112 protein-coding genes, 2 tRNA genes and 3 CRISPR repeat arrays (2 of these 117 running past the window's edge) are annotated in these 113,402 nt (G+C 73.2%); of the genes, 42 read left to right on the plus strand and 72 right to left on the minus strand.

Annotated elements, in window-relative coordinates; genetic code table 11:
* The 5 genes from HCN08_RS02110 to HCN08_RS02130 form a co-directional block, all read right to left on the minus strand.
* On the minus strand, positions 1-2,110 hold the 5' portion of the coding sequence (locus HCN08_RS02110) for a hypothetical protein (RefSeq protein WP_167981052.1). It extends 554 nt beyond the left edge of the window; the window shows 2,110 of its 2,664 coding nt (coding positions 1-2,110); its start codon is at positions 2,108-2,110; its stop codon lies off the left edge, out of view.
* The gene (locus tag HCN08_RS02115) at positions 2,107-2,280 is read right to left on the minus strand and encodes a hypothetical protein (protein WP_167981053.1); all 174 of its coding nucleotides are present in this window, start codon (positions 2,278-2,280) and stop codon (positions 2,107-2,109) included. The genes HCN08_RS02110 and HCN08_RS02115 overlap by 4 nt, the downstream gene beginning before the upstream one ends.
* Positions 2,277-4,145: an amidase gene (locus tag HCN08_RS02120; protein ID WP_167981054.1), complete on the minus strand. Its 1,869-nt coding sequence runs from the start codon at positions 4,143-4,145 to the stop codon at positions 2,277-2,279. Before HCN08_RS02120 ends, HCN08_RS02115 begins: the two co-directional genes overlap by 4 nt.
* A 564-nt stretch (positions 4,146-4,709) precedes the next feature.
* Positions 4,710-6,431, minus strand: a complete 1,722-nt coding sequence (locus HCN08_RS02125; RefSeq protein ID WP_322974178.1) for an FG-GAP repeat domain-containing protein — start codon at positions 6,429-6,431, stop codon at positions 4,710-4,712.
* Positions 6,432-6,711: 280 nt separating this feature from the next.
* Entirely contained in the window at positions 6,712-7,023 is a 312-nt protein-coding gene (locus HCN08_RS02130; protein ID WP_167981056.1) for a trypco2 family protein, read from the minus strand.
* A 94-nt stretch (positions 7,024-7,117) separates the two neighbouring features.
* Here HCN08_RS02130 and HCN08_RS02135 point away from each other — a divergent pair, with 94 nt between their 5' ends.
* From HCN08_RS02135 to HCN08_RS02160, 6 genes are all read left to right on the plus strand, one after another.
* A complete protein-coding gene (locus HCN08_RS02135) occupies positions 7,118-9,001 on the plus strand; it encodes a S1 family peptidase (protein WP_167981057.1) in 1,884 nt (627 codons plus the stop codon).
* Between the two features lie 47 nt (positions 9,002-9,048).
* Entirely contained in the window at positions 9,049-11,400 is a 2,352-nt protein-coding gene (locus tag HCN08_RS02140; protein WP_240969660.1) for a tetratricopeptide repeat protein, read from the plus strand.
* A gap of 348 nt (positions 11,401-11,748) precedes the next feature.
* Positions 11,749-13,218 carry a VWA domain-containing protein gene (locus HCN08_RS02145; protein WP_167981059.1) on the plus strand — a complete coding sequence of 490 codons (1,470 nt, stop codon included), beginning with the start codon at positions 11,749-11,751 and terminating at the stop codon, positions 13,216-13,218.
* Positions 13,215-15,578, plus strand: a complete 2,364-nt coding sequence (locus HCN08_RS02150; protein ID WP_240969661.1) for an ABC transporter substrate-binding protein — start codon at positions 13,215-13,217, stop codon at positions 15,576-15,578. The genes HCN08_RS02145 and HCN08_RS02150 overlap by 4 nt, the downstream gene beginning before the upstream one ends.
* Before the next feature lie 213 nt (positions 15,579-15,791).
* A complete protein-coding gene (locus tag HCN08_RS02155) occupies positions 15,792-16,424 on the plus strand; it encodes an SCO2400 family protein (RefSeq protein WP_167981060.1) in 633 nt (210 codons plus the stop codon).
* 94 nt (positions 16,425-16,518) lie between these two features.
* A complete protein-coding gene (locus HCN08_RS02160; protein WP_167981061.1) occupies positions 16,519-17,538 on the plus strand; it encodes an NADP-dependent oxidoreductase in 1,020 nt (339 codons plus the stop codon).
* 18 nt (positions 17,539-17,556) lie between these two features.
* Here HCN08_RS02160 and HCN08_RS02165 read toward each other — a convergent pair whose 3' ends face one another.
* Positions 17,557-18,153 (minus strand): TetR/AcrR family transcriptional regulator, encoded by a 597-nt coding sequence (locus tag HCN08_RS02165; protein ID WP_167981062.1) that lies wholly within the window; start codon positions 18,151-18,153, stop codon positions 17,557-17,559.
* A 79-nt stretch (positions 18,154-18,232) separates the two neighbouring features.
* Here HCN08_RS02165 and HCN08_RS02170 point away from each other — a divergent pair, with 79 nt between their 5' ends.
* Positions 18,233-20,749: a glycoside hydrolase family 3 C-terminal domain-containing protein gene (locus HCN08_RS02170; RefSeq protein ID WP_167981063.1), complete on the plus strand. Its 2,517-nt coding sequence runs from the start codon at positions 18,233-18,235 to the stop codon at positions 20,747-20,749.
* 115 nt (positions 20,750-20,864) lie between these two features.
* Here the strand turns inward: HCN08_RS02170 and HCN08_RS02175 are convergent, their stop codons facing one another.
* Positions 20,865-21,794, minus strand: coding sequence for an SGNH/GDSL hydrolase family protein (locus HCN08_RS02175; protein WP_167981064.1), 930 nt, complete (start codon positions 21,792-21,794; stop codon positions 20,865-20,867).
* 270 nt (positions 21,795-22,064) lie between these two features.
* Here HCN08_RS02175 and HCN08_RS02180 point away from each other — a divergent pair, with 270 nt between their 5' ends.
* Both HCN08_RS02180 and HCN08_RS02185 read left to right on the plus strand, forming a co-directional pair.
* A complete protein-coding gene (locus HCN08_RS02180) occupies positions 22,065-22,559 on the plus strand; it encodes a DUF3145 domain-containing protein (protein WP_167981065.1) in 495 nt (164 codons plus the stop codon).
* A 93-nt stretch (positions 22,560-22,652) separates the two neighbouring features.
* On the plus strand, positions 22,653-23,552 hold the full coding sequence (locus HCN08_RS02185; RefSeq protein WP_167981066.1) for an NAD(P)-dependent oxidoreductase: 900 nt from the start codon (positions 22,653-22,655) through the stop codon (positions 23,550-23,552).
* Positions 23,553-23,640: 88 nt separating this feature from the next.
* Here HCN08_RS02185 and fabF read toward each other — a convergent pair whose 3' ends face one another.
* The 5 genes from fabF to HCN08_RS02210 all read right to left on the minus strand — a co-directional run bounded on the left by fabF (position 23,641) and on the right by HCN08_RS02210 (position 28,686).
* Positions 23,641-24,909, minus strand: coding sequence for a beta-ketoacyl-ACP synthase II (fabF, locus tag HCN08_RS02190; protein ID WP_167981067.1), 1,269 nt, complete (start codon positions 24,907-24,909; stop codon positions 23,641-23,643).
* A 130-nt stretch (positions 24,910-25,039) separates the two neighbouring features.
* Entirely contained in the window at positions 25,040-25,291 is a 252-nt protein-coding gene (locus HCN08_RS02195) for an acyl carrier protein (RefSeq protein WP_167981068.1), read from the minus strand.
* A gap of 70 nt (positions 25,292-25,361) precedes the next feature.
* A complete protein-coding gene (locus HCN08_RS02200) occupies positions 25,362-26,372 on the minus strand; it encodes a ketoacyl-ACP synthase III (protein WP_167981069.1) in 1,011 nt (336 codons plus the stop codon).
* Positions 26,369-27,382: an ACP S-malonyltransferase gene (locus HCN08_RS02205; RefSeq protein ID WP_167981070.1), complete on the minus strand. Its 1,014-nt coding sequence runs from the start codon at positions 27,380-27,382 to the stop codon at positions 26,369-26,371. Before HCN08_RS02205 ends, HCN08_RS02200 begins: the two co-directional genes overlap by 4 nt.
* A gap of 89 nt (positions 27,383-27,471) precedes the next feature.
* Entirely contained in the window at positions 27,472-28,686 is a 1,215-nt protein-coding gene (locus HCN08_RS02210; protein WP_407648655.1) for a PucR family transcriptional regulator, read from the minus strand.
* Positions 28,687-28,755: 69 nt separating this feature from the next.
* Here HCN08_RS02210 and HCN08_RS02215 point away from each other — a divergent pair, with 69 nt between their 5' ends.
* Positions 28,756-29,454 (plus strand): pirin family protein, encoded by a 699-nt coding sequence (locus HCN08_RS02215; RefSeq protein ID WP_167981072.1) that lies wholly within the window; start codon positions 28,756-28,758, stop codon positions 29,452-29,454.
* Positions 29,455-29,643: 189 nt separating this feature from the next.
* Here HCN08_RS02215 and HCN08_RS02220 read toward each other — a convergent pair whose 3' ends face one another.
* Positions 29,644-30,462, minus strand: coding sequence for a serine hydrolase domain-containing protein (locus HCN08_RS02220; RefSeq protein WP_167981073.1), 819 nt, complete (start codon positions 30,460-30,462; stop codon positions 29,644-29,646).
* Between the two features lie 62 nt (positions 30,463-30,524).
* Here HCN08_RS02220 and HCN08_RS02225 point away from each other — a divergent pair, with 62 nt between their 5' ends.
* Positions 30,525-31,073, plus strand: a complete 549-nt coding sequence (locus HCN08_RS02225) for a MerR family transcriptional regulator (RefSeq protein WP_240969662.1) — start codon at positions 30,525-30,527, stop codon at positions 31,071-31,073.
* The gene (locus HCN08_RS02230) at positions 31,073-32,089 is read left to right on the plus strand and encodes an aldo/keto reductase (protein WP_167981074.1); all 1,017 of its coding nucleotides are present in this window, start codon (positions 31,073-31,075) and stop codon (positions 32,087-32,089) included. The genes HCN08_RS02225 and HCN08_RS02230 overlap by 1 nt, the downstream gene beginning before the upstream one ends.
* A gap of 66 nt (positions 32,090-32,155) precedes the next feature.
* Here the strand turns inward: HCN08_RS02230 and HCN08_RS02235 are convergent, their stop codons facing one another.
* The 3 genes from HCN08_RS02235 to aceE all read right to left on the minus strand — a co-directional run bounded on the left by HCN08_RS02235 (position 32,156) and on the right by aceE (position 37,214).
* Positions 32,156-32,875, minus strand: coding sequence for a DUF4429 domain-containing protein (locus HCN08_RS02235; protein ID WP_167981075.1), 720 nt, complete (start codon positions 32,873-32,875; stop codon positions 32,156-32,158).
* A gap of 121 nt (positions 32,876-32,996) precedes the next feature.
* The gene (locus HCN08_RS02240; protein WP_167981076.1) at positions 32,997-34,130 is read right to left on the minus strand and encodes an alpha/beta hydrolase; all 1,134 of its coding nucleotides are present in this window, start codon (positions 34,128-34,130) and stop codon (positions 32,997-32,999) included.
* Between the two features lie 336 nt (positions 34,131-34,466).
* On the minus strand, positions 34,467-37,214 hold the full coding sequence (gene aceE / locus HCN08_RS02245) for a pyruvate dehydrogenase (acetyl-transferring), homodimeric type (RefSeq protein ID WP_167981077.1): 2,748 nt from the start codon (positions 37,212-37,214) through the stop codon (positions 34,467-34,469).
* A 402-nt stretch (positions 37,215-37,616) separates the two neighbouring features.
* On the opposite strand from aceE, the gene HCN08_RS02250 reads away from it, so the two are divergent.
* The 6 genes from HCN08_RS02250 to HCN08_RS02275 all read left to right on the plus strand — a co-directional run bounded on the left by HCN08_RS02250 (position 37,617) and on the right by HCN08_RS02275 (position 42,148).
* Entirely contained in the window at positions 37,617-38,057 is a 441-nt protein-coding gene (locus tag HCN08_RS02250; RefSeq protein ID WP_167981078.1) for a DUF3052 domain-containing protein, read from the plus strand.
* A 188-nt stretch (positions 38,058-38,245) separates the two neighbouring features.
* Positions 38,246-38,719 carry a peroxiredoxin gene (locus HCN08_RS02255; RefSeq protein WP_167981079.1) on the plus strand — a complete coding sequence of 158 codons (474 nt, stop codon included), beginning with the start codon at positions 38,246-38,248 and terminating at the stop codon, positions 38,717-38,719.
* Positions 38,720-38,808: 89 nt separating this feature from the next.
* Positions 38,809-39,384 carry a TerD family protein gene (locus HCN08_RS02260; RefSeq protein ID WP_167981080.1) on the plus strand — a complete coding sequence of 192 codons (576 nt, stop codon included), beginning with the start codon at positions 38,809-38,811 and terminating at the stop codon, positions 39,382-39,384.
* 45 nt (positions 39,385-39,429) lie between these two features.
* On the plus strand, positions 39,430-40,005 hold the full coding sequence (locus HCN08_RS02265; protein ID WP_167981081.1) for a TerD family protein: 576 nt from the start codon (positions 39,430-39,432) through the stop codon (positions 40,003-40,005).
* A 60-nt stretch (positions 40,006-40,065) separates the two neighbouring features.
* Entirely contained in the window at positions 40,066-41,256 is a 1,191-nt protein-coding gene (locus HCN08_RS02270) for a DUF475 domain-containing protein (protein WP_167981082.1), read from the plus strand.
* 157 nt (positions 41,257-41,413) lie between these two features.
* Positions 41,414-42,148, plus strand: a complete 735-nt coding sequence (locus HCN08_RS02275; RefSeq protein ID WP_167981083.1) for a TerD family protein — start codon at positions 41,414-41,416, stop codon at positions 42,146-42,148.
* A gap of 78 nt (positions 42,149-42,226) precedes the next feature.
* Here the strand turns inward: HCN08_RS02275 and HCN08_RS02280 are convergent, their stop codons facing one another.
* Positions 42,227-43,159: a TerD family protein gene (locus HCN08_RS02280; RefSeq protein ID WP_167981084.1), complete on the minus strand. Its 933-nt coding sequence runs from the start codon at positions 43,157-43,159 to the stop codon at positions 42,227-42,229.
* A gap of 370 nt (positions 43,160-43,529) precedes the next feature.
* Between HCN08_RS02280 and HCN08_RS02285 the strand changes: the two genes are divergently transcribed.
* The 3 genes from HCN08_RS02285 to HCN08_RS02295 are packed head-to-tail and all read left to right on the plus strand — an operon-like array spanning position 43,530 to position 48,226.
* Entirely contained in the window at positions 43,530-44,705 is a 1,176-nt protein-coding gene (locus HCN08_RS02285) for an HpcH/HpaI aldolase/citrate lyase family protein (RefSeq protein WP_167981085.1), read from the plus strand.
* A gap of 21 nt (positions 44,706-44,726) precedes the next feature.
* Positions 44,727-47,414, plus strand: coding sequence for a phosphoribosyltransferase (locus tag HCN08_RS02290; RefSeq protein WP_167981086.1), 2,688 nt, complete (start codon positions 44,727-44,729; stop codon positions 47,412-47,414).
* The gene (locus tag HCN08_RS02295; protein ID WP_167981087.1) at positions 47,411-48,226 is read left to right on the plus strand and encodes an HAD family hydrolase; all 816 of its coding nucleotides are present in this window, start codon (positions 47,411-47,413) and stop codon (positions 48,224-48,226) included. Before HCN08_RS02290 ends, HCN08_RS02295 begins: the two co-directional genes overlap by 4 nt.
* 28 nt (positions 48,227-48,254) lie before the next feature.
* Here HCN08_RS02295 and HCN08_RS02300 read toward each other — a convergent pair whose 3' ends face one another.
* Positions 48,255-48,881 carry a nucleoside/nucleotide kinase family protein gene (locus HCN08_RS02300; protein WP_167981088.1) on the minus strand — a complete coding sequence of 209 codons (627 nt, stop codon included), beginning with the start codon at positions 48,879-48,881 and terminating at the stop codon, positions 48,255-48,257.
* Between the two features lie 36 nt (positions 48,882-48,917).
* Here HCN08_RS02300 and HCN08_RS02305 point away from each other — a divergent pair, with 36 nt between their 5' ends.
* Entirely contained in the window at positions 48,918-49,574 is a 657-nt protein-coding gene (locus HCN08_RS02305) for an O-methyltransferase (protein ID WP_167981089.1), read from the plus strand.
* Between the two features lie 69 nt (positions 49,575-49,643).
* Positions 49,644-49,862: an FmdB family zinc ribbon protein gene (locus HCN08_RS02310; protein WP_167981090.1), complete on the plus strand. Its 219-nt coding sequence runs from the start codon at positions 49,644-49,646 to the stop codon at positions 49,860-49,862.
* A gap of 310 nt (positions 49,863-50,172) precedes the next feature.
* On the opposite strand, the gene HCN08_RS02315 is transcribed toward HCN08_RS02310, so the two are convergent.
* The gene (locus tag HCN08_RS02315) at positions 50,173-51,417 is read right to left on the minus strand and encodes a coiled-coil domain-containing protein (RefSeq protein WP_167981091.1); all 1,245 of its coding nucleotides are present in this window, start codon (positions 51,415-51,417) and stop codon (positions 50,173-50,175) included.
* 173 nt (positions 51,418-51,590) lie between these two features.
* Between HCN08_RS02315 and HCN08_RS02320 the strand changes: the two genes are divergently transcribed.
* A tRNA-Val gene (locus HCN08_RS02320) sits at positions 51,591-51,662 on the plus strand.
* Between the two features lie 491 nt (positions 51,663-52,153).
* On the plus strand, positions 52,154-52,414 hold the full coding sequence (locus tag HCN08_RS34990; protein ID WP_167981092.1) for a helix-turn-helix domain-containing protein: 261 nt from the start codon (positions 52,154-52,156) through the stop codon (positions 52,412-52,414).
* A gap of 53 nt (positions 52,415-52,467) precedes the next feature.
* Here the strand turns inward: HCN08_RS34990 and HCN08_RS02330 are convergent, their stop codons facing one another.
* The 3 genes from HCN08_RS02330 to HCN08_RS02340 all read right to left on the minus strand — a co-directional run bounded on the left by HCN08_RS02330 (position 52,468) and on the right by HCN08_RS02340 (position 54,398).
* Positions 52,468-52,620, minus strand: coding sequence for a hypothetical protein (locus HCN08_RS02330; protein WP_167981093.1), 153 nt, complete (start codon positions 52,618-52,620; stop codon positions 52,468-52,470).
* 208 nt (positions 52,621-52,828) lie between these two features.
* The gene (locus HCN08_RS02335; RefSeq protein ID WP_167981094.1) at positions 52,829-53,047 is read right to left on the minus strand and encodes a hypothetical protein; all 219 of its coding nucleotides are present in this window, start codon (positions 53,045-53,047) and stop codon (positions 52,829-52,831) included.
* A gap of 121 nt (positions 53,048-53,168) precedes the next feature.
* Entirely contained in the window at positions 53,169-54,398 is a 1,230-nt protein-coding gene (locus HCN08_RS02340; protein ID WP_167981095.1) for a helix-turn-helix domain-containing protein, read from the minus strand.
* 91 nt (positions 54,399-54,489) lie between these two features.
* On the opposite strand from HCN08_RS02340, the gene HCN08_RS02345 reads away from it, so the two are divergent.
* The gene (locus tag HCN08_RS02345; RefSeq protein ID WP_167981096.1) at positions 54,490-54,681 is read left to right on the plus strand and encodes a hypothetical protein; all 192 of its coding nucleotides are present in this window, start codon (positions 54,490-54,492) and stop codon (positions 54,679-54,681) included.
* 51 nt (positions 54,682-54,732) lie between these two features.
* Here HCN08_RS02345 and HCN08_RS02350 read toward each other — a convergent pair whose 3' ends face one another.
* The 32 genes from HCN08_RS02350 to HCN08_RS02500 form a co-directional block, all read right to left on the minus strand.
* Positions 54,733-54,990 carry a hypothetical protein gene (locus HCN08_RS02350; RefSeq protein ID WP_322974179.1) on the minus strand — a complete coding sequence of 86 codons (258 nt, stop codon included), beginning with the start codon at positions 54,988-54,990 and terminating at the stop codon, positions 54,733-54,735.
* Positions 54,983-55,417, minus strand: a complete 435-nt coding sequence (locus HCN08_RS02355) for a hypothetical protein (RefSeq protein WP_167981097.1) — start codon at positions 55,415-55,417, stop codon at positions 54,983-54,985. The genes HCN08_RS02350 and HCN08_RS02355 overlap by 8 nt, the downstream gene beginning before the upstream one ends.
* An 11-nt stretch (positions 55,418-55,428) precedes the next feature.
* The gene (locus HCN08_RS02360; protein WP_167981098.1) at positions 55,429-55,713 is read right to left on the minus strand and encodes a holin; all 285 of its coding nucleotides are present in this window, start codon (positions 55,711-55,713) and stop codon (positions 55,429-55,431) included.
* A 34-nt stretch (positions 55,714-55,747) separates the two neighbouring features.
* Complete coding sequence (locus tag HCN08_RS02365) at positions 55,748-56,626, minus strand: GH25 family lysozyme (protein ID WP_167981099.1); 879 nt, start codon at positions 56,624-56,626, stop codon at positions 55,748-55,750.
* A gap of 28 nt (positions 56,627-56,654) precedes the next feature.
* Positions 56,655-59,939: a hypothetical protein gene (locus HCN08_RS02370; protein WP_167981100.1), complete on the minus strand. Its 3,285-nt coding sequence runs from the start codon at positions 59,937-59,939 to the stop codon at positions 56,655-56,657.
* Positions 59,936-63,097 carry a phage tail tape measure protein gene (locus HCN08_RS02375; RefSeq protein ID WP_167981101.1) on the minus strand — a complete coding sequence of 1,054 codons (3,162 nt, stop codon included), beginning with the start codon at positions 63,095-63,097 and terminating at the stop codon, positions 59,936-59,938. The genes HCN08_RS02370 and HCN08_RS02375 overlap by 4 nt, the downstream gene beginning before the upstream one ends.
* 21 nt (positions 63,098-63,118) lie before the next feature.
* Positions 63,119-63,427 (minus strand): hypothetical protein, encoded by a 309-nt coding sequence (locus HCN08_RS02380; RefSeq protein WP_167981102.1) that lies wholly within the window; start codon positions 63,425-63,427, stop codon positions 63,119-63,121.
* A gap of 116 nt (positions 63,428-63,543) precedes the next feature.
* On the minus strand, positions 63,544-63,906 hold the full coding sequence (locus HCN08_RS02385; protein ID WP_167981103.1) for a hypothetical protein: 363 nt from the start codon (positions 63,904-63,906) through the stop codon (positions 63,544-63,546).
* A 4-nt stretch (positions 63,907-63,910) separates the two neighbouring features.
* Positions 63,911-64,240, minus strand: a complete 330-nt coding sequence (locus tag HCN08_RS02390; protein ID WP_167981104.1) for a hypothetical protein — start codon at positions 64,238-64,240, stop codon at positions 63,911-63,913.
* Positions 64,241-64,331: 91 nt separating this feature from the next.
* On the minus strand, positions 64,332-65,105 hold the full coding sequence (locus HCN08_RS02395; protein WP_167981105.1) for an Ig-like domain-containing protein: 774 nt from the start codon (positions 65,103-65,105) through the stop codon (positions 64,332-64,334).
* Between the two features lie 49 nt (positions 65,106-65,154).
* Positions 65,155-65,577, minus strand: a complete 423-nt coding sequence (locus HCN08_RS02400) for a hypothetical protein (protein WP_322974180.1) — start codon at positions 65,575-65,577, stop codon at positions 65,155-65,157.
* Entirely contained in the window at positions 65,574-65,858 is a 285-nt protein-coding gene (locus HCN08_RS02405; protein ID WP_167981107.1) for a hypothetical protein, read from the minus strand. The genes HCN08_RS02400 and HCN08_RS02405 overlap by 4 nt, the downstream gene beginning before the upstream one ends.
* Before the next feature lie 12 nt (positions 65,859-65,870).
* Positions 65,871-66,212, minus strand: coding sequence for a hypothetical protein (locus HCN08_RS02410; RefSeq protein WP_167981108.1), 342 nt, complete (start codon positions 66,210-66,212; stop codon positions 65,871-65,873).
* Entirely contained in the window at positions 66,212-66,457 is a 246-nt protein-coding gene (locus HCN08_RS02415) for a Head fiber protein (RefSeq protein WP_167980700.1), read from the minus strand. The genes HCN08_RS02410 and HCN08_RS02415 overlap by 1 nt, the downstream gene beginning before the upstream one ends.
* Complete coding sequence (locus HCN08_RS02420) at positions 66,454-67,011, minus strand: mobile element protein (protein WP_322974181.1); 558 nt, start codon at positions 67,009-67,011, stop codon at positions 66,454-66,456. Before HCN08_RS02420 ends, HCN08_RS02415 begins: the two co-directional genes overlap by 4 nt.
* Positions 66,995-67,297: a hypothetical protein gene (locus HCN08_RS02425; RefSeq protein WP_167981109.1), complete on the minus strand. Its 303-nt coding sequence runs from the start codon at positions 67,295-67,297 to the stop codon at positions 66,995-66,997. Before HCN08_RS02425 ends, HCN08_RS02420 begins: the two co-directional genes overlap by 17 nt.
* Positions 67,298-67,309: 12 nt before the next feature.
* A complete protein-coding gene (locus HCN08_RS02430; protein ID WP_167981110.1) occupies positions 67,310-68,596 on the minus strand; it encodes a phage major capsid protein in 1,287 nt (428 codons plus the stop codon).
* Entirely contained in the window at positions 68,593-69,432 is an 840-nt protein-coding gene (locus HCN08_RS02435) for an HK97 family phage prohead protease (protein ID WP_167981111.1), read from the minus strand. The genes HCN08_RS02430 and HCN08_RS02435 overlap by 4 nt, the downstream gene beginning before the upstream one ends.
* Before the next feature lie 2 nt (positions 69,433-69,434).
* Positions 69,435-70,022, minus strand: coding sequence for a hypothetical protein (locus tag HCN08_RS02440; protein ID WP_167981112.1), 588 nt, complete (start codon positions 70,020-70,022; stop codon positions 69,435-69,437).
* 47 nt (positions 70,023-70,069) lie between these two features.
* Positions 70,070-71,476, minus strand: coding sequence for a phage portal protein (locus HCN08_RS02445; RefSeq protein WP_167981113.1), 1,407 nt, complete (start codon positions 71,474-71,476; stop codon positions 70,070-70,072).
* A gap of 57 nt (positions 71,477-71,533) precedes the next feature.
* Complete coding sequence (locus tag HCN08_RS02450; protein WP_167981114.1) at positions 71,534-73,315, minus strand: terminase large subunit; 1,782 nt, start codon at positions 73,313-73,315, stop codon at positions 71,534-71,536.
* A complete protein-coding gene (locus HCN08_RS02455; protein WP_167981115.1) occupies positions 73,284-73,739 on the minus strand; it encodes a phage terminase small subunit P27 family in 456 nt (151 codons plus the stop codon). Before HCN08_RS02455 ends, HCN08_RS02450 begins: the two co-directional genes overlap by 32 nt.
* A gap of 655 nt (positions 73,740-74,394) precedes the next feature.
* Positions 74,395-74,799 carry an HNH endonuclease gene (locus HCN08_RS02460; protein ID WP_167981116.1) on the minus strand — a complete coding sequence of 135 codons (405 nt, stop codon included), beginning with the start codon at positions 74,797-74,799 and terminating at the stop codon, positions 74,395-74,397.
* Positions 74,800-75,048: 249 nt separating this feature from the next.
* Complete coding sequence (locus HCN08_RS02465; protein ID WP_167981117.1) at positions 75,049-75,240, minus strand: helix-turn-helix domain-containing protein; 192 nt, start codon at positions 75,238-75,240, stop codon at positions 75,049-75,051.
* 38 nt (positions 75,241-75,278) lie between these two features.
* Complete coding sequence (locus HCN08_RS02470) at positions 75,279-75,419, minus strand: hypothetical protein (RefSeq protein ID WP_167981118.1); 141 nt, start codon at positions 75,417-75,419, stop codon at positions 75,279-75,281.
* A gap of 80 nt (positions 75,420-75,499) precedes the next feature.
* Positions 75,500-75,721 (minus strand): hypothetical protein, encoded by a 222-nt coding sequence (locus tag HCN08_RS02475; protein ID WP_167981119.1) that lies wholly within the window; start codon positions 75,719-75,721, stop codon positions 75,500-75,502.
* Between the two features lie 14 nt (positions 75,722-75,735).
* Positions 75,736-75,864 carry a hypothetical protein gene (locus tag HCN08_RS36040; RefSeq protein ID WP_265738140.1) on the minus strand — a complete coding sequence of 43 codons (129 nt, stop codon included), beginning with the start codon at positions 75,862-75,864 and terminating at the stop codon, positions 75,736-75,738.
* Positions 75,861-76,556: a hypothetical protein gene (locus tag HCN08_RS02480; RefSeq protein WP_167981120.1), complete on the minus strand. Its 696-nt coding sequence runs from the start codon at positions 76,554-76,556 to the stop codon at positions 75,861-75,863. Before HCN08_RS02480 ends, HCN08_RS36040 begins: the two co-directional genes overlap by 4 nt.
* Positions 76,553-77,056, minus strand: coding sequence for a hypothetical protein (locus HCN08_RS02485; RefSeq protein WP_167981121.1), 504 nt, complete (start codon positions 77,054-77,056; stop codon positions 76,553-76,555). The genes HCN08_RS02480 and HCN08_RS02485 overlap by 4 nt, the downstream gene beginning before the upstream one ends.
* A 13-nt stretch (positions 77,057-77,069) precedes the next feature.
* Positions 77,070-77,228, minus strand: a complete 159-nt coding sequence (locus HCN08_RS02490) for a hypothetical protein (protein WP_167981122.1) — start codon at positions 77,226-77,228, stop codon at positions 77,070-77,072.
* A gap of 158 nt (positions 77,229-77,386) precedes the next feature.
* On the minus strand, positions 77,387-78,415 hold the full coding sequence (locus HCN08_RS02495) for a hypothetical protein (protein ID WP_167981123.1): 1,029 nt from the start codon (positions 78,413-78,415) through the stop codon (positions 77,387-77,389).
* A complete protein-coding gene (locus tag HCN08_RS02500; protein ID WP_167981124.1) occupies positions 78,412-79,044 on the minus strand; it encodes a hypothetical protein in 633 nt (210 codons plus the stop codon). Before HCN08_RS02500 ends, HCN08_RS02495 begins: the two co-directional genes overlap by 4 nt.
* Before the next feature lie 162 nt (positions 79,045-79,206).
* Here HCN08_RS02500 and HCN08_RS02505 point away from each other — a divergent pair, with 162 nt between their 5' ends.
* Positions 79,207-79,389 carry a hypothetical protein gene (locus HCN08_RS02505; RefSeq protein ID WP_167981125.1) on the plus strand — a complete coding sequence of 61 codons (183 nt, stop codon included), beginning with the start codon at positions 79,207-79,209 and terminating at the stop codon, positions 79,387-79,389.
* Here HCN08_RS02505 and HCN08_RS02510 read toward each other — a convergent pair.
* The 17 genes from HCN08_RS02510 to HCN08_RS02590 form a co-directional block, all read right to left on the minus strand.
* Positions 79,337-80,008, minus strand: coding sequence for a hypothetical protein (locus tag HCN08_RS02510; RefSeq protein ID WP_167981126.1), 672 nt, complete (start codon positions 80,006-80,008; stop codon positions 79,337-79,339). The two genes, HCN08_RS02505 and HCN08_RS02510, sit on opposite strands and share 53 nt — an antisense overlap.
* Before the next feature lie 80 nt (positions 80,009-80,088).
* Entirely contained in the window at positions 80,089-80,385 is a 297-nt protein-coding gene (locus tag HCN08_RS02515; RefSeq protein WP_167981127.1) for a hypothetical protein, read from the minus strand.
* A gap of 72 nt (positions 80,386-80,457) precedes the next feature.
* Entirely contained in the window at positions 80,458-80,655 is a 198-nt protein-coding gene (locus tag HCN08_RS02520) for a hypothetical protein (protein WP_167981128.1), read from the minus strand.
* Positions 80,655-81,224 (minus strand): zinc finger domain-containing protein, encoded by a 570-nt coding sequence (locus HCN08_RS02525; protein ID WP_167980701.1) that lies wholly within the window; start codon positions 81,222-81,224, stop codon positions 80,655-80,657. The genes HCN08_RS02520 and HCN08_RS02525 overlap by 1 nt, the downstream gene beginning before the upstream one ends.
* A gap of 19 nt (positions 81,225-81,243) precedes the next feature.
* Positions 81,244-81,402: a hypothetical protein gene (locus HCN08_RS02530; RefSeq protein ID WP_167981129.1), complete on the minus strand. Its 159-nt coding sequence runs from the start codon at positions 81,400-81,402 to the stop codon at positions 81,244-81,246.
* A gap of 61 nt (positions 81,403-81,463) precedes the next feature.
* Positions 81,464-81,655, minus strand: coding sequence for a hypothetical protein (locus HCN08_RS02535; RefSeq protein ID WP_167981130.1), 192 nt, complete (start codon positions 81,653-81,655; stop codon positions 81,464-81,466).
* On the minus strand, positions 81,652-83,253 hold the full coding sequence (locus HCN08_RS02540) for a DEAD/DEAH box helicase (RefSeq protein WP_167981131.1): 1,602 nt from the start codon (positions 83,251-83,253) through the stop codon (positions 81,652-81,654). Before HCN08_RS02540 ends, HCN08_RS02535 begins: the two co-directional genes overlap by 4 nt.
* A 324-nt stretch (positions 83,254-83,577) precedes the next feature.
* Positions 83,578-86,241 carry a bifunctional DNA primase/polymerase gene (locus tag HCN08_RS02545; protein WP_167981132.1) on the minus strand — a complete coding sequence of 888 codons (2,664 nt, stop codon included), beginning with the start codon at positions 86,239-86,241 and terminating at the stop codon, positions 83,578-83,580.
* A gap of 83 nt (positions 86,242-86,324) precedes the next feature.
* The gene (locus HCN08_RS02550; RefSeq protein WP_167981133.1) at positions 86,325-86,630 is read right to left on the minus strand and encodes a hypothetical protein; all 306 of its coding nucleotides are present in this window, start codon (positions 86,628-86,630) and stop codon (positions 86,325-86,327) included.
* Positions 86,627-86,842 carry a DUF4326 domain-containing protein gene (locus tag HCN08_RS02555; protein WP_206318194.1) on the minus strand — a complete coding sequence of 72 codons (216 nt, stop codon included), beginning with the start codon at positions 86,840-86,842 and terminating at the stop codon, positions 86,627-86,629. Before HCN08_RS02555 ends, HCN08_RS02550 begins: the two co-directional genes overlap by 4 nt.
* Entirely contained in the window at positions 86,839-87,249 is a 411-nt protein-coding gene (locus HCN08_RS02560; protein ID WP_167981134.1) for a hypothetical protein, read from the minus strand. The genes HCN08_RS02555 and HCN08_RS02560 overlap by 4 nt, the downstream gene beginning before the upstream one ends.
* Positions 87,246-87,497 (minus strand): hypothetical protein, encoded by a 252-nt coding sequence (locus tag HCN08_RS02565; RefSeq protein ID WP_167981135.1) that lies wholly within the window; start codon positions 87,495-87,497, stop codon positions 87,246-87,248. Before HCN08_RS02565 ends, HCN08_RS02560 begins: the two co-directional genes overlap by 4 nt.
* Complete coding sequence (locus tag HCN08_RS02570) at positions 87,494-88,054, minus strand: hypothetical protein (RefSeq protein WP_167981136.1); 561 nt, start codon at positions 88,052-88,054, stop codon at positions 87,494-87,496. The genes HCN08_RS02565 and HCN08_RS02570 overlap by 4 nt, the downstream gene beginning before the upstream one ends.
* 89 nt (positions 88,055-88,143) lie before the next feature.
* On the minus strand, positions 88,144-88,446 hold the full coding sequence (locus HCN08_RS02575) for a hypothetical protein (RefSeq protein ID WP_167981137.1): 303 nt from the start codon (positions 88,444-88,446) through the stop codon (positions 88,144-88,146).
* Complete coding sequence (locus HCN08_RS02580; RefSeq protein WP_167981138.1) at positions 88,443-89,117, minus strand: hypothetical protein; 675 nt, start codon at positions 89,115-89,117, stop codon at positions 88,443-88,445. The genes HCN08_RS02575 and HCN08_RS02580 overlap by 4 nt, the downstream gene beginning before the upstream one ends.
* An 88-nt stretch (positions 89,118-89,205) precedes the next feature.
* Entirely contained in the window at positions 89,206-89,469 is a 264-nt protein-coding gene (locus HCN08_RS02585) for a helix-turn-helix domain-containing protein (protein ID WP_167981139.1), read from the minus strand.
* The gene (locus tag HCN08_RS02590; protein WP_322974183.1) at positions 89,466-89,675 is read right to left on the minus strand and encodes a helix-turn-helix domain-containing protein; all 210 of its coding nucleotides are present in this window, start codon (positions 89,673-89,675) and stop codon (positions 89,466-89,468) included. The genes HCN08_RS02585 and HCN08_RS02590 overlap by 4 nt, the downstream gene beginning before the upstream one ends.
* A 211-nt stretch (positions 89,676-89,886) precedes the next feature.
* On the opposite strand from HCN08_RS02590, the gene HCN08_RS02595 reads away from it, so the two are divergent.
* From HCN08_RS02595 to HCN08_RS02660, 14 genes are all read left to right on the plus strand, one after another.
* Positions 89,887-90,414: a helix-turn-helix domain-containing protein gene (locus HCN08_RS02595; RefSeq protein WP_167981141.1), complete on the plus strand. Its 528-nt coding sequence runs from the start codon at positions 89,887-89,889 to the stop codon at positions 90,412-90,414.
* A gap of 337 nt (positions 90,415-90,751) precedes the next feature.
* The gene (locus HCN08_RS02600) at positions 90,752-91,993 is read left to right on the plus strand and encodes a hypothetical protein (RefSeq protein ID WP_167981142.1); all 1,242 of its coding nucleotides are present in this window, start codon (positions 90,752-90,754) and stop codon (positions 91,991-91,993) included.
* Positions 91,994-92,038: 45 nt separating this feature from the next.
* Positions 92,039-92,105 (plus strand) — tRNA-Val (locus HCN08_RS02605).
* Positions 92,106-92,109: 4 nt separating this feature from the next.
* Positions 92,110-95,127: direct repeats of the CRISPR family, unit length 28 nt; unit sequence GGAGAACCCCCGCTCGTGCGGGGACGAC.
* Between the two features lie 224 nt (positions 95,128-95,351).
* Positions 95,352-98,225 carry a CRISPR-associated helicase Cas3' gene (cas3, locus tag HCN08_RS02610; protein WP_322974184.1) on the plus strand — a complete coding sequence of 958 codons (2,874 nt, stop codon included), beginning with the start codon at positions 95,352-95,354 and terminating at the stop codon, positions 98,223-98,225.
* A gap of 220 nt (positions 98,226-98,445) precedes the next feature.
* Entirely contained in the window at positions 98,446-100,203 is a 1,758-nt protein-coding gene (gene casA / locus HCN08_RS02615) for a type I-E CRISPR-associated protein Cse1/CasA (RefSeq protein ID WP_240969663.1), read from the plus strand.
* An 86-nt stretch (positions 100,204-100,289) separates the two neighbouring features.
* A complete protein-coding gene (gene casB, locus HCN08_RS02620; protein WP_167981143.1) occupies positions 100,290-100,973 on the plus strand; it encodes a type I-E CRISPR-associated protein Cse2/CasB in 684 nt (227 codons plus the stop codon).
* Positions 100,974-101,009: 36 nt separating this feature from the next.
* A complete protein-coding gene (gene cas7e, locus HCN08_RS02625; RefSeq protein ID WP_167981144.1) occupies positions 101,010-102,170 on the plus strand; it encodes a type I-E CRISPR-associated protein Cas7/Cse4/CasC in 1,161 nt (386 codons plus the stop codon).
* A complete protein-coding gene (cas5e, locus tag HCN08_RS02630) occupies positions 102,167-103,060 on the plus strand; it encodes a type I-E CRISPR-associated protein Cas5/CasD (protein ID WP_167981145.1) in 894 nt (297 codons plus the stop codon). The genes cas7e and cas5e overlap by 4 nt, the downstream gene beginning before the upstream one ends.
* 3 nt (positions 103,061-103,063) lie before the next feature.
* Positions 103,064-103,906, plus strand: a complete 843-nt coding sequence (cas6e, locus tag HCN08_RS02635; RefSeq protein ID WP_167981146.1) for a type I-E CRISPR-associated protein Cas6/Cse3/CasE — start codon at positions 103,064-103,066, stop codon at positions 103,904-103,906.
* Between the two features lie 5 nt (positions 103,907-103,911).
* Positions 103,912-104,922 (plus strand): type I-E CRISPR-associated endonuclease Cas1e, encoded by a 1,011-nt coding sequence (gene cas1e, locus HCN08_RS02640; RefSeq protein ID WP_167981147.1) that lies wholly within the window; start codon positions 103,912-103,914, stop codon positions 104,920-104,922.
* Complete coding sequence (gene cas2e / locus HCN08_RS02645) at positions 104,919-105,221, plus strand: type I-E CRISPR-associated endoribonuclease Cas2e (protein WP_167981148.1); 303 nt, start codon at positions 104,919-104,921, stop codon at positions 105,219-105,221. The genes cas1e and cas2e overlap by 4 nt, the downstream gene beginning before the upstream one ends.
* 101 nt (positions 105,222-105,322) lie before the next feature.
* Positions 105,323-107,179: direct repeats of the CRISPR family, unit length 28 nt; unit sequence GGAGAACCCCCGCTCGTGCGGGGACGAC.
* A 96-nt stretch (positions 107,180-107,275) separates the two neighbouring features.
* Positions 107,276-108,584: direct repeats of the CRISPR family, unit length 28 nt; unit sequence GGAGAACCCCCGCTCGTGCGGGGACGAC.
* 847 nt (positions 108,585-109,431) lie between these two features.
* Complete coding sequence (locus HCN08_RS02650; RefSeq protein ID WP_167981149.1) at positions 109,432-109,647, plus strand: hypothetical protein; 216 nt, start codon at positions 109,432-109,434, stop codon at positions 109,645-109,647.
* Positions 109,648-110,424: 777 nt separating this feature from the next.
* Positions 110,425-110,694, plus strand: coding sequence for a hypothetical protein (locus tag HCN08_RS36385; protein WP_167981150.1), 270 nt, complete (start codon positions 110,425-110,427; stop codon positions 110,692-110,694).
* Between the two features lie 19 nt (positions 110,695-110,713).
* On the plus strand, positions 110,714-111,463 hold the full coding sequence (locus tag HCN08_RS02660; RefSeq protein WP_167981151.1) for a bestrophin-like domain: 750 nt from the start codon (positions 110,714-110,716) through the stop codon (positions 111,461-111,463).
* Positions 111,464-111,535: 72 nt separating this feature from the next.
* Here HCN08_RS02660 and HCN08_RS02665 read toward each other — a convergent pair whose 3' ends face one another.
* Positions 111,536-113,125, minus strand: coding sequence for a Na+/H+ antiporter (locus HCN08_RS02665; protein ID WP_167981152.1), 1,590 nt, complete (start codon positions 113,123-113,125; stop codon positions 111,536-111,538).
* Positions 113,126-113,278: 153 nt separating this feature from the next.
* Here HCN08_RS02665 and HCN08_RS02670 point away from each other — a divergent pair, with 153 nt between their 5' ends.
* Positions 113,279-113,402 carry the beginning of an SDR family NAD(P)-dependent oxidoreductase gene (locus HCN08_RS02670; protein WP_167981153.1) on the plus strand. It continues 641 nt past the right edge of the window, so only the first 124 of its 765 coding nucleotides appear in the window; it begins with the start codon at positions 113,279-113,281; its stop codon lies beyond the right edge, outside the window.

Raw genomic sequence — 113,402 nt, forward strand, 5'->3', positions numbered from 1 at the left:
GCTGGAGGACGATCTTGCCGAGCGTCGTGGACGTGCTCGCCGGCATCCGGGTGACCGCCCACGGGTTGAGCGCGGAGACCGCCGAACTCCAGTGCCGGCCACGGGAGTCGGTGACGGTGAGCGTCATGTCCGTGGCCGCGGCGACGCTTTCGTCCGGCGACATGTCGAAGCTCAGCTCGTCGTAGCGCGCGACGTCCCGCTGCCGGGCCGGCACGGAGACGGCGACGGCGCCGCCCGGCCCGGTCCACGTCACGTGCGTCATCGGGTTGAGCGGCACGTTGGGCGCGTAGTTCGCCGGAGTCCAGTACGGCACCTGCTGGTTGGTCAGCGTGCTGCCGGGGTTGGTGCAGTACGGCAGCGCCTCGGGCACCGTACGGCCGTACTTGCTCGCGCACACCGTCGCCGTGACGTCACCGGAGGCGCGTACCAGCGGGGAGGCGGACCGGAAGGTCGCCAGGTCGCTGCGGGCGGACGCGGGCTGCTGGGCGACGGTGCGGACGTCTGCGAAACCCGCCACGGACGGCGGTTCGGTGCCCGAGCCGTCGAACATGCCCTGGAAGGCGGCCACATGGCCGAGCGATGACTCGAAGAAGCCGGCGATGTACGCCGCTCCGACCTGGTACTGCTGCGCCGCGGTCAGCCGGATGTTCTGCCCCGAGGCGAGCGCGGCCGGGCTCGTCCCGCACACCGGGTCGTCGGCCTTCGACCAGTCGTCGGAGGCACCCGGATAGGGCGGCGTCCACGAGGAGTTGTAGAAGTCGTGGTCGGTACCCATGACCCAGATGTCGGAGCGCTGCACGTCGTCGTCGAAGGCGCCGTCGCGCGAGTCGGCGTAGAAGTGCTGGCCCTGCTGGTCGGAGACGTCGCCGTCGCAGTACGGCAGCAGCGTCGTGGTGGTGACGTCCGGCAGCGTGGCGCGCGTGAAGTCGATGGGCGCGAGCGCGAAGACCGACCTGATCGACCACGGGTGCGGCAGCGCCTCGTTGAGGGTGGCCGCGGTGACGACGCCCTCGCCGCCGCGCGAGTGGCCCATCAGGCCGATGCTGCCGAAGTCCATCGTCCCGGCGAACTGCCGTGCGGTGAGCGTGCCTTGGGGGTACGTGGCACGTCCGGCGGCCAGCGCCTGGTCGAAGGTGACGTCCCGGCCGGTAGCGGCGTCGTGGTAGCCGACGGCGCGGCCGGCGTCGACGGCCTTGAGCATCGTCAGGGTGTCCAGGACGAGTTGGCCGCGGGTCGCGGCGCCGTCGTCGGGGGAGAGCTGGTTGTCGTTGGCGTTGACGGCGTTCGCCGAGATCGACACGACCGTGTAGCCCGCGGCGGCCAGCGCCTCGCCGGCGGCGTCGTAGCCGGCGTAGCTCAGGATCGGCGCGGTGCCGGCCGGGCAGGGCCAGCCGCTCGCGCCCTTGAGCGTCGTGGTGTTGTAGCAGGCGCTGTGCCTGCCGTGCAGGAACACCACCAGCGGGTGCGGGCGGTGGTCGGTGGGGACGTAGATGCGGCCCTCCAACTCGCCCCGGATACCGCCGATGTCGGCGAGCGGGAGGGACTGCGCGCCGAAGTCGTAGTCGGCGACGGTGTAGGAGCCGTGCCCGGCGGTCGGGTCGGCGGGCGTCCGCCCGCTACCGCCCGGGTGGTACGGCGACGGTCGGCCGTCCTTGCCGGCTCCGGTCAACGTACGGCGCTGGGCCGCGAGTTGGTCGGCGGCCGGTGGCAGCGAGGCCGGGCCCGCGGCGGTGCTCGCACCGCCGGTGGACCACTGCCAGGCGATCGAGGACGCCTTGGCCACCGCCGGGTCCGTGGTCGTGGCCGTCAGCGTCCGCCCGTCGGCGGACTCGGCGGCGGGGCCCAGGTCCAGGCCGTCCGCGACGAGTTCGGGCACGTCGTCGCGTACCGGCAGCCGGCTGCCGAGCCGCAGCGAGACGGTGTAGCCGGCCGCGCCGCGCGTCACCGTCCAGCCGTCCCCGGCGGCCACCCGCGCGGCAGCCGTACCCGTGCCCGGCGACGAGGCCGCCGCCGGCGCCGCGGCGCCGAGCACCCCCGCCACCAGCGCACCGGCCGCGGCAAGGGCGGCGACCCCGGGCCGGCGTATCGGTATCCGCGTCGACCGGCTCACCGGTGCGCCCCTTCCCCGGCCTCGGGGTCGTCGTCCGGATACGGGTAGAAGGCCGTGCCGAGCTTCGGCAGCCAGCCCACCGTCGCGACCGGCGACAGGTCCTCGCCCGGGTGCTGCGGCGGCAGACCGGCGTTGAGCACCGGCTGCCACCCCACGGTCAGGAAGCTCATCGCAGCGCCTCCTCGGCGACCAGCGGGTCGTTGGACAGCTCCGGCGGGGTGGCCGGCTCGACCGAACGCAGCGACCGCGGGGCGACCTTGGGCGCGTCGGCGACCGGGTCGGGCGGGGCGGCGTTGTGGTACTGCGGGAAGTGCTCCTGGTAGTCGATCGCGGCCTGCACGATCTGCGGCTCGCTGAACCGCGGGCCCCAGAACTGCGCGGCGATCGGCAGCCCCACCGTGCTGTCGTAGCCGACCGGGAAGGAGACCATCGGCCAGGCAAGGGCGTTGGGCAGCTGGTAGTAGGCCCGGTAGACCGGGAAGCCGCCGCCGGCGCGCAGCCCGATCTGCGCCCCGAGCGAGAAGACCAGCATGAAGTCCACGCCCGCCTTGTCCAGCGCCGCCTGGTAGTTGGCCTGGAGCTGCCGGCGCCGCCGCTCGCCCTCGACGCGCACCGACGCCGGGATCATCCCGCCCAGCCGCGTCGCCGACTCGAAGGACGCGGCGGTCTCGCCCGGTGCCCGGCGGCCGTACTGCGCGAGCAGCGCCGCGGCCTGGTCGGCGGGGCGGGTCGCGGCGAAGTCCTTGACCGCGTCCCAGTAGCGGATCTCGTAGCGGTTGGGGCTGAGCACCGCCGACGACGGGGAGACGGCCGAGCCGTCGACGGTGGCGAGTACGTCGCCGCTGGAGAAGTACGGGTCGTTGGCCGGGTCGGTGACGTCCAGGCCCGGGAACTCCTTGACTGTCGCGCCCAGTGAACTCAGCTGCTGCTTCAGCCGGTTGAAGGCGGCCAGGTGGTCGGTGTCGTAGGTGTCCTGCGGGGAGGTGCCGGCCTGGACGCCGCGGCCGGTGCGCATCCAGTCGGTCTGCGGGATGCCGATGGTGACGCCGGCGAGCGGGCGGCGGCCCTTGCGGGCGGTCAGCGGCATCGCCGGGAAGGGCTCGGGCGCCGACAGCGTCAGCGGGTCGTTGGCCGGGTCGGGGCCGAGGATGACGGACAGGACGAGCGAGGCGTCGCGCACCGAGCGGGCGATCGGGCCGAGCACGTCGTAGCCGGGGGAGAGCGGCATCAGGCCGGCGACCGAACTCGTGCCCAGCGACGGCTTGATGCCGCTCGCGCCGTTCGCCGCCGACGGCATGACGATGGAGCCGCCGGTCTCCTCGCCGATGCACGCCGCCGCGAGCCGGGCGACCGGCGCGACACCCGAGCCCTGGCTCGAACCGCCGGGCACATACGCCTTGTTCCATGCGTTGCCGGCGAACGTGCCGGTGATGGAACCGGAGAAGGCCGAGCACACGGTGTGGCCGAGGATCACCGCGCCCGCCTCGCGCAGCCGGTGTACGACGGTGGCGTCCCGCAGCGCGGTGTTGCCGTCAAAGGCGTGCGAGCCGTCCTTGGCGTCGAAGCCCTTGACGGCGACGGAGTCCTTGATGCCGAACGGGATGCCCAGCAGCGGCGGCAGCTGCTCGTGGGTGTGCCGGGCGCGGGCGAACTTCGCGTCGGCGGCGGCTGCCTGTGCGAGCGCGCCCGCGCGGTCGATCCGGACGAAGGCGTTGTAGAGGCCGTTGTCGCCGTAGGTCTCGAAGGGGCCGTTGAAGCGGTCGATACGGTCCAGGTACGCCTTGACGACCTGGGTGGCGGTGACCTTGCCGGCCCGGAGCAGGGCGGCGAGCTCGACGACTTCGTAGTCGACCAGCCGGGAGCGCTTCTTGATGCCGGAGGCCGCGGGCAGCGCGGCCAGCAGCCGGGCGACGGGGGAGGCGGCGGCGCCGGCCGCGCCGCCGGGGGTCGCCGAGGCGGGGGCGGCGACGGCCGCGGAGACCGCGACGGCGCCCGTCACGGCGGCGGCCCCGCCGAGCACGGCCCGCCGGCTCATGCGCGAGCCGGCGCCGGAAGCGGCGGGGGAGGGGGCGGCGTCGGGAGAGGGGGAAACGGCGTGGGGGGATGCGGGGGAAGCGGGGGAGGAGCCGGAGGAGCGGGGGCTACGGGTGGGCGTGGCACGTTCTGCCGTCATGTACAGCTTTCCTGTCCTCTGCGGTGGTGAAAGAAAGGACCAGCGCGGGGTATTCGCGTCCCGGAAGCAGACTTTAGGACGCCGGATATGCGCTGCGGAAGCCGTCTGACCAGGTGTTTCATGCACCATGAATAGGGTGGGGCGCTTTATTTCCCATGGGTGTCGGGGGCGTGAAATCCGGCGCAGCCGGAAACGGTCGGGAAACGGGCGCAAAGGGCCACGAGTGCGCTGCTGATCAACTGACGGGGCCTGCGCGGAGAGGTTGGTGAAACTTAAATTAAACCTGCCGGTGGGACGCCGCCGTGGCCGGTGGGACGACAGCGAAGGGCGCCCGCACCGGAATGGTGCGGGCGCCCCTGGTCGTGCGCGCCGAGCGGTGACGCCCGGCGGAGGTTCAGCTCAGGCCCAACTGAGGCCAGCTCACGCTCAGTAGAGCTTCTTGTACGCGTTCCAGCCGCTGCCGATGCTCACCCGGGCCTTGAACTGCCCCGTCCCGGTCGCGCTGTAGCGATACGCGGTGCCCGCGGAGTTCACCGCGAGCAGGTCCGCGCGGCCGTCGCCGTCCATGTCGCCCGGCGAGGCCAGCTGGGTGTACTGGCCCCAGCCCGTGCCGATCGTGACCTTCGCCGCGAACGGCTTGGCCGCGTTGCCCGTGCCCTTGTACAGATACAGCGTGCCCGAGGCGTCCCGGGCCACGATGTCGGCCCGCCCGTCGCCGCTGAAGTCCCCTGCGCCGACAATGGCGTTGTAGGCGTTCCAGCCCGAGCCGACCAGTTGCCGGCCGGCCAGCCGCAGCCCGTCGCCGTACCCGCGGAAGACGTACAGCTTGCCGGAGCTGTCGCGGCCCAGCAGGTCGCCCTTGCCGTCGCCGCTGAGGTCGCCGGGGCCGACGACGAGGTTGTAGCCGCCCCAACCGGTGGAGATCTGGGCGTAGTCGGCGTCGCTGACGTTGTAGAGGACGCCCTCCCACCGGTCCAGGAAGGACGGCAGGCCGGAGTTGGTGAGCGCGTTGGCGTACGTCATCTGGAAGTCGCCGGCCCAGCCGCCGTTGGGGCCCGCCACCCGCGGGGTGAACGTGCCGTTGTCCAGCGTCGCGTAGAAGTACAGCGTGCCGTTCGGCGTCTCGCCGATCAGCTGCTTCTTGCCCCAGTAGGGGATGCTGCCGGAGCCGGCGATCAAGTCGACGTTGAAGCCGGTGCCGTTGGACTGGCGTGCGGCGAAACCGCCCTTGCCGTTGGGGGTGTAGAGGTAGAGCGAGCCGTCGACGGCACGGGCCCACAGGTGGGCGCTCCCGGTGTCGCCGTTGCCGAGGCCGATGAGCTGGTTGTACTGGCCCCAGCCGGTGCCGATCTCGGTCCGGCCGGCGAACGGCTTGGTGGCGCTGCCCGTGCCCCGGTAGAGCCACAGGGTGCCGGAGGCGTCGCGCGCGACGAGGTCGCTGATCCCGTCGCCGTCGATGTCGCCCGGCCCTGTGAGCTGGTCGTACTGCGCCCAGCCGGCGCCGATGGAGACCTTGGCCTTGAAGGGCGCGCTGCCGTTGCCGGTGCCCTGGTAGAGGAACAGGCCGCCGGAGTAGTCGCGCGCCACGATGTCGGCCCTGCCGTCACCGGTGAGGTCGTCGACCGCGACGAGCTTGTTGTAGACGCCCCAGCCGTTGCCGGCCCAGGAGGGGCCGTAGGTGAGGTTGCCCGGCGCGAACATCTGCAGCTGGCCGGCGGAGGTGGTGGCGAGGACTTCGGGCCCCGGCACGCCGTCCAGGTCGCCCGGCGTCAGCAGGTCCACGAACTGCTCGCTCGTGGCGCCGATTTCGGCGTTCTCGTGGGCGAGCGAGTTGTAGAGGGTGTTGCCGATCCGGAAGAGCTGGTCGTCGTAGTTGTCGCTGTCCACGTCGTAGCGGTGCGGTGCCGGGGTGGCCACCTGCGTCACGCCGGACGCCTTCGGGGTCTTGGCGGCCTTGCCCGTCTTGGGCACGGTGAGGTGCGGCAGTTGGGGCGCGGCGGTCTTCGGGTGCGTGAAGCTGTGGGTGCCCGGCTCGGCGGCCTGGGCGCCCGTCCCCAGCGCGAAGGCGCCGAGGGAGAGAATGCCGGCTGTGCACACCGCGACGAGGCGGCGGCGGCCCGTGGGCCGTACCGGCGTGGTTTCTGACACGAATCCCCCCATGGGATCTCAAGCGATGAATCCCGGAACCGGCGCGGAAAGGTTTCACGCGCCCGCTTCCGGTGCACGGAGTGTATCTCCGGGGAGTGGCTGCGATCTGCGGATATGCGGGCGTCGGCGTAATTCCGCCAGGGTTTGCATGAATATCGGCGGTGTGTGCCGGGTGAATTCATCTGCCGTCAATCTTTGTGCCGCCCATGGGCCACCTGTGGTTGTTTCCACGGTGTGCCGGGGTTCATCCGGCGGGGCTCCGGAAGGGCTCCGGTAGGGTTCAGCGGCCCGTGCGCGGCCGGGAGACATTGACCCGGCCGGACGCCTCGTGCGGCTCCAGCTCCACCTGGACGCGGTGCGTGGTGCCGCGGTCGACCGTGCCGCCCAGCTCCGCGGTGACGACGCCGATCCGCAGGCCGCCGCCCGCCCGGCCGGTGCGGTGGACCTGGACGGTGAACTCCAGGCTGACCTTCTCGACGGTGAAGCCGATGCGCTCGCCCTCCGCCGCGGTACGGGCCTGCTCCAACTCGCCGCGGATCTGGGCGATGACCTCGGCGAGCCCGACGAACGACGGCTCGGACGGTTCTTCCACGACGGCTTCCCCCCAGGGTGGTTCGCGATGCGAAGCGCCAATTGTAGGGCTTTTGAGGCGACATGACGTGTCGTCAGGCGTAGGGTGCACGGTTATGGAGGCCGGCGGGGGAATCGGTGTCAGGTCCTCCCCCCTGGCCACGCCGCCCTGGGCGGTACGTATCCGGCGGGCCGACGGGGAGATCGCGGGCAGCGGCATTCTGCTGGGCCCGGACCGGGTGCTGACGTGCGCGCATGTGCTGGACCGCGACGAGGAGGTCGTCGCGGAGTTCGTCGGTGCCGCCGGCCGGCACGTGCCGCGGATCGACGCCCGGGTCGCGGGCGACGCCTACCGGCCCGAGGAGCGCGACGCCGACGGCGACCCCAGCGGCGATGTCGCCCTGCTGCAACTGGCCAGCCCCCGCCCGGAGTCGGAGACCACGACCCTGCACCGGCTGTCCGCGCCCGGCCGCGAGGTGCGGATGTACGGCTTCCCCGCCGCGTACAACGGCGGCCTGTGGCTGCCGGCCACCATCGTCGGCGGCTGCGGCCGGGACGGGCAGGTGCAGTTGCGCCCGCCGAGCCCCGCGGAGGTCGCCAGGCCCGGTTTCAGCGGCGGCGGGGTCGTGGACCTGGCCACCGACAAGGTCGTCGGGGTGGTGCTGGCCGGCGCCGCCGAGCACGGCGCGGGCTACTCCTTCATGAGCCCGGCCGAGACCGTCGTGCAGCACCTGCCCGAGGTCCGCGCGTGGACCCGCGGGCAGAGCGCCGTCGACGAGGAGCTGCGCTCGCCGGAGGCCGGCGCCGAACCGGCCCCGCTGGACCAGCCGTTCGCCGAGCGGCTGGCCCGCTGGCTGCGCGGGGACGCGGTCGAGCGCGGCGACGGCGCCGCCGCCCGGGTCAAGATCAGCCTCGTGCCCGAGAGCGACACCGCCCGGGCCGCGACGCTGCGGCGGGCCGTCACGCTCGCCGACCGCGAGCTGCGCACCCGGCTGTCGGTGGGCCGGGCCTCGCTGGACGCGCCCGGCACCGTGCCGGCCGCCGGGGCGCTGGACCTGGCCCTTTACGTCGCCGGCCGCGACACCGAGAGCCTGGCAGAACGCATCGCCCGCCGCATGGGGTTGTGGCAGCGGCAGGACCTGCCCGCCGCCGAGCGCATCGCCGCCGCGCGGGTCACGATCACGCTGGTCGTCGTCGGAGTGGACGCCGCCGCCGACCCGGCCTCGCTGCTGGACCTCATGGCGGTGCTCGTCGCCGGCGGCAGCCGGGTGCTGCTGGTCTTCCGCACCGCCGGCGACCATTTCGCCCGGGCCCGCGAGGAGTTGCTGCTGCGCCCGGCGCAGGAGCGCAGGGCCGCGCTCGCCCGGCGGTACGCCCGGATCTGCGGGCCCGACGCCCGGCTGCTGGCCGCGCTGACGGCCCGGGTGAGCGGGGCCGCGGAGCTGACCGAGCCCGCCGTCGCCGCGCTCGTCAGGGCGCACAGCGCCAACCGCGAACTGACCCGCTCCCAGGGCCCGTTCGCCCTCGCGCCGGACGAGGCGCCGGACCCGGCGCGCTACGAGCGCATCGCCGGGCGCGCCGAGCAGCTCATCGTGCCCGCCGTCACCGCGCTGAGCGAACTGCTGGACCGCCGCGACGAGTTACGCGGCGTCCTGGTGGCGTACCGCAGGCTGTACGAGGAGGGCGCCGCCCGCGGCGAGGACCTGGCGGCCGACGGCCTCTACCTCATCGCGCACCGGCTGCTGCACGAGCGCCCCTGCGACGTCGCCGCGGCGCAGGAGGCCGTCGCCGCGTTCCGGGCGTACGTGGACGCCCTGCCGCCGCGCGGGCCGCAACCGCCCGCACCGGACGACGCCGGCCCCGTACCGCAGCCGCCGCAGCCGCCGCAGCCGCCGGTGCCGCCGGCGGAGGACCGGGACGTACGGGGCCCGGCGGCGCAGGCCCCGTACGCCCCGGACCCGGGCGCGCAGGGCCCCGGCGCGGGAGGCGCGGCGACATGACCCGTACCGCGCCCGGCAGCCCGTGCCCCCGCGTGCCCTGCACCGGCATGATCACCGCCACCGGCTTCTGCGGCACCTGCCGCCGCCGCCCGCCCGCCGCAGCCACGGCCCCCGCCGCCCCCGGGCCGCGCCCCGCCCCCGGCGCCGGGACCGGCCGACCCGCCGCCCCGCGCAGCCCCGCCCCGCTCGACCGGGACGGCCTCGTCCAACTCCCCGCCGTCGCCTCGCCCTCGGACGAGCAGGCGGTCCGCCCCACCGCCAAGCGCCCCGAGGGCGGGCGCAGTTGCGGCACCCCCGAATGCCCCGGCGTCATCGGCATCCCGTACGGCGACGAGCCGCCGCCCGACAAGGGCTTCTGCCTCATCTGCGGCTCCCCCTACGACCTGCGCCCGCAACTCGGCCCCGGGGACGTCGTCGCCGGGCAGTACGAAGTGCTCGGCTACCTCGCGCCCGGCGGCACCGGCTGGGTCTACCTCGCCAAGGACCTGGAGCTGCCCGACCAGCGCGTCGTCCTCAAGTCGCTGCTCAACACGCAGGACGCGGCGGCCCGCCGCAAGGCCGTCGAGGAGCGGCGCTCGCTGACCACGCTGCACCACCGCGACCTCGTCCGCATCATCGGCTCCAAGCGGCACCCCGCGGACGGCGAGGCCGAACCCGCCGACTACATCGTCATGGAGTACGTCGCCGGCCGGCCGCTCGACCAGCTCCTGGCCGCCTCCGACGAGGAGTTGGCCGACCTGTTCGGCGAGCCTTTCGCGCTCGACCACGTCGTCACGTACGGCTGCAAGATCCTCGGCGCGCTGGAGTACCTGCACGAACAGGGCCTGCTCTACTGCGACATGAAGCCGGAGAACGTCATCCACTACGACCGCGAGATCAAGATCATCGATCTCGGCGCGGTCCGCAGGACCGACGACAGGACCAGCGCCCTGGTCTACACGCCGTGGTACGCGCCGCAGCGCCGCGAGCGCGAGGAGCGCGGATTCGCCGTCGACAGCGACCTGTTCACCGTCGGCCGCACCCTCGAAGCGCTCGCCCGCCGCGCCGCCCCGCCCGCCGGGCTCGCCGCCCGCTCCTTCGAACGGCTCATCGGCCGCGCCACCCACGACGAGCCCGCCGCCCGCTTCACCTCCGCCGGGCAGATGTCCCGCCAGCTGTGGGAGGTGCTGCGCGAGCACCGCGCGCTCGGCCGCGGCGAGCGCTACCCCGAGCGCTCCACCCGCTTCGAGCCGACCGCCGCGCTCTTCGGCGCCGCCCTGGGCACCGTCCCGCCGCTCACCCACTGGACCGACCGGCCCGCAGGCGGCCCGCCGCCCGACCTCGCCGTCGGCCCGCCCGACCCGCAGGAGACCGCCCGCTGCCTGCCGGGACCGATCGCCGACCGCGACGACCCCACGCACACCCTGCTCGGCCAACTCGCCGGCGACGCACCGGCGCGCACCGCCGAGCGGGTCAGGCAGGACCCCGGCCTGCGCACGGTCGAGTCCGCGCTGTGGCTGTCCCGCTCCTACGCGCTGCACAGCGAGCCGGGCCCGGCGGGGGAGCCGGCCCGCAGGGCCGCCGAGGAATGGCTCGCCGAGGCGGTACGGCTGATGGGCCCGGACGTCGCCGGCTACGACTGGCGCCCGCCGTGGCACCGCGGGCTGCTGCACCTGATGCGCGGGCAAGTACGCGAGGCCGAGGGCGAGTTCGCCGCCGTCTACGCGACCGTGCCCGGCGAGTGGGCGCCCAAGCTCGCGCTCGGCTACTGCGCCGAGCACCTGCGCGGACGCCCCGCCCAGCCGTCCCCGGGGCCCGAGGCGGCGCAAGAGCACGCCGCCGCGCGGGAGGCCGAGGCGCGGGCGGAGGAGGAGAGCGCCGCCTACTACACCGCGGTGTGGGAGCGGGACCGCTCGCAGACCAGCGCCGCCTTCGGGCTCGCCCGGCTCCGGCTGCGGCACGGCGACCGCGCCGGCGCCGTCGGCTTCCTCGACCAGGTCCCGACGACCTCCCGGCACTACGACGCCGCCCGTATCGCCGCGATACGGGTGCTCACCGGCCGGGTGGCCGGCGCCGCGCCCGGCCGCGGCGACCTGCTGCTCGCCGTCGACCGGCTCGCCGGACTGCCGCGCGACGACGCGTGGGAGCGGCTGCTCGCCGAGATCCGCGAGAACGTCCTGGCCGGCCGCCCCGCCCCCGAGCGCCCCCCGCTGTGGCGGTACGCGCTCGGCCGCCGCCCCGCCCGGCCCGACTTCCCCGCGCTCCCGGCCGGCCCCGCCTTCGAGGGCGCGGCGAGCCTGCGGGCACTGTGCGCGCTGCTGGAGAAGTCGCTGCGCGCCCTGGTCGCCCAGGCCCCGCCCGCGCTGCGCGCCGAACTCCTCGACCGCGCCTACGCCGTACGCCCGGAGAGCTGGGTGTGAGGCGGGGGGACAGGGGGCCGCGAGGGATGGACGAGCACGCCGCGAGCCGGCCGCCAGGGCCCCGCGACCGGGCCACCGGCAGCGCACGGGCGGGCCACCAGCGGCCCGTACGGGAGCGGCCTCCCGCGACCCGGCCTGAGGCCGGCCCCGACCCGGCCGCGAGCGGCGCACCACCGGACCCCGAGGCAGCCGCCGGGGCCGCACGGGCAAGCCCCGTCCCGCGCCGGACCGCGCCCGGACCCGGCCGCGAGGACGCCTGCACCGGGCCGGGCCCGGGAGCCGGCCGGGCCCGGACGGGGCGCGGACGGAATCCGTAACCGAACCCAGCGGTGAGGAGTCACAGCGACAGTGGACACCACGATCCGTCTCACGGTCAGCCAGCACAAATACCTGCCCGCGGGAGTCGGCGCGCGGGATCTGCACGCCGTCGCGACCGTCGAGGTCAGCGGGGCGGACGGGGCCGCGCCCGGGCCGGCGCTTGCCGAGATCCTGGCCGTGGACTGCTCCAGCTCCATGGACCGCCCGCCGGAGAAATTCCGCGCGGCCAAGAGCGCCGCCGTCGCCGCCCTGCAACTGCTGCCGGACGGAACGCCGTTCGCGGTGATCGCCGGCAACCACGAGGCCGCCACCGCCTACCCGCCCACCGCCTACCCGCCCACCGCCTACCCGCCCACCGGCCGTCCGCCCACCGCCGGCGGCGGCCTCGCGGTGGCCGACGCGACGACCAGGGCCGAGGCGACGGCCGCCGTGCACGGCCTCGTCGCGGCCGGCGGCACATGCCTGGGCCACTGGCTGGACCTGGCGCGGCGGCTGCTGGCCGGGCAGCCCGCGCCGGTCCGGCATGTCCTGATGCTCACCGACGGGCGCAACGAGCACGACCGCTTCCGGCCGCTGGCCGGCGTACTGGCCGACTGCGCCGGACAGTTCGTGTGCGACGCATGGGGCATCGGCCAGGACTGGGACGGCCGGCTGCTGCTGCGGGTCGCCGAGGCCCTGCACGGCAGCGCCGACGCCGTACGGGCCGAGCCCGAGCTGGTCGCCGCGTACGAGGCGCTGGTGCGCGGCCTGTTGACCAAGGCCGTACCGGAACTGACCCTCACCGTGGGCGCGTTGCCGCCCGGCGCCCGGCTGCGCTACGTCAAGCAGACCTTCCCCACCGAGCGGGCCCTGACCGCGGAGCCCGGTGAGCCCGGCGCGTTCGTCACCCGCGCCTGGGGCAACGAGCTGCGCCGCTTCCACCTGTGCCTCACCCTCGACCCCGCCGAGGACGCGCGCGGCGAGGACCTGCTGGCCGCCGAGGTCGCGGTACGCGTCCCCGAGGACTCCGGCGCCGCGCCGCCCGACCCGCAGCCGCTCATGGTGCACTGGACGGACGACCCGGTGCTGTCGGCGCTCACCGACGCGCAAGTGGTGCACGCCCAGGTGTGGGAGGAGCTCGGCAACGCCGTCGCCGACGCCACCGACGCCTACCACCGCGGCCGGCCCGACGCCGCCACCGCGCTGCTCGGCCGGGCCGTCGCGCTCGCCCACCAGGCCGGCGCCCGGCGCCAACTCGACGAACTGCGGCGGCTGGTGGAGGTCCACGATGCCGCCACCGGCGACGTCACACTGCGGCCCGCGGTGAACCCGGTGGACTTCCAGCACCTCATCACCGCCGGCAGCCACACCACCCGCGGCCCCGCCGCGGGCCCCGCGCGCGCAGCCGTCCCCCGCCCCGCCGGCGACCTGGTCCCCTGCCCGCGCTGCACGCACCGCTACCCGGCGCAGTCCGCCTTCTGCGGCAACTGCGGCGCCCCGATGGAGGCGGCCACGCCATGAGCGACAGCAGCACCGTCCAGGCCCCCGTGCCGCCGCCCCGCGCCCCGCTCGGCTCCCGCCTGCGCCGCCTCGCGGCCCGTAGGGCGCCCGGCCCGGCCGACGACGCAGCCGCCGCCCCGGAAGGCACAGGGCGGACCTCCCCGCGCAGCGGCACCCTGCGCGAACTGACCCGGCGCCGCCTGGCGTTGCTCGTGCTCGCCGTGCTGGCCTGCACCGCCCTCCACCACGCCTTCCAGGGCGTGCACGCCGACGCGGACCCGCTGCGCACCTCCACCGTGCCCGGCATCCTCGCCGTCGACACCGCGATCGACGCGCTCGCCGACGCCGAGAACGGCATCGACCCCCGGCAGGGCGCCTCCAGCGCCGACTTCCTCACCCGTATCTCGGTCGCCCACCAGAGCCTCGCGCGGGCCGCCGCCGACGACGTGACGGGCCTGAACGGACGGCAGACCATCCAGACCGTCACCGGCCTGATCGCCACCTACTCCGGCTGGATCGAGGACGCCAACGGCCAACCGGCCGGCTCGGTGCTGCAGACCGCCTACCTCCAGTACGCAACGGACATGCTGGGCACGCAGTCCGCCGGCTCCGCCGCCGACGCCACGATCATGGGGCGGCTCGTCGAACTGCGGGCCGAGCAGCAGGAAGTGCTGCGCCGGCAGAGCGACTTCGGGCCGCTGCTGTGGGCGGAGTGGAGCTTCGCGGCCGTGCTCACCCTCGTGCTGCTGGCGCTGCTCGCCGAGGCCCACGCCTTCAGCGGGACCCGCTTCCGCCACCGGTGGAACCCGCCGCTCGCGCTCGCGGTGCTGCTGCTGGCCGGCGGCGCGGTCGCGCTGGCCGTCTTCACCGTCCTCACCCGGGCCGCACTGGCCTACGCGCGCGACCAGTTGACGCCCGCGCTGAAGGGCGACGCCATCCCCAAGGCCGGCGCCGCGGTCGCCGCGCGGCTGGCCGGCACGGGCTTTCGGGCCGCCGCCGCGGACTGGATCTGGGCCGGCGGCCTGCTCCTTGCCGCGCTGGTGCTGCTGGGCCTCCAGCCGCGCATCAGCGAATACCGGGTGAGCCGGGTCCGGGCCGCCGCGACCCGGCGCAGCCGGCTGCCGCGGCCCCGCGCGCTGGCCGCCGTCGCCGGCTGCCTGGTGCTGCTCGCCGGCGCGGGCACCTACGCCGTCCAGGCCACCGGCTGGCACGGCTCGGTCACCCTGCTGGCCAACTGGACCGGCAGCGAACAGGAGGAGTTCCAGCGGCAGGTCATCGACACCTTCGAGCGCAAGTACCACATCCACGTGGTCTACCAGGGCAGTTCGGCCGAGAGCCAGGTGCTGACCGCCGACGTGCAGTCCGGGACGCCGCCGGACGTCGCGGTGCTGCCCGGGCCCGGCGAACTCGCCGGATACGCCGGCAAGGGCCTGCTGGCACCGCTGGACGACGTGGTGCGGCCGGCCGGCTTCGCCCCGACGTGGGTGCCGAAGGTCACCGGCCCCGACGGCGTCGCGCACACGTACTGGGTGCCGATCAAGACGGACCTGAAGAGCACCGTGTGGTACCCGCCGGCCCGCGTGACGGCGGCCGGCGTGCCCAAGGCCGCACGTACGCCCGCCAGTTGGTGCCTGGGCATGGCGTCGGACGCGACCTCCGGCTGGCCCGGCTCGGACTGGATCGAGGACATCCTGCTCCAGCAGAGCGGCCCCGCCGTCTACCGGGAATGGGTGAACGGCACCCGCAAGTGGACCGACCGGGCGGTCCGCCGCGCCTGGACCACCTGGGGGCAGATGGTCGGCGCGGGCCAAGCACCCTACGCCCGAACGGCGTTGACCTCCTCCTACGACGACGCCGCGAAGAGGGCCACGACGCCGGGTTCGGGGTGCGAGCTGGAGCACCAGGCGTCCTTCGCCCGCGGCACCCGCGACTTCGTGCACTCCGCCGACGTCATCCCCGGCGCGGACACCTCGGCCGCGCCGCGCTGGGAGGTCTCCGGCGACCTCGCGGCCGTGCTGCACGACACCCCGCAGTCCCACCGGCTCATCGCCTTCCTGGCCTCCGAGCAGGCCCAACGCGCCTGGGCCGGGACGCAGGCGGGCTTCTCCGTGCAGCACACCGTGCTGGCCGGCTACCCCGGCGGCGACTCCACCGCCGGCCGGATCGCCGGCACGCTGCGCGACCCCGGCGTGGTGCGCTGCTACGACGCCTCCGACGCGATGCCCTCCGCCGTACGCGACGCCTTCGCCCTCGCCGTGCTGCGCTACCTCGCCGAGCCGTCCGCCCTCGACGACGAGCTCCGGGCGCTGGACGACGCCAGCGTCAGAGCCCACGCCGAGACGACGGGCCTGACCTCGGTGTGCTCGGGACCGGGCACGTGAGGCACGCGGAGGACGCCCCGCAGACCGTCGGCCGGTCGGCCTCCCGGGAAGGCGCATCCGCGCCGGTCTGTCACGAACGGGACAGTCCGCGGGAGGTGTCTGGCCTGCGGTGATTGCGCCCTGTACCGGCCGTGGGAGTTTCCCGGCAAAGGCGGGGCAAGCGGAACCCCGGGGTTTCGTCACGCCACAGCAGTCCCATAAGGTCCAAGCGCCATGGACTACTGCTACGCGTGCCGGCGCCACCTCAACGGCGCCTTCTCCTGCCCGGGGTGCGGCACGCCCGCGGACCGGTTGCAGCTGCCGCAGGTCGGCGAGACCGCGCAGCTGCCGCTGGTCCGCGACGGCGACGCCGACGACGACAGCGCGCTACGGCCGGGCGGCGGGCGGGCCGCCGCGCGTGGCCGCAAGCGGCGCCGTACCCGCGGGCGGCAGCAGCGCGCGGCCATCTACGGGGTGGGCGCGGTCGCCGTGGTGGGGGCGCTGGCGATGTTCTCGATGGCCGCCCTGTCCGGCGGCGACCCCGGCGACGGCACCCCCGCGCCCGACGTCCCCGACATCCCGCACCTGCCGACCAGCACCAGCGCGCCGGACACCGCCGATCCCGCCGCGCAGCCCAGCCACGGCCCCGCCTCGCCCGGCAAGCACCGCACGGCGAGCCCGACGGACACCCCCGGCAGCCAGAGCGCGCCGCCCCCGGCGAGCACCACCGCGCCGCCGCCCACCGCGACCGCCGCGCCGCGGCCGACCGCGACGGGCGGCACCCCGACGTCCTCGCCGAAGCCGAGCCGCACCCCCCACCCGTCACCCTCGCCGACCTGCAAGCAGGTCCTGTGGTGGTGCCAGTAGCCGCCCGCCCGGGGGGTCGCGGGACCTTCGAGGCCCCGGTGCGGCAAGGTGGGCAGCTCGATGCGCCCCGCCCCGGTCCTAGGAGACGCCACCCATGACCACGCTCCCGTCCACCGTCCGCGAATGGCGGCTGGCCGCCCGCCCGCACGGCACCCCGACGCCCGCCGACTTCACCCTCGCCGAGACCCCGCTGCCCGAACCGGGCCCCGGCCAGGTGCTGGTCCGCAACCTCTACCTGTCCGTCGACCCGTACATGCGCGGCCGGATGAGCGAGGAGAAGTCGTACGCGGCGCCGTACGCGCTCGGCGAGGCCATGCACGGGCGCGCGGTGGGCCGGGTCGTCGCCTCGTCGGGGGACGGGCTCGCGCCGGGCGACCATGTCGTGCACAACCTCGGCTGGCGCGAGTACGCGGTCGTGGACGCCGCGCAGGCCACCCGGGTCGAGCCCGAACTCGCGCCGCTGCCGGCCTACCTCGGGGTGCTCGGCGGGACGGGGCTGACCGCGTACGCCGGGCTCGTGCGCACCGCCGAACTGCGCTCGGGGGACATCGTGTTCGTCTCCGGCGCGGCGGGCGCGGTCGGCAGCCAGGCCGGGCAGATGGCCCGGCTGCTGGGCGCCTCCCGGGTCGTCGGCAGCGCGGGCTCGGACGCCAAGTGCGCGCTGCTGGTGGAGGAGTACGGCTTCGACGCCGCCTTCAACTACAAGAAGGCGCCCGTGGCCGAGCAGTTGGCCGCCGCCGCACCCGACGGCATCGACGTCTACTTCGACAACGTCGGCGGCGACCACCTGGAGGCGGCGATCTCCGCGATGCGCCTGAACGCCCGCGCGGCGCTGTGCGGGGCCATCTCCGGCTACAACGACACCGAGCCGGCCCCCGGCCCCCGCAACCTGCGCCAACTCATCGGCAAGCGCGCCACCTTGCGCGGCTTCCTGGTCACCGACCACTTCGACCTCGCCGCCGACTTCCGCCGCGACGTCACCGCCTGGCTGCACGACGGCCGGCTGCGCTACCGCGAGACGGTCATCGAGGGCATCGACAACGCCGTCGAGGCGTTCCTGGCGATGCTGCGCGGCGACACCACCGGCAAGACCGTGGTCGCCCTGCCGGAGTAGCCCCCAACTCCCGCCGGGCTACGGCTCGGTGGCGGTGACCGAGCCGAGCAGGCCCAGGAAGTCGCGGAAGGCGCCCGGCATGTCGACGGCCTCCGGATCGAGCAGCCACTGGATCTGGAGGCCGTCCATGACGGCGGCGAGGAGGGTCGCGGCCCGCTCGGGCGTGAGCCCGCCGGGGAGCCGCTCGCCGTGCGCCGCACGCAGCGCGTCCGCGCCGCCGGCCCGCACCCGGGCGTACCGCTCGCGGAAGTGCGCCTGCGCCGGGTGGCCCTCGGTGACGCTGTCGCCGACCAGGACGGTGAAGGCCTGCACAATGCCGGGCCGGGTCGCGTTGTACTCCACGAGGTCCGCCAGCACGTCCAGCGGCCACGCCTGCGGCCCGCGCAGCGCCGCCGACGCCGTGTCCCACTGGTCGCGCGCGTCCAGCACCGCCACCAACAGCGCCTCCTTGGTGGGGAAATGGTGCATGAGCCCCTGCTGCGTGAGCCCCACCCGCTCGGCGACCGCCGCCAACGTCGCGCCCCGGTAGCCGCGTTCGGCGATCACCTCGGTGGCCGCCTGGATGATCTCGGCCCGCCGCCCCTCGCGGTCGCTCCTGGTCCTCGGCACTGCCACCCCCGGTTCGTGTCACGGATCGGTATCCATACCTACCGTACGACAGGCGATGCGCCGCCGTCCGGGCCAGCATGGAGCGATGACGCCTCACGCGCACGACCCGCGGCCCCTCCCCGGGGAAGGGGACCAGGCCGCCGACGCCGTACGGGAGCGGGCCGTGGACGCGGCCCTGCGCGCCCTCGGCCTGGACGACAAGGCGCGGCTGCTGACCGGCCGGGACATGTGGTCGCTGCCCGCGCTGCCGGCCGTCGGGCTCGGCTCACTGGTGATGTCGGACGGCCCGGTGGGCGTACGCGGCCGGCGCTGGAGCGCCGACGACCCGTCGGTGGCGCTGCCCAGCCCCACCGCGCTCGCCGCGTCCTGGGACGGCGAACTGGCCCGCCGGGCGGGGCGGTTGCTGGCGCAGGAGGCGCACCGCAAGGGCGTGCACGTCCTGCTGGCGCCCACGGTGAACCTGCACCGCAGCCCGCTGGGCGGCCGGCACTTCGAGGCGTACAGCGAGGACCCGCTGCTGACCGGCGTGATCGGCACCGGGTACGTGCGCGGTGTGCAGGACGGCGGAGTCGGCGTCACCGTCAAGCACTTCGTCGGCAACGAGGCCGAGACCGACCGCTTCACCGTCGACAACCGCATCGCCGAGCGCCCGCTGCGCGAGCTGTACCTCGCGCCCTTCGAGGCGATCGTGGCCGCCGCCCGGCCGTGGGGCGTCATGGCCGCCTACAACCGCGTGAACGGCGTGACGATGACCGAGCACGCCGCGCTGATCGGCGGGGTGCTGCGCGGCGAGTGGGGCTATGACGGCGTCGTCGTCTCCGACTGGCTCGCCGCCCGCGACACCGCCGGCGCCCTGTGCGGCGGCCTGGACCTCGCGATGCCCGGCCCGCACAGCGTGTACGGGCCCCCGCTCGCCGCCGCGGTACGCGCCGGGGAGGTGCCCGAGGAGCTGGTGGACGCCGCCGTACGCCGGGTGCTGCGGCTGGCCGCCCGCGCCGGGCTGCTCGCGGGCGCGCCCGCCGCCGTACCGCCCGGGCGGCGGCCGGCGCCGCTGGACGGGGACGCGCTCGCCCGGGAGATCGCGGTGCGCGGCTGCGTGCTGCTGCGCAACGAGCCCGCGGAGGGCGGCGCGCCCGTCCTGCCGCTGGAGGGCGACGCGGCACGCGCCGGCGTCGCGCTGCTGGGCACCGCCGCCTGCGAGCCGCGCATCCTCGGCGGCGGCTCCGCGCAGGTCTTCCCCGGCCATGTCGTCTCCCTGCTCGACGCGTTGCGCGCCGCCCTGCCCGCCGGCGCGCCGCTGGCGTACGCGCCCGGCACCGACCCCAGCGACGAACTGCCGCCCGCCGCCCGGGGTTTCGTGCTGGAAGCGGTCGCGCGCGATGCCGCGGGGCGCGAACTGGGCACCGAGGCACTGCCGTTGGGCCAGGTGCAGTGGCTCGGCGAGATGCCGCCCGGCGTCGACTACGACGCCCTGCACACCGTCGAGATCCGCGGCACCTTCACCCCCGCCGTCTCCGGCGAGCACCGCTTCGGCACCCGCGGCACCGGCGGCTTCGCCCTCACCGTCGCCGGCCGCACGCTCTTCGAGGGCCCGCAGTACGACCCGCACGGCGACCCCTTCGAGGCGTTCTTCGGCACCCCCACGCAGCGCGGCACCGTCCCGCTCACCGCGGGCGAGCCGGTCGGGGTGAGCCTGCTGCACCAGCCGCCGAAGGGCCCCGAACTCCCGCTGCCCGCAGTCGCCTTCGGCCTGCTGCACGCCGAACCCGAGCGCGACGCCGAGGAGATGATCGCCGAGGCCGTCGCGGCGGCTGCCGCCGCGCACACCGCGGTGGTCGTGGTCGGCACGACCGAGCGCGTGGAGTCCGAGGGATTCGACCGCCGCGACCTGCGGCTGCCCGGACGGCAGGACGAACTCGTCGCGCGGGTCGCCGCGGTGAACCCGCGGACCGTGGTCGTCGTCAACGCCGGCGCCCCGGTGGAACTCCCGTGGCGCGAGGACGTCGCGGCGGTGCTGGTGTGCTGGTTCCCCGGCCAGGAGGGCGGCGCCGCGCTCGCCGACGTCCTGCTCGGCGCCGAGGAGCCCGGCGGCCGGCTCCCCACGACCTGGCCCGCCCGGCTGGCCGACGCGCCCGTGGTGGACGTGACGCCGCAGGACGGCGTCCTCGCGTACGCCGAGGGCCTCGGCGTCGGCTACCGCGCCTGGCAGCGCCCCGGCGCGCCCGCCCCCGCCTACCCCTTCGGGCACGGCCTCGGCTACACCACCTGGGCGTACGAGGAGCTGATCGCGCTGCCCTCCGCGGACCCGGCGCTGCTCGCCGAGGTGACGGTACGGGTCCGCAACGCCGGCGCCAGGCCCGGCCGCGAGGTGGTCCGGCTGGCCCTGCACCGCCCGGACGGCGCCGGCCCCACGCCCACGCTCGCCGGCTTCGCGTGCGTGGGCGCCGCGCCGGGCGAGGTCGCCGAGGCCGTCGTCCGGGTGCCGCGGCGCGCCGCCGAGCAGTGGGACGAGGACGCCCACGCCTGGACCCCCGTACCCGGCCCCCTCCACCTGTCGGCCGGCCCGGCCCCGGGCCCCCGCCTGACCGTCGCCCTGCCCTGAGGCCGCACCGAAAGCTGCGCCTCTTGCGCGGGGCTCGGCCCATGGTGCAGGGCGCAGCCCATTACGCCCGGCTCGGCCCATGGCGCCCGGCTCGGCCCATGGCGCACGGCTCCGCCTATTGCGCAGGCTTCGCCGCCACCGCCGCCAGCAGCGCGGCCAGTTCGCGCTGCCCCTTGGCGTTGGGGTGGAACCAGTCCCACGCGCTCAGCTCGTCCGTGCCGAAGGAGTAGCGGAAGACGGCCCCGCCGTCGTACCGGCAGCGCGCGTACGTACGGCAGACGTCGCCCATGGCCGCGTTGTACGCCACCACCCGGTCCCGTACCTGTGCCCGGCGGGCGGTCGCGGCGGCGCTGGTGGAGTCCGCGTCCTTCAGCATCGACGGGCACAGGCCCAGCCTCCACAGCTGCGCGCCGATGACGTTGCCCCGGCCCACCGACCACAGGTGCTCCAGGTCGGGGATGCTCGCCACCAGCACCTGGGTGGCGGGCAGCGTGCGGTGCAGGTAGTCCAGCGCCTTGGCGAAGGCGGCGCGGAAGTCCGCGACCGGCGTCATCGTCCCCGGCGAGGACGTGCACGCGTCGTTCGCGCCGATCAGGATGGTCACCATGGCCGGTCTGCGGGTGGCCGCGGCCTTCGCCTGGCCCGGCAGATCGCGGACCCGGGCGCCGGTCGCCGCGAGGTTCCAGCCCTGTGTGGCGGGCGCGGCGGCGCTGAGCCGGTGGGTGAGGCTGTCGACGGACGCGCGCGAGCCGGTCGCCCAGGACACGTCCGGGCAGTCCGACAGCGGCTTGCACGCGTCGAAGCCGCGGGTGATCGAGTCGCCGAGCGCGGCCACCGACGCCGGGCGCACGTCCCACGGCCGCGCGGGCGCCTTCGGGACGTCCGGGGCGGCGGGCACCGGGCGCGCCGCGGAATGCGAGGTGTGTGCGGACGGCGACCCGGCCGTGGCACCGCGCTCCGCGTCCGGCGCGCCGCCCGCGGAGCATCCGCCCAGCAGAGCGGCACCTGCGGCCAGCGCCAGGGCCTGTCGCAGCAGGGCTCGCATACGGCACTTCCCTCCGACGAGTGGGTGACATCCGCTACCAGCACGACGGTACGTCACGCTCTATGAGACGCCGCACGGTAGCTTTTTCCCTGACACCCGGGTGAGGTGACGGGAGGTCGGGCGTGACCGGGCGTCAAACATCAGGCGTTGTCCTGTTTGCCGCGAATAGTGCGAATAGTGCAGAATGAAGCCTATGTTGCCCCGGGAGCAGCCGGTTCGGGTGGCGAGGCCGCTGGGGAAGGCGAACCTCGTCCCACACTGGAGGTACCGGTGACGACACGTGGTGTTCTGTACGTGCACGCCGCTCCGCGCGCCCTGTGCCCGCATGTCGAATGGGCCGTCGCGGGCGTCCTCGGCGTGCGCGTGAGCCTGGACTGGATCCGCCAGCCGGCGGCACCGGGCACATGGCGGGCCGAGTTCTCCTGGCAGGGCGAACCGGGCACCGCCTCCAAACTGGCGTCCGCGCTGCGCGGCTGGCAGATGCTGCGCTTCGAGGTCACCGCGGAGCCGTGCGCCGGCGCGGAGGGCGAGCGCTACAGCGCCACGCCCGACCTCGGCATCTTCCACGCCGTCATCGGCATGCACGGCGACATCCTCATCCCCGAGGACCGGCTGCGCGCCGCCATGCAGCGCGCCCGCAAGGGCGAGGCCGACCTGGAGGCCGAACTCGCCCGCCTGCTCGGCAAGCCGTGGGACGACGAGCTGGAGCCGTTCCGCTACGCGGGTGAGGGCGCGCCCGTGCGGTGGCTGCACCAGGTGGTCTGACGCCGCGACGCCCCACGAGCCGGCCCGGCGCGCCCGGCGGGTAACCCGTTTGGTCCCTGCCGCGCGGAGCACCCCGCGTCGTAGCCTGCGGGCATGTCCGACTCACTCACCGTAGCGGTCCTCGGCACCGGCCTGATGGGCGCCGGCATGGCCCGCAACCTGTCCGCCGCCGGCCACCGGGTCCGCGCGTGGAACCGCACGGTCGCCAAAGCGCAGCCGCTCGCCGCCGACGGCATCGAGGTGGTCAGGAATCCCGCGGACGCCGTGCGGGAGGCCGACGCGGTGCTGACCATGCTCATGGACGGCCCGGCCACCCTGGAGGTGCTCACCGCCGCCGGGCCCGCGCTCACCGCCGGCACGGTGTGGCTGCAGACCGGCACGGTCGGGCCCGAAGCCCAGGCGGTGCTCGCCGCCCGCGCCGCCGAGCTGGGCCTGCGCTTCTTCGACTCGCCCGTGCTCGGTACGCGCTCGGTCGCCGACGCCGGCGACCTCACCGTGCTGGCCGCCGGGCCCGAGGAGGCCCGCCCGGTCGCCGCCCGGGTCTTCGACGCCGTCGGCGGCCGTACGCTGTGGCTGCCCGGCCCCGCGGAGAAGGGCCCCGCGAGCCGGCTCAAGCTCGTCCTCAACAACTGGGTGCTGGCCCTGACCGCCGCGACCGGCGAGACCCTGGCCCTGGCCAAGGCGCTCGACGTGGACCCCCAGCGCTTCCTCGACGCCATCGAGGGCGGCTCCATGGACTCCGCCTACCTGCGGACGAAGGCCAAGGCCATCCTCGACGGCGACTACACCGCGAGCTTCACCGTCCAGGGCGCCGCCAAGGACCTCGACCTCGTCGTCGCCGCCGGCGAGTCCGCCGGCGTCCGCATGGACCTCGCCGCGGCCGGCTCCGCCCGCTTCCGCCGCGCCGCGGCCCAGGGCCACGGCAACGACGACATGGCCGCCGGCTACTTCGCGAGCTGGGAGGGCCAGCCGGGCCCCACAAGAGCCCCGTAGAGGGACCCGTAAACGGACCCGTAAAAGGGCCCCGCAAAACGCCGGGTGCCCCGGCCATGGCGGCCGGGGCACCCGTGTCAGGAGTCGCTCAGACCTGCCAGCTGCGCAGCGCCAGCACCACGTTGTGGCCGCCGAAGCCGAAGGAGTCGTTCAGGGCCGCGATCGAGCCCTCGGGGAGCGGGCGCGGCTTGTCGCGGACGATGTCCGCGTCGGCCTCCGGGTCCGGGTCGACCAGGTTGATGGTCGGCGGGGCGATGCGGTGGTAGAGGGCGAGCACGCTCGCGACCGTCTCGATGCCGCCGGCTCCGCCCAGCAGATGCCCGGTCATGGACTTCGTCGCGGACACCGCCATGTGGTCCACGTCGTCGCCGAAGACCTGGCGCAGCGCCTTGATCTCCGCCACATCACCCTGCGGGGTGGACGTCGCGTGCGCGTTGACGTGCACGATCTCCGCGGGCTTGAGGTCGGAGCCGTCCAGCAGGTGCTGCAGGGCCGCCGCGATGCCGCGCCCGGTGGGCTCCGGCTGGGTGATGTGGTGGGCGTCGGCGGAGATGCCCTGCCCTATCACCTCGGCGTACACCCGGGCGCCGCGCGCCCTGGCGTGCTCCACGGACTCCAGCACGACCACGCCCGCGCCCTCGCCGAGCACGAAGCCGTCACGTCCCGCGTCGTACGGGCGCGAGGCGCCCTGCGGGTCGTCGTTCTTCTTGGACATCGCCATCATGTTGCCGAAGGCGACGATGGGCAGCGGGTGGACCGCCGCCTCGGTGCCGCCGGCCACGACGACGTCGGCGCGGCCGGTGCGGATCATCTCCACCGCGTAGCCGATCGCCTCCGCGCCCGAGGCGCACGCGCTGACCGGGGTGTGGACACCCGCCCGCGCGTTGATGTCGATCCCGACGTTGGCCGCCGGGCTGTTGGGCATGAGCATCGGCACGGTGTGCGGGGAGACCTTGCGGACGCCCTGCTCCTTGAGCACGTCGTACTGCCCGAGCAGCGTCGTCACCCCGCCGATGCCGGACGCGACGACCGCGCCGAGCCGGTCCGGGTCGACCGCCGGGTCCTCGCCCGCCTTCGCGGTGAAGCCGGCGTCCGCCCACGCCTCACGCGCCGCGATCAGCGCGAACTGCGCGCTGCGGTCCAGCTTGCGGGCCAGCGGCCGGGGCAGGACCTCCCCGGGCTCCACGGCGATCTGCGCGGCGATCCGCACGGGCAGCTCGGCCGCCCAGTCCTGTTCCAGCGGGCGCACACCTGACCGGCCGGCAAGCAGCGCCTCCCAGGTCGACGCGCTGTCGCCACCCAGCGGTGTGGTTGCTCCGATACCGGTGACGACCACGGTGCGATTGGTCGGGCTCACAGGAATGACTCTCCACTCTAGAAGGGCGGGCGACAGGCGCGTCGTCCCGGTTGCCGATCCCGCCGGCCGCGGTGCGCAGCCGGTCGCGGGATCGTTTCGGCCCAGATGCCCTGGGGCGGCTCCGCCGCCGTCAGGCCTTCTGCTGGGCCTTGAGGATGTAGTCGGCCGCGTCGCCGACCGTCTTGAGGTTCTTCACGTCGTCGTCCGGGATCTTCACACCGAACTGCTCCTCGGCCGCCACGACGACCTCGACCATCGACAGCGAGTCGACGTCCAGGTCGTCGGTGAAGGACTTGTCGAGCTTGACGTCCTCGGTGGGGATGCCGGCGATCTCGTTCACGATGTCGGCGAGACCGGCGACGATCTCTTCCTGGGTGGCCATTGTGTACGGCGCTCCTTGATGTGTAACCGTTGACGCGGCGGGCGGGACTGCGGCGCCGCGAGGGGTGTGACTAGGGGAGAGTAACCACAGTCGCCGCATAGACCAGACCCGCCCCGAACCCGATGACCAGGGCGGTGTCCCCGCTCTTGGCCGCACCGGTGGCGAGCAGCCGCTCCATGGCGAGCGGAATGGACGCGGCGGAGGTGTTGCCGGTGGTCTCGATGTCGCGGGCCACCGCGACATGGTCGGGCAGCTTCAGCGCCTTGATCATCGAGTCGATGATCCGCATGTTCGCCTGGTGCGGGATGAACGCGTCCAGGTCCTCCGCGGTGATCCCGGCGGCGTCCAGCGCCTCCTGGGCGACCTTGGCCATCTCGAACACCGCCCAGCGGAAGACCGCCTGGCCCTCCTGGGTGAGCGCGGGGAAGCGCACCTGCTCGGCGGGCGTGTCCCGGTAGACGTCCCAGGGCAGTGTCTGCTTGATGGTCTCGGCTTTGTCGCCCTCCGAGCCCCACACCGTCGGGCCTATCGCCGGCTCCTGCGACGGGCCGATGATGACCGCGCCCGCGCCGTCGCCGAACAGGAAGGCCGTCGCGCGGTCCTCCAGGTCGGTGAGGTCGCTCAGCCGCTCCACGCCGATCACCAGCACATACTGCGCGGTGCCGTCGGTGACCATGCCCTTGGCGAGCGTCAGCCCGTACGTGAAGCCCGCGCAGCCCGCGGAGATGTCGAAGGCGGCCGGCTTGCCCGCGCCGAGGCGGTAGGCGATGTCGGTCGCGACGGCCGGGGTCTGCTTGAAGTGCGAGACGGTCGCGACGATGACGGCGTCGATGTCCGAGGCGCTGATCCCGGCGTCCGCGACGGCCTTGCCGCCCGCGGCGATCGACATCTCGGCGACGGTCTCGTCCGGGCCCGCCCAGTGCCGGCTGGCGATGCCGGACCGCGAGCGGATCCACTCGTCGCTGGAGTCGATGTGCTCCAGGATCACCTCGTTGGGCACCACGCGGCTCGGGCGGTAGCCGCCCACACCGAGGATCCGCGCGTACGGGGAGCCCTTGCTCGGGCTGATCTTCGCTGTCATCGCTGCAACGGCTCCTGTTCGGCGGGGGCTTCGGGTACGGCCGCAGGCACGGTCGCGGGCACGGCGGCGTCGGCCGCGGGCCCGGTGGCGGTGTCGGCCGCGGACTGCGCGAGCTCCGCGACCAGCGCGCGGGCCGCTTCCAGGTCGTCGGGGGTCTTCAGCGCCAGCGTCCGCACCCCGGGCAGCGCCCGCTTGGCGAGGCCCACCAGCGTCCCGCCCGGCGAGACCTCGATGATCGCGGTGACGCCGCGCTCCTTGAACGTCTCCATGCACAGATCCCAGCGGACCGGATGGGACACCTGCGCGACGAGCCGGCGTACGACCTCGGCGCCGCTGTCCACAGCTTGCCCGTCGGTGTTGGAAACATACGGCAGCGAAGGGTCGGAAACCGTCAGCGACGGGGCAAGTGCCTCCAGCGTCGCGACGGCGGGGGCCATGTGGGCGGTGTGGAAGGCGCCGGCGACCTTCAGCGCGATCACCCGGGCCTTCTCGGGCCGGTTCTCGGCGAGCGCGGCCAGCTGCTCCATGGTGCCGGCGGCCACGATCTGGCCGGCGCCGTTGACGTTGGCCGGGGTCAGGCCGAGGCCCGCCAGGTGCGCCACGACCGCGTCCGGGTCGCCGCCCAGCACCGCGGACATCCCCGTCGCGGTGACGGCGGCGGCGTCGGCCATGGCCCGGCCGCGGGCCGCCACGAACGTCATGGCGTCATCGGCGGACAGCACGCCGGCGAGCACCGCGGCGGTGATCTCGCCGACGCTGTGGCCGGCGACCGCGTCCGGCGTCACGCCGAGCTCGCCCGCCGAGAGCAGGCCGGCCGCCACCAGCAGCGGCTGGGCGACCTTGGTGTCGCGGATCTCGTCCGCGTCCGCGGTGGTGCCGTAGCGGGCCAGGTCGAGTCCGGCCGCGTCGGAGAAGCCGGCGACACGGTCGGCGGCGCCGGGGAGTTCGAGCCAGGGGGCGAGGAAGCCGGGCGTCTGGGCGCCCTGGCCGGGAGCGACGAGTACGAGCACGTTCACACTCTCTCTCGCGGGCGGGGCCGACCGCCCGTGGGGACAGGGACCAAGAACTGTCAGGTGATTTGTGGGTGTCCAACAAACCCCTAACCAGGCCGCTCCGTTTCGGACAGCCTGCCGAGGATCAGGGCGATGCGCAGGGTGAACGCCGAACGGACATCGGAGGGTGACCAACCGGTGACATCGGTCACACGTCGCAGCCGGTAGCGAACGGTATTGGGGTGCACGAACAGCATCCGCGCGGCCCCCTCCAGGGAGGACGCCTGCTCCAGATAGACACTCAGCGTCTCCAGCAGCGCGGAGCCCGCTTCCTCCAGGGGCCTGTAGATCTCCTCCACCAACTGCTCACGGGCCTGCCGGTCGCCGGCCATCGCCCGCTCCGGCAGCAGGTCGTCGGAGGACACCGGGCGCGGCGCGTCCGGCCAGGCGTGGCAGGCCCGCAGGCCAGCCGCCGCGGCCTGCGCCGAGCGCGTCGCCGACAACAGGTCGCCGACCACCGGGCCCGCCACCACGGGGCCCGGCGCGAACGGCCCGATCAGCGCCTTCGCCACCTTGACGGGATCGCCGTCGCCGCCGGCCACCACGACCAGCCGCTCGCCCAGGACGCCGGTGAGCACCTGGAGCTTGGCGTGCCGGGAGGCCCGGCGGATCGCCTCCACGGTCAGCTCGCTGTCGCCGTTGGGCGCGGTGCCGAGCACCACCACGATCTTGTCCGGCGAGTTCCAGCCCAGCGCCGCCGCGCGCGACAGCACGCCCTCGTCGGCCTCGCCGGACAGCACCGCGTTGACCACCAGCGACTCCAGCCGGGCGTCCCACGCGCCGCGCGCCTCGGCGGCCTGCGCGTACACCTGCGCGGTGGCGAAGGCGATCTCCCGCGCGTAGACCAGCAGCGCCTCGCGCAGCACCGACTCGTCGCCGGGGGCGGCGACCTCGTCGATCGCGCCCTCCATGACCTCGATCGTGGTGCGCACCATCTCCACGGTCTGCCGCAGCGAGATCGCCCGGGTCAGCTCGCGCGGCGCGGTGCCGAACACGTCCGTGCTGATCGCCTGCGGCGCCTCGGGGTGCCGGAACCACTCGGTGAAGGCGGCGATGCCCGCCTGGGCGACCAGGCCGATCCAGGAGCGGTTCTCCGGCGGCATCGCCCTGTACCACGGCAGCGACTCATCCATCCGGGCGATCGCCTTGGCGGCGAGCCTCCCGGCGGACTTCTCCAGCCTGCGCAGCGTCGCGGAGTGCTCCCCGCGGAGGGGTTCGGCGGGGGGCTGCGGCGGCTGAGAGGCGTCTGGCACGCCCCCCAGCCTATGGGGTCGGTTTTTCCGGCTTCGCCGGACGCCCGCCGTGGCCCGTCCGGGGGATACGGTGAGGGCATGATCGACGTGCGGCGGGGCGCGGACCGGCACCGCGGCGGGGACCCGGCCGCCGGCATCGACACCCGGCACGCCTTCTCCTTCGCCGGCTACTACGACCCGGACGACGTGGGCTTCGGGCTGCTGATGGCCTGCAACGAGGAACGGCTCGCGCCGGGCGCGGGATTCGCCGAGCATCCGCACCGGGACGTCGAGATCGTCACGTGGGTGATCGAGGGTGAGCTCGAACACGTCGGCCCCGACGGGAGCCCGGTACGGCTCGGGGCGGGCGCCGCGCAGGCGCTGAGCGCGGGCGGCGGGGTCCGGCACGTCGAGCGCAACGGTGGGGCTGCGCCCCTGCGCTTCCTCCAGATGTGGCTGCACCCCGCCGTCTACGGCGCCGCGCCGTCGTACGCCGCCACGCCGCCGCTGCCGCCGGCGCCGGGCCTCACCCCGCTCGCCTCCGGCGCGCTCCCCGAGGCGCCGCTGCGGCTGCGGCAGCCCGCCGCGACCCTCTTCCTCGGCCGCGGCCCGGCCTCTTTGCCGCCGGCCCCCTTCGGCTACCTCCACGCCCTCCGCGGCCCGCTGCACCTCGCCGGTGGGACCACCCTGGCCGAGGGCGACGCCGCGAGGCTCACCTCCGAGCCGGTTGCGCTGCGCGCGGCCCCGGAGGCGGAGTATCTCTTCTGGTCCATGCAATCCGAGCCCTCGTACGGCTGACCCCAGCCCTCCGGGCTGCCCCGTTCCGCCGTCCCGGGACCTTCCCCCGTCCCGTGGCTGGTCGCGCCGTTCCCCGCGCCCCTGAAAAGCCCACCTCCGCGCGCGAGGGCAACCTCTCAGGGGCGCGGGGAACTGCGCGACCAGCCGGGACGGACCGGCAGACGCGGGACGGGGGAAAGGGGCAGCCCCTTAGGCGCCTGCCTCGGAGAGCACCGCATCCGTCAAAGCCGGCCACGCCTCCTGGGCCCAGGGGCCGAACGCCCGGTCGGTCAAGGCGGCGCAAGCCACCTTCGCGTGCGGGTCGAACCAGAGGAACGTGCCGGACTGGCCGAAGTGGCCGAAGGTCGCCGCGGAGGAGCGCGACCCCGTCCAGTGCGGGGACTTGGCGTCCCGGATCTCGAACCCGAGCCCCCAGTCGTTCGCGGCCTGCATGCCGTACCCGGGCAGGACCCCGCGCAGCCCCGGGAAGGCGACCTCCAGGGTCGCCGCCGCCACCGTCGAGGGGTGCAGCAGCCGCGGCGCCTGGACCTCCGCGGCGAAGCGCGCCAGGTCCGCGGCGGTGGACACCGCGCCGGCCGCCGGCGAGCCCCGCAGGGCCGTCGCGCTCATGCCGAGCGGTTCGAGCACCGCCTCGCGCAGGTAGGAGCCGACGTCCATGCCCGTGGCCCCGGCGATCGTCTCGCCCAGGACCTCGAACCCCGCGTTGGAGTAGATGCGCCGGGTCCCCGGCGCCGCCATGACCCGGCGCTCGTCGAACGCCAGCCCCGAGGTGTGCGCGAGCAGGTGCCGTACGGTCGAGCCGTCCGGCCCCGCCGGGTCGTCCAGCTCGTACGCGCCCTCTTCGTACGCCACGAGCGCCGCGTACGCCACGAGCGGCTTGGTCACCGACGCGAGCGGGAAGGCCAGGTCCTGCGGCCCGTGCGCGCCGGCGACCGTCCCGTCCGCCCGTACGACGACCGCAGCCGCGTTCGGTACCGGCCACTGATCGATCATCCGCAGGCTGTCCATGCGGGCGATGCTAACGAACCGCGCTTGCTTCGAGCGCACTCGAAGGACTTAGCGTTAGGACCATGACGGTCGTGCAGATGGTGAAGCAGGAAGCGTCCCCGGAGCAGGAGCAGCACGAGCAGCACGGGCAGCAGGAGCAGCAGCGGGAGAGCCGGCAGGAAGCCGCGCGGCGCGCGTCCGCCGCGGCGCGGTGCGAGGCGCCGTCGCCGTATCCGCGGCCCGACGGCAGCGACCAGTACACGATCAGCGAGGTCGCCGAGCTCACCGGGCTCAGCGCCCACACACTGCGCTGGTACGAGCGGATCGGGCTGATGCCGCACGTGGGCCGCTCCACCACCGGGCAGCGCCGGTTCAGCAACCGCGACCTGGACTGGCTGGCCTTCGTCGGCAAGCTGCGGCTGACCGGGATGCCGGTCGCCGACATGGTGACGTACGCCGAGATGGTCAGGGCCGGGCAGCGCACGTTCGCGCAGCGCAAGGAGCTGCTGGAGGCGACCCGGGTGGACGTCGTGCAGCGCATCGCCGAGCTTCAGGACACCCTGACGGTGCTCGACCACAAGATCGCAACGTACGCGGGCGCCGAGCCGGCGCCGGAGAGGACAGGTGCGTGATGGCCGCCGCACGGATCGACACGGTACGGCTGGGCACGGACGGGCCGCAGGTCGGCGTCCAGGGCCTGGGCTGCATGGGCATGAGCGAGTTCTACGGCGACACCGACGAGGCCGCGGCCCGCGAGACGCTGGAGACCGCGCTCGGCGCGGGCGTGACGCTCTTCGACACCGCCGACATGTACGGCATCGGTGCGAACGAGGAGTTCCTCGCGCCCTTCGTCGCCGCCCACCGCGACGAGATCACCCTGGCCACGAAGTTCGCCAACGAGCGGCGCCGCGAGGACCCGACCTACCGGGCCATCCGCAACGACCCGCCCTACATCCGGCAGGCCGTCGACGCGAGCCTGCGCCGCCTGGGCGTCGACGTCATCGACCTGTACTACATGCACCGCCGCGACCCGCGGATCCCGCTCGCGGAGTCGGTCGGCGCGATGGGCGAGCTGGTCGCGGCCGGCAAGGTGCGCCACCTCGGGCTGTCGGAGGTGACGGGGGCGGAGCTGCGCGAGGCGCACGCGGTGCACCCGATCGCCGCGGTGCAGTCGGAGTGGTCGCTGTTCAGCCGGGACGTGGAGCGCTCCGTGGTGGGCGCCGCCGCCGAGCTGGGGGTGGCCTTCGTGCCGTACTCGCCGCTCGGCCGCGGCTTCCTGACCGGCTCCTTCCAGGACGCCGCGAGCGACCTGGCCGCCGGCGACATGCGCCGCAACCAGCCGCGCTTCACCGGCGAGAACGCCCGCCGCAACGCCGACCTGCTGGAGCCGGTCCGCCGGATCGCCAAGGCGCACGACGCCACGCCCGGCCAGATCGCCCTGGCCTGGGTGCACTCGCGGGCGCGGGTGCACGGCCTGCCGGTGGTGCCGATCCCGGGCACCCGGCGCGCCTCGCGGGTGCTGGAGAACGTCGCCGCGGCCTCGCTCGTGCTGGACGACGCCGAGCTCGCCGAGCTGGAGCCGATCGCCGGGCAGGTCGTGGGCGACCGCTACCCGGACATGAGCACGACCTCCGCGGCCCGCGAGTAGCCGGTACGTGCCCGGGTCCGCGTGGGGGCTCAGCCCTGCGGGTACGTGCCCGGTCCGCGCGGGGGTTCAGCCCTGCGGGCGGACCCGTACGGAGCGGATCGCGGCGAGCACCGCCGCGGCGAAGGGCAGCGACTCGTGGACCGGCCCGTAGCCGAGGCCGAAGAGCACCGCTGCGGGGTCCTGGTCGGGTTCGCCCGGCTGGGGCCCGCCGTCGCGGCGCAGCAGCCGCAGATAGCCGTGCAGCATCTCCGGTGAGCGCCAGTCCACGCCGCTCAGCTCCTCGACCGGGAAGCTCTGGTCGCCGGCCTTCCACTTGGCCGTCGACGCGCCGGTCCAGAACCAGCGGAAGCTCACCGTGCGCCCGTCGAAGAGGGCCTTGGCGTCGTACGCCTTGAACGACCGCGGCGGGGCCGGCGCGTCCACCAGGAAGCGGGTCAGCGCCTCGCCCGGCCCGGCGATCACCGCGCGTAGCTCGTCGCGGTAGAACTCCGCGAGCGTTTCGGAGGACTCCGGGAGGATCAGCCGGTACGGGTCCGCGCTCTCCTTGAGCTGGCCGGCCGCGGCCTCGACGAGCGGGTCGGCGCCGGCCCGCGGCACCGCCCGCAGCACGACCTGCCCGCGGCGCCCCTCGTCCAGCTCCACCGCCTCCAGCGCGGCGTGCGGCACCCGCCGCTCCCCGAGCGCGGGCAGCAGCCGCGCCCCCCGCGCCCCCCGGTTGTACCGGATGACGACGGCGTCGGGCTCGAACTCCCATACGGCATTGTTTCCGGCCAGCACGTCGCCCATACGAGTCAGCCTATTCCGGAATACATCCCTCTGTCCGTCCCCTGGCGCCTACGCGGCGTCTTCCCGCCGCGTTCCCGCCGTGTTCCGGGGGCGTTCGCGGTGCTCGCGGCGGTGCGGGGCGTCAGGTCAGGCCCGCGGTGCACGCGGGGCGCGCGCAACTGACGGCGGCGTAGTCGCCGAGGGCGATCCGGGTGAAGTTGGCCAGGCTCGCGGTGCCGGGCGCGAGGTAGCCGGGGTGGCCGTCGGCGCCGGCCGCGCTCACCACCCGGGCGCCGAAGGCGGCCGAGACCGGGTCCGTACCGTGGCCGAGGCCGGCGAACTCCAGGTGGGGGACGTCCTCGATCCAGTCGCCGCTGTCCCGGGCGGCCCAGATGTGCGCGTCGGTGTGCAGGGCGGCGGCGCGGTGGGCGTGCATGCCGGGGCTGCCGAAGACGGCGATGTCGGCGACCTGGCCGGCGCGCAGCCGCGGTGCGGCGACTCCGCACAGGACCGAGCCGTACGAGTGGCAGAAAAGCGCCACCCGCCGGCCGCGGGGCAGCGCGGCGAGCAGCGCCAGCAGCCGGGTGGCGCCGCGCTCGGCGAGATTCGCGGTGGAGGCGTCCAGGCCGATGCTGCTGGGCGCGGTGTAGTCGTCCCACGCGATGACGGCGGTACGGGCGGTGGGCGCGGTGGCGCGTTCGCGCCGGTAGAGGGCGCGGGCCATGCCCGCGGGGGCCGCGTAGGGGCGGGTGTCGCGCTCGAAGGTCAGGACGTCGCTGCCGACGCCCGGCACGACGACGGCGATCCGCGCGGCGGTCGTGAGGTCGCCGAGGACCTCGGCGACGCGGCCGGCGCCCGCGGGGTCGAAGGCGAGGATCTGCCGGCGGGGGGCCAGCAGCGAGCCGTAGCGCTCGGCCCGGCGCGCGGCGTCCGTGCGGCCCGCCGGCGTCAGCGCCCCGCTCGCCGCCCGGGCCAGCTCCAGCGCCCGCGCCTTGGCCAGGGCGTAGCGGTTGGCCTGGTAGCGCAGGGCCGGCGGCGCGCCGTCGAGGTTGCCGACGACCAGCGCGTACCGCCGGGCCAGCCGCAGCGCCTGGGGGCGGCTGAGCGAGGCGAAGAACCGCGCGACGGCCCCCGGCCCCGCCCGCTCCGGATCCGGCGTCCTGTGCCCCCCGACGCTCACCCGCAACCACGCGGCGACCGCCGCCCCCCGCGCATCCCTGACCCCGCCCTCCCGCACCGCCGCCCACCCCGTGACGGCCAGCAACACGAACGCCACCCCCAACGCCACCCCGGCCCAAGCCGACACCCCCACCCACCGCGCGCCACGCTGCGGCGTGCCGCGAACCGCCGGCGCGCCGCTTCTGGCCGTGGGCACCTTGTGCACCGGGCCCGCAGCCGTCGGCGGCGCGCTGGGAGGTCGCTCGGTAAGGACGGTCACTCGCGGGTGCCTCGCGGACGGTAGGGCCCTGGCCGACAGTAGCCACGACGTGCCCGCCCAGCGTAGACAAACCGGGGCATCCGACCGGGTAAGCCGCGCCCCGCGCGCCCCCGGGAACGCCGGAGCCCCGGCGGTGGGGGCCGGCCGGGGCTTCGGGCTTTGTAGGGAGAGGGCTTACGCGTCGCCGCCCGCCGTGCCGGGGGCCGCGGCGGAGGCGTCGAGGAGCTGGTAGCGGTCGATCGCCTGCTTCAGGATCGAGCGGTCGACCTTGCCGTCGCGGGCGAGTTCGGTGAGGACCGCCAGGACGATGGACTCCGCGTCGATGTGGAAGAAGCGGCGCGCGGCGCCCCGCGTGTCGGCGAAGCCGAAGCCGTCCGCGCCGAGCGAGGTGTAGCGGCCCGGCACCCAGCGGGCGATCTGGTCGGGCACCGACCGCATCCAGTCGGAGACGGCCACGAACGGCCCCTCCGCCCCGCTGAGCTTGCGCGTCACGTACGGCACGCGCTGCTCCTCCTCCGGGTGCAGCAGATTGTGCTCCTCGACGGCCACGGCCTCGCGCCGCAGCTCGTTCCAGGACGTCGCCGACCACACGTCGGCCCGGACGTTCCACTGCTCGGCCAGGATGCGCTGCGCCTCCAGCGCCCACGGCACCGCCACGCCCGACGCCATGATCTGCGCCGGGATCGCGCCGCCCTCGCCGGCCCGCAGCCGGTACACGCCCTTGACGATGCCCTCCGCGTCGACGTCCGCCGGCTCGGCCGGGTGCTGGATCGGCTCGTTGTAGACCGTCAGGTAGTAGAAGACGTCCTCGCCGGGCCGCCCGTCCGCCGTCTCGCCGTACATCCGGCGCAGGCCGTCCTGCACGATGTACGCGATCTCGTACGCGTACGCCGGGTCGTACGCCACGCACGCCGGGTTCGTGGACGCCAGCAGCTGCGAGTGGCCGTCGGCGTGCTGCAGGCCCTCACCGGTGAGCGTCGTACGGCCGGCGGTCGCGCCGAGGACGAAGCCGCGGGCGAGCTGGTCGGCCATCTGCCAGAACTGGTCGCCGGTGCGCTGGAAGCCGAACATCGAGTAGAAGACGTAGACCGGGATCAGCGGCTCGCCGTGCGTGGCGTACGCGGAACCCGCCGCAATGAGCGACGCCGTACAGCCCGCCTCGGAGATGCCGTCGTGCAGCATCTGCCCGGTCGGCGACTCCTTGTACGCCAGCAGCAGCTCGCGGTCCACCGACTCGTACTGCTGCCCCAGCGGGTTGTAGATCTTCGCGCTGGGGAAGAACGCGTCCATGCCGAAGGTGCGGTATTCGTCCGGCGCGATCAGCACGAAGCGCTTGCCGATCTCCTTGTCCCGCATCAGGTCCTTCAGGATCCGCACGAACGCCATCGTCGTGGCGATCGACTGGACCCCGGAGCCCTTCTTCGCCGCCGCGTACACCTTGTCGGCCGGCTGCGGCAGCGGCTTGGCGCGCACCACCCGGGTCGGTACATAGCCACCGCACGCCTTGCGGTGGTCGTGCATGTACTGGATCTCCTCGGAGTCCCGGCCGGGGTGGTAGTACGGCGGGTAGCCCTCGTCGAGCTGCTTGTCGGTGATCGGCAGGTGCAGCCGGTCCCGGAAGCGCTTGAGGTCGTCGACGGTGAGCTTCTTCATCTGGTGGGTCGCGTTGCGGCCCTCGAAGTTCGGCCCGAGCGTCCAGCCCTTGATCGTCTGGGCGAGGATGACCGTCGGCTGGCCCTTGTGCTCCATGGCCGCGGTGTAGGCGGCGAAGATCTTGCGGTGGTCGTGCCCGCCGCGCCCCAGGTGCAGGATCTGCTCGTCGGTGAGGTTCTCCACCATCTTGCGCAGCCGCTGGTCGTCACCGAAGAAGTGCTCGCGGATGTACGCGCCGGACTCGGTCGCGTACGTCTGGAACTGGCCGTCCGGCGTGGTGTTCATCTTGTTGACCAGCAGGCCGTCGCGGTCCTGCGCCAGCAGCGGGTCCCACGAGCGGTCCCACACCAGCTTGATCACGTTCCAGCCGGCGCCGCGGAACTGCGACTCCAGCTCCTGGATGATCTTGCCGTTGCCGCGCACCGGGCCGTCGAGCCGCTGGAGGTTGCAGTTGACGACGAAGGTCAGGTTGTCCAGGCCCTCGCGGGCGGCGATGGACAGCTGGCCCAGCGACTCCGGCTCGTCCATCTCGCCGTCGCCGAGGAAGGCCCACACGTGCGAGCCCGAGGTGTCGGCGATGCCGCGCGCGTGCATGTAGCGGTTCATCCGGGCCTGGTAGATCGCGCCGAGCGGGCCCAGGCCCATCGACACGGTCGGGAACTCCCAGAAGTCCGGCATCAGCCGCGGGTGCGGGTAGCTGGACAGGCCGTCGGGCGCCTTGGACTTCTCCTGGCGGAACCCGTCGAGCTGCGCCTCGGAGAGCCGGTCGAGCAGGAAGGCGCGGGCGTAGATACCGGGGGAGGCGTGGCCCTGGAAGAAGATCTGGTCGCCGCCCAGGCCGTCGTCCTTCCCCCGGAAGAAGTGGTTGAAGCCCACGTCGTAGAGGGAGGCCGAGGAGGCGAAGGTCGCGATGTGGCCGCCGACGCCGATCCCGGGGCGCTGGGCGCGCGAGACCATGACCGCGGCGTTCCACCGGGTCGCGTTCAGGATCCGCCGCTCGATCTCCTCGTTGCCGGGGAAGAACGGCTCGTCCTTGGTCGCGATGGTGTTGACGTAGTCGGTGCTGCGCATCTCCGGCACCGCGACCCGCTTCTCGCGGGCGCGCTCGATGAGCCGCAGCATCAGGTAGCGGGCCCGCTCACGACCGCGCTCGTCGATCGCCGCGTCCAGCGAGTCCAGCCACTCCGCCGTCTCCTCGGGATCGAAATCCGGGACCTGGCTCGGAAGGCCGCCAATGATGATCGGGTTGCGATCGGATGCGGAAGCCACGCTTTTCCTTTGCTTCTCGGTGTGCTGCTCGATGTGCTGCTGTCGGACGGGGTCGCGCCGCCCTCCATCGTGGACCGCGCCGCGCGAAACGTCATCTCTACCCAGTGGTAACCGCGGGGTAGCCGGGGCTGCGACAATGGGCCGGGTCCCACCCGCGGCCAAACCTGAACTCTACGCCCCCACTCGGACGTACGACCGACTGGTGGCGCCAATCGTGCGCAACACCGGCAAACCGTCGTGAGCTGCGTCACCATAGGGGGTACGGGTTGCGGCGACACGGTCGAATCGTCACCGTTTCGGCGGTCTCGTACGCCGGGTACTTGCGCGATCCGCCGCGCCCGTGTGGACTACCGCCAATAAGTCCGCGTGCGCGCGGGCTCACCAGATGACAGGAGGCAAAGCGTGAGCGCGACCGCGGACCACGCGGAGGAGCGGACCAACCCGGCGAGCCGGCTTGGTTTCGAGCCCGGACAGGTGGTCCAGGAGCTCGGGTACGACGAGGACTGCGACCAGGAGCTTCGCGAGGGCATCGAGGAGCTCACGGGCGAGGAGCTCGCCGATGAGGAGTACGACGACGTGCCCGACGCCGTCCTGCTGTGGTTCCGCGAGGACGACGGCGACCTCACCGACGCGCTGGTCGACGCGACCTCGACGGTGGACCCCGGCGCCCCGATCTGGCTCATGACCCCCAAGACGGGTCGTGACGGCCACGTCGAGCCCAGCGAGATCGGCGAGGCGGCGCAGACCGCCGGGCTGGCCCAGACGAGCAGCGTCAACGCCGCGGCCGACTGGACCGGCAGCCGCCTCGTGACCCCCAAGGCAGCCAAGGCCGGCAAGCGCTGATCCCTGCCGGGCAACCCCGCGGTGCGGCTTCCCGCCGCGGGGGACTTTGTCATGTGCCCAGCTGCTTCCGGCGCGGCTCAGCCCTCCGGGCTGCCCCGTTCCGCCGTCGCGGGATCTTCCGCCGTGGGTGGCTTGTCGCGCAGTTCCCCGCGCCCCTGTCTGTCACCCGGCGCGGCAGAGGAGGACCCATGAGCTCAGAGCCCAGCGCACCCGACTTCGAGCTGCCCGACCAGCATGGTCGGCGGGTGGGCCTCAAGGGCTTCCGCGGCGTGAAGAACGTCGTGCTCGTGTTCTATCCGTTCGCGTTCACCAGTGTGTGCAGCGGCGAGCTGCGGGCCCTCCAGGAAGGGCTCGGCGCGCTCCAGGGCGACGACACCGTGCTGCTGGCCGTCTCGTGCGACTCCATGCACTCCCAGCGGGTCTTCTCCGACCAGGAGGGCTTCGACTTCCCCCTGCTCTCGGACTTCTGGCCGCACGGCAACGCCGCGCGGGCGTACGGCGTCTTCGACGACGACAAGGGCTGTGCGTTGCGCGGCACGTTCGTGATCGACCGCGAGGGGGCGATCCGCTGGTCCGTGGTGAACGGGCTGCCGGACGCGCGGGACCTTCACGACTACGTAAAGGCGCTGGAAGCAGTGCGGTCGACGGGAACGGGTCACTAAGCTCGGCTCGTTGACCGGGCGCGCGGCCCGGTGGCGCGCGAGCGCGCCGTATACACGTGTACACGTAACGAAACCGATGGGGAGGACTCGTGGGAGTCAGCCTGAGCAAGGGTGGCAACGTCTCGCTGACGAAGGAGGCGCCCAATCTGCAGGCGGTCGTCGTCGGTCTCGGCTGGGACGCGCGGACGACCACCGGTGCGGACTTTGACCTCGACGCGAGCGCGCTGCTCACCGACGAGGCGGGCAAGGTGCTGTCCGACCAGCACTTCGTGTTCTTCAACAACCTGCGCAGCCCCGACGGCTCGGTCGAGCACACCGGTGACAACCTCACCGGTGAGGGCGAGGGCGACGACGAGGTGATCAACGTCAACCTGGTCGGCGTGCCGGCCGATGTCGCCAAGATCGTCTTCCCGGTGTCGATCTACGACGCCGAGTCCCGCCAGCAGAGCTTCGGCCAGGTGCGCAACGCCTACATCCGGGTGCTCAACGCCGCCGACCAGCGCGAGCTGGCCCGCTACGACCTCACCGAGGACGCCTCGACCGAGACCGCGATGGTCTTCGGCGAGCTGTACCGGCACGGCGGCGAGTGGAAGTTCCGGGCCATCGGCCAGGGCTACGCCTCGGGCCTGCGCGGTATCGCGCAGGACTTCGGCGTCAACGTCTGACCCGGCAGCAGCGGCAGAGCACCGACCTAGGGGGAAAGGGACACCATGGGCGTCACACTGGCCAAGGGGGGCAACGTCTCGCTCTCCAAGGCCGCACCGAATCTCACCAGGGTGCAGATCGGCCTCGGCTGGAGGGCCCGCTCGACCACCGGCGCGGACTTTGACCTGGACGCCAGCGCCCTGCTGTGCGGCAACGGCCGGGTGCTGGGGGACGAGTTCTTCGTCTTCTACAACAACCTCAAGAGCCCGGAGGGCTCCGTCGAGCACACCGGGGACGACCTGACCGGCGGCAGCGGCGGTGACGACGAGACGATCCTGGTCGACCTGACGCTGGTGCCGGAGCGGGCCGACAAGATCGTCTTCCCGGTGTCGATCTATGACGCGGACGCCCGCGCGCAGACCTTCGGCCAGGTCAGCGACGCGTACATCCGGGTGATCAACCAGTCCGACGGAGCGGAGCTGGCCCGTTACGACCTGACCGAGGACGCCTCGACGGAGACCGCGATGATCTTCGGCGAGCTCTACCGCTACGGCGGCGAGTGGAAGTTCCGGGCAGTGGGTCAGGGGTACGCCTCCGGTCTGCGGGGCATCGCCCTAGACTTCGGGGTCAACGTTTCGTAAAGCCGCGTACCGCGCGGGGGACTTCGTGATCACAGGTCACAGGGATTGGGTGGGAAGCACGTGCTCCTCAGAACTTTCGGCTGGTCGTTCGGCATCACTGCCGCCGGCCTGGCCCTGGCCGGCGTCCTCTGGGGGTGGCACGGACTCGCGATCGTCGCGATCCTGTCGGTCCTGGAGATCTCGCTCTCCTTCGACAACGCCGTCATCAACGCGGGCATCCTGCGGAAGCTGAACGCCTTCTGGCAGAAGATGTTCCTGACCGTCGGCGTGCTCATCGCGGTCTTCGGCATGCGGCTGATCTTCCCGATCATCATCGTGGCGATCACCGCGAAGCTGAGCCCGTGGGAGGCGGTCAATGTCGCGATCAACGACCACGACCGCTACGAGGCGCTGGTCACCGGGGCCCACCCGGCCATCGCCGCCTTCGGCGGCATGTTCCTGCTGATGATCTTCCTGGACTTCATCTTCGAGGAGCGCGAGATCACCTGGCTGGGCTGGCTGGAGCGGCCCCTGGCCAAGCTCGGCAAGCTGGACATGCTCTCGGTGGTCATCGCGCTGGTCGTGCTGGTCATCGCGGGCACCACGGTGGCCACCGGGGTCCCGGTGCACGGCGGGCACGGCGAGATCGACAAGGCCGAGACGGTGCTGCTCGCCGGTGTCGGCGGCCTGATCACGTATCTCGTCGTCGGCGGCATCTCCGGCTTCTTCGAGGACCGCCTGGAGGACGACGAGGACGAGGACGGCGACGAGGAAGCCGGCGAGGACGGCGAGGGCTCCGGAGCGGCCGAGGGCGCCGCGGCGGCGGGCAGCAACGGCCCGACCGCCGGGCAGGTGGCCGGGCTCGCGGGCAAGGCCGCGTTCTTCATGTTCCTCTACCTGGAGGTCATCGACGCGTCGTTCTCCTTCGACGGCGTCGTCGGCGCCTTCGCGATCAGCAACGACATCTTCGAGATCGCGCTCGGCCTCGGCATCGGAGCGATGTACATCAGGTCGCTGACCGTCTTCCTGGTCCGCAAGGGCACCCTGGACGACTACGTGTACCTGGAGCACGGCGCCCACTACGCGATCGGCGCGCTGGCGTTCATCCTGCTGGCGACGATCAAGTACGACATCAGCGAGGTCGTCACCGGCCTGGTCGGCGTCGTCCTGATCGGTGCGTCGTACTGGTCCTCGGTGGTGCGCAACCGCCGGCTCGAAGGGGACTCCTCGCAGTCGGACGACGACAAGAGGGAAGTCACGACCGGCGTGTGACCCACTCCGCACGCCGAGTGCCGCTGCCCCCGCCGCCCGGCGGGGGCAGCGGCGTGTGCGCGTGTGCGGGGGGCCGCCGGCGGGCAGATAACGGCTGGTACGGCGCTGAGGCGGAGGTGCTCCGGCCTTACGGACTCGACGAGGGGTGGCGGCGGCGATGGCGTCGTGGCGGGACTTCTTCCGGCCGAGTGGGGCGGGCCAGTTCGACATGGCCAACGCGCACTCGGTCGAGCTCACCAAACGGCACCCGGTGGTGTCGCTGACCAAGCAGGGCGCGGCGGTCGGCAATATGCGGGTCAACCTGTCCTGGTCGATGCGCTCCTCCGACACCGGCAGCTGGGCCAGCGACGACCGCGGCTTCCTGCGCCGCCAGCTGGACGTCTTCAAGCCGCGCATCGTGCAGGCGGCCGGCCCCGCCATGGTCAACGTCGACCTGGACCTGGCGTGCCTGTACGAACTGGCCGACGGCAGCAAGGGCGTCGTGCAGCCGCTCGGCAATTTCCTGGGCGACCTGGACGCGCCGCCGTACATCCAGATGAGCGGCGACGACCGGTTCGGCGGCACGTCCGGCGAGACGCTGTACATCAACTTCGACAAGCGCGACGAGTTCAAGCGGCTGCTGGTCTTCGTCTACATCTACGACGGCACGCCCGCCTTCGACCGCACCCACGCGAAGGTGGAGATCTTCCCCGGCTCGGGCCCGCGCATCGAGATCCCGCTCACCGAGCGGGAGCCGCAGGCGCGCTCGTGCGCGGTGGTGCTGATCGAGAACGAGAAGGGCGAGCTGATCGTCCGCCGCGAGGTGAAGTACGTCTACGGCTTCCAGGCGGAGATCGACCGGCTCTACGGGTGGGGCCTGCAATGGGGCAGGGGCTACAAGTCCAAGGTCTGATTCTTCTGCCGCCCTCGCACCGCTGCGCGGGCTTCGGGCGGCTGCGCCGGACTCCGTCCGGCGGGAACTGCCGGCCCTTCAGCGGTGGTGGGGCTGCTGGAACTGCGGGCCCTGCGGGGGGAGGGCGAAGGCGGGGCCGCCGCTGTTGCCCGCGGCGGAGGCCGCCACCGGCTGCGGGTAGCCGTACGCCGGGTAGCCGGTCTGCGGCTGCTGGTGCACCGCCGGCGCGGTCGGCGGCGCCGCGGGGGGCGGCGGTACGGGCGGGGCGGCGGCGACGGGCTGCGGGTAGCCGTACGCGGGCTGGGCGGGCACATGGCCGGGCGCGGGGGCCGGCAGCGGGTAGCCGTACGCGCTGGGGCCGGCGTCGGGGCCGGCGTGCGGCATGGTCGGCTGGGCGGACGACTGCGCGGAGGGCTGCGCGGGGGAGGGGTGCGGCGCCGGGGTGCCCTGGGAGGCGCTGTCGGCGTCCTCGTCGTCCACGGTGATGCCGAACTCCGTCGCGAGCCCGACGAGGCCGGTCGCGTACCCCTGCCCGACCGCCCGGAATTTCCAGCCGCCGTCCTTGCGGTAGAGCTCGCCGCAGTTCAGCGCGGTCTCCGCGCCGGTGTCGGGGCGTACGTCGAAGCTCACCAGGGGCGCGGCGGCCGGCGAGGCGGTGTCGTAGAGCAGCACGCACAGGTCCCTGACCAGCCGGAACGGCCCACCGTCGCAGGACGCGGCGACGACCACCCGCTCGACGGCCGGCTCCAGCGCCGCCAGGTCCACCTCGACGGTGTCGGTCAGGCCCTCGGCGACCCGGGATTTGGGCAGGTGGCGGGCCACGCCCGAGGGGTGCCGCGGCTCGTTGTAGAAGACGAAGTCGGCGTCCGAGCGCACCCGGCCGTCCCGGCCGAGCAGCAGCAGGCAGGCGTCCACGTCCGGTGTGCCGGTGCCGGGGGACCAGCGCAGCACCGCGCGGATGCCCGGGGCGTCCAGGGCGACGTTCGAGCCCTTCACCATCACGTGCGTCATGCCCGTCATCCTGCCCTTCCCGCGGGCCGCCCCACAACGCCGGGCCCCGGCGGCGGTGCGTACCGGCTCCGTCACACGGTGCGGCGCCGGGCGGCCCGGCGGCGCTTCCGGAATGCCCCACTCCGCCGTACGGTGTCCCGCACACCCGACGTCACCGCGCCGACCTGCGGTGGTTACGTGTTTTTCACGTGCGGTGGGAACGTCTGATGCATGCTCGCCCGTACGATAATCGGCCAGATGTCCTCAAGGACCCTATCTCGCCGCCCGTGACCCGGACCGCGAACCGGGCCTCGTCACGGACCGCGAACCGGACCTCGTCCGCGAGCGTCTTTTCCAGCACTTTGCAGCCCGTACCGTGAAAGGGGGCGCCATGCGACACTTCGGTCAGCTCGAACCGCAGACCAGGCAGGAGCTGTTCCACATCGAGCCGCGGGAGTTCACCGCGGATTCGTCCGCCGGCACACTCGCCGCGGCACTCGGCGCCACCCTCTACAGCCCCGCGACCCGGCCCACCCTCGCCGAGGACGTGCTCAAGCAGGCCGCCCGCGGGGTCGTCTCCATGGTGCTGTGCCTGGAGGACTCCATCGACGACCGCGACGTCGAGGCCGGCGAGGCCAACATCGTCCGGCACTTCCGCGACCTCGCCGACCGGCCCGGCGCCGCCGAGCGGCTGCCGCTGCTGTTCATCCGGGTCCGCACCCCCTGGCAGATCACCGACCTGACCGCGCGGCTCGGCGACTGCGTGGCGCTGCTGTCCGGCTTCGTGCTGCCCAAGTTCACCGAGGAGTCCGGCGTCCCCTTCCTGGAGGCGCTCGCCGAGGCCGAGGCCGCGTGCGGGCGGCGGCTGTTCGCCATGCCCGTGCTGGAGTCGCCCGAGCTGATGCACCTGGAGAGCCGGGTCGAGACGCTCAACGGCATCTCCCGCACCGTCGACAAGTACCGCGAGCGGGTGCTCGCGCTGCGGCTGGGCGTCACCGACTTCTGCTCCTCCTACGGCATCCGCCGCGGGCCCGCCATGACCGCCTACGACGTGCAGATCGTCGCCTCGGTCATCGCCGACGTCGTCAACGTCCTCGGCCGGGCCGACGGCAGCGGCTTCACCGTCACCGGGCCGGTCTGGGAGTACTTCCGGCACCAGGAGCGGATCTTCAAGCCGCAGCTGCGCCGCAGCCCCTTCGCCGCCGGCGAGTCCGAGGACCTGCGCGAGCAGCTGCTGGAGCGCGACATGGACGGCCTGCTGCGGGAGATCGAGCTCGACCGCGCCAACGGGCTCCAGGGCAAGACCTGCATCCACCCCACGCACGTCCCCGTCGTGCACGCGCTGAGCGTCGTCACGCACGAGGAGTACACCGACGCCGCCGACATCCTGCACGTGGACCGCAGCGGCGGCGGGGTGCTGCGCTCGGCGTACACGAACAAGATGAACGAGGTCAAGCCGCACCGGGCGTGGGCCGAGCGCACGATCCTGCGGGCCGAGGCGTTCGGGGTCGCGCGGGACGGGATCAGCTTCGTCGAGCTGCTTGCGGCCTGCCTGCCGGCCGGCTGACCAGGCATGCTTGTAGCAGACATGAAATCCACCGAAGAAGAGCCCGTACGCGACGCCGACCCGGGCCCGGCCCCGGTTCCTGCCGGCGGCCCTGCCGTGCCCTGGACGGGGCAGTGGGTCGCCGACCGGCTGGGCATAGCCCTGCACGGCGAAGGACTGCCCGAGCTGCTGGGCCTGGCCCTGCGGCGCAACCCCAAGCGCGCCCACCTGCTGGTGTCCAACGTGCTCGGCAAGCATGTGCCGCAGCGCCCCGGCACGGTCTACGGGCACGCCTACGACCTGGGCCTGCGGGTGCGCGCCCTGCTGGGCGAGCAGGACGCCGCCCGGGCCGTCGTCGTCGGCTACGCCGAGACCGCGACCGGCCTCGGGCACGCCGTCGCGGACGGCGTCGGCCGCGTGCCGTACCTGCACTCCACCCGGCGCGAGGTGCCGGGCCTGGCCTCCGGCGGCGCCTTCCAGGAGGAGCACAGCCACGCCACCGGCCACCTGCTGCTGCCCGCCGAGCCCGGGCTGCTCGCCGGCGACGGGCCGCTGGTGCTGGTGGACGACGAGTTCTCCACCGGGCAGACGGTGCTCAACACCATCCGCGACCTGCACGCCCGGCACCCGCGCGGCCGTTACGTCGTCGTCGCCCTCACCGACATGCGCTCACCCGCCGACCACGCCCGCCTCACCGCTTTCGCGGCGGAACTGGGCGCCCGGGTGGACGTCCTGTCACTGGCCGCGGGGACGGTGACGCTCCCGGAGGGCGTGCTGGCGAGCGCCCAGGCGCTGGTGGCGGCGTGGGGGGAGGGCGGCCCTGCCGGGGCTTCCGCGGGTGGGGCTGCGTCCGCGGGCATCTGCGGCGCCGCGGCTGCCGTGGCACCCGGGGCGCCGGTTGCCGTGCCGGGCGGGTCGCCGGCCGGCGGTGCTCGGGGCGGCGCCTCCGTCGCCGGTGTGCGGCGGGTCGCGCTCGGGTGGCCGGGTGGGGTGCCGGACGGCGGGCGGCACGGGTTCCTGCCCCGGCACCGGGAGGCGCTGGAGGCGGCGCTGCCCGGGATGGGGCGGCGGATCGCCGCCGCGCTGCCGGCGGGCACCCGGCGGGTGCTCGTCCTGGGCACCGAGGAGCTGATGTACGCCCCGCTGCGGCTCGCGCAGGCGCTGGAGGCGTACGAGCCCGGCGGAGCGCCCGCAGGCCCGCACGGGGGCGTCCAGGCGTTTTTCTCGACCACCACCCGCTCGCCCGTCCTCGCGGTCGACGACCCCGGGTACGCGATACGCAGCCGGCTCGTCTTCCCGGCGCACGACGACCCCGCGGACGGCGGCTCCACGGAGCGTTACGCCTACAACGTCGCCGGCGGCGGCTTCGACGCCGTCGTCTGCGTCACGGACTCCGCGGGGGACACCCCCGCGCTGCACGCGCCCGGCGGGCTGCTCGCCCGGCTCGCCCCGCACACCGGCGCGGTGCTGCTGGCCGTCGTGCCCACGTACCTCCCCGCTCTCCCCGGCGGCGCACCCGCCGCCCCCGCCCCCGCGCCCCACCGCACGACCCTTCGACCGAACGGAAACCCTGGCCTGATGACCGCGACCCCCGCCGAGCCGCTGCGCGGACCCGCCTTCGGATCGTACGCACCGGACGAGGTGGGCTGGCTGCTCAAGGACCTGTCCGACGTCGCGCTCGAAGCGCCCACCGAAGAGCGCGAGGAGGCCATACAGAGCGGCGGCGCGCACTACGCCGAGTCGCTGCCCGTCGAATACCAGCCCAGCGCCGAATACCAGGAGCTCTTCAAGGCCGCGCTGGCGACCTCCGCCGAGCGCATCGCCCGCGCGGTCGGCGCCGTCACCGAGCTGGTGCTCGCCGAGCGCGGGCCCGGCGCGGTGCTGGTGTCGCTGGCCCGGGCCGGCACGCCCGTCGGGGTGCTGATGCGCCGCTGGGCCCGGCACACCCGCGGCCTGGACCTGCCGCACTACGCCGTCTCCATCGTCCGGGGCCGCGGCATCGACGCGACCGCGCTGAGCTGGCTGGCCGCCCACCACCGGGCCGCCGACTGCGTGTTCGTCGACGGCTGGACAGGCAAGGGCGCGATCACCCGCGAACTCGCCGACGCCGTCGCCGACTTCCCCGGCTTCGACCCGGGGATCGCCGTACTCGCCGACCCCGGCGGCTGCGTGTCCACCTACGGCACCCGCGACGACTTCCTGATCCCCTCCGCGTGCCTGAACTCCACCGTCTCCGGGCTGGTCTCCCGAACGGTGCTGCGGGCGGACCTCATCGGGCCCGGCGAATTCCACGGGGCGAAGTTCTACCGGGAGTTGGCGGGCTCCGACGTCTCCGGCCACTTCCTGGACACCGTCACCGCCGCCTTCGACGCCGTCCGCGAAGGTGTCGCCGAAGACGTCAAGTCCCTGCGCTCGCAGGACCGTTCACCGACGTGGGACGGCTGGCGGGCGGTCGAGCGGATCAGCGAGGAGTACGGCATCGGCGACGTCAACCTCGTCAAGCCCGGCGTCGGCGAGACGACCCGGGTGCTGCTGCGCCGCGTCCCGTGGAAGATCCTCGCCAAGCGCGGCGCGGGCGCCGACCTTGACCACGTCCGGCTGCTGGCCGCGCAGCGCGGGGTGCCCGTCGAGGAGACCGGCGACCTGCCGTACTCGTGCGTCGGCCTGATCCACCCGCGCTACACGCGCGGTGCGACCGGCACCGACGGCAAGGCGGTGGGCGCCAAGTGAACCGCCCCGCCGACCGTACCGTCGTCGCCAGCGACCTGGACCGCACCCTCGTCTACTCCTCCGCCGCGCTGGCCCTGTCCATGCCCGACGAGGAGGCGCCGCGGCTGCTGTGCGTCGAGGTCCACGAGAGCCGGCCGCTGTCGTACATGACCGAGACCGCGGGCCGGCTGCTGGCCGAACTCGCCGACACCGCGCGCTTCGTGCCCGCCACCACCCGCACCCGCAAGCAGTACCGGCGGATCAACCTGCCGTGCCCGCAGCCCAGTTACGCCATCTGCGCCAACGGCGGCCATCTGCTGGTCAACGGCCGCACCGACCACGACTGGAACGCCGAGATGCGCCGCCGGCTCGCCGACGGCTCCGCGCCGCTCGCCGAGATCCGCGCGCACCTGGCCCTCACCGCCGACCCGGAGTGGCTGCGCAAGGAGCGCATCGCCGAGGAGCTGTTCGCCTACCTGGTCGTGGACCGGGAGCGGCTGCCCGTCGGGTGGGTCAAGGAACTCGCCGGGTGGGCCGAGCCGTTGGGCTGGACGGTCTCGCTCCAGGGCCGCAAGGTCTACGCGGTGCCCAAGCCGCTGTCCAAGAGCGCCGCCCTGGCCGAGGTCGCCCGCCGCACCGGCGCGCAGCGCATCCTCGCCGCGGGGGATTCGCTGCTGGACATCGACCTGCTCAACGCGGCGGACTCGGGCTGGACCCCGGGGCACGGCGAGTTGGCCGACACCGGCTGGACGGCCCCGCACGTCACGGCACTCACGACGCCGGGCGTCGCGGCGGGCGAGCGCATACTGCGGGAGTTCCTGGCGCACGTGTGAGGGCCTTGCGGCTCAGGCCCCCCGGGCGTCAGCCGCGCGGGTCCACCACCCGGGTGCAGTGGGCCCGACTGGCCTCGATGCGGCGGGCGTTGGGGCGCTCGCTCGCGGCGATGAAGTCGTGGGCCTCCTCCGGGGTGCGCCCGCCGCGGATGTGCCGGCGCAGCAGCCGCTGCTCGCGCAGCCGGCGCGGCGTGTCGACGTACCAGAGCTCGTCGAGCAGGTCGCGCACCTGGCTCCAGCCCGGGCCGTCGTCGGCGAGGTAGTTGCCCTCGGTGACGACCAGGCCCGTGCCGGGCGGCACGACCAGGGCCGCCGCGAGCGGTTCGTCGACCCGCCGGTCGAAGTCCGGCGCGTACACCGGGCGGGTGCGCTCGGCGCGGATCCGGCCGAGCAGCACGACGTAGCCGTCCACGTCGAAGGTCTCGGGGGCGCCCTTGCGGTCACGCAGGTCCAGGCGGTCCAATTGCGCGTTGGCCAGGTGGAATCCATCCATCGGGACATACGCGGCCGTGCCCGCGCCGAGCCGTTCGTCGACGCCGGCGACCAGCCGCCGGGCCAGGGTGGACTTCCCGGCGGCGGGCGCTCCCACGAGCCCCAGCAGCGCGCGGCGGCCTGGAATGCTGGGCACGAGGGCGACCGCGTCATCGACAAGCATCCCGTCACCCTAAGCGCCAGACCAGGGAGCAGACTCTTGTACCAGACGAAAAACCCGCAGCTCACCCCCGAGCTGTACGCATACGTACTCGACCACAACCCGCTGGACGCGGTGCAGCGCGAACTCGTCGACGTCACCCACCGGCAGCTCGCCGACGACGCGGGCCTGCAGACCGCGCCGGAGCAGGGCCCGCTGCTGGCGTTCCTGGTCCGGCTCACCGGGGCGCGGCAGATCGTCGAGGTCGGCACCTTCACCGGCTTCTCCACGCTGTCCATGGCGCAGGCGCTGCCCGAGGGCGGCCGGGTCATCGCGTGCGACGTCTCCGAGGAGTGGACCGCGTACGGCCGCGAGGCGTGGGCGAAGGCGGGCGTCGCCGACCGCGTCGACCTGCGCATCGCCCCGGCCATCGACACGCTGCGGGCGCTGCCGCAGGACCCGTGGATCGACCTGGTCTTCCTCGACGCGGACAAGGCCTCGTACATCGCCTACTGGGAGGAGCTGGTCCCGCGCATGCGCCCGGGCGGCCTGCTCGTCGTCGACAACACCCTCTTCCACGGCGAGGTCACCGACCAGGAGCGGGGCGGCGGGGCCGCGGCGATCCGGGCGTTCAACGAGCACGTGCGCGCCGACGCCCGCGTCGAGGACGTGCTGCTGACCGTCGCGGACGGGCTGACGCTGGCCCGCCGGCTGTAGCGGCGCCTTTTCCTGACCTGCCGGGTCCGGGCGCGAGCCGCTGCGCCCGGGTCCCGCTACCCTGAGGCCATGCCTCGTTACGAATACCGCTGCAAGACGTGCGGCGCGACCTTCGAAATGCGCCGCCCCATGGCGCAGTCCGCCGCCCCCGCGCCGTGCCCCCAGGGCCACGACGACACCGTCAAGCTGCTCTCGACGGTCTCCGTGGCCTCCTCCGCGTCCGCCCCGGCGCCGGCCCCTGCGGGCGGCGCGGGTGGCGGCTGCTGCGGCGGCGGCTGCTGCGCCTGAGCGGGCTCCACGCCTGAGGGCTGGCAGCGCCTGAGGGCGCCCGGGTCGGCGCCCGGGGTTCGAGTACGGCTGAGGGCGCGCGGGTCGGCGGCGCGTCACGTACGGCTGCGCCTGAGGGCGCGCGGGTCGGCGCCGGGTGCGGTGGCCGGCCGACCGGCGGCCCGGCACCCGCGCGTGCCGCCGGACCCGTACGAGGCGCGTACCGTCGGCGCGGGCGCGCGGGTCGGCGCCGGGTGCGGTGGCCGGCCGACCGGCGGCCCGGCACCCGCGCGTGCCGCCGGACCCGTACGAGGCGCGTACCGTCGGCGGCCTACGACCGGCCCGCGGCGCGGTCCTCGCGGATGTTGGACACCACGCGGTTCGCGGTCTCGCGGACCGCGGCGGTCTCGGTGAGGAAGGCCCAGTAGTCCGGGTGCACGCCCTCCAGGGCGGCGAGCGCGCGATCCAGGCGGGCGACGGCCTCGTCGAGCGGGCGGGCGTGCCGCGGCTCGGGCTGATTGCGGCCCTGCATGGCCAGCCGCTGGGCGTCGCGGATGACGAAGCGCGTGCGCTCCACCTCCGCCTTCGGGTCCCGGCTGACCTCGTTGAGCCGCTGGAGCCGGTCCCGGGCGGCGCCCACCGCGCCGTCCACGTCGTCCATGAGCTGCCGTACCGTCGCGAGCTTCGCCGTCGCCTGCGCCCATTGCTGCGCGTCCCGCGCCTTGCGGGCCTCCGCGAGCGTCGCCTCCGCCTGCCGTACGGCCTGCGCGGCCTGCTCCGGCACGGTCTGGAGGTCCTGCCAGCACGCGACGGAGAAGCGCCGCCGCAGCTCGCTCAGCACGGGCGCGACGCCTTCCGCGCGGGTGCCGAGCGCCTGGACCCGGGTGCGCAGCGAGACCAGCCGCTTGTCGATCTCCCGGGCCTGCTCCGGGAGCCGGTCGGCCTCGGCGCGTACCGCCTCCGCCTTGCGGCGGATGTCGTCGGCGCGCTGCACCGTCTCCTTGACGCCGTGCTTGGCGGCGCCCTCGTTCAGCTTGGTCAGCTCCGGGGCGAGGGCGGCCAGCCGCGCGGCCAGGTCGTCCGCGGCCAGCCCCGCCGCCCGTACCGCGTCCAGCGCCTGGCTGGCGGCCAGCAGCGCCTGCTTGGCCTGCTCCCGGGCCGGGGCGAGCCGGGCGAGCTGCGTCTCGGCGCGGTCCAGCAGCGGCGCCGTCTGCGCCTGGTAGCGCTCCAGCTCCGTCCTGACGTTGACCAGGTCGTCCTTCGCGCGGTTGAGCTCCCCGATCGCCCGCCCCGCGGCGCCGTGGTCCAGGTCGTCCCGGTCGATGTCGTGCGCGTCCACCGTACGGATGTACGCCGCGCTGACCTGGTCGATCCGGTCCTTGAGCGCCTGGAAGCCGGCGAGCGCGCGGCGTGCCTCCGCGGACTGCTCGACCGCCTTGATCGTCTCGATGGAGATCTCCAGCTCGCGCTGCGCGGTGTCCAGCTCGTAGAAGGCCTGCGCGGCGGCGTCCTTCGCGGCCTGCGCCTCGGCACGCTGGTTGTCGCCGCGCCGCCACCACGAACGTGCCGTCGTCACCGTGAGTCTCTCTCCCCGCGCTCGCCGCCCACCACCGTCGGCTCCATCCTCCCACCCACCCGCCCCGAACACACGGCCCGGTCCTTCCCCCAGGTCCGCCCCCCGTACACACCCCCGTATGCCCTTGCCCACCCTCCCCCGCGGCAAGGTAACCTGTGACGTCGCAACCTGCGGGGCGTGTAGCTCAGTGGTAGAGCGCCGCCCTTACAAGGCGGATGTCGGCGGTTCGAAACCGTCCACGCCCACCCTTCACCAGCGTCGATGACGCCGAACTCCCAGGCCAGCCACATGCGGCAGCTAGCGGCTCGCGTTGCACGCATCCTGGCTACACGCTCACTACGGGCCGCCTACTGCGTGACTACCAGCGTCCGTCTCCCGTTTGTCTCCCAAATGATCATGCCGTTTCTGCAGGCGGGGAGGCAGAACGGCCCCCCGCGGAGTGAGCGCGGGGGGCCGCCTTACCCCGGCTGCACCGTGCGCGGGGGCGTACTGGATGCAGCGGGGCGTTCACGGGGGTCAGACACTCCACCCGGACTAACGGATGTACGGCTGACCAGGTGATTCACTCTTTCGGGTGAACATTAGTTCGAGTCTCGCACGCAACTCCAGCCCCACGGCGAGATGCATGCCGCGGGGCTGCGGGGCAACGATGCTCAGACGGTTACCCCAGGTATCTATCAGGAAACCGGCAGGAGTCCCAGATCTGGTACTGACTTTTTGATCATGCTGGGCTGGCGTGGCCCCTGTGTCCGCCGACCCCCGGCCCGACTGGGTCCTCGCCCGCCGCGCCGCCATCGGCCACCACATCGCCTGCCTCCGCGCCGCCCGCGGCATGAGCATCGACGACCTCGCCGAGGCCGCCGGCGTAGACCGCAAGACCGTGATACGCGCCGAGGGAGCCACCGTCAGCACCGGCCTGGACCTGCTGCTCATGATCGCCGCCGGCCTCGGCGTCAGCGCCGGCCAACTGCTCGACGGGGCGCCCCCGCGGACGTGACGCGCCCCGCCGGCGCGTGCAGGCACACCGGCGGGGCGCGGGTCTCGGGGGGGCTACCGCTCCTTCAGCTTGTCGACGATGTCGCCGGCCGCGTCGGCGGCGCCGTCGCGCAGCGCGTCGGGCAGCGTCGTATCGCTCGCGATGGTCGCCGCAGATCCGAGTGCGGCGATGTCGTCGAAGAACTCGTCGTCGTCGGGCTCGGTCACAGTGTGTCCTTTCGGTCGGTGGATGAGCGGCCCCGGCGTGCGGCCCGGGCCCGCTGGCACGGCTCGGCATCTCGGCACCAGACGATCTCCCCGGCGTGGTCGTCAGCAGCCTGGACCGTCCAGTCGGACGTCGCCCGGCCGCACCAGCCGCAGGTGCGCGGAGGCATGCTGGCCGGCCATCCCACGGCTGCGTGCCCCAGCTCCGGGGTCACCACACCGCCCCCTCGGGCAGTAGGCGCGTCAGGTGCTCAACGACCTCGACAGGCAGCGGCGGCACATAGACGTAGCCGTGCTCGCCCAGGTCTGCCCACCCGGAGACGCGCTGCACCAGCTCGGGGTCGGCGCCCAGGTCGGTGAGTAAGCGGCGCAGCTCGCCGGCGGCCTGGTGGCCGTCCACGGCGGCCTGCTGGTGATCCTGCACGGGCATGGCGCCTCCGATGCGTGGTCGTCGCAACGACTTCACGCTACGGACGATGACGACCCGTCACCAGGCACGATCCGTGGCCCTCTTGTGGAACGTAGTCACCGAAGGACCACGGATCGTGCACCTACGGGGCGTCGAAGAACGTTGCGAGCTCGCGCTGGCTGCGGCTCATGCGCCCGCCCGCCTGCTGCACCTCATGGAACGTCTCCGCCGCCATGCGCTGGTGCCGCAGCCACTCCGGCGTCTCACGGTGCAGACGCGTCAGCACCCCCAATGCCTCTGCCCGTTGCCGCAGCATCGCGTGAGCCTGCGCCACATCGAGAAGATGCCGACGCATGAACGTGCCGTCCCCGGCGCCCGCGACCCGCTCAGAGAGTCGCAGTACGACGTCCGGGCGGTTGTTCACGAGGTGGTTCTCGATGCCCTGGAAGGCGATCGTGCGCCAGTCGAACCGGCCCCAGCTCGACTCGGCGACCGCCGTCCCGCCGGCCAGAGCGGCGCCCGCGGTCCGGCCCATGCGCAGCATCTCTCGCGCCTCCGATGCGCGGTTGTTGCGGGCTGCTGCTGCGGAGGCGTGCACCAGCAGCTTCCCCCAGGCTCCGAGGTCGTGCCGGGACGCGCGGGAGATGCGGGGCTCCACGGCCTCGGCCGTGTCCACGCTTACCTGCTCGGCCTCGTCCAGGCGCCCCTGACGCATGAGGAGCCACCCCTGCTGGTACACCGCCGCCGCGACGGCGCCGAGGTCGTTCACGGCGAGGGCGTCGGTGACGGCGTCCCGCAGGGCGATATGCGCGAGGTCGTAGGCCCGGACTTGGGTGAGGTATCGGCCGGCCATCTGGAGCACGTCCGAGCGCACGCGCAGTGCGGAGGTGCCCTCGGGGCCGCCGTCGAAGTGGCGGACGGTGGCGTGCGCGCTGTGGACGAGCGGCGGCAGCAGCTCGGCGACGGTGGCGTAGTCGTCGCCGTGGTATGCCGCCGCCACGGTGCGCGCGGTCGCAGTCAGCCGGCCGAGGTCCGGCTCATCTCCGGCGTCCGGCGCGAGCCGACCGCCGACGCCGATGGGCGGAGCGATCGCCTGCCGGAACAGCAGCAGATCGAGCTTGTCGGCGTCATCGCGGCGGACGTGGTGTGGGCCCGGCGCGTCGAAAAGTTGGGATGTACGAACGCCGAGGGCGCGGGCGAGCGTGTGGTAGGTCTCCAGGCGCCCGGTGCCTCCGCGCTCCAGTTTCTTGATCACTCCGAGCGAAAGCCCCGTGCGCGCGGCGAGGGCTTCCTGGGTGAGGCCGCGGCGCAGACGGGCCGCTCTCAGCCGGTCGCCGGGCAGGGATGACGAACTGTCCGTGGCATGTGGCATGCTGGGCTCCGGTGTTTCGAACTCGACACTCGAAACGGTACAGCGACCCCCGCTTCGGCGGGGGTCGCTGCGTTGTACGGACAGGGGGCGCGTGAGCAGGATCGTGCGGTACGTGGGCGGTCCGCTGGACGGCCAGGAGCTGGACGTCACCGGCTGGACGGACGAGGAGATCCGCACCGGTACGTACGAGATCGTCGACGGCTGGGCCGACCGCGCCGACTACGAGCCCGAGCCCGGCGGCGACCCGCTGCTCTGGCACTACCGCGGGCCCGCACCCGGATAGCCGGACACGACGAAAGCGCCCCCGCCCTCCCGAAGGAGAAGCGGGGGCGCGTCATCGCCACGGCAGCAGCTCTAGGTCGTCGGGCGGCTCCGGCGGCGGGCCGGCCGGGCCCGGGTCGACGGCGCGGGCCCACCGCAGCAGGTCCACATACGCCTGCGCCAGCAGCCGCCGCTGCTCCCGCTCGTGCCGGAGTTCGGCGTCCAGGCGCCGGGTGATGGTGGTGAAGCTGCTGCGCCGGGACTGCCGCCAGGCAGCTGCCCCGCCGAGCACCGTAGCCACCGCGGTCCCCACCGCGCCCAGATCAATCACGCGGCCCCTCCCCCCTCCGTACGTACAGCGCCTCGATCACCCACGGCGGCTCGGACATGCCCGCGCACAGCACCACGAACGCGGCGAAGCTGAGCCAGGCCGCTGCGCTGCCGCCGGCGGACGGGTAGCCGCCCGCGAGCGCCGTCCGCGCGTAGGCCGCCCCCCACAGCGCCGCCGGCGTCGCCAACGCAGCAAAGCCGGGCGCCTGGTAGCGCATTCGACGTCCGAGCGCGGCCAGCACCGCGATGGTGCCGGCCGCCACCCACACCCACCCGAGCGCGCCCAGCGGCACGTACCGGGTCACCCCGGCTAGCCCCCGCGACCGCCCGTACGTCGGGTCGGTGACGATCGAGCGGCCGTAGACGATCCAGCCGGCGCCGAGGACGAGCAGGGCAGCGGGCCGCAGCCCGCCGACCAGGCGCACCACGGCCCGCACGGTCAGGCCCCCGGCGTGGTCGGGGCAGGAGGCGCCGGGTCGACGGCGTCGAGGTCCGGCCGCGGCGTGTGCCGCGCGGACCAGCCCGCGAGGAAGGCGAGCAGAGGCGGCGCCAGCATCGTGATGAGGGTCTGGCCCCACGTCGGGACGGGGGCCAGCAGCGCCTCGTCGGCGACCGCCTGGTTGAGGACGGTGACGCCGACACCGGCGACGCCGGCCGCCGCGGTAGCCGCGATCACCTTGAGCTCGACGAGCGCGCGAGACCGCGTGGTAGAGGAAGTGGCCATGATGCAGATCCGTTTCTGCTGGTAGGGGTGGAGATCAGGCGGTGACGGTGAAGCCGTGCCGCTTGCCGAGCGCGGTCAGCGACGCCTTCCCGGGGATGCCGTCCGCGTCGTGACCGGAGTAGCCGAGGTGACGCTGCCACTTCGCGTAGGCGGCCACGGTGACGCTTCCGAAGGAGCCGTCGCCGGCGTACTGGGGCGTGAGGTAGCCCTCTGCCTTGAGCGCGGCCTCGACGATCCGCACGTCCGCAGCGTGCGTCTGGTGGCCCTGCTTGCCCTTCGGGTCGGCCTTCGCCGCGGCGATCAGGTTGCTGAGGTCCACCTTCGGTGCCGCGGGCTTCGCCGGGGGCTTGGGCGTGCGCGCGCCCGCCCAACTGGCGAGCGCGGCCCGGCTGGCGAAGTTGCCGACGTTGCGGTCGATGCCGCCTGCCGAGCTGTACTGGTGGAACAGCCACGGGTGCTCGACGCGGGGCTTGCCCTTGGGCGCGGAGGGATCGGCGATCCACAGCCCGTCCGCGCAGTAGGACGTGATGTCGCGGTGCAGCCAGTAATCGCGGTTCGAATACATGATCACCCGGTGCTCGGGGACCTTGGACTTCGCGTCGTGCAGCCAGGCGTCCTTGTCGGCGTTGGAGACGCCGGGGTCCTCCCAGTCCAGGGCGAGGAAGTCCCCAGCCTTGGCGCCGGCGTGCGCCAAGAAGTAGTCGACCTGCGCCGACATCGAGCCGGGCCGGACGAAGTGGTAGTGGCCGACAACCAGGCCGTGGGCGCGGGCCGTCGCGACCTGTCCGGAGTGCTTGGGGTTGACGTAGCTCGACCCCTCGGTGGCCTTGACGACCACGAAGTCCAGGCCCGCGGTGGGGTAGTCACTGGCCTGGTACGAGGCGACGTCGACGCCGTTGACGGTGGTGCTCATGTGCCCTCCAGGGCGTGGTGAGGATGGGTCAGGCCACGCGGATGAGCCGCAACCAGCTGCCCGCGCGGACGAGCGTCGCCGTGGCGTTGGAGGCGATCTGCGCCCATTGGAGGCCGAAGGTGCCGCCGGTGCCGCCCACGGTGAGCTGGCCGGTGGGGGCGGCGCGCATCGCGGTGCCCAAGTTCGAGGGCAGGTTGCGGGTGCCGGCGAGCCCGTTGGACGTGACGTCCTGCCCCGTGAGGCTGGTGGGTCCGTCCGTGCCGTCCGAGGACCACACCAGGGTGCTGCCGGCGGGCGCCGTCCACCCCAGCTTGATGCCGCTGGTGCTGCTCGCGGCGAGGTTCTGCGAGTAGGAGACGTAGCCCTCCATCAGGTACGTCGCGCCTGCCTCGACGGTCAATTTCAGGGCGCCGTCCGTGGCCATCGCGGTGGTGCTGGCCCGTGACTCGTCGACCGTCTTGACGACGGACAGCGGCAGCATGCTGGCCAGCAGACCGGCGGTGACCCGCTGACCTGCATGGATCGTGGGATACGCCATCGTGCGAGCTCCTTCCAGGGCGAGTACCAGTGGGGTGGCCAGCCGGATGTCAGTGCCGGCATCCCAACCGCGGGTGACGCCGTTGACGCCGCGGACCACGGTCACGTTCTGCGGGCTGCTCGCGCCGGTGCAGCCGGTCGCGGTGACGTCCTCGCCGCCCAGGCGGAGGACCACCGGGTATTCGGCGGGGTCGGTCGTCCACAGCGGACCGTCCGTGACCGCGACGGACAGCGTGGTGTCGTCCGGGCCGACCGGGGCGGCCAGTCGGGCGCCGTCCGTGTCGGCACGGCCGAGCACGTCGTCGCCGATGACCCCCACCGTGTACGGGGCGCCCGGCGTGCAGGTCGTCGTCGCGGTCCAGGAGGTGCCCGAGTACGTCTCGGTGTACCCCTGGATGAGCGTCTGCACGGTGTCCGAGGGGTGCTGCGGCGGCAGGTCGGTCACCGCGATCAGGTCCCCGGAGTCCGCCGCGAGCCAGGCCCCGATCAGCTGCGGGGCCAGCTCCAGATCTATCGTGAGCTGCGGATACCGCAGCCCCTGGACCGTCTTGAGATGCAGCTCCCAGCCCGCGAGGTCGGGCAGCTGGGCGTCCGTCTGCGGGTTGACGTCGAGTTGGTCCTCTCGCGCGCCGGAGCGCGCGATGGACGCGGCGTCCTCGACCGTCGCCGAGGAACCGCCCATGCGCTGGGCAGTGATCCGATTGCGCAGCTCGGAGTCGTTCCGGACGGGCGCGAACGGGTTGGCGATCTCACCGGCGCCCGCGTTCAGGGTCAGCATGGGCGCCTGGTTGTAGAAGGAGGTGAGGGTGCGGTACTTCAGCGCGAGCCGGTCGCGCTGCTCGGTCAGCGCCCCGCCGTCGGTGTCCGCGCACTCCTGGAGCAGGTCGAGGAGTGTCTGCGGGGTCTGCGGCCCCATGGGTGCGGTGGCCGCGGTGTCGCCGCAGATGAGCAGCGGCAGGTTCTCCTCCGCGCACAGCCGGATCATCCGCTCGGCGGCCGGCTCGCCGGCGAACCCGGTGTCGGCGCTGTTGTAGATGTTGGTGTCGGCGACGGAGAACACGCCGAGGTGCCCGATCCGCATGTTCTCGGTGCCGGCGGCGTAGTTGGCGTAGACGCCGGCGACGGTGCCCGGGGTGCCGGTGTAGGTCACCGTCGCGCTTCCGGCCGGCTGCCCGATGACGACGGCGCGGAACGACACCGTGGTGCTGGTCCCGTTCTGCTGCGCGGAGACGGAGAACCGGCACCAGGTCCCCGTCGAGTTCGGGGCGCCGAACGCGCTCTTGTTCACCAGGGTGCCGGTGCTGTCGAGGAGCCCGTACCCGAAGGCGCTCAACGCGGTGGTGACCTGTACCTCGCGGTATGTCCCCCCGTTCAGCCGGACGTTGATGAACGGGACCTCGGCGGCCGGTGCGCTGTCGAGGCGGAAGACGAACTCGACGCGCCAGCCCGTGCTCCCGGCCGGAGGGGCGGGCACCGGCACGTTGAGGGCCGACGACGGGCCCAGGGTGGGCAGCGGGGAGGATCCGGCGAGGGAGTCGTCGGCCGCCCACGTCGCGCCGGTGAGACGTGCGGCCTGGCCGGAGGGCAGGCCCGAGGCGGCCTGGGTGGCGGACGGCCCGTCCTCGAACGGGATGTACGCCACGATGTGCCGGTCGGTCGGGATGCGGCGGCGCAGCGTGGACGCGAGCGCCGGCTGCCCCTGGCCGAGGCGCTGGAGGATTCCGGATGCGGAGACCGCGACCTCGGCCTCGCCCGGGTCGCCGGTCTCCGGGTCGGACAGGTCGCCCGCCGGCCAGCTCGGCGCCCACTCGGTCACCGCCGCGGTGATCCTGGGCACCCACCGGGTCGCCCCGGCCGGGGCCGTGACGGTCCACGTCCGGCCGCCCTGGACGAAGGCGGCGGCGTCCTCGTCGACGGCTGCCGCGTCCACGCTCGCGCGCACGGTCCCGCCGATGCCCTGCCTCACCTCCAGGCCGTGCAGGCGGCCCACCGGCGCCACCGTGTCCGGCAGCATCGGGTGGGTCAGGGCGCCGGCCTCGACCGCCGCGGTGGACGGCCACAGCGCGGACGCCCCGCTGACCGGGACCGGGTCGCCGAGCGCGGTCCACGGCCCCGCCAGCGTGGGCGCGGTCCAGAAGTAGGCGATCAGGCCGCCGGCGCCGTCGTCGACGTCCACCGCGGCGCGGACCGCCAGGCGCCCGGACGGCGGCACCACCAGCGGCTGCGTGGAGGGCAGGTCCAGCCACGAATCCGTGGCTTCCCGCCACGCCAGGTGCAGGCGGCCGTCCGCGTCCGCGCACATCTCCCAGCTCTGGTCCGTACCGGAGCCGGCCTTGTTCATCAGCCCGATGTTGTGCCCGGGCAGCCGCCACTGCGTGAGCGTCAGGTCGATCCGCAGGTCGAAGTCGCCGGTGAACTGGAGGTCGGCGGACGTGGGGGTGCTGATCCGGGCGCCGGCGCCGGGCAGCTCGATGAAGGTCGTGGTGCCGCGCAGCGACTCGCGCATCGGCACGCCCTCGACGACGTACGGGTAGTGCGCGCCCGTCGCCAGGTCCGGCGTGAAGTCGCCGCCGGGGTTGTCCAGGACGACGCTGATGCTGCCGGGGGTGACGGCCCCAGACTCGGCCTGCCGGCCCCGGGTGATGCTGATCTGCTGCTCCAGCAGCGCGGGCGTGGCGTCCGTCCACACCCACGTGCCCGGATCCGCCGTCAGGTCCGCGCCGAACGCGAACTGCGTGCGGTGCTGGAGCGGATCGTCGGGGAACACCACGGTCATCCCTTTCCTGTGCCGAGGTAGACCTGCACGCTGCCGCCGGCCTCGTTCCGGATGGCGCGCTGGAGCCACTGGACCAGGCCGCGGTCCAGGCCGGCGGCGTTGAGGTAGATCACCGGCTGCTGCTGCGCCGCGGGCTGGTAGCGGGACGCGCCCGCGGCGACCGCCTGCGCCGCTGCCGCGGATGCCGCCATGGCCTGCCACTGCGAGGCCGTGAGGATCGCCTCCGGCCGGCCCGTGGCGTTGACCGCGGTCGTCGCGCCGGGCGTGAGCCACCCGCCCGAGTCGTAGCCCGAGGCCGGGATGGCGTCGGCCGCCCCGAACAGCGCGTCGATCATGCGGGACGGGACATGCCGGACCATCTGGCCCCAGCCAGTCCCCAGGCCGGGGATGCGGGCCAGCAGCGGGTTGACGACCGCGCGCACGCCCGCCTCAGCGGAGGCCCGCGCTGTCTCCTTCAGCCAGGACGCGGTCTTCTTCACCGTGTTCCACGCCGCGCTGCCCGCGCCGATCACCGCGCCAGCAGCCGACTTGAGCGGGTCGAAGATCCCGCCGCCGCCCTTGAACCCTGGCGTCCCACTGCGCAGTCCGCCGGCCGCGGCCCACGCCCGCAGTTGGGCGACCGCGCCGTGGCCGCCGGCGCCCTTCACCTCGGCGGCAGTCCACACATGCTCATTGCGGCTGAGCCACGCTGGTACATCGTCGCTGGTTTCGGTCCCCGCGCCATACACCGGGCCGCCCGCGGCGAAGCCCTTGAACAGCCCCAGCTTGGGCGCCCCGAAGGCGCCGGCGACCTTGTTCCACACCCCCACCAGGCCCTTGTTGTAGACCGTGTTGATGATGAACGCGATCGGCTTCTTCGCGATCCCAGACAGCTGGCCCCACTGCGTGGCGATGGCGTCCTTCGCCGACTTGAACGCGCCGCCGACCTGCCCGGCGAGCTGCTTGACCTTGTCCAGCGGCGGCTTGACACCCTTGTCGTACAGCCACTGCGCCACCGTCGCGATCGCGTGCAGCGCCGGCGAGACGTACGCGGTGTAGAGGCTGCTCGCCGCCGTGCCGACCGCCTTGAACACCCCGATCAGCAGGGTCAGCGCGTACTTCCCCCCGGCATACAGCGCCTGGAGGCCGGCCACGATCCAGCCCACCACCGGGGAGATCGCGGACGTCCACAGCCACAGCGCGACCGTCGCCAGCGCCCGGAACAGCGCGATGTTCGCGTTGATGTACAACGTCGCCGCGGTCCACCACAACTTCAGGTTCCACACGATCAGGGCGACGATCGGGGCGATGACCGCGGTGTACAGCCACTGCGCCACCACAGCGACGCCCCGGATCAGCAGCGTGATGGCGTCGATGTACAACTTGGTCCCGAACCACCACACCTTGAAGGCCAGGACGAGGGTGACTCCGACGATCGTCGCGAGGATCCGCAGGACCGGCAGGGCGTAGGTGAACGCCGGCACCAGCACTGACCGCCACAGCCACACGGCCCCGTCCGCGATGACCTGCCAGCCGGTCACCAGGGCCGCGATCAGCGGCTTCAGGACGGTCTTCCAGGCCGTCTCCGCGGCGGCCTGGATCCCCTGCCACGCGGCCTGCACGATGCGCCGGAAGGTGTCCGACCGCTTGTAGGCGATGAAAAGCGCGGTCGCCAGGGCGACCACCGCGATCGCGACCAGCACGAACGGGTTGAGGGCCATCACCGAGTTGAGCAGGGCCTGCGCGGCGGCGAACCCGTCGGTGACCGTGGTGGCGATTCCGGTCACGGTCATCCACGCCGCGGTCGCGCCGGCCGCGATGCTCGCGGCGATGGACTCGGCGCCCAGCGCCAGCGCGACCCCGCCGACCAGCACCGCGATCGGCGTCAGCCAGACGCCCCACTGCCGTAGCCAGGTGATGGTGCCGCCGATCACCCGGGCGGTGCCCTGCACGGCCGGCAGGAAGTCCCGGTCGAGGACGCCGCCCACGGCGGCGACGGGCGGTAGCACGTCCTCGTCGAACGCCTTGCCCCAGCGGCCGAGGATCGGCAGCACCTTCCCGCCGATGAACTGCACCAGTCCTTGCTCGACTGTGCGCTTGAAGACCTGGATCTCGTATGACGGCCCGCTACGCAGGTCGTCGCCGAGCTGGTTAGCGGCACCGTCGACCTTGCCGATCGTCTCCACGGCGGTCGTCGGGTCGAGGGCAAACAAGGCTTGCCCGAGGTCTTCTGCCTGTGTGCCGAACAGCCCGACCGCCGCCGACTCCCGCTGGACCGGATCGTGGATCGCCCGCAGCCGGTCGAGGACGTCGGCGAGCGCACTGGACGCGCCGTCACCGCCCCGGGCGATCTGCTGCTCCAGGCCCAGGATTTCCTTGTGGTTGTAGCCGAGCTGCGCATAGGCAGTCCGGCTCGACGCGGACATGTCGATCGACCGGATCGAAAATTCTTTCAATGCGTCGGCGACGATGTCCGTGTCCCGGGCGCCGCCCTGCATCCCCTGCTGGAACAGCCCCAAGCTCGTCTCGGCATCCAGGCCGAGCTTCCGCAGCTGGACCGGGTACTCCTGGAAAGTCTCCAGAACGTCCTCGCCGGCCGGGCCGAGAGACTGGAACCCGCGGGTGATGACGTCCAGGGCGCTATCGACGTCGGGGGCCAGGTGGTTCTTGAGCAGCGCGGAGACGGCCTGCGTCTGCAAGGTCATGTCCGAGCCGAACGTGGTGCTGACGTCCTGCATGTGCGTCGCGATCGACGTCAGCTGCGCGTTGGTCGCGGTCGGGTCGACCAGCCCGGTCGAGACCAGCGCGCGGACCGTCTCGGCGCCGTCCTCGAACGACTCCGTGATGCCCTTGCTGTAGAGCTGCCCGACGACCTTCCCGTAGCGGGAGGCGTCCGCCTGCGACGCCCCCAGCTGGGCCTTCAGCTTCCCGGTGATCTGGCCCTGCTCGACCGCCTTCGAGAACGCCTCGCTGAAAAACTCGCCGGCCTTCTCCGCGATGGCCTCGACGCCGAGCGCGGCGAGGGCGCCCTTGAAGGCGTCGCGGAAGCCTCCGCCGCCCTCTTCGCCTGCACGCTCGCCGGCCTGCGCCGCCGGGCCCACGAGCTGCTGCCGCAGTTCGTCCGCGATCCCGCGCACCGAGGGGATGATCTGGAGCGTCGCGTATCCGACGTTGGGCATGGGCCACCCCCTCGGTGCGCGCTAGGTGATGTCTCCGCGGGCGATCGCGGCACGGCGCTCGGCGGCGCGACGGCGCGCGTCCGCCCTCTTCGCCTGCCGCTCCGGACTGGCCTTGTCGGCATTGCGGCGGCCGATGCCGGGGCGCGCGATGGGCCTCGGGGGCTTGGACTGCTGGCTCTTCTTCGCGCCTTCGTTCGCGCGCTGCCAGTTCCCGACGCGCACCTCATCGATGAGGAGTGCAGTCAGGTGCTCGGACAGCCCCCACAGGCCGTCAGCGTCCCCTTGTGCGAGCCGCGTGCGCGCGCCCGCGGGGAGCTGCCGCACCAACACCGCCAGCTCCCGCCACGTCAACAGACGCCCGCCGGCGGCATCGCGCCGGAACAGGTCGCCGAGACGGACGCCGTAGTGCTCGCGCAGGTCTGCTTCTACCTCGTCGCGGTGCTCGCTCAGGAGTCGGACGAGGCCGGCGATTCCCCCGGGGCCTGGCCGCTGTGCTTGCGGTAGGCGTCGAACAGGGCCTTCATCTTGTACTGCGGCAGCGGGGTCTTCCGGAACTCGTCCCAGTCGTCGCCGAGCGCGGTACGGAAGATCCCGGCCATGGCGGCGGCGTCGCCGCCCTCGGCCGCGGCCATCAGCGGCCAGACGTCCAGGCCCTCCATGTGGGCCATGGTCAGGCGGCGGTTCGGGTCGTCCTTGCTCGCCCAGCGGAACACGAACGGTGCGAGGTCGCTTTCGGCCTGGACGGCGTTGAGGTCGAAGTCGAACGGCTTGTCGTCGGGACGACCGGTCGCGGTTCGGGTGGTGGCCACAGCTCTACTCCTTGATGGTCTGGACGGTGTGGGCGAGCAGCGTCAGGCGGACGGTGCTCGGAACGGCGGGGTCGTCGCTGACGGTGATCTCGACGGGCGCGGCGGCGGCGGGCAGACGGTTGCCGTCCAGCTCGATGCCGGCACCGGGCCGGATGGTGATCTGACCGCCGACGTACGGGCCGTCGTCGGACGGCTGCGCGGTCTCGGCGCGGCGCTCCTCGACGAGGGCGGCCACGACGCGGGACCGCAGGTGCGCGGGCACCGTATGGCCCTCGTAGATGAGGCCGAGCTGCGCGGCCTTGGCCCGGATCTCGGGGTCGCTGAACTCCAGCACTGCTGGACCTCCTGTCGCGGTGGTGTCGCGGTGAGGTGGTGCACCGGGGCGCGGCCGAACCGCGACGAACACCGCGCCCCGGCGGTTCAGGTCAGCCGGCGGAGACGGTGACCGCGCAGGTGTCCGTCTGGCCACCGAAGCTCGCCGACACGTTGGCGGCGCCCGCGGCCACGCCGGTAACGAACCCCGCAGTGACGGTGGCCGTCGCCGGGGCCGAGCTGATCCAGGTGGCCTCGGCCGTCACGTTCGCAGTGGACCCGTCGTCGTAGGTCGCGGTCGCGGTGAGGGCGCCGATCTCGCCGACGTCCACGCCGAGCGTCGCGGGGGCGACCTCGATGGACTCCAGGACCGGGGTGGACTGGCGGTGGAAGAGCACACCGCCGGCGGTCGGGAAGATGGTGCACGCGATCGTCGCCGATTCGAGGTCGGTCTCGTTCTCGCCGTGGTCGCCGTCGAGGGAGCACTCGGCGTACAGGGCGGTGATCAGGCGCCGCACCTTGTCGCCCTCGCGGGTCTCGAACGCAACCAGGACGCGGGCGGGGCGCGGCACGACGATCTGGGTGTCCGTCGAGCCCGGCCAGATCAGCGCGCGGGTGGTCGGGTTGTCCTCCAGTGCAGTGAAGCTCTTGGTGAGCTTGAAGTGCTGGCGGCTGGTGCGGACGAGGATGCCGCCCCACGCGAACTTGTCGTCGGTGTCCTCGTCACGGGTCTCCGGGAAACCGTCGTCCCCGTCGAGCAGGCCGACGAGGTTCCAGTCCGGGCCGAACGGGGTGTTCGCGTCGGCGGGCAGGGTCGCAGAGAGGTTGGGGGACACGAGGACGTCGGCGTCGGTCCACAAGTTCGCGAGTGTCGGGTCGCCGGACATCGGCGCCTCCGTTCTGTCGGTCGGGTAGAGGTGCCGCGGTGGGTGGCCGTCAGGCCGTGAGCACGGTGGGCTTGACGTTCGCCAGGACCGTGAATGTCGAGAGATCCACGCCGGATTCGTCGCGCGCGGGCAGCGGGCCGGTGGCCGGTCGGCAGCCGCGGATCACCGGGCCGGAGTGCACCAGGAGCAGGCCCTGGCACAGCTGCGCGAGGTCGTGCGCCTGGTCGGCGTCGGCATGCCAGACCGTGACCCGCAGCGTCACGCGCGCGTTCGCCATCGAGGAGTGCGGCAGGTCGCTGTCCTTGGCGACCAGGACGTACGGCAGGTGCGGTGTCTCCGGCGATCGGTCGCCCGGCACCAGCGTGCCGACCTCGGCTCCGGCCGCGTAGTCCTCGCCGCGGGCGCTGAGTGCGGCTCGGAGCACGCTGACGGCGGCGGCCTGGACGTCGCCGAACACCACCAGCGGCTTCACCGGGCGCCCCAGGCGCGGACCTCGACGCCGGCCTCGCCCGCGGCCCGCGTCAGGATCCCGGAGCGGGCCTGCCACGCCATCGCCCGCACGTCCTCCACGGTGACCGCGGCGGCATCGCGGTCGGTGGTGTACGGATGGAGCACCACCCGCGTGCCCGGCGGGACCTTGGCCCGCACCCGCACCTGGATGTCGAGCGCGGCCCCGTTGACCATCTGCCGCATCTCCGCGGACTTCAGCACCTCGCGCACCCCGCGGGTGTCGAGCTCCAGGCGTTCCAGCACGGCGGCCACCTCCTACCCGGTGATGCGCTGCATGGACCACTCCACGTGGTGGGTGCCGCCGTCGAGCGGGTCCGGCCACGCCGCGACCTCGCCGACCACCTCGCACGTCAGCCCGCCGAACTCGATCCGGTCGGACGCCAGGATGTCCGGCGCCGTTCCGGGCTCGCTGAGGACGTGCCAGCCGGTGACGACCAGCGCGGGCCGGTCCGTGGTCGCGGTCTCCTGCTGCACCGTGGGCTGCACGGACAGGTGCCCGATCTCGGTCCGCTCGGCGAGCGTCCAGTCGAGCACCGTGTTACCGGCGCGGTCCGTGCGCGTGCCCGCGCGGACGCGCGTGACGGACTGATCGAACATCAGGCGCTGGCGAGGACGCCGCGCGCGCGGAGCAGGGCCAGCAGCGCGTTGAAGTCCGCCAGCAGGCCCGCGACGTCGGTCGCGGTGCTGTCGGCCTGCGCGGTGGCGGTGCCGGTCATGGTGTCGCCCGCGGCGGCGCCGCCGGCGAAGTCCCCGCCGACCACGACCAGATCGGCGGTCGCCTGGTTCGGGTTGGCGGTCTCGCCCTCGGCGAGGGTGCTGAGGTTGACGTACTTGCTGGTCACGGGCTCTCTCCCCGGTTGAGTCGGTACCGCTCGACGGCGGTAGTCCACTGGGCGGTCACGCCGACCGCGGCCTGCGCCCCGTAGGTGATGGCCTCGCCGCCGGCCTGGATCGTCTGGACGCCGGGCTGCACCCGGAACAGGCTGCGGGCCTGGTCGATGACGACCTCCTGGACGTCGTCGGGGATCGGGTCGTACCCGTGGTCCCAGACGACGTCCACCTCGGCCCAGTCCGGCCACACGTCCCCGATGCGCCGCAGCACACTGGCGTCGCGCCGCACCTTGTAGCTGGTGCCGGCCTCCAGCGCGGTGCCGTCCACGGTCACCGAGACGATCCGCAGGACCGGCGCCGCGGGCAGCAGCAGCCGGTCCGTGCAGTCCCCGTACAGCGTCGTGGTGTCGCCGAGGACCGCCCGCACGGGGTGGCGCACGGCGCCCGCGAACCGCTTGCTCGCCGCGGCCAGGGCGGCGAGCAGCTTCGGGTCGTCCGCGGGCACCGGCAGCCACACCGCCAGGTCGGCCGGGTCGGCCAGGTACGGCTCAGGTGGCAGCGCCACCGGTGCCCCCGTCGCGCTCGGCCGCCGCCGCGAGCAGCTGCTCGCGGCGGTTGGTGATGCCGACACGGTTCTTGCCCGCGGCCTCCGCGTCCAGGACCCGCGCGGCCTCGGCAGCGCCGACCGTGCCGAGGTACGTCAGCACCTGGTCGGCGTTCGCCGAGGCCGGGTCGAACGGCACGGCGGGCGCCGCGGGGGCCGGCTCGGGGACGGCGGCCGGCCGGTACCGGTGGGCATCCTCAGTCCGGACCCGGACACCGTTGATCGTGAGCATCTTGTGCTCGGGCATGGTGTCCTCCGATCAGGCCGCGAGGTCGGCGACGCACAGCTGCGCGGGCTTCCAGATGGCCTGCGCCGCCCGCAGCTCCCCGCGGACGTAGGTGAGGTTCCGGCGGGCGTAGTCCGCGTGCTGGTTGAACGCCAGGACGGACAGGCCCTCGCGGTCCATCAGCGACACGGTGGACCAGTTGCCGAGGATCGCAGTGCCCTGCGGGATGACGTCGGAGACGACACGCGGGCGCCCCCAGATCGTGCCGGGGCCGGACGACCACGGGCCCTGGCCCAGGTACCGGCCGTCCGCGTCCTTCATCAGGTCGAACGCCTCGTCGTCCTCAGCGCTCACCGCGACGGCCGTGATCGGGCTCTTGATCTTGGCGAGCTTGGTGATGGCCTTCCGCAGGGTGGCCACCATGTCGGTGTCGAACGCCTGGGACTGCACGCCGGTGGTGTGCATGATGCCGGTCGGCTCACCGTCCGCCCCGGTGCCGTTGAGGATCATGTCCTCGACGACCGAGTTGATGTTCGTACCGAGGTTCGCGTTCAGGTAGGTGGCCAGACCCCCGGCATCCGCGAGCATCTGGTTCGTCACCGTGTAGCCGTCCGCGTAGGTGTACACCTTCGCGGTGGCCAGGTTCGTGCCCAGCGTCGACAGCGGCTTGACGGTGGTGTCGCCCGGCAGGATCTCGTCCGGCACGATCGCCGCACCGCGAGTCACGCTGGTGATCTGGAGGTACTCGAAGCTCGGGCCGTCGATGTGGCCGGAGGTGTCGATCAGGTCCAGCAGCGTCAGCTGCGGCGGCACCGTCAGGTCGACGGTGGGCAGCCTGATGTTCTGGACGTGCCCGAGGCCGACCTGGAGCGGCGCCGGGTCGGCCTTCATCGCCCGGCGGCCCTCGCGGACACCGCGGACGAACGCCTTCAGGCTGCCAGCCTGGACGGACGGAATGCTGATCGGGGTGCCATTGCCGAAGCCGGTCCCCGCGGACTTCCGCCACGCGGTGTACGCCTCGGACTTGACGTACTGCTCACCGAACGTCGCCAGGTCGGAGACTTCCTGCCGGTCCTTGACGCCGGTCAGCTTCGGCGCGGGCTTACCGTCGCCGGCTGCCGCCTTCCCGGCCATCTCGTCAGCGGCGGCCTGGGCAGCATCGGCCGCCTCGACCTTCGCAGTCAGGTCGGTGACCTTCGCCTTGAGGTCGGTGATCTCCTTGACCTCATCGTCGGTGAAGTCGCGGCCGTCCGTCTTCGCGGCCTGGGCGATCTCTGCCGCTCGGGTCAGGGCCGCCTTGAGCTGCTCGCGCAGCGTCATGATGCACTCTCCATCGTCAGGTTGGTGATGTCGGCCCATGCGGCGACCTGGGCGGGCGTGGGGGCCGTCGACTTCGCGGGCACTGGTTCGGTGGCGGCGGTCGGGTCGGCCGGCGGCTGGCCGGTCTGCTGCTCGGGGGTGGCCGCGCCCGCGGCCGGGGCGGCGGGGGGCGCGGAAGTCTTCGGGGTGTGCCGGGCCTTGGCCGGTTCGGCGGCGGCGAGGACCTCGCCGATCGCGGCGTGCGCGGCGGTCAGACGCTCGTAGTGGGCTTGCGCGAGGACGCGGCCTTCCTTCACACCGCGGGCGAGGTCCGCGGCCTTGGCCGCCAGCAACGCGGTCTCCTGGTTCGCGCCGACCAGGCATGGGCCGACCTCGTAGAGCGCGGAGAACCGGCGGATCTCGTAGTACTCGCCCCACGGGTAGGTGTCGGTGTCGTCGGTCTCGATCCACCCGCCCTCGCCGACGTCGTAGGCGAAGCTGAACTGCTTGACGCGGCGGCCGGTGAGCAGGCCGTGCACGTGCTTGGCGGTCGGGTTGGTGTCGAGATCATCGATCTGGCCGAGAACCTCCAGGCCATCGGCGGTCTCGGTGGCTTCCAGGACCCGCCCGAGGTGACTGAACGGGTCGCTCCACTTGTGCGCCCACAGCACGGGGATGGGATCGCCGGACGCCTTCCACTGCGCGAGGACGTCAGCGAAGGCGCCCGGCGCCACCACGTCGCCCATCGAGTCCTGGTTGCCGAACACGCTGACCAGCGCACGGAACTGGCCGACCTCCAGGCCATCGGCGGGGCCGGCGGCCTTGATGTGGGCCTTGCACTCCTTGGTGCGGGGCACGGTCAGCCCCCCTCTCGCTCGTAGTCCAGGTCGCAGTTGCAGCGGGCGGTCTCCTTGGCGTCGCCGAGCCCGTCGCCGGGCCAGCGCAGGCCGTTGCCGAACACGTCGTCGAGCGCGACGGCCTCGCCGTCGAGCGCCTTGTGCGAGGGCCGGGGGTTGCGCCCGCCGGTGCGCCAGACCTTCCGGGTGAGCCCGGACGCGCCGGCCGCGTCGTGGCCGCCGAAGGACCGGGCCTCGGTCGCCGCGGTGGTCGCGCGGGTCGCGCCGGCCGACACCCACGCGGCCATGCCCGTACGGAGGTTGTCGCGCCAGTCGCCCTCGTCGACTACGGCCGCCACAGCGGCGGCGTGGCCGGCCTGCTCGTACTGCTCGGCGTGCGAGGCCGCGGCCTTCGCCAGCCAGGCCTCCATCACCGCGGCGTCCCAGCCGTCCGCGCCCGGGTTCCAGACGTCGAGCACCGACCAGGCGCCGATCTGCGCCAGCCGGAACCCGTAGCCCTGGATCAGGGCCGCGAGCTGCGCCTGCCGCTCCGGCGAGGACGCAGCCCACAGCTCGTAGAAGTCCGGCGGCCCGTCGCCGTCCGCCTTCACCCCGGACGCATCAAGCAGCCGGTCAGCCTGCCCCTGCGCCCACGCCGTCAGCGCGTCGGTGAAGGCGTCCCGCTCGACCTCGAAGGTCGCGAGATCATCCGGCCGCCCGGCCTTCCCCCCGGACGGCCGACCGCTTTTGGGACCGGCCCGCCCGCCTTCGGCGCCGTGTCCGTAGGGGACGCGAGGCCGCCCGTCACCACGTTCAGCGGCGTCACCAGCTCCTCGGTGCCCTCGATGTAGGGAAGGTTCTGCCTCGCGCGGGCCTCCGCCCGCAGCATGTACGGGGCCCCGACCGCGGTCTGCAACAGCGACGCCTGCTCCTCGAAGCTACCGCGGAGTTTGGCCGCGACGTTCGCCTCGACGTACAGCGCCGAGCCCGGCGCGAGCAGCGGCACCAGCTGCGTGTTGAGGACGTCCTCCAGCATCGTGATGTCCGGCCCGACGCTGTGGGTGTAGAGCATCTGCCGGAACGCGTCCAAGTTGCTGAACGTGCCCTCTCGGGCGCCTACCAGCTCCGGAGGGATGTGGTACGCCGAGGCCACCTCCGCGTCGGAGAGCTGGCGGCCCTCGATGTCAGTGGTGTCCTTCGGGGAGAACGCCTGCACGGGAACGAGCCGCATGCCGTCCTCCAGGATCGGCGTACCGCCCGCCTCCGCCCCGCGGCCGATGAACCGCTTGAACGCTTCCAGGAATCGGGTCTTCGCGTCCGAGGACCAGGACGGGGCGTCGGCTGGCCGCTCGATCACGACCGGCGTGCGGGCGGAGTTGCGCCACACCTGCCGCCGGTACTCCACGGACTCGCGCTGCTCGTCGAGCAGCTGCCGCAGCGTCTCCATCGGGCTGGTGCCGTCCGCGCCCCACGCCGCGTAGCCGGAGTCGAACAGATACCGCTCGCCCGCGGGCCCGGCCTGCCCGACCGGCACGACGGCCGCCTGGCCGTCGCCGTATGCCACGTACAGGGCGGCGGGCTGGTCGTCGTCGTCCGCGAGCACGTGGAAGCGGCGCGCGGGCTTCCGGCGCAGCTCCCACCCACTGGCCGTGTCGGCGGACGGCAGCAGTGTGGCCGCCCACCGGTCGTGGATCAGCCAGTCCACGATGATGCTGTGCCATAGCCGGGAGGGCGAACGGCCCGGCCCCGGTGCGGCGAGCAGCTGCGCGAGCGGATGATCCGTCACCCGGCGCCGGTCGGTGTCGCTGACGCGCTCGTAGACGTGCCACGGGATCGTGGCCAGCGCCCGGGCGATGTAGTCCACGACCTTCCGCACGGATGGCTGGGTGCGCCACACGTCGTAGGCCGTCACCCCGCCGTAGGCCGCGAGCGGCACGCCGGGGTCGGGCACGATCACCGTGCCGTTGTACGTCCACGGCTTGTCGAGCCCCTCGAAGGTGGCGAGCACCCCGTCGCGCACCGGCGCCGCCTTCGCCGTCACCAGCAGCCCGTCCGGGGTGATCACCGTGCCCCGAGGGAGCCGGCCCTTCCTGCGCCACCACGCCACAGCGGCCCCCTCTCGTCAGATGACCTCGAACTCGCCGTCTTCGTAGGCGGACCTGCGCTTGGGCGGGCGGGCCAGCACCTCGGACATGGCGTCGCAGAGAGCGCTCACACCGTCGATCTTGTCGCCGCCATGGGACTTGTCCGGCTTCACGTTCCCGGCCGCGTCCATCGCGACAGCGAGGTTGTCGACCATCCACGCCATGACCGGGTTACCCCCGTGCCGCAGCATCGGGCGCCCGCCGGCGCGCACCTGCTTCTCGCCTTGGAGCAGCAGCCGCTTCACCGCCTTCAGCGCGGGCGACATGGTCTTGTACCCCTGGCCGACGCCGACCAGCGGAGCGCGCTCGCCCTCCAGCGAGTTCGTCAGCGGCGTGGACGACCACCGGTCGAACCCCAGGCTCTTGACATCGAAGGCGTCGAGGTCGGCGCGGATCTGCGCCCCGATCACGTCGTAGTCCGTGACGTTGCCCGGCGTCGTCCTCAGCCAGCCCTCACGGACCCACACCGAGGCGTTCCCCGCAGTGCGGCGGTCCAGATCCTTGATGTTGTCCTCAGGCGTCCAGAATCGGACCAGCAGGTCAACGCTGCCGTCGCTGTCGTCGGGGAACAGCCAGGCGAGTGCGTTGAGGTCGGACACGGCCCCGAGGTCGAGGCCTCCGTACGCCTCACCGCCGCGCAGCTTCTCCTCGTCGACCAGGGCGCCGTTGGCCGTCCACGACTCCAGCGTCAGGTACTTCGTGACCTGCTTGGTGCGGATGCCCAGGTGCAGCCGCAAGAACGAGGCCAGCTCGGCCGGGGACTGCTTCGCCTTGTCCGCCGCGGTCCGCAGGTACGCCCGGGTCGGGCTGATGCCGTAGCCCGGGTTCGCCTTCTTCCACGTCTCCTCGGCGAACGGGTCATCGTCCTTCTCGGCGGCGAACACCACGCCGTACACCGCAGGCGCCCGGAAGGCGCCACGGGCCAGCTGCTCGATGCGCTCCCGCTTCCGCCCGTAGACCGACTCCTTCTTGCCGGCGTCCGCGGTCGTGATGATGAAGATCAGCGGCTGCCTGCGGGAGCCGGTGCCCGACTCGATCGTCTCGACCAGCTCGGGCGACTTGTGCTCGTGCAGCTCGTCGACCAGGCCGCAGTGGAGGTTCAGGCCGTGCTGCGCGCCCGCGAGAGACGACACCGGCTTGAAGTAGCTGTCGGTCTTCGGGTGGAGGATCACCGAGGCGAGTGGCTGCATGACCCGCTTCAGCGCCGGCGACTTCTCCACGATCGCCTTGACCGGGCCGAACAGCAGCCCCGCCTGCTCTTTCGTCACGGCCGCCGTGATGACCTGCGCGCCGGGCTCGCCGTCGCCGCCCATCATGTACAGCGCGATACCGCCGCCGAGCGTCGTCTTGCCGTTCTTCCGCGGCACGTCGACGTAGACCTCGCGGATGATCCGCACGTACATGTCGGCGTCGTCGTCCCAGTGCACCCACCCGAAGATCGGCGCCAGGATGTAGGCAACCTGCCATGGGTCCGGGCGCAGCGGCTGCCCGGCGAGTGCGCCCTGGGTGTGCCTCAGCTTCTCGAACGCCCGCAGCACGCGGTCGACGCGCTCGGCGTCGAACACCGCCCCGGGCTCGTCCCGGGGCTCCGGCGTCTTGATCAGCGGCGGGCAGTCCGGCAGCGGGATGCCCCGCTGGGTCAGGTACCAGGCGACCTCGGGCGAGATCTTCAGCCGGGCCAGCAGCTCCTCGTCGAGGTACGCGGCCGGCGTCGGCGGGGTCTTCGTCCTACCCGAACGGGTTGTCGGGGTCCGGCTCATTCTCCGACCCCCTCGCCAGGGCCTGCTCCGTCGAGGGTGTCAACCCGAAGTGGCCCGCCCACGCCCGCAGCTCGCGGCCGGCCGCCCGCGCGATGCCGACCGCCGGGTGCGGGAGCGTCCCCTGCTTCGCGTCGGTCGTCAGCCCCTCCCGCTGCACCGTCTCGGTCGCCTCGCGGAAGGTGGCCCAGGCCTCGCAGTAGGCCGCCAGCGCGGCGCCGTCCTCGGGCTTGAGCAGGTCCAGCCGAGCCAGGCCGGGAAGGACGCGGTCCCACTCCGCGCGGGCCTCGTCCGACAGCCACTCCGGCGCCTCCGGCGGCAGCCGCTTGAACGCGGGGCCGGAGTTCACCTCGCGCCCGGCGGAGTCCTTGCCCGGCGCCCGGCCCTTGATCAGCTTCAGCGCGGCAGGCTGAGGGGTCCGGCCCATCTCGTCACCCCCTGTAGTCGCTACAAAAGCGCAGGTCGGAGCACCGTGGCCCGGCTGACCCCCCCCATGGGATTCTGTGCACGCACGCGCCGAGTTGACCGCGGCGGGTCCCCAGCCGGTCAGCCTGGAAATCTGGACTCCCCTTCCCCCGGGGGGGGGTAGGGGATCGGGCGGGTTGGGTCATCGCGCCGCGAGTCTCTGACCTGCACGTTTGTGGCGTCGGATTCGGCCCGTACGTATCGGGTGCGTCGTGCTCGACATGCACGCAGTCTCACAGGGCTTGCAACGCTCTGACCTGCACTTTTGCGCAGTTCGGCGTAAAAGTGCAGGTCAGAGGCTCGCGTGCGGCCCGCGCTCTGCCCCCGCTGGCACCTGACCTGACTGCAAGCCTCTGACCTGCGCTTTTGTGGAGAGTTGCGTAAAGTCGCAGGTCAGGGGGTTGCAATGTTCGTGCGATGTGCTCAGCCCGCCCGGCGCCGGGGGAGTTGTCTCGGGGCCCGCGAAGTCGGCGCCTGTGCGCGGGAGTTATAGCGCTCTGACCTGCACGTTTGTGCAGTTTGCCGTAAAACCGCAGGTCAGGGGGGTGCATCCCCGGGGGGATTTTCCCCCGGGGGGGGTGCTTCAGACCAGCCCGGGGGGGGTGCGTTTCCGCAGGTCAGGGGGGTGTGATTCCTCGGCGGCGGGCGAGATACCGCTGTCGCCCGCGCTCGGCCTCAGCTGCGCTCTTCACGCGATCGCAGGACGGGCAGAGCAGGCCGAGGTTGTCGAGGTCACGGGCCGATCCGCCCTCGGCGACGGGCGTCTTGTGGTCCAGGACGTAGGTCTCGGCGTCGGGGTCGTCGGGGTCGGGCTCGGCCCCGCACAGGTAGCAGGTGTCGTGGTCACGGCGGGCGATGCGGGCCTTGAGGGCTCGCCACTCGCCGCTGCTGATGCCGTCGTACCGGGCGGCCTTGTCGTCCCGGCCGGCCCAGGGGCGGCGCTTGTGCTCGTCGCACCTGCCCTCGGTGGTCAGCTCCCGGCAGCCGGGTTCGGCGCATCGGGATGGGGGGCGGGTGGGCACCGGGGGTCACCTCCGGGGGCTTCCGGTCCGTGGGGGCGGAAGACGGTGAGTACCACGCCCTGGCTGGTGACGCCGGTGATCATGGCTGCGGTGCAGGTGCCGTCGTGGTTGACGTGGACGATGCGGCCGACGCTGGGCTACATGGATGCCTCCCGGTGCTGGACATGCCGCAGGCCCCGGACCGTGGTCGTCTCGGGGCCTGCGGGCATACGTGTGCGGAAAGATCGTGACACCGGCTGTGACCTGGCGTCAAGCGGCCTCGCGGTCACGCCACAGCGCGAGTACCTGCTCGGTGTCGTAGTAGGGCTGGCGCTGGCTTCCGCCGGCGCGGGCGAGCTGGCCGCGCTGGACGAGCTTGCGGACGCCCGGCAGGCCGATGCCGAGGGTGTCGGCGACCTGCCGGGCGGTCATGTGGCCGGCGGGGACGAACAGGGGCTCCATGCCCCCAGTGTGCCGCGCTTCCGCCGGGCGATGTGCGGCTACTCGTCGCTGTGTTCGTCCTCGGCGGCGGCGACCGCGGCCTCTGCTCGGGCCATGGCCTCGTCGTGCTCGACCGTGCCGGGTGGGGTGGCGCCGGCGGCGGCGATGGCGGCCCAGGCGGCGTCGGTTTTGTCGCTCATGGTGTCGATCCTCTCATCGGGGTGGCCCGCCGGGGTGTGCCCGGCGGGCCGTGGCCGCCGGGGGGCGGTCGGGGCGGGTGTTATGCGTCGCTGTCGGTGGGAGGCCCGCAGCGGCAGTTCTCGGCGTCGGCGCCCTGCCCGATGCGGCAGGCGCAGTAGAGAGGTCCGAGGGCGCCGGTGGCGGTGACGCCGTTCTCGTCGCCGCCGTAGCAGTTGTCACACTCGCCGGGCTGCCACTCTTCGGTGGTGTCGTCGTCCTCGTCGTCCATGTAGTCGTCGTGGTCGGTGTACGCGTCGATCACGATGTTCCTTTCTGTCAGCGGTTGCCGTTCTGGCATCCGTGGCCGATGGGCATCCACCCGCCGCAGGCGGCGCAGTAGGTGGTGGTGAACCGGCCGCCATCGGCGGCGAGGACGCCGAGCCGGGTGAGCGCGCGGTGGATCATCGGCGGGCCTCCTGCCGGTCGACGGGGCCGTGCTTGACGAGCAGGCCCCCCTCTCCGATCGCGGTCTTGGTCGTGTTGTCGCTGTTGTTGTTGTCGGTGTGACCTGCGGCAACAACCCCGCCTGGAGCCGGATCGGGCTGGGGGAGCGGGGGCAGGTCTGTGCGGTGGATGCCGGTGGTGACGGCGGGGTCGGCGCCGGGCACGCGGACTTGGCGGGTGCGGATGCCGGCGGCGCGGCACAGGGCGAGGACGTCCCACTGCCGACCCGTCTCGGCGGCGAGTTGGGCGCCGATGGCGGTCAAGTGGACGTTGCCGCCGCCGGCGACGTCGTGGATGAGGTCGAGGAAGTCGTCGAAGTCGAGCGGCGGCTCGTCGTCCGCATCGTCCTCGGCCGGCTCGTCGTCCGCGTCGTCCTGGTCGTCGTCCTCGGCCTCGGTCTCCGGGGCTCCGGCAACGAGGACGGACAGGACGGCGAGCGCGCCGGCGCTCCCCCAGGCGACCGGGCCCAGCTCGTAGGCCACTCCCCCGACCACCCACGCGGCGATGCCGCCGCCGAGGGTGCGGCCGAGGGCGGTACGGGTGCGGTGCTCGTCGACGTCGTCGGCGGCGAACCAGGCTGCGGCGGAGCGGGCAAGCTGGTCGATGCCGCGGGCGATGCGGGTCTCTGCGCGGCTGAGGTCGGTGTCGGTCATCGGGCCATCGCCTTCGTGAAGGCGGCGCCGAGGGTGTTGACGCCATCGCCGAGAGGGACGGCGGCGGCTCCGGCGACGGTGCCGGACAGGGCGAGGCAGATACCGGCGACCAGGCCAACGGCGAGCTTCCAGGAGCGGAGCTTCTTCGCCCACTTCCACAGGGCGAGCAGGACGACGGTGACGAGCAGGACGACCACGTGTCCGCCGGGGTCGAGGACGAGCTGGCGGGCGCGGGTGACATCCATGGTGGTCCCGCCGACGCCGTATTTGAGCGTCTTGTCGCCGACCTGGTTGGCGCCCCATAGGGTGGTGCGCGCGGCCCAGCCGAGCAGGCCGCCCCCGGAGAGCGTGAGGAGCATCCCGTAGGCGGCGGCGAGGATGAACGGGACGAGGGCCCCGCCCTTGTGGCCCTCGCGGAACCACCAGTAGACGGCGTAGGCGGCTACGCAGCAGGAGCCGACGGCGATGCCGCCGAGGGTGACGGAGTGCGGAATGGTCATGGTGGTTGCGTCCTTAGAGCGCGAAGAGGAACGCCACGTAGCCACCCACGGCGACGACCAGCGCGGCCGTGGCGAGCACGGGCGGGAGCGCGCGGCGGTCGACGGCGAGCAGCGCGAGGGCTGCGCCGACCATGGCGGCCAGGAAGAGCACGAGGAGCACGGCACTGGGCACGGTGGTCTCCGGGGTGGTGTGGCGTGGGGTCGCGCGCGGGTCTGCTCGCCGGGTCTGCGCCGTGGTGGGCGCTCGCCGGGGCTCGCCGGTCTGCGGGCCGCTCGGGCGGCCTCGGCCGACGCCGCGCCGGTGGGGGCGGCGACGACCGGGGCGGTCCGTCAGCGGGCGGTGGTGCCGTCTTCCTCGCGGGACATGAGGTCGCCCCAGGCCCGGCGTACACGCTCTTCACTGCCGACGTACCCGGCGTCACGGAAGGCCGTGACGGCGGCGCGGTAGGACCGGGGCGGGTCCTCCTGGTAGCGCAGCCAGCGGAGTACGACGACCAGCTGCTCGCCGCTCAGCGCGTCGCCGGGGGTAGGCGTGGGCACGCCCGCGACCACGGCCAGCTCGGCGAGGGCGGCGGCAGGTGCCTCCGGCTCGATGACCTGCGTGACGGCGCCGGGCACGGGTGTGCCGGTCTCGGCCGCGGGGGGTTGTTCGACGGCAGGTTCGGGCGCGGGGTCGAGGGCGGGCGTCACGCTCGTGCCCACGGCGTCACGGGCGGGTGTGACGGCGGGGGCGAACATCGCGGCGAGCGCGGCGTCGGCGCCTTCGGTGAGCCGGACCCGCTGGACGTCGAGCAGCTGCTCGCCGAGCGCGGTGTCGTCGGCGCCGACGCGGCGCGCGAGGCGCCAGGCCCGGCGTGCCGCACGCTGTCGTACGGCCTCGTCGGGGTGGCGCTCGGCGCGGGCCTGCTCGTAGGCGAGTGCCCGTACGGCGGCGGCCGTACGGCGGCGGGCCTCGACGTCCTCCCCGGTGGTCCGGACGACGATGCGCCGGGCGAGCAGCCCGACGCCCTCCGCGGCTGCCACCATCGCCAACGGCGTGGCCGCGTAGACGACGGTGGTGCGCGCACCGCCGGCGGCGACGGCGCCGAGGGCGGAGCCGACGGCGGGCAGCAGCCAGAGGCCGGCGCGGACGGTGCGCGGGGCGCCCTGCCCCAGCATCACCAGGCCCACGTAGGCGAGCGCGAGGATCAGGGTGGCGCCCTCGCCCGCGGCGACAGCGCCGAGCGCGGTGGAGCCGCTGTAGATGCTGGTCAGGTTCGAGTAGGTGCCGCGGGCTCCGGCGGCGCCGATGGCGAGCATGCCGAGCATGGCGGCGCCCAGGACGCCGGCCTGCGTGCGGGTGAGGGGGCGGCCGGTCATCGGTCACCTCGCGCGCAGATGGGGCAGCGGTGGTCGGCGATCTCGGTGTCGTGGCAGCGGTTGACGCAGGCCCGGCAGTAGGTGGTGTCGCGGTGGCGGGCGGCGCCGTCCCACCGGGTGTCGGCCGGGTCGAACGGGCGGCGGCAGACGGTGCACGCGTCCACCTCGGCCGCCGTGAGGGCGGCGGGCTGCCACAGGGTGTAGGTGACCGGGGCGGCAGCGGTGCGGGCGCGCAGGTCCGCGGCCAGCTCGGCCGGGTCGAGGCGGGCGACGTACTCCGGGCTCAGGGAGACGGACAGCACGGCGTGCAGGTCGATGAGGCGCCGGTGCATCAGGTTGCGCCAGGCGATCTCGTCGGCGTCGGCGGTGCTGGGCAGCGGCAGGCCGGTGGCGTCGCGGATGGCGGCGAGCAGGTCGAGGACGTCGCTGGACAACGTGGACTCGCCCTTGCGGGTGTCCTTCGCGGCGGCGTCGGTCGTCGGTGCGGTCTGGCAGCCGCGGGAGCAGATGAGCTGTCCCTGCTCGGCGATGGGGTCCGGGAGCAGGGGGCCGGTGGTGCTGCCGCAGAGGTGGCACCCGGCGGGGTGGGGCTCGACGGCCGGCGGGCCGGAGCGCGTGGGAAGATCCATGAAGCCGGTCTCCTGGTTTCGTCAGGTGGTCGGTCAGGCCCGCGGTTGGTGTTGGTAGCACCGGCCGTGGGCCGTTTTAGCGTTTCAGCCGCTCAAGGTGGCTAGCCACCACTCTACGCACGACCGTAGACGGGTGGCAATACACCGTGCGAAAATCGCGTCATGCCCTCAGTCCACAAGCACCCGGCGAAGACGTTCCGGCCCGAACCCGAGCTGTACGCGCGGGCCCAGGCGGCCGTCTCCGAGGTCGGCTCGGACATGCAGGCGCACATCGTCGGCTTCCTGCGCTGGCTCACGCACGAGACGGACTCTCTCCCCAGCCGCCCGCCGAAACCGCAGGGCTGACGTCGGCCTGCACCTCCCGGAGCCACATCCACAGCCGCCCGGGGTACTCGGCCTGGCACCACGGGCAGGTGATCACGTCGGCTCCGCGCTCCATGCGCAGCACAGCGCCACACGCCTGGCCGTCGCGGAGCGCCGGGCAGTAGCCGATGCGGGTGGTGCGTACCGGCGGCGCCACGATCGACGTGATCTCGGCGTACAGGTCGGCGACCTCCCGCGCGAGCGTGCCGGCCTCCGGCCAATGCGCGGCGATCCACGGCAGATGGGCGGACAGGGCCGCCGCAGCGGCACGAACGCGCGGCTCCACGCCGGCCGGGATGACCGGCTCGGCCCAACCGCGCTCGGCGTGGAGGCCGGCCTGCCAGTCCTCCAGGACGCCGACGATGCCGCCGCCAGCGCGCAGCACCAGGGGGTGCTCGACGACGGGCAGCGGCGCGTCCACGCGGGTGCCGCCGCCGCCGTCCTGGCGGGGCCAGTTCGAGCCGAGCGGTACCAGCTCGTCGGCGAGGTTGCGGTAGAGGTACGGGAACGCGGCGAGGCGCTGGGCTGTGGTGGTGACGCACGCCTGGCAGAGGTGGGCGTCGGCGTCCTGGTGCTGTTCGCACAGTCCGCAGGTGGACATGGTTCCTCCGGGTGGTGCGCCCGGGGCGGCGGGTCTGGTGGCTGGCGCCGCCCCGAGCGGATCAGAATGTCGACTCGCGGCTACGCGCCAGCGGGCTCCAACTCGGTGCCGGTCAACTCGGCGTACAGCGCCTTGCAGGCGTCGCAGTCGCACGTCCGCGGACCGCCGGCGTCGCCCTCGGTGCTGAGCTGGTCGCCGGGCGGCACGATCCGCTCTATGCTGCGGCCCTTCGTGTCGAAGGTGGGCAGCAGCTCGGGCTTGTCGCTGCGGCGGCAGAGGGTGGTGCAGCCGGCGCAACCGCAGGACATCGGGCCTTTCTTGTCGGAGCCGTGGCTGAGGTCGCCATGCCGGCACTTGCAGCGGTGTCCGATGCGCATTTCAGGTGTCCTTCCGGTGGTTGGTGGCGGGCCGTGGCGGGGGTTTGATGCGCACTGCCCGAACGATCTGGGTCAGTGCGGCCGGTCTGCTGCGTCGATGAGGCTGAGCGCGTGGAGGAGGAGACCGCGGGCGATAGCCCGTTCGCGGGCGGCGGTGGGGGCCTGCTCGTCGACTTGCACCTCGTCGCCGTTGGTGGCCCGGTAGGTGAGCGTCGGGGCGGTGCTCACCTCCGGCTCGACGGGCCCGCGGAGCGGGAGGCCGAACCCCATCACTCGTCGCCGTAGCCGCGGATCGCGCTCCGGATCCGGAGGGCAACCTCGGTGCCGGGTGCTCGCCAGGCTTGGTCGTCGACCTCGTCCGCCAGTTCGTGGACGCGGGCGAGGCTCGCCTCGGCGCGCTTGGCACGCTCGCGCAGGGCCAGGGTGCGACGCGCCAGCAGTTCCTTGGTCTTCGCCGTGACCGAGTCGGCGAGGCTCGCCTGTCGGACGAGTTCGGCGACGCAGGACCGAAGGCTGCGCAGCTCGGTGCCGGAGGGCGTTTTGCCGCGATCGAGGCGGTCGAGGATGAAGCCGACGGTCGCGGCCGGGCCGGGCGAGGTACGCGGCTGCGCGGTCTCGGCATGGCGGTCGTTGTACGCCTTGGTGCGGGCTTGGTGGACGTCGTGCCGCCGTACGCGGGCTCCGCCGTGCGAGGTGCAGAGGGCGCCGGGTTCCGAGCTGCACGCAGGGCAGGCGACGGCGAGCGCGGGCAGGGTGTAGGCCGCGGTGGTATCCGTGCTGGCGTGGCCCAGCTCGGTGGCGATGTCGGCGGGCTGGGGGGTGAGGGACTGCTCGGTCATGGGTGGTCGTCTCCTTCGGTTACGCCTGGGCGGTGGTGCCAAGCAGCGCCTCGTCGACGGCGGCCTGCGCCTGGTCGAACTCGGCGTCGGTCACGGTCGGGTCGTCCTCGATGTCGCGCAGCCACGCGGTGACGTCGTTCGGGTGCCAGCGGTCGAGGTCGGTCGGGATGGTGAGCATCTGCTTCTCCTTCGTGGTGAGATGGGGCGCGGCCGGGCCTGGTAACGACAGGCCCGGCCGGTCACGTGGTGGCCCGGGCGGGGCAGCGTCCCGCGTGGACGGCGCGGACGTGCTCGACGAACGAGGCGACCGGGCGGGGCCCGGTGACGGGGCCCTCGGTGGTGCCGCAGCGGTGGCAGTCGTAGCGAGCCGCCGGCTGGTCGCCGAGGACGACGTGGAGCAGACCCGCGAGCTGTTGCGGCCGGCCAGTCATGCCGCACCGACCAGGGCCGTGTCGAGCCGGGCCGACGCGCGGTGGACGTCCTGGAGGTCGGCGACGTCGCCGGCCGTCGCGCCGGGCGGGACCGGGATGCGGTGGTACCGGCAGAACTTCAGCTGCCGCTCGGTGGGACGGCCGGACCGCCAGCTGGCCGCGCGGGTGAGCAGCGCGGAGCTGACGGCGCGGCGGGCGTGTGCCTCCATCCAGTGCATGGCGTCGACGAGGTCGAATGCCTCGTCGCGCGGGGGCGAAATCGTCTGACCGTTCGCCCACTTGCGGAGGCGGTAGCCGCCTGCGGTGTGGTCGGGGGTCAGGAAGAGCAGCAGCTCGCCGGCCGGGATGAACCAGGTGCCCCGGTAGGTGCGCAGCCAGCGGATCCGGGAGCCGCCGAAGACGTCGATGTCCTCAACGCGCAGGACCGGGAGGACGGTGGGCGGGACCGCGCGGGCCATCTCGGCGGCGGCGCGCAGCGACTGCCCCTCGCGCACCTCCGCGACGGCCTCGGACGAGAGGTCGACGATGCTGGCGAGCTTGTGACGTGTGCTCGCGCCGACCACGTCGAGGATCAGCGCGTCGCGCTTGCCGGTCTCGGGGCTGAGCCGGAGCGCCCGGCCGGCCATCTGCACGTACAACCCCGGGGACTTGGTCGGGCGCGCGATCACGGCGCAGCTGGTGTGCGGCGCGTCAAAGCCCTCCGTCAGCACCATGCAGTTGGCCACCGCCTGGAGGTCGCCGGCGCCGTACCGCGCGAGCACGCTTCGCCGCTCCTCGCGGGGCATCTCGCCCCACACCACGCCGGTCGGGATCCCGGCCTCGGTCATCACCTGGGCCATCACCTGGGCGCTGCTGACGGTGGGCGTGAAGACCACGCCGGGCCGGTCGGCAGCGTGCTCGCGGTACGCCTGGGCGACCACGGCCGCGGCGTTGGAGTCCTCCAGTGCCTGGCCGAGCTGCCCGCCGACGAGGTCGCCGGCGCTGGTCTTCACGCGGTCGAGGTCGAGGCCGTCGACCACGACGCGCTTCCCGCGGACGTCGACCAGGTGGCCGGCCTCGATCAGGTCGAGGATGTCGAGCTGGTAGACGACGCCGGTCCACACGTCGCCGAGGCCGCCGTCGCCGCGGGCCAGGGTCGCGGTGAATCCGGCGGTCGGCACGTCGCGCCAGGCGCCGAAGTGCCGGAGGACGTCGAGGTAGGTCTGGGCGGCGGCGTGGTGGCACTCGTCCACGATGATCAGGCCGACGTCGCGTAGGGCCTCGCGCCGCTTCGGCACGGCCAGGGTCTGGACGCTGGCCACGACGACGTCGGCGAAGGTCTCGTCGCGCTCGGCCTTGACGATGCCCACGGTGCGGTCAGGGACGACGGCCCGGATCTTCTCGGCGGCCTGGTGCAGCAGCTCTTCGCGGTGGGCGATGACGAGGGCCCGGCCGGGAAGCAGCTCTGCGCGGTCCCGAGAGGCGATCAGGCCGGCGAACGTCACGGTCTTGCCGGCGCCGGTGGGCAGCACGACCGCGAGCCGATTGCGGCCCTCGGCCCACGCGCTCTCCAGTGCGCTGATGGTGTCGGCCTGGTACGGCCGGAGTTGGAAGGTCAAGTCCTCACCTCGACTGTTGCGGGGATGTGCGGGGATGGGTGCGGGGATCTACGGGAGCCTCCGCACGGTGCTGAGCTGTGGTTTTGCGGGGATGCGGGGATCTACGGGGATCTCTCCAAGCTCTGCGCAGTGAGGAGAAGCCCGGTGGTGCGTTCGCTGCGTGGTGATGTGCGATGTGCGGTACGCACCGGTCGTGTTGCGTGTGCAGACGGACGGACGGGGTCCCCGCAAGTCCCCGCATCCCCGCATCGCCGCAGATGGGGCCGCGTGCGGGGGCTCGCGTAGATCCCCGCCCCCATCCCCGCACATCCCCGCAGCGTGCGGTCATCGCGCGCCTGCCAGAACGCCGGACGGCTGGACGCGCCACAGGTTCCGCTTGTTGCGGCGGTCGAGGACGAGGACCGGCTTGATGCCGTCGAAGTAGCGGCCGTCGCGGGCCTTGAGCCAGTGCCCCAGGCTGTTCGCGGACGGCGGTTCACCGGTCCGGTGGTCACGCGGGACGACGTCGATCAGCGCGGCCAGGATCTTGCTGACCGGGTGGGCCTCGGTACCCAGCTTGTCCTGCCAGGCGGCCAGGAAGGCAGCCCACTCCAGTACCTCGTCGTCCTGGCCGACAAGGTCGTCTCGGTCGGTCATCCATCCCTCGACGCCGAGGAAGCCGAGCAGGCCGGCGACGATGGTGGCCCACTCCGAGTAGTCGCCCTTGCGGGTGCGGATGGTGGGTGCGCCGGCCGCCAGCCAGGCGCGGACCATCGTGACGAGGGCGGCGACGACGGTGGACGCCTGGGCGCGCAGCCAGGGGCGGAGGTCGCCTACGCGAAACCCGTCGCGCTGGTCGGGGTCGGGGCAGTCGGGGTCGAGACGGACCCACAGCGTCCGGCGTCCGTTGTCGCCGCCGGTGCGCAGGCCGTTGCCGGTGACGACCCACAACCGGTCGTTGGGCATGGTGACGGACGCGGTAGAGCCGAGCACGCGGTCGCCCCAGTGCTCTTGGGTGAGCAGGGCGGAGATGACCGGCGACTTGATCACGTGTCCGTTGGGGAGGTTGTCGAGGACGACAACGGGCTGCCCTGTGGTGTAGAGCTGCGTGGTGATGCTCTTCCGCAGTTCGGTGTCGTTCTCCGGCCACGCGGTGTCGGCGATGCCGTACAGCGCCTTGAAGATGTCCTTCAGCAGGCTCTTGCCGCTGCCGGGCGCGGTCGCGCTGATGACGAGCATCGGGGTGGGTCCGTGGAAGTACGGGCGCAGGATCGGCGTCAGCAGGCCGCCGAGCATGTGCGCGCGGTCGGCTGGCTGCGTCCACGGGAAGTCGTGCAGCATCTCGTCCAGGACGATCCGGCGCGCAGTCGTCAGGCTCTCAGAGCTGACGTGCGGCTGGAGGCGCCGCAGCGGGACGCGAGGGTGCAGGTAGAGGCCGGTGGCCGGGTCGTATCCGGGGGACTGAATCAGGCTCCCGTCCGGCCTGACGACGGGACTGGTGACGACGCCGCGCAGAGGCGGCAGCGGCCAGTCCTTGCGGCCCAGGATCGTGCCACAGGTCTTCGGCATGAACAGCTCGCGGACTTCCTCGCTCTGCTCGGTGCGCGGGTCGGTCTTCACCACGAAGCTGCCGACGTGGTCCGCCAGGTAGGCGCGCAAGTTGTCCGATCCGAGCTGCTGCATGATCGGACTGCCGTTGTCGTCGGTGTGCACCCACACCGGGCCGCCGGACCGCTTGTAGAGGTCGGGCAGCTGGCCGTCCGCCATCAGTCCGAGAACGCCGTCGAGCGCATCGGCCTCGTTGGTGATGTCCAGCTCGGGGCGACCCTGCGGAACGACATGCAGCGCGGGCCCGCCGGCCGCCTGCTCGTCCGGCTCGGCGGCCGGGTCCAGCGCGGTGCTCCCGTCGCTGAACGCGGCGGCCCGCGGCGAGGTCGAGCCGATGCGGCGGCGCTCCGGTGCGCGTCCATAGCCCTGCCGCTTGAGGTCGGCGGCGGCACGCTTGTGGTCGCCTCCGAAGTTGAGCAGCGCGTGGGCCCCGAACTTGGTGTAGGGCACCTCGGCGGTGAACTCTGTGCCGGTGGTGAAGACGTACAGCCGGTCGGCGTCTGCGGCGCGGCCGGTGGTCGCCGAGACGCCCCGATCCTTGCCGGGGCGCCGCCAGTAGCGGGTGCGGCCCCGCTGTTGGACGAAGGTCCAGCCGTGCGGCTGGAGGATGTCCGCCCAGTCGGCGCGGGCGTCGAAGTCGTCGCCCGGGCGCAGGCCGCCCTCGCCGATCGGCCGCACGTCGCGCGGTGCGCTCGCCGGCGTCTCCTGCTTCGGGACGGCGTCGACCATGCGGCAGACCTCGCGTACCGCGTCCATCCGGTCGGCGTCGATCTCCGGCAGTGTGGCGGGGCTGCCGCTGATCCGGACGTACGGCCGGCCGCTGGCGTGGACGCTGCCGTGCGAGGGCGCGACGACCCCGTATCCGCCCTCGCCGCGAGTTTCGATGAGGACGCGGATCGGGGGCTTGGCCCCCGGCTTCTCGGCCAGGCGCTGCCGTTCCTCGGGGGTGAACTCGTCCTCGCGCGCCAGGCGGGACGCGAGCTTCATGCTGCCCTGCACGGGGGCGCCGACGATGCGGGCGCGGAAGTGCAGGCCGCCGCTGGGCGACTGGTCTACCCACCCGGTGGTGATCGCGTCCCAGTCGTCGCCGAGGCCCGACCCGATCATGATGTCGGTGACCTCGTCGAGCAGGCCCTCGGCGATGGCGCGGCCCTCGAACTCGATCATCTCGATGTTGCCGCTGACCGCGCCGTAGACGACTCCGATGCCGGTACGGCGGCCGTCGCCGAACCAGGCGTCGTGCTCGGCGGGCGTGGAGCGATTGACCTTGTAGGAGGTCCAGCTGCGGACGTCCGGCTGCTTGGTGCCGTTGGCCTTGACGGGCAGGACGCAGAGGCTGGCGGCGTGCAGCTCGTCGGCCGCGACCCGCAGGTTCGGCGGCGCGTCAGGGGTGTTCGTCACGGAAGTCCTTGGGGTTGTGCTGGTTGTGGTCCGTGAAGGCGGGCCCGGCGCCGGGGGAAGGCGGCGCCGGGCCCGCGGGCCCGTCAGCCGGGGGCCGTGGAGGCGACGTAGATCGCGATGACGCGTCGCGCGTCACCGAGGTGGCTGTCGCACACCGGCCAGACGTCGGCCTGCTCGCCTGCGCGGTAGAGCCGCAGGACGGTGGTGGCCGGCCGCGTGCAGCCGCCGCAGGGCACGGTGTCGGGGGCGGTCACTGGGCAGTCGCACCAGGTGCACCCCTCTCCGGAGGGGAAGTCGGCGAAGAGGACCGGCTCGGTCGCGGACAGGTCGCGCACGAGCGCCTGGGCCTGGTCGCGGGCGGCGACCATCGCCGCGCTGAAGGTGCTCAAGGACGCTCACCCCCGTTCGCCAGTTCCAGCAGCACGGCGGCGTGGCAGTGGTCGGGCTGGCCGGGGGCGGGCAGGGGGCACCAGCACATGAGGTCCCGGCCCGCCAGCTCCCGGCGTGCGGCCTCCGCCAGCGACGGGTGCTGCTCCAGCCACCGCCGGTACATCTCGGTGGCCTGCTCGCGGGTGGCGGGGGCGAAGGCGAAGGCCGTCACCGCGCACCCCCACGGGTGAAGGTGAACGTGCCGGAGACGCCGCGGGCCGTGATCTTTCCGCCGGAGACGAGCATGTCGACGGTGACCTCGATGCGCTCGGTAGCGCCGACGAAGGGCGTGAGGTCGGTGCGGATCTGCTCGGCGAGGTCGGCCGCGCTGTCGGCGACGACCGTGAGCGGGGCGAGGGAAAGGAGGCGGTGCGGGCCGAGCCGGTCGTAGGTGACGACGTACCGGCCGGGCTGGAACTGCGGCGCGGGGCGGGCGGTGGCGGGCTCGGGAGGCGGGGTGAACTCCGCCCGGGACAGCACCGGGGCGGGGTCGAGGGCGGCCTTGGGCGCGGCGGGCGGCGGCACCGGGACCGGCGCCAGATCCGACGGCGATGGCCGACGACGGGAGAACAGCTTCATCGGGGCTTCGGCTCCTTGCAGACGTGCCAGTCGGTGAGCAGCCCGCCGCACTCCGGGCAGGTGGGGATGACGGCGTGGCGGCCCAGGTGCGCGGCGGCGTACAGCTCGCGGGCCGGGGTGCGGCCGGCGGCGAGGGTGCGGGCGATCTCGGCGCGGGCCTCGGCCCGGCGGTGGTGCGCGTCCTCGGCGCCGATGGCGGTGTACAGCGGCAGGGCGGCGGCCAGGGCGCACCGCAGCGTGGTGATCACCTGCCCTCACCGCCCTCGGTGAGCTTCGGCAGCCGGTCCAGGTGGCAGACCGCCACCACCGGCACGCCGCGCCACAGGCCATGCGCCGTCGCGGTCCCCCCGCGGTACGTCGCCTCGCCGATCAGGCACCCGAGGCGCCGCTGCCAGTCCTGCCACTCCTGCCAGGTGCGGGGGTGGAGGATCAGCCGCAGGGCACCGATGCCGATGAGGTAGCCGATGACGGCCGGGTCGTGGAGGTCCTGGATCTCGCGGGCGGCGCGGCCGGCCGGGGTCTCGGGCTCGCTGTCCTCGCTCGCGCGCAGGTGGGCGGCGGCCTGGGTGTAGAGCAGGTTCACCGCGTCGTCGTCGCGCTCGGTCGCCTCCAGCAGGTGGGCGGCCTCGCGGTACGTCGTCCCGATGGCGGCGGCGAGCTGCTGCTCCAGCTCCGCGATACGGACCTGCGCGTTCAAGAGGAGCCGTACGACCGGGCCGGTATGCTCGACCAGCGTCTCGACGGCTTCACGCCATGCAGCGGTCCCCGGCTCGGTGTCGCGCGCCTGGTGTACGGACTCGGCCACCGTCTTCACGGTCTCCGCCGATGCGACACCAGGCGTGTACTGGAGCGCCCGGCGCACGAGCCTGCACTGCTCAGCGCTCAGCGGGGCGCTCACGCGTCCTCACCGGCCTCGGCCTTGAGTCGGGCGATCTCCGCGCGGGCCTCCGCCAGCTCGTCCTGCGCGGTGCGCTCCTGCTCGGCCAGCCTGACCAGGTCGTCCCGCCACCCCTGGACGCCGAGCAGCATCGACTCCGCGGCGCGAACCTTGTCGGCCAGGGGCGTGCTGTTCGGGAAGAGGAAGCTGACGGACGTGGACTGGGCGGCGTCGGAGTAGAAGTACAGCGACCCGAGGAGGCTGGCAGTGCTGCTGGCCGTCGCGTGCTTGTCGAGGAAGATCGTGATCTGGGTGCTCACGCGTCACCTCGCATCACGGCACGGAAGGCGCCGGCCACCGTGTCCGGCTGCTGCGTCGGCGCCGGGTCGGACCAGTCGGCCGGCGTCACGTACCCGGCCTCCACGGACGCCTGGTAGTCGGCGTCGGGGGCGAGCGCGTCGGCCAGCGGCTGCGCGGCGGCGTCGCGGGCCATCGCGCGCTGGTGCGCCGCCTGCTGCCGGGGGCTACGGGCGCACGCGTCGCAGCAGGCGAGGGTGTCGATCGGCTCGACCGGCGGGGCGACGGCGAGCGGGGGCACCGCCGGGTCGTCCACGTCGTGCCGCTGCACCAGCAGCGCGGCCCGGCGCCGGCGCTCCGCGTCCTCCGCCGGCGTCCGCACCGCCACGCCGTACGGCACGTCCACGTCGCACGTGAACTCCACCGGGACCGCGGCGATCGACAGCGACACCGACAGCCAGACGCTGCCCGGGTACGCGTGGAGCTCCACGGCCGCGGGGGCGACCGCCAGGAGCGCACGCCACCGCTCCAGCGCGGCCGGGGACTCGACGACGATGCGGACACCGACGCGCGGCCCGACGCCGATACGGACCGGCGGCATGTCGGCGGCGGTGGTGGCGAGCCAGGTCGCCGCGCGCAGGGCGGGCAGCTGATCGCCGATGGTGGGCGGGCGCCCGGTAGGCTGGTCGGACATGGCGATACCTCTCTGATCTGCTGTTGGGTGAGGTGGAGCCGTGGGGGCCGTACCGGTGGCAGCCGGGCGGCCCCGACGCGTGTCGGGGTCAGGCGCTCTTGCGGCGCGGCGCCGGCACCTGCCGCGCGGTCGCGGCGTTGTAGGCGCGGATGTCGTCGGCGGTGAGCGTGATCCGGCCACCGTCGCCGTGGTGCTGGAGCTTCCGGGCGTAGCACTTCTCGCGGATCATGCGGGCGGTGAAGGGGAGCCACCCCCGCGCCGCGACCTCCTCCGGCGTGTAGCGCCGGAGCTCGTCGACCTCGTCGGTCGGCTCGGTGGGGGTAGTGGGCTGCTCCGTGGCCTGTGCGGTCACGTCGTCGTCTCCTTGTGGGTGATGGCGGCCTCCGGCACGTCCAGCGCCCGTGCGATCCGCCCGACGGTCTCGCCGCTAGCTCCCGCGAGACCCCGCTCCAGCTTGGAGAGGTGTCCGCGGTGCCGGCCAGTGAGGGTCGCGAGGGTCCGGAGGCTCATTCCTTGAGACTCCCTGAGGGCTCTGATTGCGTCGCCGTTCGGTGTCACCCTCAGAGACTAAGGGTACGAGGCGTCGAACTGCAAGCACTCTGCCTACATCATGCCCTCAATCTCGCAGGGTGGGGCGACAGTGACTGAGGGGATTGCGCCCCCTGTGCGCCGTATGCAACCCACGCGCCCCTCAATGGGCCCCTTGGTGCAGGTCAAGGGCTGAGACTGGCCTGTGCGGGTTGCATGGGATGGGGCATCATGGGGTCTCATGGATGACGAGTGGATGCGGCTCGGGGCTGCAATCCGTGAGGCCCGGAAGGCGATGCGCCTCAGACAGGCCGATATTGGCGACGCTGTCGGCGTGGGCGCCACCACCATCGCCAATATCGAGCAAGCACGCACCCGTGCCATTACGCCCACGCTGAGATCTGTTGCACGCGTGCTCGGTTGGGCCCCCGATGTCATCGAGCGCGTACTCGCTGGCGGTGACGCCCCCGAGCCCCAGCGCGGGGCCGCCACGGTGCATGGGGAGGCCCAAGTGCTTGAAGCGCAGTCGTTCCCGCCGGAGGGGATGCCGCTGCGTATCGCTCGGGCGCTGGCCGAAGGCTCGACGCTCGACACGACGATCGTGCCGCTCGGCCCCGGCGCCGACATGGTCGTAGTCGTGAAGGGCAAGCCGACCGCGAGCCCGGAGGAGCTGCGCGCGGCACTTCTGGCGTGGGAGGAGCGTGAGGGGCACCTCGACCGCCTAGGGCTCACCGCGGACGATCGGGACCAGTCGCAGGACGGAACCTAACTGATCATCAGTTATACGCATTCCCTACACATTCCGCACACCCTTGTGGCAGCATGACCGGCACGGACGCGCGGGGGCACGACCGCAGGGGGGCCTTCATGGTCCACGTTCTACGCGTGTCCGAGCTGCCGGGGCGCGCGCTGATCTGGGTGAGGATGCTCGGCGCGACCAGGGTTGTGTACATCACCGATGAGTGGCTGCGAGCCACTGGTGACGTAGGACCCTGGAAGACTGGCATCTAAGGGCCGCTGAGCGGCACCTGACGCTGGGACATCGGCGGCGTCGCAGCTCGCCGCCGACCCCACGCCCCCTCTTTGACGCACCGCGAGGTGATCCAGTGGCGTATGCCGAGAAGCGCGTCAGCACCGCCAAGGGCAGCAAGGGCAAGGTGACCTGGCGGTCCCGCTACCTCCGCCCGGACGGGACCTGGGGGAGTGAGCCCGGCTTCCCCACGAAGCGCACCGCGGTCGAGTGGGGCGAAGCGCAGGAGGCGGCGATACGCGAGGGCCGCTGGATCGACCCGGCACTCGCCCGCGGCCCCTTCGGCGAGTGGGCTCGGAAGTACATGGCAGACCGCGAGCCCCGCGGCCGGACCCGCGGCACGATGTGGGAGAAGCTGGAGCGGCACATCCTGCCGCGCTGGGAGTACGTGCCCCTCCAGGGCATCACCTGGTACGACGCGGAGACGTGGGCCAACGGGCTGCACTGCGACGACAGTACGGCGACGAAGTGCTTGACCATCATGAGTCAGATCCTCACCGGTGCGGTGGACGCGAAGAGGCTCCTCGTCAACCCGCTGGCGAACCGGCGCCGGTCCAGGCCGGCCGCGGTGAAGGATGCCGTACGGGCGAAGGACACCGCGGAGATGTGGGCGCCGCCGGAGGTCGTGCTCCAGCTCGCGCGCCGCGTCGGGCCGGCCGATGGGTTGCACATCATCACGACAGCCTTCGCCGGTGTTCGGTGGGGCGAGTCGCTTGCGCTGCGCCCGGCCTCGCTGGGGGAGCGCAGTGAGAGAGGCTTCACCTGCCCCACCCTGTCGGTGACGGAAGAGGTGGCGGAGTACACCCGGCGCGGGCCGGACGGCGAGCGCCGGGGGTTGTTTCTCGGCCTGGAGCCGGTGAAGACCGCGGAGAGCAAGCGCAGCATCGACCTGCCGCCGTTCCTTGCCGAGCTGCTCGCCGCGCACGCCGCGGACTGGCGGCATGAGTTCCTCTTCTGCACCCGGGCCGGCGGCCACTGGCGGCGCGGCAACTTCGGGCGGCAGGTGGTCCGGCCGGCCGCCGACGGCAGGGAGGCCCTGGTGGCGACGAAGGGGCACGCGCCTCGCACCGCCTGGGCGCCGATCATGCCGGGCCTGACCATGCGCGCTCTGCGGCACACCCACGACACCTACCAGGATGAGATCGGCGTGAAGCCGGCGCTCGCGTTCGAGCAGGCCGGCCACAAGCGGCCGGGTATCAAGGCGGTGTACCAGCACCCCACGCCGGAGATGCGGCGCGCTAGGCTGGAAGGGCTCCAGGGGATCTACGAGCGCGGGATGAAGGCGCTCGGGTGGTCGAGGGTCTGGGAGGAAAGTTGATCTCCCGAAAATCTCCCAGATGATCTTCTTCTAGCGACACTTCGCAGGTCAGAGGAGAAAGAGCGCCGCCCTTACAAGGCGGATGTCGGCGGTTCGAAACCGTCCACGCCCACCCCGGAGAACCCCTGCCCGTGCGGGGACGACGCGCACCCCGTCGCGCATCGGTGCGATGCCGGTGGAGAACCCCCGCTCATGCGGGGACGACGCGAGTTCCGGCGGGTGATAAGCGCCGATCCGGGGAGAACCCCCGCTCGTGTGGGGACGACACACGGAGAGGCACCGGGGCGGTCGGCAACTCGGGAGAACCCCCGCTCGTGCGGGGACGACATGAACGACGTGCTGAACAGGGTGCCGGCCGAGGGAGAACCCCCGCTCGCGCGGGGACGACTGCGGAAGGAGGCGGAAATAGCCCGTCGCCAGAGGAGAACCCCCGCTCGCGCGGGGACGACGCCGCGGAGCAGCAGGACGAGATCGTGGATGCGGGAGAACCCCCGCTCGTGCGGGGACGACCTGCGGCCCGCCGACCTCGGTGTGCAGGACGGCGGAGAACCCCCGCTCGTGCGGGGACGACACACATTGGCCATCCGGTGTGCTGTGGGTGGACGGAGAACCCTCGCTCGTGCGGGGACGACCACCCGACACCGCTCGCCCAGTCTCAGCGTGCGGGAGAACCCTCGCTCGTGCGGGGACGACTGCACGTCGGCCGTGGGGTCGCCGTAGTCGCCGGGAGAACCCCCGCTCGTGCGGGGACGACACGTCGTAGTCGTACATCGTCTGCCATCCGAGCGGAGAACCCCCGCTCGTGCGGGGACGACCCGAGCAGTTCTGGCGGCACAGCGTTGATCAGCGGAGAACCGCCGCTCGTGCGGGGACGACGCATCAGCATGGAGCATTTCCGGCGGCTGCACAGGAGAACCCCCGCTCGTGCGGGGACGACACACGGAGAGGCACCGGGGCGGTCGGCAGCTCGGGAGAACCCCCGCTCGTGCGGGGACGACACACATTGGCCATCCGGTGTGCTGTGGGTGGACGGAGAACCCCCGCTCGTGCGGGGACGACGTGTAGGCGGTGGTCATGCGGCCACCGGTGCGCGGAGAACCCCCGCTCGTGCGGGGACGACTTGTGTGGCCGGGCGATCACTGGGTCGCCCGCCGGAGAACCCCCGCTCGTGCGGGGACGACGAGATCACCTGGAACCACATCCTGTCCGTCCAGGGAGAACCCCCGCTCGCGCGGGGACGACGGCGTGCCGTACGCCGCAGTCCCTCCCGCGACGGGAAGAACCCCCGCTCGTGCGGGGACGACCCCGTAGGTGTCATGTCGGCAGCCAAGACCGAAGGAGAACCCCCGCTCGTGCGGGGACGACTGCACGTCGGCCGTGGGGTCGCCGTAGTCGCCGGGAGAACCCCCGCTCGTGCGGGGACGACGCCACCTTGTACCGGCCGAACGCCACAGTGCACGGAGAACCCCCGCTCGTGCGGGGACGACCCGCAGCTGCGCCGCCGCCCGTACCGGCGCCGCGGAGAACCCCCGCTCGTGCGGGGACGACAGCATGACGCGGGCGACCGCGCAGACCACCCGCGGAGAACCCCCGCTCGTGCGGGGACGACCGCCTGGAGGTGGACGCCGCGGTCCGCGAGGTGGGAGAACCCCCGCTCGTGCGGGGACGACGCCGGCGAGACCCCGCAGCGCGTCGCGATCGCCGGAGAACCCCCGCTCGTGCGGGGACGACTCCGAACGCGGCGGGTCGATCAGGACGAAGGCAGGAGAACCCCCGCTCGTGCGGGGACGACTTGGTGGTCGATCCGTTGTCGTAGATCAGGTAGGGAGAACCCCCGCTCGTGCGGGGACGACTGGTGGCGCAGGCACTGGGTGTGCTGGGGCCGAGGAGAACCCCCGCTCGTGCGGGGACGACAGATCCGTCAGGGCCGCGAGCCACGCCGGCCGCGGAGAACCCCCGCTCGTGCGGGGACGACTTTCGCAGAGATCCGCGGGCTGCACGTCCCTGCGGAGAACCCCCGCTCGTGCGGGGACGACGACGACGGCCTGACGGCTGACGACCTGCTGCACGGAGAACCCCCGCTCGTGCGGGGACGACCAGCACGTTCCGGACGTTGGCGCGGATGCGGCCGGAGAACCCCCGCTCGTGCGGGGACGACGGCGGCAGCTTCCCCCGGCGGAGCGTGCGCAGCGGAGAACCCCCGCTCGTGCGGGGACGACGCGCCAGGCGATGTTCGACCGGCGCGACCCGAAGGAGAACCCCCGCTCGTGCGGGGACGACCCGGCATGACAGCTCGTCTCGCGCTGTCGAGCAGGAGAACCCCCGCTCGTGCGGGGACGACATCACGGTCGGCGGCGCAGCTGCGGGCGCAAGGGGAGAACCCCCGCTCGTGCGGGGACGACGGCATTCACGGTGTAGGTCTGCCGCTCCCAGTAGGAGAACCCCCGCTCGTGCGGGGACGACGCTGTAGACGTTCGTGCTCGCGTTGAGCGTGAAGGAGAACCCCCGCTCGTGCGGGGACGACGATAATCGGTCCCTCGCCGTGCCGCATGGCCAAGGAGAACCCCCGCTCGTGCGGGGACGACGCAACACCCGGAAAAGGGTGGGGTGGGGGCCTCGGAGAACCCCCGCTCGTGCGGGGACGACATCGCGGCCGTCAAGGGGATGGCCGGCCGCGGCGGAGAACCCCCGCTCGTGCGGGGACGACACGACCAGCGCCCAGCGTTCGCGCCAGGTGAGGGGAGAACCCCCGCTCGTGCGGGGACGACGCCTGCTCGACCATCGCAGGGACGCCGTGGTCGGGAGAACCCCCGCTCGTGCGGGGACGACCCCAACGCACCGGGGTTGCCGGCCGCCAGGGCGGGAGAACCCCCGCTCGTGCGGGGACGACTGCCCGCTCCTGGCCGGCGCGCTCGAGGTCGGCGGAGAACCCCCGCTCGTGCGGGGACGACATCGCGGAAGCGCAGCCCATGACGTTGTAGGCGGGAGAACCCCCGCTCGTGCGGGGACGACTTCCCGGACCTGCCGTCCGCGTACACCACCGGGGGAGAACCCCCGCTCGTGCGGGGACGACAAGCGGAGGCTGTCCGGCTGGCGGCGCTGACCGGGAGAACCCCCGCTCGTGCGGGGACGACGCTTGCTGAGCAGGGATTCTATCGGGCCGGAGCCCGAATTTCGTTGAGTTGCCCGCCGGCCCGCACGGCCCGCGCCCGGAGGGCGAACGAAGCGTTGATCATCGTCCTCCGGTTGTCAGTGGTCAGCTCTAGGCTGCGAACAGCTTACGAGCGAGGAGAGTTGCGTGGCCGGAGGGGGCGGGATCCGTCTCGGTGCGGATGGGGATGCGTTACGCGCGGCGGGCGTGTTGTGGGGGAAGTCGGCCGGGCGGGCCGGGGGGCGTAAGAATCTGCTGCTGCAGCATCTGCTGGACACGGCGGCGGTGGCGGGGTGGATGTGGGACGGGTTCCTGGCCCCGGCGACCCGGGCGTTGCTGGACGAGGTGACGGGGGGCGAAGGGCGGGGGCGGGTCCTCTTTGTGTGGCTCTGTGGGGTTCATGACGTCGGGAAGGCGACTCCGGCGTTCCAGCGGATGTGGCCGGAGGGGGCGGCGGCGGTTCGCGCGTCGGGGTTGGGCTGGCAGGAGTCGGTGCTGGCCGGCTGCAAGCGGAAGTGGCGGCACGACCGCGCCGGTGCGTATGTGCTGCGTCGGCTGCTTCCCGAGGCGGGTTGGACGGCGGAGCATGTGGCGTGGGTGTGGCCGCTGATCGCCGGTCACCATGGAGCGTTTCCGAGCCCCGGTGCGCTGGCCCCGCCGCCGCAGGGCCTCGGGCAGCACGCGGGCGGTGACGCCTGGGAGCGCGCGCGGAAAGCGCTGCTGTGCCGCTTCACCGCCGAGGTCACCGGTGGGGCAGGTCCCGGCGCGGTCGCCCCCGCCCGCGTACCCTCCCGGGCTGCCCAGCTCCACCTGAGCGGGCTGATCGTCATGGCGGACTGGATCGCCAGCGACGAGGAGCATTTCCCCGGCGTGGACGACATCGACGCGGTGTCGTTCGACGGGGCGCGTCGAAGGGCCGCCGCGGCGTGGAAGGCGCTGCGTATCCGTGGCGGCTGGACCGAGCTCGCCGAGCCCGGCCCGGAGGACTTCGGCCGGCGCTTCGGCGGGCAGGAGCCCCGTGACTCGCAGCGGATGGTCATGGAGGCGGCTCGGCGGATGCCGGAGCCGGGCCTGCTGGTCGTCGAGGCGCCGATGGGGGAGGGCAAGACCAAGGCGGCGCTGATGGCGGCGGAGATCCTCGCCGCGCGGTTCGGCGCCGACGGGGTGTTCGTCGGGATGCCGACACAGGCGACGAGCGACCCGATGTTCGGGCAGGTGCGCTCCTGGGTGGCGGCCCTCGACGGGGAACTCGCCGACCACGTGGCCCTGTTGCACGGCAAGCGGATGTTCAACAAGGAATGGCGGGCGCTGGTCGACGGCGAGTCCGAGGACGGCGCCGGGGGCCGGTTCGAGGGCGTGGACGAGTACGGCGAGTGCTGGGACGACGAGTGGGGCGGCGATCTGTACGGGATCGCCGAGCCGGTGACGGACCGCAACCCGGCGGCCCGGGGCCCGGCCGAGTGGTTCCTCGGGGCCAAGCGCGGCCTGCTGTGCCCCTTCGTCGTCGGGACGATCGACCAGCTCCTCTTCGCCGCGACCCGGACGAAGCACGTGATGCTCCGCATGGCGGGGCTGGCCGGCAAGGTGGTCGTGCTGGACGAGGTGCATGCGGCGGACGTCTACATGTCGCAGTTCCTCGCCGAGTGCCTGCGCTGGCTCGGCCAGGCCCGCGTGCCGGTCGTGCTCCTGTCCGCCACGCTGCCGCCGGCCCAGCGACGGGAGCTGGTCGAGGCGTATCTGGCCGGGGCCGCCACGCAGGAGGAGTACACGGCCCAGGATTTTCCGGAGCCGGCCGGCTATCCGTCGGTGATCGCCGCGAGCCTGCCGCGTACCGGCGCCCCCGCCCGGATCGACGTGGCCACGGCTGCGCCCTGGCGGCGGAACGCACCTGCGGTGACTGTCGAGTTGCTGCCCGAGACCCTCGCCGGGGCGAAGACGCCCGCCGAGAAGCGGGAGGCGCTGCGCAAGTCCGCGGACCTGGCCGTCGTCACCCGCCTGGAGCGCGAACTCGTCGACGGCGGCTGCGCGTTGGTGATCCGCAACACCGTCGACCGGGCGCAGAGCCTCTTCACCGCGCTGCGCGACCGGTTCGGGCACGACGTCGTGCTGCTGCACGCCCGCCTCGCCGTCGGGCCGCGCGCGGACCGTACCGCCGACTGCCTGCGCATGCTCGGCCCGCAGCCGGACCCGACGTCACCACGTCCGCGGACGATCGTCGTGGCGACGCAACTGGCCGAGCAGTCCTTCGACGTGGACGCCGACCTCCTGGTGACGGACCTGGCCCCCACGGATCTCCTGCTGCAGCGCATCGGCCGGCTGCACCGGCACGACGGTGTGGCCCGCCCCGCCCGGCTGTCCGTACCACGGGTCCTCGTCACCGGCTTCGCGAGCGACCACGAAGCAGCCCGCGTCGGCGGACCGCCCGCCTTCCTCGGCGGCTCGACCTTCATCTACGGCGAGCACCTTCTGCTGCGTACCGCCGCCCTCGTTCTGCGGGCCGCGGCAGAAGGGGGCTGGCAAATCCCTTCCGACGTGCCCGAGTTGGTGGCGCAGTGCTACGGCGACGACCTCTCGACGCTCCCCGAGCCCTGGCGCGGGCCGGCCGAGTCGGCTGCCGCGGAATGGCAGAAAGAGCAGCGGGACCGCGCCGACAGGGCCACCCCGTACCTGCTGACGCGGCGTGGCGACAAGGAGGGGCCGACACTCGCCGGGCTCCACGCAGGCCCGGGCAGCGGCGGCAGAGCCCCCGTGCGGGACGGCGAGATGGGCCTGGAGGCGGTGCTGGTGTACGGCGGCGCGAACGGAACGGCGTACCGCACCCTCTCCCGCCGGGCCCTGACGGTGAACGGCGACGTGGCGGAGGACATGCTCGACGACGTCCTCGCCGGCACCGTCCGGCTGCCGCCCCCGTGCACGAAGGACGCCGTCGAGGAACTGCGGCCCCTGCCGGGATGGCTCGCCCACCCGCGCCTGCGATATACCCCGGCGCTGGTGCTGGACGGCAACGGCTGCGCGCGCGTCGGCAGGCACCTGCTCAGCTACGACGACGAGTTGGGCCTCAGCGTGGCGGCGGGCGCATGACGTCGGCCGGGGGCCGGGCCGTACGGCGTGCGCCGGCCCGTCCCCCGTATCCCCGCTGGCGCGGGGCCAACCCCCGCCTGAGACGTAGACAGGGAACACCCCCGCTCCGCTCGCCGCAGATACGCGGGGCCCTCCGGATTCTTCCATTCGCCTGACACCGCCTGCAGCGCAGTGCCAGACTCCAAGTCGGCAGCAAGACGTAGACAGTTGAGAGTTTCAGTTGAACATCATCGACGACCCCTGCTTACAGGTCACCGTCCTGGCGACCGCAGGGGAACCACCCGACACACCCGGCAGCCCCATCGCTGAGGTAGGCGCCCGCCAACTCCTCCTCGACGCACACCTGTTCGCCGACCTCGTCGTCGACCTCCCGACCCAGAAGCCCGCGCTGCTGCGGCAGTTGCTGCTGCCGATCGTCGTCGACGCGCTCGGCTGGCCCGCGGACACGGACGAGTGGACGACCTGGTTCACGGCCGGAGCCTTCACCCACGCGCAGCGGAACCGGATCAGCGCCTACCTGGACGAGCACCGGCACCTCTTCGAACTCTTCGGCGCAGCCGACCCGTTCGGCCAGGTGGCCGGTCTGCGGACGGCGAAGGACGAGGCGAAGAGCGCCGCGCTGCTCGTGGCCACCGCCGCCACCGGCAACAACGTGCCGCTCTTCGCCTCCCGGACCGAAGCCGACCGGCTGGAGCTGACCCCCGCGCAGGCCCTGCGCTGGCTGCTCCACACCCACTGCTGGGACACCGCGGCGATCAAGACCGGCGTCGTGGGCGACCCGCGTGCGGTCGGCGGGAAGACGAGCGGCAACCCGACGGGACCGCTCGGCCAGCTCGGGGTGATCCTGCCCACGGGCCGTACGCTCTTCGAGACCCTGCTGCTGAACATCCCCTGCAAGCGCAGCGCTCCCGCGGACGACCGGCCGCAGTGGCGGCGGCGCGCGACGGACGGGCCGGTCGAGAAGACGCTGTCGGTGGCGACACCGGCCTGGGACACCCGCGCGGCGCGGGGGACGCTGGATCTGTGGACGTGGCAGTCCCGGCGCATCCGGCTGATCCCCGAGGAGACCGACCACGGTACGCGCGTGGCACGGGTTGTCGTGGCGGCCGGCGACCGGCTGGCGAGCATCTCCCAGGACGAGGAGACGCATACGGCGTGGTCGACCGGCCGGCCGAGCGGTGCGGCGGCCACCGCACGCCGGCGCCAGCCGCCCCGTAAAGCCCCCGAGGGTCCTCGTCCGCGGCGCCATCAGCCGGGCCGGGCCGGTTGGCGCGGCCTCGCAGCGCTCCTGGCGATCGGCGGCATGACCGAGGAAGGCGGCGCCTTCGCCACCAGCAGCCTCCTGGCCCAGCTCGCCGCGGTGTCCGCCGGCCTTCCCGGCAACTTCCCCCTCCAGGTCGAGCTGTCCGGGATCTCGTACGGCAACCAGTCCGCCGTGATCGAGGACGTCATCCACGACAGCATTCCGCTGCCGATGACGGCACTCGACCCCACCGGTTTCGTCTACGGCGCCCTGCTCGGGGCCGTCGACCAGGCCGAGGACCTGGCCGACGCCGTCAACCGCCTGTCGGCGGACCTGCGCCGAGCCGCCGGGAGCGACCCCATCCCCTGGGACAAGGGCCAGCGCCCCGGGGACGTACTGCTGTACGCCCTTGACCCGATCGCCAGACGCCTGCTGGTCGAACTACGCGGCGTAGGTGCCGTACGCGACGTGGGCGACGTGGCCGATGACTTCGACGCCGTACTGGAGAAGCTCGGCGCGTGGGAGGACAAGGCGGCCGAGGCGACGTGGGCCGTGGCTGAGCAGGTCCTGTCGGCCGTGCCTCCCACCACCTTCGTCGGCCGCTCGGTGAGCAAGGACGGCAAGGACGGCAAGGACGGCAAGGAGCGCGTGTACCGGCTCAGCACCGCCGAACGCGCCTTCCGGATCCGCGTCAACGACATCCTGGCGCGTCGCGCCGCACGCCGCTCCGCCTGACGGGGCTTCTTCCGCGCGCCCGTACCACCGGCCGTCGCCCGCGTAAGCGCGTATCCCAGCAGACTCCCACGACGAAAGGGCTCGCCATGCCCCCGACCGACCCGCCCCCCGACCAGGCCGCCGAACCCGTACGCCGCTACTGGGGCAGGCACGTCCGCGACGACGGCACCTGGCGTATCGACCCCGCGAACGGGTCCCCGCTCCAGGCGCCCGGCGAGGACCTTGCGGCACTGCGCAGCGGGCTCGGCCGCACCGCCGGCACCGCCCCCGCGCTCTGGCCGTTCTACACGACCCCACCGGACGACGGCCGCTTCGGCGTCGAGCTGGAGGCGGAGCACGCGGCGCTGTCCCTCTACGGGCTGCACCAGCAGGGGCGCCGCGAGCCCATGCACAAGCGCGACGTCCGCCTGGGTGACGCGCTGCGCGCCCTCCGGCGAAGCGACCGGTTCAGCGCCGACGCCGTCGACCGCCGGGTGGCGGCCCTGGCCAACGCCGGCTCCGCCTCCGTACTCGTCTACCGGCTCCGCGGCCTGATCACCCAGCTGCGCGGCATCGGCCAGCCCCTCGACTACGACGCCCTGCTGAGGGACATCCAGCGCTGGCACACCCCGCGCTCGCGCAACCGGGCCAGGCGCGAACTGGGCCTCGCCTACTACGCGTGGGCCGCCAAGCCCAAGGACCCGGCTCCGTCCGAGGACTTGGCCGCGGCCAAAGACCCGGCGCCGTCCGATGACCCGGCGCCGGCCAAGGACCCGGCTCCCGCCCCGTAACGCCCCGCACTTCCCACCCGACACCGGAGGACCACCATGGCGCCGACCGCGCCCCGCACCTACATCGACGTGCACATCTTGCAGACCGTGCCGCCGGCCAACCTCAACCGCGACGACCAGGGCAACCCGAAGGAGGCGTACTTCGGCGGCGTCCGCCGGTCCCGCGTGTCCTCGCAGGCGTGGAAGCGCGCCACGCGCCTGCACTTCGCCGAGCGCATGCCGGAGCAGGACCTGGCCACCAGGACCCGGCGGGTCAGCGCCACCCTGACCGGGCAGATCAGGGCCGCCACCGGCCTGCCGCCCGAGGACGCCGCGAGGCTCGCCGCCGCGCTGCTCGTACCGCTGGAGATCAAGCCGGGCAAGAAGGAGGGCGACACCGCGTACCTCTTCTTCTACGGCCGGCGCCAGATGGAGGCGGTGGTCGACCTGGTCCGCGAGCGCGCCGACGAACTCGCCGCGCTCGACGACGCCGCCTTGGCCGCGCACATCTCCACACTGGCCGTACGGGAGAAGTTCGGCACCGGACACCCCCTGGACGTGGCCCTCTTCGGCCGCATGGTCGCCGACGTACCCTCGCTCAACGTCGATGCCGCCGTGCAGGTCGGACACGCGCTGTCCACGCACGAAGCCGAGCTGGAATTCGACTACTTCACCGCCGTGGACGACGAGCAGAAGAAGGGGCAGGAGACCGGCGCCGGCATGATCGGCACGATCGGCTTCAACTCCGCGACGCTCTACCGCTACGCCACCCTCGGGCTCCACCAGCTCCAGCACACCCTCGGCGACGACGAGGCGGCCCGCGAAGCGGTGGGGGAGTTCCTCACGTCCTTCGCCCGGTCGATGCCCACCGGTTACGCCAACTCCTTCGCCCACCGCACCCTGCCCAGCCTCGTCGCGGTGGCCGTCCGCAGCGACCAGCCGGTCAACCTCGTCTCTGCCTTCGAGGAGCCCGTGACCGTGACCGCGTCCGCGGGCATCGCGGCCGAGTCCGCGCGGCGCCTGGCGCGCGAACACACCGCTGCCGTCCGCGCCTGGGGCGACGCGCCGCAGTACACGGCCGTGTGCCACACCTTCCCCGACACCGACTCCACCGCGAAGGTCCTGGCCGGGGCATTCGGGGACTCCCTCACCTTCCCCGAGCTGGTCGGCGCAGTCCACGCGCACCTCGTCGAGGCGGCGAAGAAGGCCGCCCGATGACGCACAGCACCGGCGCGGCAGGTGACGCCGTCCTTCTGCTGCGGCTGGCCGGCCCCCTCCAGTCGTGGGGCCTGCGCAGCTCCTTCAACCGGCGGGAGACCAACGCCGAGCCGACCAAGTCCGGCGTCCTCGGCCTCCTCGCCGCAGCCGCGGGCCTGGCCCGCGAGGACCCGCTCGACGACCTGATCCCGCTGCGCCTCGGCGTGCGCGTCGACCAGGCCGGCACGTTGCTGCGCGATTACCACACCGTCAGCGACTACCGCGGCAGGCCGCTGCTCCAGTCCGGGGTCAACGCCAAGGGCGTCCAGCGCCCGACCTCGCCCGTCAAGCACACCCACGTCACCGTCCGCTACTACCTCCAGGACGCCGTGTTCGTCGCCGCCGTCGCCGGACCGCGGGCCCTGGTCACCACCCTCGACCACGCCGTGCGCTCGCCCGCCTTCCCGCTCGCCCTCGGCCGCAGATCCTGCCCGCCCACCCAGCCCGTCTCGCTCGGCGTCCACGAGGGCGACCTCGCCGCCGTGCTGAAGGCGCTGCCCTGGCAGGCGTCCCGGGCGGCGCGCGATCGCTACGTCCGGCGCGCCAGGAGCGGCGGCCGGGACGGCTCCCGGCAGGCGCCTCCGGCCGGTATCGACCTGCCCGCCACCGTCGAGGACCCCGCCGGCGACGACGTGCTCCACGACGCCCCCACCTCCTTCGACCCCCGCGCCCGTGCCTTCACCGACCGCCGCGTACGCCATTGCTGGCTGCACGTGCCGACCGGCTTCCCGTCGACCGGCTTCCCGTCGACCGGCTCCCCGTCGACCGGCTTCCCGCCGGCGGGCGACGCCGAGCCCGGCGCCCCGGACGACGGCACCGCCCACGACCCCTTCGCCCTTCTGGGCTGGTGACCCATGACCTACCTCTCCCGTATCCGCATCAACCCCCTGCGCAGCCGCAGCCGGGAACTCCTCGCCAGCCCCGGCGCCCTGCACCGCTGGGTCGCCTACGCCGTCCCCGGCCCCGCGGAGGACGAACGCCTCCTGTGGCGCCTGGACTCCGACAACCTCCACCGCCCGCAGCTGTTCGCCCTCACCCGTTCCAAGCCCGACTGGACGCACCTCGTCGACGAGGCCGGCTGGCCCGCGTCCGACGGCGACCACGCGATCGTCCGCTCGTACGAACCCCTGCTGGAGCAGATCGCTGCCGGCCGCGAGTTCGCGTTCCGGCTCACCGCCAACCCGGTCCAGAACTCGGCCAAGCCCGTCAAGCCGACCCCCGCGCAGGCCGCGCGGCTCGCCACTCCGCTCGGAGAGGGCGAGCACCGCCGGGGCTTCCGGCTGGCCCACCGCACCGCCGCCGCCCAGCTGGACTGGTTCCTGAGCCGCACCGCCGGCTGGGGCTTCGACGTTCCCGCCTCCCGTACCGACGACCCCGCGCCCGGACTCGTCCCCGACGTCCCTGATGCCCGCGACGTCCCCGACGTGCCCGACGTCACCGCCGACGCGGACCGGCCCGGGCCCGCCCGCGAGGTCCGCATCGTCCAGCGCCGCCGTCACGCCTTCGACAAGCGGCCCGGCGGTCCCCGCGTCACCTTCCACAGCGCCACCTTCGAAGGCCGGCTCCGCGTCACCGACGCCACCGCCTTCCGTACGCGCCTGCTCGACGGCATCGGCCCGTCCAAGGCGTACGGCTGCGGCCTGCTCACCCTCGCCCCCCTTGCCCCCGTCACCCCGCTCACTGCCCGGAAGGACTGACGCCCGTGGCCGACATCTGGTGGAAGGCCGAACCCCACGACCTGCATCGCGTCACCGACCGCGTCTCCAGCATCTACATCGAGCGCAGCCATCTCGACCGCGACGAGAACGCCGTCGTCATCGTCAACAAGCGGGAGACCGTACGGGTGCCGGCGGCCATGATCGCGGTCGTCCTCCTCGGACCCGGCACCCGCGTCACCCACGGGGCGATCCGCCTGCTCGCCGACTCCGGCACGGCCGTGTGCTGGGTGGGCGAGCAGGGGGTGCGCATGTACGCCGCCGGGCTCGGCCCCAGCCGCGGCGCCGGCCTCCTCCACCGCCAGGCGTGGCTCGTCACCCGCCCCAAGGAACGCCTCGCCGTCGCCCGCGCCATGTACGGCATGCGGTTCCCCGGCGAGGACGTCTCCCAGGCCACCATGCAGCAACTCCGCGGCAGGGAAGGCGCACGCATCCGCAAGCTCTACCAGCACCACGCGCGCCGCACCGGCGTGCGCTGGGACGGCCGCGTCTACAAGGCCGGCGAGGCGTTCGCCGCCGGAGACGACCTCAACCGGCTGCTCTCGGCGGCCAACGCGGCCCTCTACGGGATCTGCCACGCCGTCATCACCGGCCTCGGCGCGAGCCCCGGACTCGGCTTCGTCCACACCGGCTCGGCCATCTCCTTCGTCCTGGACATAGCCGACCTCTACAAGGCCGACTACACTATTCCCCTCGCCTTCGACCTCTTCGCCAAGGGCCTCGTCGAAGAGCGCGACGCCCGCACCGGCCTGCGCGACCAGATCGCCGAGACCAAGCTGCTCACCCGCGTCGTCACCGACATCAAGACCCTCCTGACCCCGCCGGACGGCGCCGACTTCGACACACCGGAGCGCGGCGAACTCTGGGACGACAAGGACGGCACCGTCCCCTCGGGCGTCAACTGGTCCCGCGAGGCCGACCTCGGCGAGCAGCACATCGCCGTCATCGGCCCCGAACTCGAACCCCCCGCCCCTGCGAGCGGCAGCGAGAACCCATGACCGTCATCGTCCTGATCGCCGCCCCCGAGGGCCTGCGCGGCCACCTCACCCGCTGGATGGTCGAAGTCAACGCGGGCGTCTTCGTCGGCAACCCCAACCGCCGCGTCCGCGACCGCCTCTGGGAAGTCCTCGCCGCTCGCATCGGCGACGGCCAGGCAGTCCTCGTCGAACCCGCCCCCAACGAACAAGGCTGGGCCACCCGCACCGCCGGCCGCGACCGCTGGACCCCCACCGACTTCGACGGCCTCCTCCTCTCCGCCCGCGCCCGCCGCCCCTCCCCGCCGCCCCCCGCGGGGTGACCCCCGACGCGCCGGTCCGGCTCAGTCCGACATAGAGCCAGACCGGCACCGCACGGTCCCTTCGCATGCCGACCCCAACCAATCGCCCCGGCCCCGGGGCGGAAGAGCCCCCGCTCGCGCGGGGACGACGGCGCTGCCGGAGCGCACTCCCGCAGGGGCGTCGGAGAACCCCCGCTCGCGCGGGGACGACCCCTCCCCCACCCCCCCGGGGGGAAGGGGAGGGAGAACCCCCGCTCGCGCAGGGACGGCCGGCGCTCATAGCGGCCACCGCCCGGTAGAGGAGGAGGACCCCCGCTCGTGCGGGGACGACTGCAGCGCCGGTTGAGCATGCCCAACTCACCAGGGAGAACCCCCGCTCGCGCGGGGACGACCACCGCATGAGTTCGATCAGGCGGGCGGACAGGGGAGAACCCCCGCTCGCGCGGGGACGACATCTTCTCGCTGATCCTGGCCCGGCAGCAGCTGGGAGAACCCCCGCTCGTGCGGGGACGACGGGCGAGCCGTACCTGTCGCGGGAGGGCGTGAAGGAGAACCCCCGCTCGTGCGGGGACGACCTTCCCGCTCAGGAAGAAATCCGCGCGCCCCTGGGAGAACCCCCGCTTGTGCGGGGACGACGCCGTCCTCGACTCGCGCGGCGACGACGTCACCGGAGAACCCCCGCTTGTGCGGGGACGACGCCTGGACGGTGTCCCATGTGATCGCAGCCCCGGGAGAACCCCCGCTCGTGCGGGGACGATCACGCACCCTGCTCACACACGCCGGATACGACCGGAGAACCCCCGCTCGTGCGGGGACGACCCCTCGTGCTGGTCCTCGTCCTGGCCGGCTCGGGGAGAACCCCCGCTCGTGCGGGGACGACCGATCCGATGGAGCGCGGCAGCGCTTCCCCTGCGGAGAACCCCCGCTCGTTCGGGGACGACGCTCGGCGTCGCCGGAGGCTGCTGGATCAGTCGGGAGAACCCCCGCTCGCGCGGGGACGACCCCCAGATGTGGCCTACGGCGTGAGCTGCGCGTGGAGAACCCCCGCTCGTGCGGGGACGACCCCCCGAGGCGAGAACGCCCGTCGCGTCGGGGGGGAGAACCCCCGCTCGTGCGGGGACGACAAGCGGGCGCTGGGCGCGAAGGTCGACCCGCTGGGAGAACCCCCGCTCGTGCGGGGACGACGCCGCCCTGGCCCTATGGGCGCAGCCGAACCCCGGAGAACCCCCGCTCGTGCGGGGACGACGCATACGTAGTCAAGGGCGGCTCCACCGCGCAGGGAGAACCCCCGCTCGTGCGGGGACGACTGCGAGTTGGTCTGGGTGGCGACGTCCTGGGCGGGAGAACCCCCGCTCGTGCGGGGACGACTTCTCCCAATCCGACTGGAGCGTCTCGGCGATCGGAGAACCCCCGCTCGTGCGGGGACGACGAGAGGTAGGCGGGGGCGGCAGTCGAGGCGGCCGGAGAACCCCCGCTCGTGCGGGGACGACGTGTTGATGAGCTGCACGGGCTCCGGGGCTGGGGGAGAACCCCCGCTCGTGCGGGGACGACGGATACAACGCCGGATGGGGCCGGGTCGATCAGGGAGAACCCCCGCTCGTGCGGGGACGACTCAGGCGTCGGCGGGCGGCTGTTCGCGCAGGACGGAGAACCCCCGCTCGTGCGGGGACGACCCGGGAGTCGGGCCGGGTGCAGAGCCGGGCCAGGGAGAACCCCCGCTCGTGCGGGGACGACCCGACTTGCGGTGACCGGGCGTGCACGAGAGCGGGAGAACCTCCGCTCGCGCGGGGACGACTCGACGACGTGCGCGAGGCTCGGCTGGACCCGCGGAGAACCCCCGCTCGCGCGGAGACGACTGCGCCGCCTTGTGCAGCATCGTCTCCAGCACCGGAGAACCCCCGCTCGCGCGGGGACGACCCCTGTGGGAGCAGGCCGACACTCTCGCCGGAGGGAGAACCCCCGCTCGCGCGGGGACGACACGCCGAGGCTGTGTGCAGTCGGGCCGACGTACGGAGAACCCCTGCCGCTCGCGCGGGGACGACTCGATGGCGCCGCGCTGTATCTCCGGGGAGATCGGAGAACCCCCGCTCACGCGGGGACGACCCGTAACAAGGGCCGGGCCGAACGCCGCGCGGAGGAGAACCCCCGCTCGTGCGGGGACGACTTCTGATGGATGAGGTCTACCGTCGCGCGGGCCGGAGAACCCCCGCTCGTGCGGGGACGACGGATCTCAGCCACGGCGGCCACCGCCCCGGCGGGGAGAACCCCCGCTCGTGCGGGGACGACCGCGGCCCGGATGTCCTGGAGGGTCCGCAGCAGGGAGAACCCCCGCTCGTGCGGGGACGACTGGCGGCGCCGTACCCGGGTGCTGCTGGAGCCGGGAGAACCCCCGCTCGTGCGGGGACGACGCGGCGGAGACGAGGGCGAAGTTGTCGAGGCGGGGAGAACCCCCGCTCGTGCGGGGACGACCTGATGAAGAGGTCGGCCAAGAAGCCGTTCGTCGGAGAACCCCCGCTCGTGCGGGGACGACGAGCTGTTGGGACCGTTGACGACGGTCTTCCACGGAGAACCCCCGCTCGTGCGGGGACGACGGACGCTCGATCACCACCGGCGTCCGCGCGCTGGGAGAACCCCCGCTCGTGCGGGGACGACTTCGACAGGCCGCCGAGGATCAGTTTCGTGCAGGGAGAACCCCCGCTCGTGCGGGGACGACCAGGAAGTCGTCATCGACCAGGCCCGCACCATGGGAGAACCCCCGCTCGTGCGGGGACGACCCCCGCAGGTGTCCGTCGCCGGGTCGTTCGGGCGGAGAACCCCCGCTCGTGCGGGGACGACACCCGGCTGAGACCGAAGGTCTCGTCAGCCGGGGGAGAACCCCCGCTCGTGCGGGGACGACAGCGAGGGGGGCAGGCCAGTGCCTGACCACGGAGGAGAACCCCCGCTCGTGCGGGGACGACAGAACGACGTTCAAAAGTGTTCTGACGTGGGAAGGAGAACCCCCGCTCGTGCGGGGACGACCGAAAGCCTCCTGCGCCAACAGGACCTGCAGCAGGAGAACCCCCGCTCGTGCGGGGACGACTGGTCCGGGACGGTCCCGCCGTCGAAGATGAAGGGAGAACCCCCGCTCGTGCGGGGACGACACGCGCCCGGCCCCATGTCGATGGACGTGCGCAGGAGAACCCCCGCTCGTGCGGGGACGACACGAGGGCGTAATGGCGGAGACGACAGGTCCGAGGAGAACCCCCGCTCGTGCGGGGACGACGACGGAGGCGTACTCCGTCGTACTCACGATCTGGGAGAACCCCCGCTCGTGCGGGGACGACCCCGAAGCGCTCGGCGCGCAGCTGGCCGCCCGGGGAGAACCCCCGCTCGTGCGGGGACGACACTTGCTGAGCTGGGATTCTATCGGCCGGAGGGTCGGTTTTTCTTTAGTCGTTCGTGGCCGGGCCCGAGGTGTGTTGGTCTGGTGGACCAAGGGGTGATCACTTTACCGCCGGGTGTTTGGGGGCCGTCTTTGTAGGTTGAGGACAGTTTATGGGGGAGGCGGGGCGTGGTTGTGGTCTCGTGGGCGGAGGGTGGCGCGGACTGGGGTAGTTGCCGATGAGCTGCGGCATTAGGCCCCGTTGGTGGCGTCAACGGCAGGCAGTGGCTTGGTGCTGGGCGCGGATGCCGCTGTTCGCCGTTGAGCTGGAGCGTACGGGGGGTGGGCGGCTGTGTAGCGGTGGCGGTGCGGGTGAGGGTGGTCTGTCGGCGGCGGGCATGTTCGACCAGATCGTGGGGGTGGGGCGTGAGTGGGTGGCTGCGGCGTGGTCGTTGGCCGGCTCGCAGACGGGGGAGCCCTGTTCGTACGGAGGTTCGGGGGAGTCCGCGGGGGTTTGCGGCGTGCTGCTGCCGGGGGGTGAGACGCGGGTGACTGTTGGCGGGCACGGCGTCAGGTGGTCGTCTTGTGGCACACATGAGGCCGAGAAGCGCGGGGATGCGTTCTCGCAGGTCAGCCGGGTAGTGGGCGGCCTTGTTGCAGGTCAGAGGCTTGGTCGGGAAACTATGCGGCGGATGTCGACGGCTTGAGACCGTCCACGCCTTGCCTTCCCTTGCGGACTCCCCCTGCCCCGCTCGGCTCCCCGCCGGCCCGGGGCCACGGGATCGTGGTCGTCACCCGTCTGCCCGCACGGCGAGCGCTCGGGAGCGTCCGGGTCGAGAGTGGAACCCCGACCTCACGTAGGAGCGCCCGGTGATTGTGAAACTGCTGCATGACAAGGGCCTGCGAGCCGACCACTGCTTTGATGCCGGTCTCGCGTCGATCGGTCTGTCCGTCGTGGCGTGGGCGCTGTCGATGCAGGCGGAGGCGTCGGGCGTGAGCCGCGCCGACAGGTGGGGGATCTTCGTCGGTGAGTGGGCACCCACCTTCTTCGCTCTCGGGCTGGCTCTGTCCCGGTACGAGGACTGACGGGCCCGGGCCTGGCCCAGTCTTGCCCGTGTCCTGCCGGCTGCGGCGGCGAACCCGGGCTGCGCGATGTCGCGGTGGGGGTGGCTGGGAAGTGGTTCGTACGGATGATCGTATGTTTGGTGGGGGTGTTACTCCTTACGGGGAATGTCGGGCTTGGGGGCTCGTGCGGGGGGCCGGGGTGCTGACGATGAAGGCGTGAGCACTTCTAGGGGGAGGCGTCTGCGGGTCTGGGCGGTGGTTGCCGTGGTCACGGCGGCTGTCGGGGCGTGGGGGGTTCAGGGGGCGGCCGAGGCTGCTCCCGGGCGTCCGCGTCTGCCGGGGATCGCGGGGGCCTCCGAGTTCGCCGCGCAATTGTCCGTGCCCGGGGGTGGGGAACTGCCGGTGGCCGGTCCCGTACGACTGGCTGGTGCTGGTGCTGGTGCTGGTGCTGGTGGCCGTGGCGGGGGCGGTGCTGGCGGCGGGGGGCTTTCGTTGGCGCATGGCGCCAAGCCCTCGCACGCGCCGCGTCATACGCCGGGGCCGCCGCACAAACCGCGCAAGCCCCGCAAGCCGCACCGGCCGAAGCCGCCGCGTCTGCCGCGGCCGGCGTACTGGTGCGGGCGGTGGCATCGGGAGTGGAAGTGGCCGCCGCCGCTGCATTGCCACAAGCCGAAACCGCCGGTCAAGCCGACGCCCACGCCGACGCCCACGCCCACACCCAAGCCGACGCCGACTCCGCCGCCCACCCCCGCGCCGCAACCGAAACCCACACCCAAGCCCAAGCCCACGCCGAAACCGGTGGTGAGAGCCATTCCCAAGCCCGCACCCAAGCCCGCCCCCAAACCCGCAGCGCCCAAGCCAAACCCCGCGCCCCCCGAACCGGCCCCCGCGCCGCAACCCGCCCCGCCCGTCGTCCACTGGCCCAGGCAAGCCGTCGTCCCGGCCGCCGCCCCGCAGCCGCACCGCCGCAAGCTCACCACCGCGCTGCTGCTCACGACCGTGCCGGGGCTGCTGGCCGCCGCGGTGCTCAAACCCGGCTCAGGGGCCTATCGCAGGAACAACCGGTAAGCAGGCAGGGGGAGTTCACATGACGCAATGGTTGGCCCTGCTGATCGCGATGGTCGCGGTCTGCGCGGTCGTGATCGTCGTGGTCGTGCTGCGGCAGCGCAGGATCGGCGAGGACGACGACCCGAACGAGACACCGGACGTCATCGAGTACATGGTCATGATGATCGGCGTGATCTACGCGATCGTGCTCGGCCTGGCGATCGCCGGCGTGTGGGAGGGCCAGGGCGGGGCGCAGACCGCCGTCCAGGCCGAGGCGCAGGCGCTGCACGAGGTCAAGGAGCGCGTGCAGGTCTACCCGCCCGCGGTACGCGACAAGGTACGCGCGGACGTGGACGCGTACGCCGCCTTCGTCGCCGACAAGGAGTGGCCGTACATGCGCGAGCACGGCGACGTCTCGCCGCACGGCACACAACTTCTGGACAAGGTACGCACCGACGTCACGCAGTTCGCCCCGACCACCGACCTGGAGGCGCAGGCGTACCAGCCCGTGGTGGACGAGGTCGCCGCCGCCGACGCGGCGCGTACCACGCGGGCGCAGAGCGCCGGGGCGACGATGCCGCCGGTGGTGTGGTTCGGCCTGGTGACCGGCGCGCTGGTCACCGTGGGGCTGATCTTCACCTTGCAGATCCGCCGCTCGGCGCGCGAACTGCTGCTCGCCGGGCTCTTCAGCGCGCTGATCGCCTTCCTGCTGTTCCTCATCTGGGACCTGGACGCGCCCTTCGGCAGCGGCCTGGCCGTCTCCGCGGACGTCTTCCGCCAGTTGGGCTGAGCCCGCCGGGTCCGGGCGGCGGCGGCAACGGGCACCCCGCCGCCGCCCGGACCGTAACCCGGCATACATTGCTCAGCCTTCCGGCTGCGGATGATGCGCCAACCGGTGGCCCTCAAGGCCCAGTTCCAGCCGCAGATCCTCCGCGTCCAGCGACTCCTGCACCCGCCGCAGCACCGAGTCGTCGATGCGCCGCCGGTCGCGCAGATCGACCAGCGCCGTGCGCTTGGCGGCGATGATCTGCCGGCGCAGGGCGTATTCCGTGCGGTGGCCCGGCGAGGGGCCCTCGGTCATCGCGGCGTGGGCCCGCAGCTCATTGCCGACCCGTTCGACGACCGCGGCCGGCGTGTGCAGCCGGGCGGCGTGGCCGGGCAGCGACTCCAGGGCGGCCTCCGCGATGTGGCGGTAGGCCAGTTGCTCCTCGGTGTCGGCCTCGCGGTCCGGCGGCAGGCGGGCCCAGCGGATGACCGCGGGGAGGGTCTGGCCCTGGAGCAGCAGGGTCGCGACGATGACCATGGCGGTGACGAAGACGACGGTGTCGCGCGAGGCCAGGTGCTGCCCGCTCTCGGTGAGCGTCGGCATGGACAGCGCCGCCGCGAGCGAGACGCCGCCGCGCACCCCGCCCCACGCGGTGGGGATGCGGTAGCGGGGCGGGATGCGGCGCAGCCGCTGCACCTTGCGCCGGTCCACCGCCCGTACGGCGTAGGGGCTGAAGAAGACGTAGACCAGCCGGGTGGCCATGACGACCGCGCTGACCGCCGCCGCGAGCTGCACCGCCCGCCAGGGGCTCATGGCCGTCAAGTCACCGACGACATGCGGGAGTTGCGTGCCGACCAGCACGAACAGCGAGCCGTTGAGCAGGAATGCGGTGACGCTCCAGAAGTCCACGACCTGCATACGGCTGCGCGCCGGGATGAGCAGCGGGCTCGCCCGGCTGATGACGAGCCCGCCCACCACCACGGCGAGCACCCCGGAGACGCCGGCCGCCTCGGCCGGCAGATACGCCGCGAACGGCGTGAGCACGCTCAACCCGCTCTCCAGCGGCGTGCTGTGCAGATGCCGCCGCACCGCGATCACCAGCAGCCCCACGCCCGCGCCGATCGCCAGCCCGCCCGCGTAGTCGAGCAGGAAGCGGCCCACGGCCTCGCCCCAGGAGAAGGAGTTGCGGCCGGTCGCCACGTCCACGGCGACGGCGTACGCGGCCAGCGCCGTACCGTCGTTGACCAGGCTCTCGGCCTGCATCGTGGTGAGGAACCGGCGCGGCAGCCCGCGCGCGACGGCCGCGACGGCGGTCGCGTCGGTGGGGGAGAGCACCGCGCCCAGCACGAAGGCGACCGCCCAGGTCAGCCCGAAGGCGTGGCCGGTCGCCGCGACCGTCGCGGTGGTGGCGAGCACCAGGCCCACCGAGAGCAGCACGATCACCCGGAAGTTGGCCCGGATCTGGTACTGCGAGATGGTCAGCGCCTCGGCGTAGAGCAGCGGCGGCAGGAAGCCGAGCAGCACGACGTTCCCGGACAGGTGCACCCCGCCGATGTCGGGGGCCGCGGCGAGCACCAGCCCGCCGAGCAGCAGGAGCAGCGGCTCGCTCACCCGCAGCCGCTGGGCGAGCCAGGTCAGGGCGAGCACAGCCGTCAGCACCACGACGATGATCTCCAGCCCGCGCACGGGATCACTATCCCATTACGTCGCTGTTTTTCCGTTATGCGACGGGCGGTGGCAGCCGCTGACGCCCCGAGGCCGGCGGCTGCCGGGGGAAGGGGAAGAGGAGCGCGGGCGGCCGGGTTGACCGGACGGGAACCCGGAACGGAAAGAGGAATCGTGGATCTGCGACTGGACGGACGGCGGGCCGTGGTCACCGGCGGCAGCAAGGGCATCGGCCTGGCAGTGGGCAAGGCGCTGGCCGCGGAGGGTGTACGGGTGGCGCTGGTGGCCCGCGGCGAGG

The organism is Actinacidiphila epipremni (assembly GCF_012034175.1).
In the GTDB taxonomy this organism is placed as follows: Bacteria; Actinomycetota; Actinomycetes; order Streptomycetales; family Streptomycetaceae; genus Actinacidiphila; species Actinacidiphila epipremni.

What these genes read in the sequence shown, in the direction of transcription:
- HCN08_RS02235 (WP_167981075.1), bottom strand. Translation starts at nt 32,875, where the DNA reads ATGGGCGACGTGCTGGCCGGAAACAATGCCGTATGGGAGTTCGAGCCC.
- HCN08_RS02525 (WP_167980701.1), bottom strand. Translation starts at nt 81,224, where the DNA reads ATGACCGAGCAGTCCCTCACCCCCCAGCCCGCCGACATCGCCACCGAG.
- HCN08_RS02230 (WP_167981074.1), top strand. Translation starts at nt 31,073, where the DNA reads ATGGCCGCCGCACGGATCGACACGGTACGGCTGGGCACGGACGGGCCG.
- HCN08_RS02285 (WP_167981085.1), top strand. Translation starts at nt 43,530, where the DNA reads ATGCGACACTTCGGTCAGCTCGAACCGCAGACCAGGCAGGAGCTGTTC.
- HCN08_RS02155 (WP_167981060.1), top strand. Translation starts at nt 15,792, where the DNA reads ATGGACTACTGCTACGCGTGCCGGCGCCACCTCAACGGCGCCTTCTCC.
- HCN08_RS02375 (WP_167981101.1), bottom strand. Translation starts at nt 63,097, where the DNA reads ATGCCCAACGTCGGATACGCGACGCTCCAGATCATCCCCTCGGTGCGC.
- HCN08_RS02225 (WP_240969662.1), top strand. Translation starts at nt 30,525, where the DNA reads ATGACGGTCGTGCAGATGGTGAAGCAGGAAGCGTCCCCGGAGCAGGAG.
- HCN08_RS02580 (WP_167981138.1), bottom strand. Translation starts at nt 89,117, where the DNA reads ATGTCCGACCAGCCTACCGGGCGCCCGCCCACCATCGGCGATCAGCTG.
- HCN08_RS02310 (WP_167981090.1), top strand. Translation starts at nt 49,644, where the DNA reads ATGCCTCGTTACGAATACCGCTGCAAGACGTGCGGCGCGACCTTCGAA.
- HCN08_RS02510 (WP_167981126.1), bottom strand. Translation starts at nt 80,008, where the DNA reads ATGTCCACCTGCGGACTGTGCGAACAGCACCAGGACGCCGACGCCCAC.
- HCN08_RS02170 (WP_167981063.1), top strand. Translation starts at nt 18,233, where the DNA reads ATGACGCCTCACGCGCACGACCCGCGGCCCCTCCCCGGGGAAGGGGAC.
- HCN08_RS02505 (WP_167981125.1), top strand. Translation starts at nt 79,207, where the DNA reads ATGCCCTCAGTCCACAAGCACCCGGCGAAGACGTTCCGGCCCGAACCC.
- HCN08_RS02150 (WP_240969661.1), top strand. Translation starts at nt 13,215, where the DNA reads ATGAGCGACAGCAGCACCGTCCAGGCCCCCGTGCCGCCGCCCCGCGCC.
- HCN08_RS02275 (WP_167981083.1), top strand. Translation starts at nt 41,414, where the DNA reads ATGGCGTCGTGGCGGGACTTCTTCCGGCCGAGTGGGGCGGGCCAGTTC.
- HCN08_RS02365 (WP_167981099.1), bottom strand. Translation starts at nt 56,626, where the DNA reads ATGAGCACCACCGTCAACGGCGTCGACGTCGCCTCGTACCAGGCCAGT.
- HCN08_RS02560 (WP_167981134.1), bottom strand. Translation starts at nt 87,249, where the DNA reads ATGAAGCTGTTCTCCCGTCGTCGGCCATCGCCGTCGGATCTGGCGCCG.
- cas5e (WP_167981145.1), top strand. Translation starts at nt 102,167, where the DNA reads ATGACGCACAGCACCGGCGCGGCAGGTGACGCCGTCCTTCTGCTGCGG.
- HCN08_RS02485 (WP_167981121.1), bottom strand. Translation starts at nt 77,056, where the DNA reads ATGACCATTCCGCACTCCGTCACCCTCGGCGGCATCGCCGTCGGCTCC.
- HCN08_RS02450 (WP_167981114.1), bottom strand. Translation starts at nt 73,315, where the DNA reads ATGAGCCGGACCCCGACAACCCGTTCGGGTAGGACGAAGACCCCGCCG.
- HCN08_RS02395 (WP_167981105.1), bottom strand. Translation starts at nt 65,105, where the DNA reads ATGTCCGGCGACCCGACACTCGCGAACTTGTGGACCGACGCCGACGTC.
- HCN08_RS02195 (WP_167981068.1), bottom strand. Translation starts at nt 25,291, where the DNA reads ATGGCCACCCAGGAAGAGATCGTCGCCGGTCTCGCCGACATCGTGAAC.
- HCN08_RS02520 (WP_167981128.1), bottom strand. Translation starts at nt 80,655, where the DNA reads ATGGGGTTCGGCCTCCCGCTCCGCGGGCCCGTCGAGCCGGAGGTGAGC.
- HCN08_RS02340 (WP_167981095.1), bottom strand. Translation starts at nt 54,398, where the DNA reads ATGCCACATGCCACGGACAGTTCGTCATCCCTGCCCGGCGACCGGCTG.
- HCN08_RS02595 (WP_167981141.1), top strand. Translation starts at nt 89,887, where the DNA reads ATGGATGACGAGTGGATGCGGCTCGGGGCTGCAATCCGTGAGGCCCGG.
- HCN08_RS02500 (WP_167981124.1), bottom strand. Translation starts at nt 79,044, where the DNA reads ATGGATCTTCCCACGCGCTCCGGCCCGCCGGCCGTCGAGCCCCACCCC.
- cas6e (WP_167981146.1), top strand. Translation starts at nt 103,064, where the DNA reads ATGACCTACCTCTCCCGTATCCGCATCAACCCCCTGCGCAGCCGCAGC.
- HCN08_RS02265 (WP_167981081.1), top strand. Translation starts at nt 39,430, where the DNA reads ATGGGCGTCACACTGGCCAAGGGGGGCAACGTCTCGCTCTCCAAGGCC.
- HCN08_RS02360 (WP_167981098.1), bottom strand. Translation starts at nt 55,713, where the DNA reads ATGGCCACTTCCTCTACCACGCGGTCTCGCGCGCTCGTCGAGCTCAAG.
- HCN08_RS02140 (WP_240969660.1), top strand. Translation starts at nt 9,049, where the DNA reads ATGATCACCGCCACCGGCTTCTGCGGCACCTGCCGCCGCCGCCCGCCC.
- HCN08_RS02115 (WP_167981053.1), bottom strand. Translation starts at nt 2,280, where the DNA reads ATGAGCTTCCTGACCGTGGGGTGGCAGCCGGTGCTCAACGCCGGTCTG.
- casB (WP_167981143.1), top strand. Translation starts at nt 100,290, where the DNA reads ATGCCCCCGACCGACCCGCCCCCCGACCAGGCCGCCGAACCCGTACGC.
- HCN08_RS02160 (WP_167981061.1), top strand. Translation starts at nt 16,519, where the DNA reads ATGACCACGCTCCCGTCCACCGTCCGCGAATGGCGGCTGGCCGCCCGC.
- HCN08_RS02220 (WP_167981073.1), bottom strand. Translation starts at nt 30,462, where the DNA reads ATGGACAGCCTGCGGATGATCGATCAGTGGCCGGTACCGAACGCGGCT.
- HCN08_RS02335 (WP_167981094.1), bottom strand. Translation starts at nt 53,047, where the DNA reads ATGCCCGTGCAGGATCACCAGCAGGCCGCCGTGGACGGCCACCAGGCC.
- HCN08_RS02425 (WP_167981109.1), bottom strand. Translation starts at nt 67,297, where the DNA reads ATGCCCGAGCACAAGATGCTCACGATCAACGGTGTCCGGGTCCGGACT.
- HCN08_RS02480 (WP_167981120.1), bottom strand. Translation starts at nt 76,556, where the DNA reads ATGACCGACACCGACCTCAGCCGCGCAGAGACCCGCATCGCCCGCGGC.
- HCN08_RS02120 (WP_167981054.1), bottom strand. Translation starts at nt 4,145, where the DNA reads ATGAGCCGGCGGGCCGTGCTCGGCGGGGCCGCCGCCGTGACGGGCGCC.
- HCN08_RS02300 (WP_167981088.1), bottom strand. Translation starts at nt 48,881, where the DNA reads ATGCTTGTCGATGACGCGGTCGCCCTCGTGCCCAGCATTCCAGGCCGC.
- HCN08_RS02430 (WP_167981110.1), bottom strand. Translation starts at nt 68,596, where the DNA reads ATGACGCTGCGCGAGCAGCTCAAGGCGGCCCTGACCCGAGCGGCAGAG.
- HCN08_RS02455 (WP_167981115.1), bottom strand. Translation starts at nt 73,739, where the DNA reads ATGGGCCGGACCCCTCAGCCTGCCGCGCTGAAGCTGATCAAGGGCCGG.
- HCN08_RS02530 (WP_167981129.1), bottom strand. Translation starts at nt 81,402, where the DNA reads ATGCTCACCATCCCGACCGACCTCGACCGCTGGCACCCGAACGACGTC.
- HCN08_RS02660 (WP_167981151.1), top strand. Translation starts at nt 110,714, where the DNA reads ATGACGCAATGGTTGGCCCTGCTGATCGCGATGGTCGCGGTCTGCGCG.
- HCN08_RS02465 (WP_167981117.1), bottom strand. Translation starts at nt 75,240, where the DNA reads ATGGAGCCCCTGTTCGTCCCCGCCGGCCACATGACCGCCCGGCAGGTC.
- HCN08_RS02280 (WP_167981084.1), bottom strand. Translation starts at nt 43,159, where the DNA reads ATGACGCACGTGATGGTGAAGGGCTCGAACGTCGCCCTGGACGCCCCG.
- HCN08_RS02200 (WP_167981069.1), bottom strand. Translation starts at nt 26,372, where the DNA reads ATGACAGCGAAGATCAGCCCGAGCAAGGGCTCCCCGTACGCGCGGATC.
- HCN08_RS02215 (WP_167981072.1), top strand. Translation starts at nt 28,756, where the DNA reads ATGATCGACGTGCGGCGGGGCGCGGACCGGCACCGCGGCGGGGACCCG.
- HCN08_RS02535 (WP_167981130.1), bottom strand. Translation starts at nt 81,655, where the DNA reads ATGACTGGCCGGCCGCAACAGCTCGCGGGTCTGCTCCACGTCGTCCTC.
- HCN08_RS02495 (WP_167981123.1), bottom strand. Translation starts at nt 78,415, where the DNA reads ATGACCGGCCGCCCCCTCACCCGCACGCAGGCCGGCGTCCTGGGCGCC.
- cas7e (WP_167981144.1), top strand. Translation starts at nt 101,010, where the DNA reads ATGGCGCCGACCGCGCCCCGCACCTACATCGACGTGCACATCTTGCAG.
- HCN08_RS02255 (WP_167981079.1), top strand. Translation starts at nt 38,246, where the DNA reads ATGAGCTCAGAGCCCAGCGCACCCGACTTCGAGCTGCCCGACCAGCAT.
- HCN08_RS02515 (WP_167981127.1), bottom strand. Translation starts at nt 80,385, where the DNA reads ATGCGCATCGGACACCGCTGCAAGTGCCGGCATGGCGACCTCAGCCAC.
- HCN08_RS02470 (WP_167981118.1), bottom strand. Translation starts at nt 75,419, where the DNA reads ATGAGCGACAAAACCGACGCCGCCTGGGCCGCCATCGCCGCCGCCGGC.
- HCN08_RS02410 (WP_167981108.1), bottom strand. Translation starts at nt 66,212, where the DNA reads ATGTTCGATCAGTCCGTCACGCGCGTCCGCGCGGGCACGCGCACGGAC.
- HCN08_RS02370 (WP_167981100.1), bottom strand. Translation starts at nt 59,939, where the DNA reads ATGACCGTGGTGTTCCCCGACGATCCGCTCCAGCACCGCACGCAGTTC.
- cas2e (WP_167981148.1), top strand. Translation starts at nt 104,919, where the DNA reads ATGACCGTCATCGTCCTGATCGCCGCCCCCGAGGGCCTGCGCGGCCAC.
- HCN08_RS02185 (WP_167981066.1), top strand. Translation starts at nt 22,653, where the DNA reads ATGTCCGACTCACTCACCGTAGCGGTCCTCGGCACCGGCCTGATGGGC.
- HCN08_RS02175 (WP_167981064.1), bottom strand. Translation starts at nt 21,794, where the DNA reads ATGCGAGCCCTGCTGCGACAGGCCCTGGCGCTGGCCGCAGGTGCCGCT.
- HCN08_RS36040 (WP_265738140.1), bottom strand. Translation starts at nt 75,864, where the DNA reads ATGATCCACCGCGCGCTCACCCGGCTCGGCGTCCTCGCCGCCGATGGC.
- HCN08_RS02135 (WP_167981057.1), top strand. Translation starts at nt 7,118, where the DNA reads ATGGAGGCCGGCGGGGGAATCGGTGTCAGGTCCTCCCCCCTGGCCACG.
- HCN08_RS02290 (WP_167981086.1), top strand. Translation starts at nt 44,727, where the DNA reads ATGAAATCCACCGAAGAAGAGCCCGTACGCGACGCCGACCCGGGCCCG.